The sequence below is a fragment of the Aidingimonas lacisalsi genome, from assembly GCF_008079445.1.
GTDB classification, from domain to species: domain Bacteria; phylum Pseudomonadota; class Gammaproteobacteria; order Pseudomonadales; family Halomonadaceae; genus Aidingimonas; species Aidingimonas lacisalsi.
In genome coordinates, this window is record NZ_VRYH01000001.1 from 1 (window position 1) to 115343 (window position 115343).

Below are 115343 nucleotides of genomic sequence, written 5' to 3' on the forward strand. Positions count from 1 at the left end.
TTACCTGATCGATTGTTAAAGAGCGTCTCGCCGGGCCGGGCCTCAGCGAGGAAGGCGTATTCTACCGGAAACTCACTACCTGTCAATCCCGGTAACGCCGCCAATACCCAAAATAACCCATAAAACAACAAGTTCGGTATCGGTCCACTACCCAAGGGATGGCCCCTCGTCGGCAGCGGATGCGTACTATAAGGGGTACGCTTGGCTGTTGCAAGAAAATTTTAAAAAACGATAACTTGCCTCACGACCCGATCATAATCGCTTGATTCATATCATGAATCCAAGACCCCCTTGCGACGAGAGCCGTTCTTGCCATGACTGACTTGGTCGATCAACGAAAAGATCGGTCGATAGGGTATACCTCCATGATAAGCCAGACCAACCTCGCAGGTCCGGGAATTGGAATACCCTGCCACACATCCCTGCACCTCCTTGGCAAGGCCATGGAGTGCCGATGCGTTGAGCTCGGGAGTCGTGAATCCTTTGTCACCTGCGAAGCCACAACAATCGATCTCTGCGGGCACAACGACTTCCATGGCACAGGCATGCGCCAGGGCGACGAATTTATCCGCCAACCCCATGCGTTTGCTCGAACAGGTGACATGAATGGCCACAGGAGATGACACGGGAGTGATCTCAAGCCGCGATAACAAGTAATCGTTAGCAAAACTTACCGGTTCCAGCAAGGTCAGTCGGTCGTCGAACGCTTCCTGCATACGCAGTAGGCAAGGGCTCGTATCGCAGAGTACGGGGTAACGTCCATTCTGACTCGCGGCCAGCAATTCGCGGTTGAGTTCGCGTGCCTTGTGGTCGGCCTCGTGAAACTGTCCTTTGGATTGAAACGCCATACCGCAACACAGGTGGCCAGGCATGGCTGGGATAATGACCTCATAGCCAGCCTTGTCGAGTAACGTCAGCGTTATCTCCATCACTGACCGCGACTCCTGATCGTGACGGTCGGCACCGAAAACTCGCGTAGCGCAGGAAGGCAAGTAAACGACTTTGTCACGAGACGGATCATCCCCCGTGGGCCGGTTCAATACCTTGATCGAGGCAGCTCCCGGCATGCTCGGCAACCATTGAGGCACATGCCCACCACTCAGTCTATGCAGCGCACCGCTGGTCTTGAACATCAGTCGGTCACCCAATATGGCCTGCCCCACGGCCGCACCGTTGAGGGCTCCCCGGGCAAACCGAGTGGTTCCGGAAAAATGACGTCCGAGGATTCGAGCCATCCCTGCCTTACCAACGTTACGTTCCCACCGTAGGTTACGCATGAGGTCACCGGTATTGATATCCACAGGGCATTGGGTGGCACAAAGCCCATCCGCCGCACAGGTTTCGTCACCCTGGTAGGCATAATCCCGCCACAGCCGCGCAAGACGTTCCTTGTCATCATCCTCGGCTCGATCCCCTAACGCCTCTAACCTTGCCAGCTCACGACGAACGACAATACGTTGTCGCGGTGTCAGCGTCAGATCCTTCGACGGGCAAATGGACTCACAGAAACCGCACTCAATACATTTGTCCACCAATGGGTCGGCTGCAGGGAGTGGCTTGAGATCCTCGATGTGCAGTGTCGGATTGCGGCTAAGAATCACGCCGGGATTCAGTAGATTCTCAGGATCGAACAATGCCTTGATTCTCCACATCAAGGCATACGCATCGGCCCCCCATTCCAGTTCCACGTAGGGCGCCATGTTCCTACCTGTACCATGCTCGCCCTTGAGTGAACCGCCGTATTCGACGCCAACCAAGTTTGCCACTTCATCCATCAAGGACTGGTATCGCTCGACTTCGCCGGGCTTTTCAAAGCCTTGAGGAAATACGAAGTGAAGGTTCCCTTCCAGTGCGTGGCCGAACAGGATGGCATTCTGATAGCCATGTTCATGGAAAATGTCGGTCAATGCCAAGACACCCTCATCCAGGCGCTCGACAGGGAAAACGACGTCCTCGATCACGACGGTCGTTCCGGTTTCGCGTACCGCTCCCACGGCGGGGAAAAGACCTTTGCGGATCCGCCAGAACAACTCGTAGCTCTGGCGGTCTCGCGTAAACGTCAGAGGCTCCAGGGTCTGAGTCCCCTCCAACGCGGCATGAACCTGCGCCTCACGCGCTGCCAGTGTAGCCTCGGTATCTCCCCGCACATCAATCAGCAGTGCGGCTGCTTGCTCAGGTAACGTCTTGAGCACTTCGGGCATACCTGACTGGTCCTGGACAGAACGCAGAGCGGCACGGTCCATCAACTCCACCGCCGACACCGGCGTCCGCTTCAGCGCAATGGTGGCCCGACAGGTAGTCTCCATGTCCGGGAATAATGCCAATGCCGCGACCTTGAGCGGCTCATCAGGAACGGTGTCGTAGGTGATTGAGCTGATGAACCCGAGCGTGCCTTCGGAACCGATCATGAGATGCTTGAGTATCTCGATGCCATCGCTGAAATCCACCAGACTGTTCAGCGCATAACCTGTCGTGTTCTTGAGCCGATATTTGTGTCGAATCCTGCTGGATAATGCTTTATCGGCTTGAGTGTCAGCGGCAAGGTTCTCCAATTCGGCAAGCAACTCGGCATGACTGTCACGGAAGGCGTTGACACTGGCCGCATCTGCCGTATCCAGCACACTGCCATCTGCCAGCACGACACGGATATCGCGCATCGTGTAGTAGCTATTCTGAGCAGTGCCACAACACATCCCTGAGGCGTTGTTCGCCGCAATCCCGCCCACCATGCAACTGTTGAGCGAAGCCGGATCCGGACCGATCTTGCGCTTGAAGGGAGCCAGCAATTGATTGGCCCGGGCACCGATAACTCCTGGTTGCAACCGAATCGCCTCACCATTATCGAGAACCTCATGACCACGCCATGCTCGACTTAACAGGATCAACACCGAATCGGTGACCGCCTGCCCCGACAACGATGTGCCAGCAGCGCGAAACGTTACCGGCAACGCACGAGCATGGGTCTCGGTCAGGACGATGGCTAACTCGGTTTCGCTGTCTATATACACGACCAGTTGTGGAATCAATCGGTAGAAGCTGGCATCCGAACCATAAGCCAGTGTCCGGAGCGGGTCATGGATCAGACGTTCGGCGGGCAGAATCTCCCGTAGCGCTTCGAGCAGCTCTTTATAGGGCGTGTTCATCGTGAATTCCATCGGTCAGCGGCTCTCCCCCTCGCTCATATTGCGCTATCTACTTGGATCAAGCCCCATTCATACCCTGTGACGGCGTATCGAGCCGCGCTCATTCCGATAGCTGCGCAAGCGTCCGTCCAGTCGACGCCGTTGTTTGTCCCGACACCAGAGAGTCCGACCCGAGATCGGCGATGGAACGCGCCCCGGTGAGCGTCATCGCGACCCGCATCTCCTTTTCGAACAACTCGAGCAGATGAGACACGCCCGCCTCTCCGGCAGTGGCGAGTGCGTAGATGAAAGCGCGCCCCAACAATATAGTATCGGCTCCCAAGGAGATCATGCGCACGACGTCGAGTCCATTGCGCACGCCGGAATCGGCCAGGATGGCCAACTCGCCCTTGACCGCGTCGGCGATGGCCGGCAAGGCACGCGCAGTGGACGGAACGCCGTCGAGCTGACGACCGCCATGATTGGAAACGACGATGCCATCCGCGCCGAAGCGCACCGCCTCACGGGCGTCCTCGGGGTCGAGTATGCCCTTGATGATCATCGGCCCGTCCCAGAACTCGCGAATCCACTCCAGGTCTTTCCAGGAGATGGCGGGATCGAAATTCTGCCCCAGCCACGCGATGTAATCCTCGAGCCCCGTCGGGTGACCGCGATATTCCGAGACGTTGCCCAGGTCATGCGGGCGACCATGGAGGCCGACATCCCAGGCCCAGGAAGGGTGCGTCATGGCCTGGGCCATCCGCCGAATCCCGCCATGCTTACCGCTCATGCCGGAATGGGCGTCGCGATAACGCGCCCCGGGCACGGGCATGTCGACCGTGAAGACGAGCGTCTTGACGCCGGCGGCCTTGGCGCGCTCCAGGACGTGCTGCATGAAGCCCCGGTCCTTCAGCACATAGAGTTGAAACCAGATGGGACGATCGATCGCCGAGGCCACTTCATTGATGGGACACACCGAGACCGTCGACAACGTGAACGGTATGCCCTTCCCGGCGGCCGCGCGCGCCGCCTGCACCTCGCCGCGCCGGGCATACATGCCCGCCAACCCCACGGGGGCCAAGGCGACCGGCATGGCAAGGGGGTCGCCGAACAGTTCGGTCTCCAAGGACAAGCTGGACATGTCCTTCAGCACGCGCTGGCGCAACGCGATACCGGCAAGATCCTCGACATTACGCCGCAGCGTATGCTCGGTGTAAGCGCCTCCGTCCGCGTAGTGAAATAGAAAGGGTGGAAGGCGTCGCTTGGCAGCTTGGCGGTAATCCGTGGAGGCAGAAATGATCATGACGAACCCTGTGCATGTGAATGCGTTATCGTTGAATGGTCATCGGCGCGTTGTACTGAACGCTCGGCAGCCGGCGGCAAGAAGTGGTGACAACATGGGCGGAAAAGGCCTGACATCAGTGTCCGCCGGATGCCGAACAGACAGTCCTTCACTGACATCGCGCGAGCATGACGTAACGATGGGCATGGACCCTCCGGCGACCAACGGCACGCACAGCATTGATACCGAGGGTCTCACGGCATGTCGCCATGCACACATTATTGGTTTTACCAATTGACAAAACGAGTTAATTCAAACTCTATGGGCGTGCATTGAAGAGGTCAACACACAAACGCCGCCACGCCCCCCAACCCACTCATACTTTAGTCAACTCTTTTATCATTCAAGAAAACGAGGTCGCCCTCGATACCGGGCAGGTCCTGACCGAACGCGCGGCGCTTGGGTCGCAACGCATAATTGCGTAAAATTGGTCAAACCATTTATCGATCGATCACTGTCCCGATTCATCAATGTCCAGCAACGAGCACTGACCCATGGCCTATCAACGCGTTAGACAACCCCGCCTTGCCGATGTCATCACCGAACGGCTCGAAGCCATGCTGCTCGAAGGCAGCCTGAAGCCTGGCCAACGCCTCCCCCCCGAACGAGAACTGGCAGAACGGTTCGGCGTATCCCGTCCCTCGCTGCGCGAAGCCATACAAAAACTCGCGGCTCGCGGCTTGCTCAGCAGCCGACAAGGAGGCGGCACGTTCGTCAGCGAAGAGTTGAATAACCGATACAGCGATCCGCTACTGGACATGCTTGCTCGACACAACGAGTTCCACCTGGACCTGTTGGAATTCCGTGATGCCATGGAAGGTATCTCAGCCTACTACGCGGCACTGCGTTCGACCTCCGCCGACAAAGCCCAGCTTCAGGAACGCTTTGATGCTCTGGACGCCTGTTTTGCCGGGCAGGATCCAGTGGCAGAAGCCAAGGCAGATGCCGCTTTCCATCTTGCCATTGCCGAGTCGGCCCACAACGTATTGTTGCTGCATACCATACGCGGTATTTTCCATCTTCTGGAACAAAGCATCATCGACAACTTGGCACATCTCTTCGAAAAGCCGGATGCCCGCCCACGCTTGATGGAACAGCACCGGGTCTTGCTGAACGCTATCCTCGAAGGGCGTGCAGAAGATGCTCGCAATCTGGCCCATGAACATCTGGTCTTCGTCGAAGAGGAACTGCTGGAAATGGAGCGTGCCGAGACTCGCGCCCAGCGTGCATTACGCCGTGCCCAGACCATGCCCGAACACAACCAATGAGCGTCGTTTCATCGTGCAATCCTCTGGCCTTCCATATCGCTGGCGCCTCCCACTGCTTATCCTGGTTGTCCTGGGGGTAGTGCTGATCGTATGGCAGACAGCCAAGCTAGCCGGTGATCGTGCCATGAATTCACTCAAGGAAGAGGCCGAAAACGAGCTGCGTCTATCGACTGCCGGGCTCGAGGGCCATTTGTCTCGGCACGACTATCTGCCACAACTGATCGCCTCACGGGAGGATATCGAGCGTTTCCTGGCGAACCCCAGGATCGGCGATGCGATGTCCGTCAACCTGCTACTGGACAGCTTCCGCAGTACGACCGACGTTTCAGATATTTATCTCCTCGACCGTCAAGGTATCACCATTGCCGCCAGCAACTGGCATCGAGACGACACCTTCCTGGGGCAGAATTACGCCTTTCGTCCTTATTATCAGGATGCCATTGCGGGACAACCGGGACGCTTCTATGGCCTGGGTGTTCGCTCCCTGGATCGTGGTTATTATTTCTCGGCACCGGTGAGACTGGATGATGGCGACAATCGACCCGACGGAGTCATGGTCGTCAAGGTTCCGCTCGACCAGATAGAGTCGAGTTGGGCCGAGCAGAGTGCCGAGCTTCTGGTCACCGACAAAGATGACATCATCTTCATGGCCAGCCAGCCGCAACTACGCCTGAACGCTCTCCATCCTTTATCCGATGAGATGCGCGAGACGCTGCTTGCGACCCGTCGATACGCGGATGAGCCGCTGCCCCATTCGGGATTGGAAATTCTCGAGAATCACGACACCGACAGTCTGTTGGTCAGGTTCTCTCAAGGTTCCCTCTCGGATCAGGATTTTCTCAGACTGTCCCGGTCTCTGCCCGACTTCGACTGGCAAATGCATATTCTCAAGTCTCTGGCGCCTGTACATAACGCCCAATGGCAATCCGGCCTGCTGGCAGGGGGGCTATACGGCATGGTGATACTGGGTGGTGGCTTTGGCTGGCAACGCCTGCGATTGCGTCGTGAACGGGAGCAATTTGCCGAACGCGAGCGGCAAACCCTGGCCCAGGCTCGTGATGAGCTCGAACGCCACGTCGAGAACCGTACGCGCGACCTGCTCGAGTCGAACCGCCGTCTTTCCGACGAAATCGATGAGCGTCGACGCGCCGAAGCCAACCTGAGGCAGACCCAGGACGAACTGATCCAAGCCGCCAAGCTGGCAGTGCTTGGTCAGTTGGCCGCCGGTATCAACCATGAACTCAACCAGCCGATCGCGGCGATCCGCGCCTATGCCGAGAATGCCCAGGCCTTTCTGGAACGCGGGCGTGCGGAGGCTGCCACGACCAACCTCGATCAGATCATCGAGCTGACGGCACGCATGGCCGAAATCAGCACGCAACTCAAGCAATTTTCGCGCAAGAGTGGCGAGCAGTTGACGGAAGTGTCGGTGCCTGCCTGTTTCGACTATGCGCTGCGCCTGTTTCAAGCCCGCATCAGCGAAGCCGGTGTCGATGTCGTTCATGACATGCCGACTGAAGGCACGTGGGTTCGCGCCGACCCGGTACGGCTGGAGCAAGTCTTCGTCAACCTGATCGGCAACGCCCTTCAGGCAATGGCCGACAATGAGACACCTTGCCTGAAACTCGGCGTTCGCCACGACGATGACGACGTATATATCAGCGTCGTGGATAACGGCCCCGGCATCGATGAGGACAGCCTGGCGCGCATCTTTGAACCGTTTTTCACCACGAAGTCGCCTGGCAATGGCCTGGGACTCGGGCTCTCGATCTCCTCCCGGATCATCGACGATCTCGGTGGACGACTGGATGCCGACAATGTATCCGCAGGTGGTGCCCGCTTCTTGATTGTGCTACCCAGAGCACCGCAGCCCGACCGTACCGCTAGAGACACCGAGGAGACGACCTACCATGGATGATGCGAACGCCACACCGGTACTGCTGATCGACGACGAACAGCACCTTCGCATCACTGCCAGCCAGACGCTGGAGCTGGCCGGTTATGCACCGGAAGCGCATGCTTGTGCCGAAACGGCTCTGGATGCATTACGGGACGATTTTCAAGGGGTTATCGTCAGCGATATACGCATGCCCGGCATGGATGGTATGAGCCTATTACGGGAAGTCAGACGACGTGATCCTGACTTGCCAGTCATACTGATTACCGGTCACGGTGACATTTCCACAGCCGTTGAGGCCATGCGAGAAGGCGCCTGGGATTTCCTGGAGAAGCCTTTCGCCGGTGACCGACTGATCGATATGGTTCGTCGCGGTGTCGAAAAACGGCGCCTGAGCCTCGAAAACCGCCAGCTCAAGGCCGAGCTCGATGCTCAACGTGCCGCTCCCGGCCCCCGTCTCGTCGGACGTACGCCGGCCATGCATCGACTGGCCACCATGATACAGCGCATCAGCCAGGTCGAGGCAGATGTCCTGCTGTTCGGCGAGACGGGGGTGGGCAAAGACCTGATCGCACGTTCGATTCATGAACGTAGCGCCCGAGGAGGCAATCCATTCGTCGCCATCAATTGCGGCGCTGTGCCCGAAGCCATCATCGAGTCCGAACTGTTTGGCCACGAAAAGGGCGCCTTTACTGGCGCAGTGGAACGGCGTATCGGCAAATTCGAGCATGCCAATGGCGGTACCGTCTTTCTCGATGAGATCGAATCAATGCCACTGGCATTGCAAGTCAAGTTACTACGCGTGCTCCAGGAGCGATCGATCGAACGCCTTGGTGCGAACGACCCCGTCACTTTGGACATTCGGGTCATCGCCGCCACCAAGGCTGACCTGAAAACCGAGGCAGAAGCCGGCCGCTTTCGCGAGGATCTCTATTATCGGCTCAATGTCGTGACGCTCCCGATTCCCCCCTTACGTGAGCGGCGCGAGGATATTCCTTTGCTATTCCAGCATTTCGCCGTTGTCGCGGCCAACCGAAGTGGCCTGGAAGCCCCGCCAGTCGATGCCTCGGGTGCCTCGGTTCTGCTTGCTCACGACTGGCCCGGTAATGTCCGCGAACTCCGCAACCTGGCCGAACGCTACGTGCTATTAGGCGCCGCTCATGACTACCGCCTTGATGCCTTGTTGGAAGGGGCCGATCCCGGTCCCGGAGAGATGTCGCTGCCCCAACAAGTCGAACTCTTCGAAAAGAGCCTGATCAGTCAGTCGTTGGCGAGCCATCGCGGCCATGTCCCGGCGATTTGCGAGCACCTTGGCCTGCCCCGTAAAACCTTGTACGACAAGTTAAAGAAATATGCCCTCAAAGCCGAGGACTACCGGCAAGACAGGCCGTCTTGACCAACGAGACAAGGAAGTAGGAGCTACCCGGCTATTTCATGACTGTGCAATGCTGTCAGCCAGATACTGATCCTTGAGCCTGACGTAATTCCCCGCAGTGTACGCAAAGAAGTCATGCTCCGACTCCTTGAGTGGCCGCATCGCCTTGGCTGGATTCCCGGCATAGACGTAGCCGCTTTCCAAGCGTTTGCCCGGCGTGACCACGGTACCGGCGGCGATGATCACCTCATCCTCGACCACGGCGCCATCCATGACGATGGCCCCCATCCCGACCAAGACACGATTCCCCACGGTGCAACCATGCAAAATGGCCTTATGACCGACCGTAACGTCATCACCAATGATCAAGGGGAATCCCCCTTGATTGTATTCACTACTGTGCGTGATATGCAGTACACAGCCATCCTGTATGCTCGACCGGGCCCCGACTCGAATACGATGCATGTCCCCACGTACAACGGCCATCGGCCATATGGAACAGTCATCACCGAACTCGACATCCCCCAGAACGAGGCTATCCGGATCGACATAGACACGCTCGCCCAGAGCGGGGGTGATATTTCGGTAAGTACGGATACTCATGACAACATCCTCCTAAGCCCGGCTTCAGATCAGACTGGATATCAGGACCAGACACATCAATGGTATGGAAATATAGCGTACCACCGCTCGCCAGAGCCGGAAGCCATTAGGTCCGGCGTCCAGTGCGCGCAATGCGATGTCGCGCGGCAGGACCCATACTGCGAATATGGCAATCAGCAGGCCCCCCAAGGGCAGGAAGACGTCACTCGGTACAGTGCTCACCAGTTCGAAGAAATTCCGTCCCGCCAGCCAGTGCACATCCGCCAAGGTCGAAAACGACAGTACGGAAAGCAGCCCAAGTAGCCATACCGAGACGGTCACCAGCGCGGTCGCGCGGCTTCGCCGCCATCCCAGACCTTGTAGACCGGCGACCATGGGCTCAGCGAGATTGATCGACGAGGTCCAGGTCGCCATCAAGAGCAGCAGGAAGAACATGCCAAGCCAGACGCTACCCAGCGGCATATCGGCAAACGCGATGGGTAGGGTGACGAACATCAAACCTGGACCGGCAGCCGGATCCATACCCTGGGAAAAAACGACCGAGAAGATCGCGATACCCGATAGCAACGCGACCGTGATGTCCAGTATCGCAACCATGCCAACGGCACGGGGCAAACTTTGATGATCCGGCATGTAGGCGCCATAGGCCATCAGGGCACAAGCGCCAACCGCGAGTGTAAAGAATGCATGCCCCATCGCATTGAGAACGACACCGGGATTCACCGCACTCAACTCGGGAGTGAACAACCAATCCATCGCCTGCGCGAAACCAACGGTCGTCGTCGCATGGAAAACCAGCACAGCCAGTAACACGTAGAGTAGCGGCATCATCAAGTTATTGAGCTTTTCCAGCCCGTTCGAGACTCCCGCAGCCACGACCGACATCGTCAACAACAAGAACAGCGTATGGTTGAACGTCATGCGCAAGGGGTCGGCGAGAAAGCGTTCGAAATCGGCGGCGACTTGATCCGGGGCCGCGTCCACGAAGGAGCCGTTGATGGTGGCTACCAAATACTCAATGGACCAACCGGACACGACGGAATAGAAAGACAGAATCAAGAATACCGTGACGCCGCCGAAACTACCGACCCAGCGCCAGTGCGTCGATTGCCCGGCCTGACGTGCCAGATGGGCAAGCGACTGACTCGGGCTGCGGCGGCCGGCTCGGCCGATCAGGATCTCGGCCATCATGACGGGTAGCCCCAATAGCACCACGAACCCAACGTAGAGAGCCAGGAAAGCCGCACCGCCATTCTCGCCAGCCACGTAGGGAAACCGCCAGATATTGCCTAAACCAACGGCGGCCCCCGTAACGGCAAGGATAAAAGCCCTTTGCGACCCCCAGCGTTCCAATGTCTCGTTCATGGTGCGATCCTTGTGGTGTACGGCCTCCGGCATCAAGGGACGCAAGCCTAGCAGGGTGATCGTTTCGGGCCAATGTATTGAAACGAACCGTCGCCGCCCGCATCTTACTAGCAAAGTCATTTCATTGAGGTGAGCATGTCCCGCAACCCGCTCCTCGAGCACCACGTCCTTCCGCCCTTTTCCGAAATCCAACCCGAGCACGTGGTGCCGGCGATCGATCAGCTGCTGGACGACAACCGCAAGGCCATCGAGAAACTGACGGAACGAGCCGACCGGGAAACCCCTACCTGGGAATCCCTGGCTGCCCCGTTGGAGTCGCTCAACGACCGTCTTGCACAAGCGTGGTCACCGATATCTCATCTCAATGCCACCATGAATTCAGAACCGTTACGCGATGCCTATCAAGCGTGCTTGGGCAAATTGTCCGAATACAGCACCTGGCTCGGCCAGCACGAAGGTCTGTGCCGCGCCTACCAGTCGCTCAAGGACTCCCCTGCCTATAACCGTCTGGATGAAGCGCAACAACGCAGCATCGACAATACGCTGCGCGATTTCCGGCTGGCCGGCGTCGACCTGCCGGCTGACAAGAAACAACGATACGGTGACATTCAGGCCCGCCTTTCCGAGCTTGCCAACACGTTTTCCAACCACGTGCTTGATGCAACGCAAGCCTGGCACAAGGATATCGACGATGTGACGGCCCTGGACGGTTTGCCGCAGAGTGCACTGGATACCTTGAAGGCAAACGCCGAAGCCAAGGGCGTGAATGGCTATCGCATCACGCTGGACTTTCCCAGTTTCCTGCCGGTAATCAGCTTCGCTCATGACCGTGAACTGCGCCGCGAGGTCTATACCGCTTTCATCACGCGCGCTTCGGAAGTCGGCCCCAACGCCGGTGAATTCGACAATGCGGGCGTGATCGAAGAAACTCTGTCGTTACGTCGCGAGCTAGCCGAGTTGCTCGATTTCGACACTTATGCCGACTATTCCCTAGCCACCAAGATGGCGGACTCCCCACAACAGGTGCTCGACTTCCTCAATGATCTAGCCGATCGCGCCTATTCCCAGGCACACCAGGAATTCAGCGAGCTCCAGGACTATGCCCGGGCTTCTCTGGGACTCGACGAACTCGCCCCCTGGGACGTCGGTTATGCCAGCGAGAAACTGCGCGAAGCACGCTACGCCATTTCCCAGGAACAGTTGCGCCCCTACTTTCCGGCCCCCGGCGTCATCGATGGCCTGTTTCGTGTCGTCGAACGACTGTATGGCGTTCAATTCGAGGAAGACGACAATGCTCCCCGTTATCACCCGGACGTGCGATATTTCCGCATCACGGAGCAAGGTGCCCCCATCGCCGGATTCTACCTGGACCTGTACGCCCGGGAAGGAAAGCGTGGCGGGGCCTGGATGGACGAATGCCGGGTCCGCCGAGCGTGCGAGGATGGCCGCATCCAGTTACCGGTCGCTTACTTGACCTGCAACTTCACACGTCCCGTCGGAGGCAAGCCAGCACTTCTCACGCATGACGAAGTGACGACGCTCTTCCATGAGTTTGGACACGGTCTCCACCACATGCTGACTCGCCAACAAGTTGCCGATGTGTCCGGCATCAACGGTGTCGCCTGGGATGCCGTCGAACTGCCCAGCCAGTTCATGGAAAACTTCTGCTGGGAACGAGAAGGCCTCGACCTCATTGCCGGGCATGTGGACACTGGCGCCAAGTTACCGGATGAATTGCTGGAACGTCTTCAGGCAGCCAGGAACTTCCAGTCGGCCATGGGCATGATGCGCCAACTGGAATTTTCCCTGTTTGACTTTCGCCTTCACCATGAACTCAGCGCACCATCAGCCGCAGACGTGCAGGACCTGCTCACCGAGGTTCGTACGCAAGTTTCAGTGCTGCCCGCCGTCGACTTCAACCGCTTCCAGAACGGCTTTGGCCATATCTTTGCCGGTGGTTATGCCGCTGGCTACTACAGCTACAAATGGGCCGAAGTCCTCTCGGCGGATGCCTACAGTGCATTCGAAGAAGCAGGCATCTTCGATCCCGAGACCGGGTCGCGCTTCCGCCACGAGATCCTCGAGCCAGGAGGTGCTCGAGATGCCGCTGACCTGTTCCGGGCTTTCCGAGGACGCCCCCCCAGTGTCGAACCATTGCTACGTCATAGCGGTATTCAAGCCGCGTGAATGACGGGGGAGAAACGAATGGCAGGAGTAAAACGGTTTATCGCCGGGGCAATCTGCCCCAGATGTTCCGCCATGGATCGCATCAAGGCCTGGGAACAGAATGGTATTCGCTACAGGGAGTGCGTCAGCTGCGACTTCTTCGAACAACTGCCCATCGAGGAGGAAGCCCCTCCCGAGCTCGAGACTCGGATCAGCCAGTCCCGTGAAGAGCAGACATCGCAGTCCGATGACCTGCAGACCGTGCGAATCCTCGATCCCGGTCAACGGCACTAGCGGTGTTAGCCACTCCATGAAGCGGCCAACACGGTGAAGAGACGCTGGAAAGCGAGGCTACTTAGAGCGCAGTTCCAAACGTTCAATGGCAGTGGGCGTCGGGGACAAGGCGAAGCGAGGGTCATCCGCCATGAATGGCGGATGTAGCGCCCAGGGAAGGGATCACAGCGCCCTCGCAGAGACTTGTCGCCGGAAAAGCCCACCTCCACCCAGTGGGTGTTGAAGGGAACCCTTACTGGCCTCTCCCTCCAGCCTGTCGGCTACGTCGTTTACAGTTCCCTGATCCAGATGTTGCGAAAGCTGACGGCGGCGTCGTGATCCTGCAGATAGAGCGGAGCACAGCCGTGCGCCTCGTTGTATGAGGGCGCCCCGATCCACTCGGTGGTGCCCTGAATTTCCACGTGGTTCTGGACCAGCACGCCGTTGTGCAACACCGTCACGTAGGCGGGGGACTCGAGCTCTCCCGCGTCATCGAAACGTGGCGCAGTATAGATGACGTCGTAACTCTGCCATTCACCGGGAGGGCGCGAGGCATTCACCAGGGGAATGTGCTGCTTGTAGATCGACGCCGCCTGGCCGTTCGGGTACGTCTCGTTCTCGTACGAATCGAGCACTTGTATCTCGTAGCGTTCCTGCAGGAAGACGCCGCTATTGCCTCTGTCCTGGCCGTCCATGCCGGCGATGTCCTCGGGAGTTCGCCACTCGAGATGCAACTGCACGTCGCAGAAGTCCTCCCGGGTACGAATTCCCCCTGCTCCCGGCTTCACTGTCATGGCACGGTTCTCGACCCGCCACTGCGCCGCCCCGCCATCCTCGGCTTCCCAGGCATCGAGATTCGTACCATCGAACAGCACGGTCGCATCCGAAGGCACTCCGTTGGCTGGAGCCTGCACCGGTTCGGGTACCGGCTCCCAGACTTCCGTCTTCTCGGCTTGCTGCCAGGGCTCGAGTTCCTGGTCGACATCACCGGCCGCGACACAGGTCATGGAGACCAGGCTGCCGCAGGCGATCAGCATCAAGCCGCGCAGCGCAAAGGGGCGTAGATATTCCATCATGCTATCGTTCCTCCTGAAAGTTGAAGCCATTGCCTTGAAGCATGACGATCAGGTCGTTGCCCAGGCGGGCTGCCCCGGCTCGTAAGGCGCGCAACCGTCATAACGCCCCGGAACGGCGACAAAGCGCAGCACTTCCTTGGCCCCGACTTCCGACGTGAAAAAGCCGAACAGGGTCAATTGCTTGATCATGGTGAAATAGTGAGGAGCGTCATCGGCGGCTACCTGGGCCTTGGCTTCCTCGTCGAGCCGGCTGACCAGTGTCTTGCGCTGGCTGCCATCCAGGCTCAGAAAATCTCGGTCATACTCCGCACGGCTGAGGGCATCGAGCTTCGCCAGGCCATCATGGAAGATCTCCTGTTCCTGCGGGGTATAGCAGTCGGTGACGAAAACGGTCATGAATTCGCCGACCCCGGCGTCCTTGGCGCCTGGCGTATCGGTCCGCGGCAGGATGGTTTCCGCGATCTCGTCCAGAAGCCGGGTATCCCGGGCCTCGAACCTCCCCTCCCCTTTGGCGTCGGCACTATAGGCGAACAGGGCATTGCCACCGATCATGGCCGTTCCGGTCGCGACGGTGATCATCTTCAGCAGTTCACGGCGGTTCATCACAGGTTCCTCTTCTTCAACTCGCTGACCGCGTGGTCGACCGCACGGGCGGTCAGGGCCATGTAGGTCAAGGATGGATTGACGCAGGATGCCGAAGTCATGCAGGCGCCGTCCGTCACGAAGACGTTCGGTGCATCCCATACCTGGTTGTGGCGGTTGAGGACCGATGTTGCCGGGTCGCGCCCCATGCGCGCCGTGCCCATCTCATGAATGCCCATGCCCGGTGCGTAATCGTCTTCCTCTCCCTGGACATTCTTCACGCCGGCGGCTTCCAGCAGGTCAACCGCGTCCTGGACCATGTCCTTGCGCATGTCCCGCTCGTTCTGCTTGATCTCCACATTCATGGCGAGGACCGGCAACCCCCATTTATCGGTAATGCTGCGATCGAGAGAAATGCGGTTCTCGTGGTAGGGCAGCATTTCGCCGAAACCGGTCATGCCGATCGTCCAGCCACCAGGCTGGCTGAGAGTCTGCTTCAGGTCCGCCCCGATGTTGAGTTCCGCAATCTCTCGATCCCAGCGCTGCCGACTGGCCGAGCCCTGGTAGCCGAAACCACGCAGATACTGACGACTATCCGTTCCGACATTGCGGAAACGCGGGATATAGAAGCCCGCCGGCCGGCGTCCAAAGTAGTACTTGTCCTCGTAACCTTCCACATCGCCGCTGGCACCGCAGCGGAAGTGATGATCCATCACGTTGTGTCCCAGCTCCCCGCTGCTGCTGCCCAGGCCATCTGGCCAGACATCCGTGGCGGAATTCATCAGGATCCAGGTGGAATTGAACGTGGAGGCGTTGAGGAAGATCACGTCGGCAGTGTATTCGTAGGTCTGATTGTTCTCAGCATCGATGACCTCCACGCCCCGCGCGCGCTTCTTGTCCTTGTCGTAAAGCACCTGGGTAACGATGGAGAAGGGACGCAATGTCAGATTGCCGGTATTCATGGCGACCGGCAGCGTGGATGACTGCGTGCTGAAATACGCGCCATAGGGGCACCCCAGCCAGCACTTGTTGCGGTATTGGCAATTCACCCGGTTCTGTTCGGGTTTTGGCTGCGTGATATTGGCGACCCGGCTGTGAATGAGGTGTCGAGTGCCGTCGAAGGCCTTCTCGATACGCTTGGCGACGTCTTCTTCGACGCAATTGAGCTCGATGGGAGGAAGAAACTGTCCATCGGGCAGGACATCCAGCCCCTGGCGGCTGCCCGCTATGCCGGCAAAGCGCTCGACATAGTCGTACCAGGGTGCCATATCCTCGTACCGAATGGGCCAGTCAATGGCGACACCTTCGCGCAGATTGGCCTCGAAATCCATGGAGGACCAGCGGTAGCTCTGGCGCCCCCACAACAACGACCGACCGCCAACATGATACCCACGAAACCAATCGAAGCGCTTTTCTTCGATATAGGGATTGTCCTGCTCATCGGCCCACATTCCCATGGTCGACTCGTTCAATGGGTAATCACGCTTGAGAACAGGAAATTTTTCTTTCATCTCCTGTGTCGGCTGATCTCTATGGGGATAATCCCACACTTCCTTGTCCGCGTTCTTGTAGTCTTTTATATGTTCAATGTTGCGACCACGCTCGAGAAGTAGAACCTTCAATCCTTTCTCGGTAAGTTCTTTCGCGGCCCAGCCACCACTGATGCCCGAACCCACCACGATTGCGTCATAATGCCTTTCCGCCACGGCGATACTCCTTTATTCTTGAACTGGAGACTTGCATCAAACATCGCATGTCTTGATCGCGGACTCTAGCGACCGCTTTTTATCTTCATTGTTTTCTCTGTCTGGCATGAACTCTTGTGCTACATATCCCTCAAACCCCGTTTCCTTGATGGCACGCATGATCGCTGGATAGTAAAGTTCCTGGCTTTCATCGAGTTCATGACGTCCCGGAACACCGGCAGTATGATAGTGACCGAAGTACTGATAATTCTCACGGATGGTGCGAATGACGTCACCCTCACTGATCTGCATATGATAAATATCGTACAAGAGCTTGAAATTCGGAGAATTCAGCCGCTTGCACAACTCTATTCCCCAGGCTGAGTTATCACACAGGTAATCCGGGTGATCGATCTTGCTGTTCAAGAGCTCCATATGCAGCGTGACGCCCCGCTTTTCTGCTTGCTCCAGTATTTTCTTTAGCCCCTCCTCGGCATTGGCGAGCCCATCCTCCGGACTCATGCCTCTAGCATTACCACTGAAGCAGATAAGATTCTTGTAGCCAGCGTCACTTACCAGGTCGATATGCCGGCGGTAACTATCCACCAGGGCGGAGTGAAAACTCTTGTCACTCCAGCCATCTTCCAGGTTGGGCTCCGCCCCATTGCACATTGAGGAGTCGATACCATGACGCTTGAGAATGTGCCATTGATCCGGGCCCACCAGATCAATGGCGGAAAAGCCTATCCGCCGAACAAGCTGGCAAAGCTCCTCCAGAGAGAGAAAATCGAATGTCCAACGCGCTACGGAGTGATGGATGTTGCCCTTCAACGCCGAGTTCTTCGGCATCTTGTCGGCAAGCGCCCCCGGGCCAAGGGAGCCCAGTGCCAACACGCCAAGAGTGCTGGTCGCGGTATTGCACAAGAAGCGACGCCTGCTGAGAGGATGTCTCACCATGTGAGTTCTCTATTGTTGGATCATAAGATGGATGACCGGCAATATGGATGATCGGCCGATCAGGCCAAGGGAGCCGTCCTGTACTCCTTGGCCTTCAGGCAGGTCACATCACCGGTCCATGGTAAAGCGAAACCATCAATTCCTGTTCAAAGGTTATTCTTGAGAAAACGGTTTCCTACCGTTATGACGTCTTCAGGATCGAGCGGATGGTCGTGCTCAATGATGTACCACTTGGCACCCGCTTCTTCGACGGCCGGCAATATCGTTTCCCAATCCAGAACCCCATTACCCAGTGAGGTGAAGCCACCTTCTTCCGTTGCCTCGCCCTGAGGCGCATTATCCTTGGCATGCACAGCGAACAGGCGGCCATCGAAACGAGCGACATACTCAGCAGGATCAAGACCAGCCCGCTCGACCCAGGCAAGATCGATCTCGCTCTTCAGGGCAGGGCCTGCGGCATCGAAGAGCAACTCCAGCGCTGTCTTGTCACCATACTCCTGCATTTCGAAATCATGATTGTGGTAGGCAAGCGCCATGTCTTCTTTATCGAGTTTCTCCGCCATGCTACCGAGTTCTTTCCCCAGCTCTTTCCAGCCGCTGGCGCTATCGGGGCGAGCGTCCTCTTCGAGGTAGGGAATGACGATGGTGTCGTTTCCAACGGACTTGTTGAAATCGACGACTTCACTGCTATCGCTACGCATTTCATCAAGACCGACATGTGAGGCGATGATATCGAGATCGTACGCTTCCAGAAGCTCATTCATGCGTTCCGCGGATACACCATGATCTCCGACGGTTTCTATCGCCTTGACGCCAGCCCGGTTGACGGCGGCAAACTGCTCTTCCGTGGAACCATGATCTCTCATCGTATACATCTGTACGGCGATAGGCAGATCCTGGCTCTCTTCCGTTGCGATAACTGGCGTGGTAACGACAGATCCCATCATGAACATGGACGCCATGATGAAAATCCGCTTCACCACTGATGTGGTCTTGAGACTTTCTCTTTCCATGTCTTGGAGCTCCCCTTCTTGTTTCTTGTCATGAGCGGTCATTGATCTCGACGACCAAAGGCCGACCATGATTTACCTTGTCCTTGGATGAAGCTATTTCTCATGTAACCGGTTACATACCTATAGGCAACTTCCAAGCGATTCGCAAGATGAGTATCGACTTCACTTGGCGACATGGATGATGCTGTTTAGCTTCACCCTGCCAAAGTCCCTCAACCATGCCGGTTAAAAGCGACAGCACGACAAGAAGAAACCGAGTAAAACTTTGGTCGACAAAACCTTCGTCTATCAGGCATTGCCCACTGGCCTGCATCGCCAAAGCCCCGTGTGCGGAATTCCGCACACACAGGCGCCCGGGCTGTGTGAAATTCCGGCCCGGCCGCCCCTCGAAAAATTCGACTTTAGTCGTGCTTATAAAATATAACTAACTGAATAGAAAGTCTTTTCCCGCTTCTGGAGCGTTCCTTGCCCTATGTTAGGGGCGTACACCCAAGTCGGTTTGGTATCAAATCGACGCTCCACAACCAGAATGCAAGGGAGACACGCCATGACCATCAAGACTTGCCTGATCACCGGCACCCTGACCGGCGCCATGCTGATCGCCGGCACTGCCCATGCCGACCAGGATGACTGGCCGGAAAGTTTCACGATGGGTACTGCCAGCCAAGGCGGCACCTACTACGTATATGGCTCTGGCTGGGCCAACATGATTGCCGACGAGCTGGACATCTCCGGCGGCGGAGAAGTCACCGGCGGCCCGGTGCAGAACCTGGCCTTGGTGCATGAAGGGGATGTCGCCTTCGGCATGGCGACAATGGGCCCTGCAGCCCAAGCGGAAGCTGGCGAGAGTCCCCTGGCCCCTGGCGTCCCGCTCAATAACGCTTGCGCCATGTTCCCGATGTATGAGACCCCGTTCTCCATCACGACGCTGAGTGACTCAGGCATCACTTCGATCAGCGAGATCCCCGATGGTGCCAGCATCGGGTTCGGGCCAGCCGGCTCCACCTCGGACAGCTATTTTCCGGAGATTCTCAAAACATTGGGGGTCGAGTTCGATCGTCAGAACGGCGGTTGGAATGACTTGGGTGGCCAGCTCCAGGATGGTTTGATCGACGTCATTGCCTTTGCCGCCGGCATCCCGATCCCGGCAGTCAGCCAGCTTGAAGTGCAAACCGACGTCAACATCATCGAGTTCACCGAAGAAGAACAGGCGAAAGTGCTCGAAGAATTCCCCGTGTCCGAGTTCATGATCCCGGCCGATACTTACGAAACGCTCGAGGAAGATGCCCGCGCCGTTGCCATGTGGAACTTCGCCATCGCCGGATGCGACTTGCCGGAAGATTTTGTTTACGAAGTGACTCGTATCACGATGGAAAACAATGACAAGATGCGCGATATCCACCGTAGTGCCGAATTCTCCATTCCGGAGAACATGAAATACAACACCGTACTTCCTTTTCATCCCGGTGCAGCTCGCTGGTTCGAAGAGAACGGTTATGACATCGATGATGACATGATCCGTTAATTCGTACCGCTACACATGTTAGAGCCATGCCCTACCGCACGAGGGCATGGCCTTTTCCCTTTGCTAGTTCATTCCAGGGGTAATGCACCCATGAGCAACACACCCGACAAGGGGACCTCAGTCGATACGGACATCCAAGACAGGGCCGATGATGCTGCCGACAGTGTCGACGACGAAATCGTCGAGGCCAACCGCCGTGTTTTCAGTGGCTGGCTGTGGTTCCTGTTCGGCATTCTGGCGATTGGCTATTCGTCTTTTCACCTGATTTCTCTCAATGTGCTGCCGATGGAAACCTGGTCGTTTCGCATCATCCACATATGTGGCGCATTGATTCTAGGCTACGGCTTGTATGCTGGGACGCGTTTTCAAACCGACGGAGAGAGGACCACGCGCGTCTCCTCTCGCTGGCTCGACTGGCTAGGCTATGCACTGCTGATCCCCGCCGCCTATTCTCTGGTACAGGTCGGTTTGATGCAGCAGACCATCCTGGACGGTGCCATGCGAATCGAGCCGCATGTCGAGGCCTGGCACTACGGGTACCCACTCATACTGACCACGCTCGCCGCTACCGTGCTGTCATGGTGTCACCGCCATCACCGCCAGGCGCTGCCGGCATCGGATCTGGTACTGATGCTGTGTGCCCTGTCGTGTGCAGGCTATCTATTGGTGATCTATAACACACCTCTGCGCATGTCGACTGGCACGTCGATGGCACCGATGGGCATCTCTTATGCCGCGATCGCCGGCTCGATACTGATCCTTGAACTGACACGACGCGTCGCAGGCCTTGCCCTCATCGTCATTGCCGCGTGTTTTCTGACCTACGTCTTCGTGGGGCCCTATCTTCCCGGCTTCCTCGGCTATCCCGGCCTTTCCGTTGGCCGTTTCTTCAGTCAGATATACACCGATGCCGGCATTCTGGGCCCTACCACAGCGGTCTCTTCCACCTATATCATTCTCTTCATCATCTTTGCCGCTTTCCTGCAGGCCTCCAAGGTAGGTGACTATTTCGTCAACTTTGCCTTCGCTGCCGCTGGCCGGGCGCGTGGAGGTCCCGCCAAGGTGGCGATATTCGCCTCTGGCCTGATGGGCATGATCAACGGCACATCAGCCGGCAACGTGGTGTCTACCGGCTCGCTGACCATCCCTCTGATGAAGAAGGTGGGCTATCCCAGCAAGAGTGCCGGCGCCATCGAGGCAGCCGCCTCCACAGGCGGTCAAATCATGCCACCGATCATGGGGGCCGGTGCCTTCATCATGGCAGAAATCACCGGCATCCCTTATACCGAGATTGCAGTGGCAGCACTGATTCCGGCAGCGCTGTATTTTGCCTCGGTATACTTCATGGTCGATTTCGAGGCCGCCTACAAGGGCATGCGAGGAATGCGCAAAGAGGAAATTCCTCAATTCCGCCGCCTGGTGAAACAAGTCTATCTCTTCGCTCCTATCATCATTCTGATCACCGCCCTGTTCATGGGCTATTCAGTGATTCGTGCAGGAACGCTTGCCACCATCTCGGCCGCTGTCGTCAGCTGGATTTCTCCCAACAAGATGGGGATCCATGCCATCCTACGCGCCCTAGGCTTGGCCGGCACCATGTCGATCCAGATCATTGCCGTTTGTGCCTGTGCCGGCATTATCGTCGGCGTGATCTCGCTAACCGGTGTCGGAGCGCGCTTTTCCTCCTTGTTGCTGGGGCTCGCTGGTGTCAGTCAGTTACTGGCTCTGTTCTTTGCCATGTGTATCAGCATCTTGCTCGGCATGGGAATGCCCACCACGGCTGCTTACGCCGTGGCCGCCTCCGTCGTGGCGCCAGGATTGATCAACATTGGCATCCAGCCGCTGGTGGCCCACTTTTTCGTGTTCTACTTTGCCGTTGTATCAGCCATTACCCCGCCTGTCGCTCTGGCGTCCTATGCCGCATCCGGGATTTCCGGGGCCAATGCCATGGCAACCTCAGTAACCTCCTTCAAGATCGGCCTGGCTGCCTTTATCGTGCCCTTCATGTTCTTTTACAGTCCGGCCATGCTGATGGAAGGTTCCTGGCTCCAGATCCTGCGTGTCGCCTGTACCGCGACACTCGGCATCGTGCTGCTGGCTGCCGCCGTGCAGGCCTGGTTCTTCGGCCCCGTCAAGGCTTGGATGCGCCTGGTCATGCTGGTAGGTGCGGTATCCATGATTTACGGAGGCATTTACTCGGATCTGGCCGGACTCGCCATTGGGGCAATACTGTTGGTACTGCAGCGCCGATCGTCGGCGCCAATGGGCAAGATGACAGAAAGAACCTGAGTGTTATCTGCTTTATCAAAAAAACCGCCGGCGAGATTCCGCCGGCGGTTTTTTCATGCATGCTCGGCTGTCAGGAAGACAAGTCAATGACGCCACAGGCAATACGGCTACCTCCGCCCCCCAAGGCGTCGGGGTCATCGGAATAGTTGTCGCCGCCTTCGTGAATCATCAGACTGCGACCATCCAGGTCGTCAACGGACAGACGAGGCGCCAGTACCGGCGTAGCAGCCTCGCCATTGTCATTGACCGTCAACAGTGGCAAATCACCGAGATGACCTTCCCCATAAGGCCCTTCATGGCTGCCTGCCTCATCAGGGTCATAATGCCCCCCAGCAGACAAGGCTGGCGTCATTTCCCCAGAGTCGTTTTCGCCTGGCTCGCAACTCGCATTCTCATGAACATGGAATCCATGCCCACCCGCAGGCAAATTGTTCAACTCAGGAATCAACAGCAGGCCGTGATCGCTCTCTTTGACCTGAACCATTCCCAACGACTCGCCCACGCCGTCAGCGCTGACTGCGTGCATCTCTACCTGAGGGTTCTGAGCCGCCTGGAGGGAACCTATCAGCATCATGGAGGCGACAGCGCCACCCAGTGTCATAACATGCTTTTTCATCGCGTTTCTCCTTTCCAGTTCCATGGTGGGAGCACCCTCAGGTTAGACGCTTTGCGACAGGACAACCAAACGGGAATTTCAAGACAGGTTATCCAGAACCTTCAGCGTGGGCTCTGCCTGGTTCAGAGTATAGAAATGCAGACCCGGCGCACCGCCATCGAGCAAGCGCTGGCAAAGCCTTGAAACGACCTCCTCGCCGAACGCACGAATACTCGTGCTGTCATCCCCGTAGGCCTCCAGTTGCTTACGGATCCAGCGCGGAATATCCGCCCCACACCCATCCGAAAAACGTGCCAGTTTCGTGTAGTTAGTGATCGGCATGATCCCGGGAACGATTGGTACAACCACACCCATTGCCGTGGCACGTTCAACGAAGTGGAAATAGGCCTCGGGGTTGAAGAAGTACTGGGTGATGGCGACATCGGCACCTGCCTGCACTTTGCGCACGAAGTTTTCCAGATCCCGCTCGAAACTTGGTGCCTGCGGATGGCTTTCCGGATAGCCGGCAACGGCAATCTCGAAGTGATCGCCGGTCTCTGCACGGATGAAATCCACAAGCTCGTTGGCGTACCGCAGTTCTCCTGCGGCCCCCATGCCCGACGGTAAGTCACCGCGTAACGCCACGAGCTTACGAATCCCCGCCTCACGATACTCGCAAAGCAGGTCGCGCAGCGCCTCCTTGTCACTGCCGATACAGGATAAATGCGGGGCCGTATCGATACCGCATTCCCGTACCGCCTTGACCGTCTGGGTGGTTCTCGCCTGTGTCGAGCCTCCCGCACCATACGTCACCGAAAAGAAACGGGGATCACGCTCGGCCAGGGCATCACGGGTACGCATCAGTTTCTCGTGTCCCGCCTCGGTACTGGGCGGGAAAAACTCGAAACTGATATCCAATGGATGCGCGTATGAACTCATTGACTCTGCCCTCATCAGTGCCCTGCAGTACTCGAGTCATCATGTTCGATCATGGCTGACTCGAGCGGTGGTGTCTCAGAGTGCATTTTGCCGATTCGCCGTCACGAGCACCAATGAAAGTTGCCTGACCTCTGCATCGATTCCAATCATGTTCCGCCCTTCTCTGGGCCTGACAGGTCGTATGAGAACGGGCATGATGACCTTTTACGTCAAGGGATTGCAGGTCATGGTCGAATCCGATTTCGGTACCACGCTACTGGTGCCTTTATGGACTTTACTGGCTTTCGTGGGGCTTGGCTGGCTGTGCGCCAAACGGCTCGCCATCGACCCCCAACCCATTGCCACGCTGCTGGTCTACATCATTGCGCCACTGACTTTCTTTCGTAGCCTGACCCTGGGAGGGCCAACTCTCGACTACCTGCTGCTGACCTTGGGACTCTTCGTCACTGCCAGCGTCATCGGCTTGATGACCCAGCGCCTGGCGCATCACTGGTTTGCCCCCCAGGAAGCCGCACTACTGGCGTTTTCCGCTGGCACGGGCAATACCGGCTATTTCGGCCTACCCCTCGCCATGGTATTGCTGCCACCGGAAGGGGTGACGATTTACCTCTTCTGTCTGCTTGGTATCACGCTCTATGAATTCACCATCGGCTTCTACATCAGTGCCCGGGGCCGCTTTTCGGTGCGCCAAAGTTTGACACGCATTGCCAGGTTGCCATTGATCTACGCTTTCTTGCTTGCCCTGCTGGTCAGTACGCTGAATATCGAGATACCGACCGTCGTACTCGATGGCATGGACGTGTTCCCTGCGACCTACACGCTTCTCGGCATGATGATCATCGGTATGACGCTGGGACGCGTCACGATTCGCGAACTGGATGCGCGCTTCATCTCTGCCTGCATAGCGGCACGCTTCCTGGTGTGGCCACTGGTGAGCCTGCTCGCCGTCCTGGGATTGCAGCCGTTAGGAATCAGTGATCACCTGAAGACGACACTCTTGTTACTGGGTGTTGTCCCCATGGCGGCCAATGTCGTCGTCGTGGCGATGGAGTTGGAGATCAGGCCGGAAAAAGGGGCCGTTGCGGTCCTCGTGACGACACTTGCTGCCCCCATAGTGGTCCCGCTATACCTGCAAGGCCTGACGCTACTCGTTAGCTAGCGCAATGCGAGATTCGACTATGCAGCACGGCAAGAGCGTCCTAGATTGTACAATACGGCACCATACTGGAGGCTACGTGTCATGTCATATGTCAGGCGCATTTCCCCCATACTGTTCGTCATAGTCGCGTTACTCTTTGCCGCTCCGACACAAGCCCACCATGGCTGGACAGGCGGTGAGACGATCGAGTTGACCGGCATGATTACCGATGTACGTCTCGGCAATCCTCACGGTGAGGTGGCACTGGATGTCGATGGTTCATCATGGACGGTCGAGGTCGGTCAGCCTTGGCGCAACGAACGAGCCGGCCTTGAAGACGGGGATCTAGCCAATGGGATCGAGATTCGAGTATCGGGCGAGCATACCGGTGACCACTTGTTGAAAGCCGAGCAACTGTGGATCGACGAACAACAATATGTTCTCTATCCGGATCGTATTTGAGTGACAGGATTGCTCGAACTACTGGCGCAAACAACGCTGGCAGAATGGATGCGGTTGTCTCGATGGGGCTACGCCATCGTCAACACCCTGCATGTGTTGGGTATTGCTCTGTTGGTGGGGGCCATCATACCGCTGGACGTACGATTGATGGGGTGGCGTCGCGATATCGAACTCCACAAGCTGGCTGGGTTACTACAACCGATCGCCATCACCGGCCTGGCACTGGCTATCGCGATGGGGGGACTGCTGTTTCTGGCCGACCCCGTCGATTACGCCGCCATGCCGTTGTTTCAACTCAAACTGGTCTTTATCGGCCTGGCACTGGTCAATGCCCTGGCGCTAAACCTTGGCCCCGGACTCGCCGGGGCCTCGGCTTTCTACCTGGTCACCGCCGGCGCCATCTCGATGTCACTGTGGCTGACAACGCTCGGCGCCGGACGGTTACTGGCGTTCGTTCAATAACGATACTCGTCCGTCTTGTACGGTCCGTCCAACGGTACGCCAGTATAGTCGGCCTGGTCGGTAGTCATCTTGGTAATCACGCCGCCGAAGCCTTCTACCATATAGCGTGCCACCTCTTCATCGAGGTGCTTGGGTAGCACGGACAGCGTTACGGCCCCGGCCTTGTCCGCACCTGACAGGTCAGCGAAGCGACGCTCGTACAGGTGAATCTGTGCCAGGACCTGGTTGGCAAAGGACCCATCCATGATCCGCGAGGGATGGCCTGTCGCGTTGCCGAGATTGACCAAGCGGCCCTCGGACAGCAGGAGCAGATAATCAGCGCTCTCTGGACTGAAGTTCCCGGGGGTGCTGTCGCGATAGACCTTGTGGACCTGCGGCTTGACCTCTTCCCAATGCCACTGCTCGCGCATGAAGGCCGTGTCGATCTCGTTGTCGAAGTGGCCAATGTTACAAACGACCGCCCCTTTCTTGAGCGTCTGCAGCATAGGCGCATCGCAGGCATTGACGTTACCGGTCGTCGTCACGACCAAGTCGATTTTGCCCATCAGGTCAGCATCGATGCTCGCTTCACCCTGATTGATGCCTTCATGATACGGCGAGACGACCTCGTAGCCATCCATGCATGCCTGCATGGCACAGATCGGATCGATCTCGGTGACCTTGACGATCATGCCTTCCTGGCGCAGGGATGCCGCTGACCCTTTACCGACATCGCCATAACCGACAACCAGCGCCTGCTTACCGGCCATCAAGTGGTCGAGACCTCGCTTGACGGCATCGTTGAGGCTGTGCCGGCAGCCATACTTGTTGTCGTTCTTGGATTTGGTGACTGCATCATTGACATTGATAGCCGGAACTTTGAGCTGACCGTCACGCAACATCTCATGCAGACGATGAACCCCCGTTGTCGTTTCCTCGCTGATGCCATTGATCGCATCGAGCAACTCCGGACGCTGCTCATGCAACAACAACGTCAAATCGCCGCCATCATCGAGCACCATGTTAGGTGTCCAGCCATCGGGGCCTTCCACGGTCTGCTCAATGCACCACCAGAACTCGTCCTCGGTTTCACCTTTCCAAGCGAAAACCGGGATACCGGCAGCAGCAATCGCCGCGGCAGCATGATCCTGGGTCGAGAAAATATTGCAAGAAGACCAGCGAACACTGGCCCCGAGCTCGATCAGTGTCTCGATCAGCACGGCCGTCTGGATCGTCATATGGATACAGCCAGCCACACGTGCCCCCTTGAGTGGCTGCTGCTGACGATACTTTTCACGAATCTTCATCAAAGCCGGCATCTCTGTCTCGGCAATGCGAATCTCGCGGCGCCCCAGCTCGGCCAGGGAGATATCGGCAACCTTGTAATCTTGCGTGACAGCATCGGCGGAAGCCAATTGACTCATATTTCCACTCCTAGAACAGGAATGGGCGCCGTTGTTCATTCCCGGGCCGGTTCGAGCCTCGTGCCCACGATTCATCGATCCAATCGTGAACACTGCAGCGCCCCTCGAACGGCCATATAACGCGCAGAGCGTCGTTACTTGGTGAGGCAGTTCACTACACAAAGCGACGATTTGCAATCGCTTCCGGTTATCCATGCCCGTGTGAAGAGGGCACATCGGCATCCCGTAAGCCTCTCCAGCAGAGGTGGTGAACTGATTATATGCCTGCAGCATCCCGCAAGGCGTCTGCCTTGTCGGTGCGCTCCCATGGGAAGGCAACGAAGGTCTCGGTATGCTGCTCTCCATTGACATCACTCCAGCTATAGGACGTTTCGAACGGCTCGCGACCGAAATGCCCATAGGATGACGTCAGTTGATACATCGGGTGCAACAGGTCAAGCATCCGGGTAATGGCATTAGGACGCAGGTCAAAATGCTCGCGCACCAGCTCTATGATACGCGTGTCACTGACTTTCCCGGTACCGAAGGTATTGACCGATACCGAGGTCGGTTCAGCGACCCCGATAGCATAGGACACCTGAATCTCACACTTATCGGCCAGGCCCGCCGCAACGATGTTCTTGGCCACATAACGGCCGGCATAGGTAGCGCTTCGATCGACCTTGGACGGGTCCTTGCCGGAGAAAGCGCCGCCGCCATGACGCGCCATGCCGCCGTACGTGTCGACGATGATCTTGCGTCCAGTCAGGCCACAGTCGCCCACGGGACCACCGATCACGAACTTGCCCGTCGGATTGATGTGGTAACGTGTCGTGGCAGTGAGCCATTCGGCCGGCAAGACCGCCTCGATGATCTCGCGCCTGACCATGGTGCGCAATTGGTCCTGGTCGATCGAGGGGTCATGCTGGGTAGACAGCACCACCGCATCGACGGCCACGGGTTTGCCATCATCGTCGTAGCGAAAGGTGACCTGACTCTTGGCATCCGGTCGCAACCACGGCAGCATACCGTTCTTGCGAAGTTCGGCCTGACGCTCCACCAGACGATGCGCATAGTAAATCGGTGCCGGCATATAGGATTCGGTTTCATTGGTGGCATACCCGAACATGAGGCCCTGATCGCCAGCGCCTTGATCTTCGGGCTTGCTGCGATCGACCCCTTGGGCAATATCAACGCTTTGCTTGCCGATCAAGTTGAGAACGCCACAGGTGTCGCCATCGAAACCAACCTCCGACGACGTATAACCGATGTCCCGAATCACCTGGCGAACCAATTCCTCCAGGTCGACCCAGGCGCTCGTCGTGATCTCGCCGGCAACAATGGCCACACCGGTCTTGACCAGGGTCTCACACGCCACACGAGCTTGTTTATCGCGGGCAATGATGGCATCAAGCACGGCATCGGAAATTTGATCGGCGATCTTGTCCGGATGACCTTCGGACACGGATTCGGAAGTAAACAGGGAATAATCGCTCATAGCGTTCTAGACCGTCTGCTCGTACCCGCCTAACGCGGGACAGGAAGGGAAACAGCGCCGAGATAATCACCGATCATGGCGCACGACCGCCCGATAAGGGTTGGAGTGAAAGTTTACACGCTGACGACGTTATTTCGCCAGAATGTGCTGACTCTTTATCAGTCTCCCGCCGGGCCATTTGATGGATCGCTGCAAGTCGGCGACAATAGGCGCCTCAATGCATGGGTGCCGCAGCGTCCGCGGCATCTCCCAGCCAGAAAGACCGTGCCGGCGAGGGTTGCTATAACACGACCGATCGCCGCACAGCTAACGTCATGTTTGCCGTAGGCGAGGAGCTACGTAATGCCATCCCGTTTCGAACTGGCCAACGCCATTCGGGCCCTGTCCATGGATGCCGTCCAGAAGGCCAACTCCGGCCACCCCGGCGCCCCCATGGGCATGGCCGACATCGCCCAAGTGCTGTGGCACGATTACCTGCAGCACAACCCCGCCAACCCCGATTGGGTCAATCGCGACCGCTTCGTGCTCTCCAACGGGCATGGCTCGATGCTGCTCTACTCGCTACTGCACCTGACCGGCTATGGTATCGGCCTCGAGGACCTGCAGCATTTCCGCCAGCTGCACTCCAGGACACCGGGCCATCCGGAGTTCGGTTATGCGCCCGGCGTGGAGACCACCACCGGCCCGCTCGGCCAGGGGCTGGCCAATGCCGTCGGCATGGCCATCGCCGAGAAGACCCTGGCGGCTCAGTTCAACCGCCCCGGTCATGCCATCATCGACCATCATACCTACTGCTTCGTCGGCGATGGCTGTCTGATGGAGGGCATTTCCCATGAAGTGAGCTCGCTGGCCGGGACCCTGGGGCTGGGGAAACTGATTACCTTCTACGACGACAACGGCATTTCCATCGATGGCGAGGTCGATGCCTGGTTCACCGACGATACCGCCAAGCGCTTCGAAGCCTATGGCTGGCACGTGGTGCCGCAGGTGGACGGCCACGACCCGGATGAGGTCAAGGCGGCGATCGAGCTGGCCCGTCAGCATGACGATCGGCCGTCGCTGATCGTGTGTCGCACCGTGATCGGCTTCGGCGCGCCCAACAAGCAGGGCACCGAGGCCTGCCACGGCGCCGCCCTGGGCGATGACGAAGTGGCGGCGGCCCGCGAGCGGCTCGACTGGCCGCATGCGCCTTTCCATGTGCCGGAAGCGATCTATCAGGGTTGGGATGCCACGGCCCGTGGCGAGCAATGTGAAGCCGACTGGCAGGCCCGCTTCGCACGCTATGCCGAAGCCTACCCCGAGCTGGCCAGGGAGCTGCAGCGCCGGCTGGATGGGGAGTTGCCGGTGGACCTGGGCAGCGAGGCCCTGATCGAGGCGATCCAAGCCGACGGCGGCGAGACCGCCTCGCGCAAGGCCTCACTGGCCTGCCTCAACGCCCTGGGCCCGCAGCTGCCGGAACTGTTCGGCGGCAGTGCCGACCTGGCGCCGTCCAACCTGACCGTCTGGGAGGGGGCCAAGGCGATCTCCCGCGAGGACGCCGCGGGTAACTACCTGCACTACGGGGTGCGCGAATTCGGCATGGGGGCGATCACCAATGGCATTGCCCTGCACGGTGGGTTCATCCCCTACGCCGCGACCTTCCTGATCTTCACGGAGTACATGCGCAACGCGATACGCATGGCCGCCCTGATGGGCCAACAGGCCATCTATGTGCTCACCCATGACTCCATCGGGCTGGGCGAAGACGGGCCGACCCACCAGCCGATCGAACAACTGGCAACGTTGCGCTCGACCCCCAACCTGTCGACCTGGCGGCCGGCGGATGACGTCGAGACCGCCGCCGCCTGGCATGCCGCGCTCAAGCGCCAGGCCGGTCCAACCGCCCTGGTGCTGTCGCGACAGGGCCTGCCCCATCAGTCGCGCAACAAACAGCAACTGGCCCATATTCAGCGCGGTGGCTATGTGCTCAAGGACAGCGAAGAGACGCCCGAGTTGATCCTGATCGCCACCGGCTCCGAGGTCGGCCTGGCCATGGACGCCGCCGCGGAACTGGCGACCGCCGGTCGCGCCGTGCGCGTGGTCTCGATGCCGGCCACCGATGTCTTCGACGCCCAGGACGCCGACTACCGCAACAGTGTGCTGCCGCCGTCGGTGACCCGACGCCTGGCCATCGAGGCTGCCCACCCCATGCCCTGGTACCGCTACGTCGGTCCCGACGGTGACATCATCGCCATGGACACCTTCGGCGAATCCGGCAAGGCCGGGGATCTGTTCGCCCACTTCGGCTTCCGCGTCGACAACGTCGTCGCGCGGGCAACGGCGTTACTGCATCGCTGACCGAGTTGGCGCATCGGGTGTACCAACTAACAAGGGGGCCATACAGGCCCCCTTTACATTGAACATTGTTTACTGTGCTCGAACTTACTGTTCGAGAACAAACGGATCGGTGTATTGATCCACGTTTTCCGACGTAATCAACACGCAGTCGAATAGCTGTTTCTCGCTATCGACTCCGGTCTCCCCCGTCCGGATGAATCGGTCGGCTTGCTCGACCGCGGCCTTGGAAAAGACGGCAACCGGCTGGAGTACGGTGTAATCCATTTCACCGGCCTTGACCGCGTCGACCGCATCGGGGCTCCCATCGAAACCGCCCACGACCACCTCGTCGAGCTTGCCGGCCTCCTTGAGGGCAGCGATGGCTCCCAATGCCATCTCGTCATTGCCACTGATGACGGCCTCGATATCAGGATTGGCCTGCAGCATGCTCTGCATCTTGTTATAGCCTTGAGTACGATCCCAGTTGGCAACCTCCGAAGCGACCCGTTCCAAACCGGGATACTGACTCAACACCGTTTCATAGCCGTTGGAGCGGGTCGCGGCGTTATTGTCGGAAGGCGCGCCTTCGAGTTCGACATAGCGCGCCGAATCCCCGACATTCTGCACCCACTGCTGAGCGCCCAACGCCGCCCCCTGAGCATTGTTGGAAACGAGCTGTGCTTTGGCCAGGCCTTGCTGATTGATTTCAGCATTGACCGTGAACACGGGGATGCCGGCCTCGACGGCTTTACGTACCGCACCGATGGAGCCATCCGCATTGGCCGGATCCAGAATGATCGCCTTGGCGTCGTTCGTGATCGCCGTATCGATCTGGTTGCTTTCAGTGTGAGTGGCCCCCTTGTGAGCACTCACATTCGCTTCATAACCAAGCTCCTCCGCCGTTTCCTTGGCAATCTCGCCCTCGGTGAACCAGTACGGATTCGAGGTATCGTTGACGATAATGGAGATCAGCCCCTTGTCGTCTTGTGCCATGGCACCGCCTGTAAACATTACAGACGCACTCATCGCAAGGGTTGCGATCAACTGGCGCTTTCCGTTCATGAACATAATGGACCACCTTTACTCTTATGATTGTGATGCCGGTTTGCCGGCTGCGCTTTCCACTACAGGGGCTTCCGCTTTGGTTTGAGCCCCCTGTTGCGAGGAAGACGTTGTGTCATTGGAAGTGTCGGACCGTTTTTTCCGGCCACTGTACTGGATACTGTTGAGCAGTACGGCAAGGACGATGACCGTGCCCGTGAAGACAGTCTGCCAGTAAGACGACACGCCAATGATGACCAACCCATCGGACAAGAAGCCGATAACGAAAGCCCCCAATAGGGTGCCCCGGACGTTACCCCGGCCTCCCGTCAGCGCTGCGCCACCGATGACGACACCGGCAATGGCGGTCAGCTCATACGTGGTGCCCGCCGTCGGGCCCGCCGATGTCAGTTGCGACGACAGGACAAGACCGGCAATCGCCGCGCAAATGCCCGACAGCACGTATACAGCCACCTGTACGCGCTTGACCGGTACACCGGATAATTCAGCGGCACGTGCATTACCCCCGGTGGAATAGACCCATCGTCCGAAGGGCGTGCGGGTCAATGCCAAAAGACAGACAATCGCGACAACCGCCATGATCCACACACCGATGGGGATGCCGAGAAGCCGGTTGAATCCCAGCCAGTCAAAGCCGGTATTGCCAAGCTCCGGGCTCCCCCCCAGGTTGTTGTAGGTCAGGCCATCCGTCATCAATAACGCCACGCCTCTGGCCACATACAACATACCCAGCGTTGCCACGAACGCCGGGACCTTGAAGTATGCGACCAGGACACCATTGATGGCACCGACAAAGGCCCCCAAAGCGCAGGTCAGGATCACGACCACCCAGACCGGGGGATATACGACGACACCAAAGAATTCGAGCGGTATACCTTGCAACAGAAAGCCGGCGAATACGCCAGCGAACGCCAAGGTCGATCCCACCGACAGGTCAATGCCGCCAGTAAGAATCACCAGCAGCATGCCAAGGGACAGCAGTGCAAAGATCGACACATGCGACGACATGGTCAGAAAATTGTTCACCGAAAAATAAGCGGGCGACAGTATCGAAAAGATGACGATAATGGCTATCAAGGCAAAGAACGCACGACCTTCCAGCAATAGACGTGTCACATCGAACTTGCCGTTGCCCCCCCTCGATACCTGGGCGCTGGTCGTAGCTTGGCTGGTGTCAGACATTGTTATTCACTCCGCTGATTGCAAGTGGATCAAGCGACCACGGCTTCGCCTGAGGCAGCCATAATCTCTTCTTTGGTAGCATCGGGACCAAATTCCGCCACGATCCTGCCACGCCCCATCACGATGATCCGGTGGGCAATGCTCAGGCATTCGCCAACCTCAGAGGTCGAGTACACGACTGCCAACCCCTGGGCGGCACCCTCACTCAACAGTTTGAAGACTTCCGCCTTGGCACCGACATCTATACCCCGGCTGGGCTCGTCGAGCAGAACGACTTTCGGGTGCGTGGCCAGCATCTTGCCGATAACGACTTTCTGCTGATTACCACCGGATAACGAATCGATAGCTGCCTCGCCACCATCAGTCTTGATATGCACATTATTGATCGCGTCATCGATGACGGACTGCTCACGACGCCGTGATGTCAGCAGCCCCCTGGTAAAGGCCCCTATGCTGGCCAGAGAGAGGTTCTGCCCTACCGGCATCGTTTGTACCAGTCCGTCCCGTTGCCGGTCTTCCGGCACCAGTACCAAGCCCTTGTCGATACGCCGGGCAAGACTCAGCCGTGACACATCCTCCCCTTCAAGCACAACCCGGCCATGCGCCTTCGCCAAGCGTCCTGCGACACATTCGAGCAACTCGGTTCTGCCAGCGCCCATCAGACCGTAGATACACACGATCTCTCCGGCATGAACATTCAGGGAAACGTGGTCGACGAGCATGCGGCCAGGAACCGTGGCGTCCGGTACCGCAATACCCTCAATGGATAAGGCGACATTGCCCATGGTATAGCCAGACGGCGGGGACCCAAGATCGAAGTTGTTACCCACCATATTGCGTACGATCCACTCCAGATCGATGTCCTTGCGTTCGGCATATGCGGTCATCGAACCATCACGCAACACCACGGCATGGTCAGTAATCTGCAGCGCTTCTTCCAGGTGGTGAGAGATATAGACGATCGAGACACCGCGACTTTTCAAGTCACGTATCACGCGAAAGAGCACTTCAACCTCTGTGGCACTCAATGCCGAGGTGGGTTCATCCATGATCAGAATGCGGGAGTTGACGGAGAGCGCACGGGCTATCTCGACTATCTGCTGCTGCCCCAAGCGTAAATCTTCCACTAGGGTCAACGGGTCGATTGGTTCATCCAATTCCTCCATCAATAACCGGGTCTGGCGCTCCTCTTCGGCATAATTGATGCCCGTCGAGGCTCTCAATTCTCGTCCCATGAAAATGTTATCGCGAACACTCAGATTGGGAGCGAGGCTCAACTCCTGGTGAATAATCGAGATACCGAGGTTCTGTGCCTCCATCGTCGAAGCAAAAGTCACCGCTTTCCCGTCAAGAACGATCTCTCCGGAAGACGGTTGCATCACACCGGATAGAATTTTCATCAATGTGGATTTTCCGGCACCATTTTCCCCAAAAAGGGTAGTAACCTTGCCACGATGGACATCAAAATTGACTGCCTTCAACGCATGGACATTACCAAACGATTTGGCAATGTGACTCGCCGAGAGAATAACTTCATCACTGGCATAGCCGCTGGTTAAGACATGATTCCTATCACGTTCAGTTATCATTCTGTTGCTCCGGCTCACTCCACACTCATGCTGACCGGCGTGACCAGCCAGTTATTCGGGTTGATCAGTTGGAAAACACCAGTAACTTCAACGGTTTTTCCCGACAAATCATTCGTGTCGATTTCCGCAAGCACCTCTTCTTTCATGGCTTCGTTAATCCCCGAACCGGCATCCTGATACTCGATCTGATTGGTAAACTGACCGAATTCTATCTCTCCCGTAGCATCACGAAGATCGGTACCGTTAATGGCTGGCCCTGTCTGTACTCGTATCGTCAAGCCTTCCGGCAATCCCTCGACATCGACTTCATAAGTACCGGACGCTCCCTCTCCAACGACACCGGAGAACCTAACGGGCATGATCGGACCGATTCCACCAGGAACACCATATTCTTCGCCTGCCGCCGTTTGATCGGCAGCAATGTCGGCAGCCAACGTCTCAGCGTCTATCGCACGGTTTGCGACATCCTCCCGAATATGGGGAAACTGCTCCTCGCCGTACTGTTCGCCAGAAAATTCAGCACTTTGCCCGCCACCCTCTGCATCGATCGATACGACAGTGGTGTCCCAGGCCATCGCACCCAACAGGACAAGCACCACCACCCCCATGGCGGCAGCAGGGCCAAATCGTTTAGGGGAACGCTGCGCCGAACTGACATCGGCTTGTGAACTCATATCGAGAGACCTCTTGTTCTTCGGAGTGAGGGATGAAGGCTCAATATCATGCTCGAATCGCACATATCTTCAGGGAATCAGAACGATCTTAAGCGACTCTGATCCAGTCTTCATCAGCTCGAACCCTTCTTCGTAACGGTCGAGTGGCAGCTTGTGCGTAACGACGCCCTCGGTCGGAAAATCACCGTTACGAATTCCTTCAATCACAAGCGGATAACAGTATGGACCCAGGTGGGATCCCAGCACGTCGAGCTCCTTGCGATCCGAAATAATGCTCCAGTCCACCGCCACCGGATCCTTGAACACACTGAACTCGACAAAACGACCCAACTTACGAATCATCGATAGACCCTGCTCAACCGATGAGGGGTGTCCAGTCGCTTCGATATAGACATCACAGCCGTAACCGTCAGTCATCTCTTTGATGATCGAAACCACATCGTCACGACTGGGATTCAGTGTCATGTCTGCACCGAACTTTTCAGCCAGGGCCAAACGATCATCGAAGAGATCGAGCACGATCAGTTTTTCAGCACCTGACTTCTTTGCCGCACCGATCATTCCCAATCCCAGCGTCCCAGCGCCGGACAACACCACGACATCCCCCAATTCGATCTGAGCACGCTGCACAGCATGAAGCGAGCAGGCATAGGGTTCGATCAAAATGGCTTTTTCTAGTGGTAATTCTTCAGGGACGTGGTAATTGATCGCTTCCTTGGTGAACTTCATGTACTCGGCCATGCCACCGTTGACATTATTCTGAAAGCCATAGAGATCATGCTTTTCGCACATCCAGTACTGACCACGACCGCAGAAGCGACAATTCCAGCACGGTACGATCTGCTCAGAAATTACCCGATCACCGACCTGATAACCAGAGACTTGCGCTCCGACCTTGACGATTCGGCCAATGAACTCATGCCCCGGAATCATTGGTGCCTTGATATATGGGGGCTGAAACTCATCGCCCCAGAAACTGGGTGCACCATCATAAGATTTGATATCGCCGGCGCAGATTCCACAGCCCTCGACCTCGATCAGGATTTCTTGGTCGTCGATCTCGGGAACGGGTACTTCCTCGTATCGATAGTCGCCGGGAGCATAAGCGACGACGGCTTTCATCGTTTTAGGAACGGTGACGTCCGACGAGGTGGACTGGGTGAGCGTATCGTGCATGAGAGCCTCCATTGAACTGGCCTGGTCTTATCATTTGATCTCTTTCCGCTCAAATGAATTAACGCTTTTCAGTATAGTCAGGTCAATGAATTTGGCTCCTTTTTTGACTTATACTTTAGGAGTATCTTTCAAGATTCTGATTTAAAACATATATTCCGATAATTTTCCGAAGCTTGAGAAATGGATCTATTTCATGGCTAGGAAAGCAGCTGTGATCATAAGATCACATGAATGAACATATGTTCCTTGTGGCAGCCATGCACCGGACTCGGACACAGTGCACGTATCAAGCATCCTGGGCAGGCGTTGCCTCATCCAGGCGCAATATCGTATGCGCGTTGGTGACACTGGTGGCCAGGGTATCCACCACACCGGTGCGTAATGCGCCCAGAATCCCTGCAGCCTTGGTATTTTCACTGGCAATGGCTATGACATCCGGAATCCTCGCCAAATCACCGATGGTCAAACCGATCACCCGCCCCTGCATCGGCGTCTCCGACGGCCTGCCATGCAGATCGATGAAGTCGTATCCCATCATGTCGCCGACGGTGCCGGACAAGCGAGCCTCGGCAATCTCCTGGGGAGAAAACCATCCCATTCGCACCATGTTGCTATCTTCGCTAAGGTCGCCGACCCCAATCAGTGCGGTATCAGCTCGCCGCGCTCTATCCAGCGTCTGGCGTACGGTAGGGTTCTCATACATGGAATCGCGCAGCTCAGGGTTCTGAACCAGCGCGGGGGCATATAAGGTCTCGCTATCACCACCAAATTTCATCGCCAGTCGTCGACAGATATGGTCGGGGTTCATGTACTCGCCGGCTCGCAGCGAACCGCCTATGGCACAGACGAATGAACACTTGCGCTCACCTTGCTCGAAGACGTTGTCGGCGACCGCGCCGACATTCCTTCCCATACCGACAGCGACGATCGAGCCGTCGTGCAAGGTGCGTGACAAGTGATCGGCGACCAGGCTCGCGACCCCCGAGCGCTGCACATCCGGATCCGCATGATCGAGCGATACCAGCGCGCGTCTAATGCCAAAACGACGTATCAGCTCCTGCTCTATCTCTGCACTCACCGAAGGGTGTTGGCGCACCCGTACATCAACGATGCCCTCGGCATGCGCACGCTTGAGCAACCGTCCCGCCTTGACCCGCGAAATTCCCAGTCGATTGGCAATGACTTCTTGAGTCTCGCCCTCCACGTAATACAGCGTGGCAATCTCGGTCATTAACGCGATATCAGCGTTCTCGGCACGCTCACTCATGATATTGGCCTCATGCGGTCTTGATTGACTAGGTGACCGGCACAAGATACCACAGCGTTCAGGCGAACTCGCACCGCTCAGACGTTCGGCGGATCACGGAAGAACGTTCGCTCGTAATCGGCGATACGCGCCACTTTTTCAGCCGACCCACCGCCACCGAAGTCTGCCCCGAGAAACGCAGTCACGATACTCTTGGCAAGCTCCGGCCCGACGACTCGTGCCCCCAGCGCCACGATCTGTGCATCGTTGCTCGAACGCGCCTTGGCCGCCGAATAGGTGTCATGAGCCTGGGCTGCCCGAATTCCTGGCACCTTGTTGGCAGAAATGGCGACACCGATCCCCGTGCCACAGACAAGCACACCACGCTCGGCATCACCCTCACTAATGGCCTTCGCCACGCGAACAGCAACATCGGGATAAAGCACCGGCTCCGCATTGTAGGTACCGAAATCCAAGACTTCGAAACCGAGCGAGCGCACATGCTCGATCAGCACTTCCTTGAGCTCGAATGCTGCTTCATCTCCACCCAAGGCGACACGTACCGCCTGGGTAGCCATGGTTGGATCCGACATGGATAGGTCTCCTGATAGTATACCGTCGGCCCAATGCCAACGAATAATTGTTCAAAATATCATTATTCGATCATTTGTAAACCTAAAACCCTATCAGCATGCTGACAAGCATCCATCCTGGCTGACCCACCAAGCCATCAAACAATCACCACGATCACAATAAAACAATATATAAATCAGGAAATTAAAAGAAACACCGTTTAATGGAAAGACCAAAGTCGCATACCTTCAATCCACCTTATCCTTGACATTCGAGAAAACCAGGCTTAAACATCTGATCATTACTCGATCATTTAGAGAGGGTGACATGCCCGTACCCTCGACCTGCTGTTCTACCGCGACATCTTCCGAATGATGAGTCGGTGTCATTGGCACATCGCCGGACTCACGACAACAACCCACAAACATCGAGGACTACCCCATGCAACGCATAATCAACGACCCGGATAATGTGGTGGATGATGCGGTCCGTGGTTACCTGAGAGCCTCACCCGAGTTCTATGCAGCAACCGACCATCCCCGCGTGCTCAAGTACGCCGCCACAACATCAGGAAAAGTCGGCGTGGTCACTGGTGGGGGCTCTGGCCATGAGCCTGCATTCTTGGGTTATGTCGGTGACGGTCTATGTGATGCCGTCGCGATAGGCGAGATATTCTCTTCACCCACCGCTGACGCATTTCTCGAAGCCTTCCGCGTTGCCGACCAGGGGCGTGGCGTAGCCTGCCTGTACGGCAACTATGCCGGCGATAACATGAACGTGAAGATGGCGCGCCAGATGGCTGAAATGGAAAGCATCGACGTCAAGACAGTGATCGCCCGTGATGATGTGGCCTCGGCTCCTGCAGACCAACGCGAAAAGCGCCGGGGAGTGGCTGGAGAAATCATGATGTGGAAAGTCGGCGGGGCTGCCGCCGCTCGTCATGATGACCTCGATGAGGTGATCCGCCTGGCGCAAAAGGCCGTCGATGCCTGTTCGAGCATTGGGGTCGGTTTGAGCAGTTGTACCATCCCTGCCAACGGCAAACCCAACTTCACCATTGCCCCGGGCCACATGGAACTGGGTATCGGCCACCATGGTGAACCAGGCATCGAAGTCGTCCCCCTCCCCGATGCGAAAGCCATGGCCGACGCCATGTGCGATCCGGTGCTTGCAGACCAGGACTTTACCGGCGGTGACGTAGCAGTGCTGATTTCAGGCCTCGGCGCCACCCCCGTCATGGAACTCAATCTACTGTATGCCCATGTCGCTGACCGCCTTGAAGCCGAGGGCATCACGGTGCATCGCGCCGATATCGGCAATTACTTCACCTCGCTGGAAATGATGGGCGCAACTCTCACCGTGATGAAGCTGGATGAGGAACTCAAACCCCTCGTGGACGCCCCGGCCCGGTCATTGGCGATCACGCGTTAACGACAGCCATCGTCGATCAACACTCAGGAGTCAAAACAATGCAGTTCCTGGACACATCTCACGGCAGCGACATCCTCGGGGATTTGGTGGATGTCATCCTCGACAACCGCGACTATTTGAGCGAAGTAGACGGCTCCATCGGTGACGGCGATCACGGCATCAATATGGCCAAAGGCTTTCGGCTCTATAGCGAGTCGATCCAGGGGCAGTCATTGAGCCTAGCCAAGGCCTTCACCACATTAGCCAACACGCTGATGGGCTCGATCGGCGGCTCCATGGGCCCCCTTTACGGCAGCCTGTTTCTTGGCATGGGCAATGCTTCCAAGGACCTCGACACACTCGATGCCCGCACATTCGGCGACATGCTATCCGCCGGTCTGGAGTCCATACAAAGCATCAGTGACGCCAACGTTGGTGACAAGTGCCTGCTGGATACGCTCGTTCCCGCGGTCATGGACTACCGACATGCCGTCGACGATGACGACAGTTTTACCAGCGCCCTGCAAGCCTTGCGCAATGGGGCAGAACGTGGCTGTGAGTCGACTCGAGAGCTCGAAGCCAAGATCGGTCGCGCCGCGCGTCTAGGCGAACGCTCCAAGGGCCATCTCGATGCCGGCGCCGTTTCCTGCTGTCTACTGCTGGTCCGGCTAGCCGATAGCACAGAACGCCACTTGGAGAGAGCCGCCGCCTGACGCGACCGGCCAGACCCGGCCATGGTCATTGACTCATCCTTACGTCGCCCGGGAGGTGCCGACACCTCCATGGGCTCCAACAGATTTCCCTTTCAGCGGAGTATTCTATGGCTTCACGACTCGATGCCCTCAGACAGCACTCTCTTGTCGTTGCCGACACTGGCGACCTAGACGCCATTGAGCGCTACCGGCCCCAAGACGCCACTACCAATCCGTCACTGCTTCTCAAGGCCTTCGACCTGCCCGGCTACCAGCCCCTGATCGACGAGACCCTGGCGTCCGTCGCCGCCGAAGGCGGCAACAGTGAACGCGCCGTGGATCGATTGGCCGTGGCGATGGGAACGGAAATTGCGCAGCGTGTTCCCGGGCGCGTGTCGACCGAGGTGGCCGCCCGACTCTCGTTCGACCGGCAGGCCAGCATCGCCAAGGCGCATGAATTGATCGAGCTCTACGAACATCACGGTGTCGGCCGCGACCGGATATTGATCAAACTGGCATCCACCTGGGAGGGCATTCGTGCCGCCGAAATACTGGAACGCGAGGGAATCAACTGCAACCTGACCTTACTGTTCAGCGACGCTCAGGCGCAGGCCTGCTTTGATGCCGGCGTCTTCCTCGTCTCCCCGTTCGTCGGTCGCGTGACCGATTGGTACAAGCAAGCGACCGGACACGATTTTGCCGCCGACGTCGATCCAGGCGTGCAGTTCGTTCGCGGGGTCTGCCAACGCGTCCGCCAGGGTGGCTATTCCACCGTCGTGATGGGCGCAAGCTTCCGCACGACCGATCAGGTGTTGGCGCTCGCTGGCTGTCCGCGGTTGACCATCTCCCCGGCCCTGCTCGAAGAACTCGATCGCATGGAAGGCGATATCGCCCCGCGGATCGACATGAGTCAGAGCGAAGGGTCCCGGTCATCGCCGCTTAGCGAATCGGAATTCCGGTGGGGACACAATGGCGATGCCATGGCCAATGACAAGCTGGCCGAGGGCATTCGCCGCTTCGATGAAGACCAACAGACCCTGGAGGCGCGCATTGCCGAGCGCCTCGATGCCCGACATTGACCGGAGGTTTCGAGATGCCGTCACGCTTTCAACTGGCCAACGCCATTCGGGCCCTGTCCATGGATGCCGTCCAGAAGGCCAACTCCGGCCACCCCGGCGCCCCCATGGGCATGGCCGACATCGCCCAAGTGCTGTGGCACGATTACCTGCAGCACAACCCCGCCAACCCCGATTGGGTCAATCGCGACCGCTTCGTGCTCTCCAACGGGCATGGCTCGATGCTGCTCTACTCGCTACTGCACCTGACCGGCTATGGTATCGGCCTCGAGGACCTGCAGCATTTCCGCCAGCTGCACTCCAGGACACCGGGCCATCCGGAGTTCGGTTATGCGCCCGGCGTGGAGACCACCACCGGCCCGCTCGGCCAGGGGCTGGCCAATGCCGTCGGCATGGCCATCGCCGAGAAGACCCTGGCGGCTCAGTTCAACCGCCCCGGTCATGCCATCATCGACCATCATACCTACTGCTTCGTCGGCGATGGCTGTCTGATGGAGGGCATTTCCCATGAAGTGAGCTCGCTGGCCGGGACCCTGGGGCTGGGGAAACTGATTACCTTCTACGACGACAACGGCATTTCCATCGATGGCGAGGTCGATGCCTGGTTCACCGACGATACCGCCAAGCGCTTCGAAGCCTATGGCTGGCACGTGGTGCCGCAGGTGGACGGCCACGACCCGGATGAGGTCAAGGCGGCGATCGAGCTGGCCCGTCAGCATGACGATCGGCCGTCGCTGATCGTGTGTCGCACCGTGATCGGCTTCGGCGCGCCCAACAAGCAGGGCACCGAGGCCTGCCACGGCGCCGCCCTGGGCGATGACGAAGTGGCGGCGGCCCGCGAGCGGCTCGACTGGCCGCATGCGCCTTTCCATGTGCCGGAAGCGATCTATCAGGGTTGGGATGCCACGGCCCGTGGCGAGCAATGTGAAGCCGACTGGCAGGCCCGCTTCGCACGCTATGCCGAAGCCTACCCCGAGCTGGCCAGGGAGCTGCAGCGCCGGCTGGATGGGGAGTTGCCGGTGGACCTGGGCAGCGAGGCCCTGATCGAGGCGATCCAAGCCGACGGCGGCGAGACCGCCTCGCGCAAGGCCTCACTGGCCTGCCTCAACGCCCTGGGCCCGCAGCTGCCGGAACTGTTCGGCGGCAGTGCCGACCTGGCGCCGTCCAACCTGACCGTCTGGGAGGGGGCCAAGGCGATCTCCCGCGAGGACGCCGCGGGTAACTACCTGCACTACGGGGTGCGCGAATTCGGCATGGGGGCGATCACCAATGGCATTGCCCTGCACGGTGGGTTCATCCCCTACGCCGCGACCTTCCTGATCTTCACGGAGTACATGCGCAACGCGATACGCATGGCCGCCCTGATGGGCCAACAGGCCATCTATGTGCTCACCCATGACTCCATCGGGCTGGGCGAAGACGGGCCGACCCACCAGCCGATCGAACAACTGGCAACGTTGCGCTCGACCCCCAACCTGTCGACCTGGCGGCCGGCGGATGACGTCGAGACCGCCGCCGCCTGGCATGCCGCGCTCAAGCGCCAGGCCGGTCCAACCGCCCTGGTGCTGTCGCGACAGGGCCTGCCCCATCAGTCGCGCAACAAACAGCAACTGGCCCATATTCAGCGCGGTGGCTATGTGCTCAAGGACAGCGAAGAGACGCCCGAGTTGATCCTGATCGCCACCGGCTCCGAGGTCGGCCTGGCCATGGACGCCGCCGCGGAACTGGCGACCGCCGGTCGCGCCGTGCGCGTGGTCTCGATGCCGGCCACCGATGTCTTCGACGCCCAGGACGCCGACTACCGCAACAGTGTGCTGCCGCCGTCGGTGACCCGACGCCTGGCCATCGAGGCTGCCCACCCCATGCCCTGGTACCGCTACGTCGGTCCCGACGGTGACATCATCGCCATGGACACCTTCGGCGAATCCGGCAAGGCCGGGGATCTGTTCGCCCACTTCGGCTTCCGCGTCGACAACGTCGTCGCGCGGGCAACGGCGTTACTGCATCGCTGATCACTCTGATCAGAGCATCCATACGACACGGGTCCGGCTTTAGCCGGACCCGTATCATGGGCGCTATCCAATCAGCAGCCGGTTCATGCCTGGATCGTCATGCAATCGTGACCTGCGGATCGAGATAGACGTCCTGAATGGCATGCAGCAACTCCACGCCCTCTGCCATCGGCTTCTGGAATGCCTTGCGTCCAGAGATCAGCCCCATGCCACCGGCGCGTTTGTTGATCACCGCCGTGCGCACGGCCTGCGCCAGATCGTCGGCCCCCGAGGACGCTCCCCCTGAATTGATCATACCGGCGCGCCCCATATAGCAACTCGCAACCTGGTAGCGAGTCAGATCGATCGGGTGTTCCGACGTCAGCTCACTGTAGACCTTGTCATGGGTATGGCCGAAGCCGATGGCGCGATAACCGTTGTTGGTCTCGGCCTGCTTCTGTTTGACGATATCCGCCTTGATGGTCGCCGCCAGGTGAATGGCCTGCCCCGTCAAATCGGCGGCAACATGATAGTCAGTCCCGTCATGCTTGAATTGGGGATTACGCAGATAGGCCCATAGCACAGTGACCATACCGAGCTGGTGAGCACGCTCGAATGCTTCGCTGATCTCGGTGATCTGACGCCGGCTCTCAGGCGAGCCAAAGTAAATGGTTGCCCCCACAGCCACGCATCCCATCTCATGAGCCTGCTCTACCTGGGCGAATAACGTCTGATCATACATCGCCGGCAGCGTCAGACTTTCATTGTGATTGAGTTTGAGCAGCATGGGGATCTTGTGAGCATATCGGCGTGCCACCGATCCCAACACACCCAGCGTCGATGCCACCGCGTTACAGCCACCCTCGATGGCCAATTCGACGATATTGGCGGGGTCGAAATACTGTGGATTGGGTGCAAACGAGGCGCCGGCCGAATGCTCGACCCCTTGGTCTACCGGCAGAATGCCGAGATAACCGGTACCGCCAAGTCGACCATGATCGAACAGAGTCTGCATGTTGCGTAGCACGTGCGGGCTACGGTCACTGTCGGCCATGACACGGTCCACGAAATCCGCTCCCGGCACATGAATATGCGCCTTGGGGATTCCCCGGCAGGTATGACCGAGTAAGCTGTCGGCCTCGTCGCCCAGCAGCGCGGCAATATCCGTCATCGTGAAGTCCTCTGTTGCAAACGCCTCTAGGGTGAGTCTTTCATCCTAGAGCATGATGTCGCACAGGCAATAGCCAATACGCACAAAAAGGCGGCACCCCAAGGGATCCCCCGAAGAGCGCCGCCGGGCAAGAAGGGATCACGCCGCTTGAATCTCGATACGGCGCGGACGATGGGTCTCCTTCTTGGGTAGGCGTACGTTGAGCACGCCATTGTCGAGCCGGGCCTCGATCGCCTCACTGTCAATTTCGTGACTCAGCGTGAAACGGCGAGCAAAACGCTGACCTCGAACTTCGGCATAGATAGCCGTCATGCCTTCGGGCATATCGAGGTTTATCTCTCCCTCGATACTGAGGACATTATCATTGACCTCGACCTGCAGCCCATCCCGTGGAACGCCCGGCAGGTCAGCGACCACATATAATGCGTTGTTTTCTTCGTAGATATCCACTGCCGGCCATAGTGCCGATGCCTGGCGACTCTCAGTGGATACATCACGAGTGCTGTCTTGCTTGACGACATCGTTCATGATCAATCACCTCCTCATTTCGTCAGAGGATTCCATGAGAGTCAGGCAGCCTGAATCTCGACCCGACGCGGCTTGAGCTCGGCCCGCTTGGGCAGATGAATGCGGAACACACCGTCGCTGAAACGTGCCTCGGCGCGATCCGGATCCAACCCATCCGGCAAGGCGATGGCACGCGAAAACGCACCGCGTGTCCGCTCCCGGCGGAAGTGCGAGCGCGATTTGCCTTCGGATGCCTCGTCATCCGATACGTCCCGCTTGCCCTTGAGGGTCAACACATTGTCCTGGATGCTGATATCCAGGTCATCCGCTGTCAGTCCCGCACCGAACACATAGACATGCACAGCATCATCGGTGCGGCCGACGTTGATCAGAGGGAAACTCCCGCGGGGAACGGAACGAATGTCCGCCGCACCAGTGTCGGGAAACAAACTGTCGAACAGTTGCTGGAACCAGTCGGGCTGGTATTGCTGAGAATCGAAACGCTTGAGATCTCCGAACATATCGAACACCTCCTCACGCCATGTTAGATCGGAGTCAGTGGGCCTGGCGGCCCATCCCGGATACCCTGTCAAAGCTGACAGGCTCTCCGTAATCTGCACAATGGGGACATCAAGTGGCTTTTCAAGGGCTCAGGAACATCATGCCGATACTGCAGGGGTTTCTCTGGTTACTCGGGTTTCTGTTACTTGGCGACACCCTGGTGACACTCGGCCATATCCCGGTCTCCGGAGGCGTCGTCGGCATGCTGGCCATGACCGCCTGGCTGATGTGTCGCGGCTGCCTCAACCCTGCCATCGCGGCAGCCAGCCAGCCGCTGATCCAGATGCTTGCCATGCTGATCATGCCAGGCGTGGTCGGCGTTTTCTTCATCGCCGACGAATTTGCCGGCCAGTGGCTGGCCGTGGGGGTCGCACTGGTGCTGGGAACCCTTCTGAGTGTGCTGACGACCTTCTGGTTGATGCGCCGATTCATGCCGCGCGAAGGAGATCGGGATGACTGACGTCCTGGTCGACCTTCGCTCTCATCTGATGGCTACGCCCCTGTTCTCCATCGCCCTGACGCTGGCGGCCTACCTCATGGGCACCCGTCTCTTCGAACGCCTGGGGCGTCCCGGCTGGTGCCCGGCCGTATTGATCGCCGCCCTGTTCGTAGCGGCATCCTTATCGCTATTTGGCATCGATTACGATGACTACCGGCGTGGCGCCGAATGGCTGATGCTGCTGCTCGGCCCGGCCACAGTCGCATTGGGTGTGCCTCTATATCAGCAGCGTCACCACATACGCCGGCTCTGGAAACCCATCATGCTCAGCCTGCCTCCCGCCGCCATGCTGGCGGCACTCTACTCCGTGGCATTGGCCTGGGCTTTCGGAGCAAGCCCCGAGGTCATGGCGTCGCTAGCCCCGAAATCCGTCACGGCGCCCATTGCCATCGGCATCACGGAACAGTTAGGCGGCTCCATCTCGCTCATGATGGGAGGCCTGCTCATCACCGGCGTCATGGCGACGTTGACGGTCGGCCCGCTGGCAAGATGGCTGAACGTCGACGACCCCCGTATCCTGGGTTTCGTGCTGGGCGTCAATGGCCACGCCATTGGTACGGTACATGCTTTCGAACTCGGCCCCACGGCAGGCGCGTTCGCTTCCCTCGGCATGAGTCTTACCGGCATCCTGACAGCTCTCTTGTTGCCGCTGGCCTGGCAATTGTTAGGGCTGCCGGCGCTATAGGCCTTCGGGGGGTAAATGCGCTAGAATCATTGCCTCCCGATTATCAACCAATGGGTAGCCATGGCCTACCGCATCGCCATCAATGGTTATGGCCGTATCGGCCAGAGCATATTACGCGCGCTGCATGAGCGACGTGCCGACATCACGCAACCGGCGCTCGAGGTCGTCGCCATCAACGAGCTCTCCGATCTTGATACCATCGCGTATCTGACGCGCTACGATACGACCCATGGCCGCTTTCCGGGACAGGTATCGTCGCATGACGGCCATCTGATCATCGACGATCAGGCAATCCGGGTACTCAACCATCCCGACCCGGCTTACCTTCCCTGGGATGAGCTCGACGTCGACCTGGTCCTGGAGTGCTCCGGCAGTTTCAAGGATCGCGCCACGGCAGCAAAACATCTGACAGCCGGCGCTCACCGCCTGCTCTTTTCCCAACCCGCCGAAAGCGATGTCGACGCCACCATCGTCTGCGGTATCAACGATCATGAACTTGAGGTTCATCACCGTATCGTGTCGGCGGCATCCTGTACCACCAACTGTCTGGTACCGATATTGACGGTGCTCGATGAGGCGCTGGGGATTGAACACGGGGTCACTACCACGATTCATTCGGCCATGAACGACCAGCCCGTCATCGACGCTTACCACCAGACCGATTTACGTCTGACGCGATCGGCCATGCATTCGATCGTGCCGGTGGATACCGGCCTGGCACGTGGCATCAATCGACTGATGCCGCAATTGACGGATCGCTTTCAGTGCCTGCACGTTCGGGTACCGACGATCAATGTCTCGGCCATGGACATGGCCATTTGCGTCAAACGCGACACGACCGCATCCGAGGTCAACCGTCTGCTTGCCCAGGCCTGTCAGGAGCGCCTCTCAGGGCTACTCGGTTTCACCGAAGAGCCCATGGCCTCGGTCGACTTCAACCACGACCCACGCTCCGGTATCGTAGATGCCACTCAAACCCGGGTCGCCGGCCAGCGTCTGATCAAGATGCTGTGCTGGTTCGACAATGAATGGGGCTTTGCCAACCGCATGCTCGATGTCACCCGACAGCTTGCCCGGCTAGCTCCTGACGCGACTTATTAAACCGGTTTGCCAACGCGAGGACATGCCCGATGAACGTACGCAAGATGACTGACCTGCCCCTGGCCGGCCAGCGAGTGCTGATCCGTGAGGACCTCAACGTTCCCGTCAAGAATGCAACCGTCACTAGCGACGCTCGGCTACGTGCCTGTCTGCCGACGATTCAAGCCGCCGTGGACGCTGGTGCCAAAGTGATGCTCATGAGCCACCTCGGACGCCCGACCGAAGGTGAGCCTGCGGATGAGTTCTCCCTGGCTCCGGTCGCCAGACATCTGGGGGAGCTGCTAGGCCAGCCCGTTCGTCTGGAAGGCGATTATCTGGATACCCAGGTCGACGTTGCCGATGGTGAAGTCGTACTGCTCGAAAATGTTCGCTACAACAAGGGCGAGAAGAAGGACGACGAAACGCTAGCCAGGCAGTATGCCGCGCTCTGCGATATCTATGTCATGGATGCCTTCGGTACCGCGCATCGGGCACAAGCCTCAACCCATGGTGTGGCCCGCTTCGCGCCGACAGCCTGTGCAGGTCCTTTGCTGGCAGCAGAGCTCGAAGCGTTGGAGAAGGCGCTAGCCACACCGGCTCGCCCCATGATTGCCATCGTTGGCGGCTCCAAGGTCTCCACCAAGCTCGACGTCCTGACTGCGTTATCGGAAAAGTGCGACCAGTTGATCGTCGGTGGCGGCATTGCCAACACCTTCATTGCCGCGGCCGGATACAATGTCGGGAAGTCCCTCTATGAAGCCGACCTGACCGATCAGGCACTGGCCCTGATGGAAAAGGTCGAGATCCCCCTGCCGGAGGACGTCGTGGTGGCTACCGAGTTTTCGGAAACCGCAACGGCCGTCGTCAAACCGATCGACAAGGTCGCCGACGACGAAATGATCCTGGATATCGGCCCAGTCACTGCCGAACGCTTCGGCGGCCTGCTCAAGGATGCCGGCACCATTCTCTGGAATGGTCCTGTCGGTGTCTTCGAGATCGATCAGTTCGGTCAGGGTACCGAAGCCCTGTCACAGGCGATCGCGGCCAGCAACGGCTTCTCCATCGCCGGGGGTGGCGACACGCTGGCCGCTATCGATAAATACGGCATTGCCGAGCAGGTTTCGTATATCTCGACTGGCGGTGGCGCTTTCCTCGAATACGTCGAGGGCAAGACGCTTCCCGCCGTGGCGGCACTGGAAGCAGCCGCTAAATAACCGCTTCACACACCGACCACACGCACCTCGGCGCGACCCCCAAGGGTCGCGCCGTTTCACGCAAAGGACCGATCAATGGCACTGATCAGCATGCGCCAGCTGCTGGACCACGCCGCCGAACAGGGGTATGGCGTACCAGCGTTCAACGTCAACAATCTCGAACAGATGCGGGCCATCATGGAAGCTGCCGATGCCACCGACTCTCCGGTCATCATTCAAGCATCGGCCGGGGCCCGCAAGTATGCCGGGGCTCCCTTCCTGCGGCACCTGATTCTGGCCGCCGTAGAAGAGTTCCCACATATCCCGGTCGTCATGCACCAGGATCATGGTACCAGCCCAGCGGTCTGCCAACGTTCCATTCAACTCGGTTTTTCCTCGGTCATGATGGACGGCTCATTGGGCGAAGACGGCAAGACCCCGGCCAGCTACGAATACAATGTCGGCGTCACTCGACGGGCCGTCGAAATGGCGCATGCCTGTGGCGTGTCCGTCGAAGGCGAGCTTGGCTGCCTGGGCAGCCTGGAAACGGGAGAGGCCGGCGAGGAAGACGGTATCGGTGCCGATGGCAAGTTATCTCAGGACCAATTGCTGACCGACCCCGAAGAAGCGGCCGATTTCGTCAAGGCGACGCATGTCGACGCACTGGCCATAGCCATCGGCACCAGCCATGGCGCCTACAAGTTCACACGTCCACCGACCGGGGACATCCTCTCCATCCAGCGCATCAAGGAAATTCACGAGCGCATTCCCAGCACCCACCTGGTGATGCACGGCTCCTCCTCGGTGCCTCAGGAATGGCTCGATGTCATCAACGAGCATGGAGGGTCCATCCCCGAGACCTATGGCGTCCCGGTCGAAGAGATTGTCGAAGGCATAAAGCACGGTGTACGCAAGGTGAACGTCGACACCGATTTGCGTCTCGCCTCCACCGGCGCCACCCGCCGATTCCTGGCCAACAATCCGGCGGAATTCGACCCGCGCAAATTTCTCAAGGAAACCATGACGGCCATGCGCGACTTGTGCATGGCTCGCTACGAAGCGTTCGGCACGGCCGGTAATGCCAGCAAGATCAAGCCGATCGATCTGGAAAGCATGTATCAGCGCTACGATCGTGGCGAACTGGATCCGCGCGTCAACTGACCCTGGCGCGGCCACGGGAATGCGATGTCCCGTGGCCATGCGCTTCCTACGTGTCGATCATCCTCACGTCCATGCCCTCGGCCTGTAGCGTTGCAATGACCTCGGGCTCCACCTGGCCATCCGTCAATATCACATCGAACTCACTGAGATCCGCCAGCCGATTCAATGCACTGGAACCGAATTTCTGGCTATGCACGAGCAGGATCCGCCGATCCGCCGCTTCCATGAGTGCCCGTTTCACCTTCACCACTTCCTGGTCCTGCAGATAAGCCGTCGTTCCATGAATGGCCGATACCGACATGAGCACCGTATTGGCTCGAAGATGACCGACGGACTGTTCACACAGCAATCCCAGGAAGGCATTGAATCGAGGGCGATAGTCACCACCCAGGCAGATCATCTGGATACCGTGTGCATCCTTCAACGCCTCGATGACCCCGAGTCCATTACTGATGACCGTCAACGGATTGATGGACGTCAGGTGCCGAGCGACATACGTTGCCGTGGTAGAGTCGTCCAGCATGATCGCCTCACCGGGTTGGACGAACGCTGCAGCCGCCTTGGCCAGCAGGTTCTTATCCCGTTCAGCGACACGCAAGCGAAACTGGAAATTGCTTTCCACGACATTGGTCGAGCGTGTCGTGACACCGCCGTATTGCTTATGAACCAGCCCCTGCCTCACCAGCGTGTCGAGATCCCGATGTACCGTCATGCGGCTGATTCCGAACGCGCTCGCGAGTTCATCAACCTGTGCCGTACCCGCCTGGATGATGAAATCGAGCATTGCCTTGCGCCGCTGTCTCACACCCAGCTGGGTACCGTGTGCTTCCAAGACGGTACTCTGTGAACGCTCTTCATCGCTGTGCATAACACGCCTCCCCCTGCCTAGCGCTATAGTCCCACAACATGAGCCGAGTTCCGAATACGCCGCCACATTCATGCTGTGCATGAAAGCGGGAGACCCGCCATAAAAATATCAAAAATACCACAAAACAGCTTAAAAAAAGCCAGAACTTGTCCCTCCAATATTGGCACTCCGACACCGAATAACTAATAACATACTGAATAAAAAGGAATAAATGTAAAAAAGTGATTGAAATAGCCTAAAGTCTAAAATATCAAATATCACACAAATGTTACGTTTCAAGGCATGTCGTGTGATTTACCGCGCCCTTTTCATCACAGGATCGCAACCAGGCACATAACAATGACACAGAGCTACCTACTTGGAATCGACAGTGGTTCAACCGTCACCAAAGCGGCGATCTTCGATGAGGAAGGCAACACGCTATCCCTCGGTCGATCTCAGATTGTGCCACGACATCCTCATCCTCATTGGGTCGAGCGCGACATGACGGAAACATGGTCCGCTGCTGCCCAAGCCATACATCGAGCCGTGTCGCATGCAGACATATCCAGTGCTCAGATCTCGGCTATCGGGATCACCGCACACGGCGACGGCCTCTACCCGCTGGGCAGGGACCGCCAGCCACTTGGGCCAGCTATCATGTCTCTCGATAGCCGTGCTCGAGACGTCGTCGCCGCCTGGAGGTCCCGAGGTCTGGCACAGGATGCTCTGTCTCTGACCGGCCAGTTTCCCTTCCCGTACGCACCGACAGCGCTTTTAGGCTGGATGCAGCGGGAACAGCCGGAGCGCCTTTCCCGTATCGGCGTGATCCTGGCATGCAAAGACTGGCTGAGATACTGCCTGACCGGCGAGCTTGCTGCCGATTTCACGGAATCCAGCACCGGATTCACCGATGTCTCGACCCAACGTTATAGTCGCGACTGCCTGCGGATGTTTGATCTTGAGTCGCTCAGCGAAGCATTACCCGAGATGCGACTTCCGACCGATGTTGCGGGGCGGGTGACTCCGAGCGCCGCCGAAGCGACCGGCCTCAAGGCAGGAACCCCGGTGGTGACCGGGCTCCATGATGTGACTGCCAGCGCCGTGGGGTTGGGGCATATTGCCAATGGCGATTTAACCATCACCTCGGGAACCTTCAGTATCAACGAGGTCTTTTCCGACCACCCCCGGCCGGATCACCGTTGGGCAACCCGCAATGGCCTGGAGCCCGGGCAATGGTTAAGCATGGCCATCTCTCCGGCGTCGTCAAGCAACGTCGAATGGTTCCTGCAGCAGTGCTGCACCCTGGAGTCGCAGGATTCGGTCCAACGTCTCGAGCACCTCGAAAACGATCTGAACGCCGCTTTCAAGGACAACTCACGCATCGTCTATCATCCTTTTCTGTTCGGTTCACCCTATGAGGAGCCGGCCAGCGCGGCCTTTTTCGGTATTCAGGGCTGGCATACGCGTGCCCACCTCGTCAGGGCCATCCTCGAAGGCGTGGTGTTCAACCATCGGGTCCATGTCGACGCCTTGGCCGAACGCTTTGCGATCAACGGCTGCCGTGTCACAGGGGGTGGGGCTCACACCCCACGTATGGCCCAGTTGTTTGCTGACACACTGAACCGCCGGATCCAGGTGACCGGGACGCAGGAAGCAGCGGCTCTGGGGGCGGCACTCTGCGCCGGAGTCGGCGTCGGTGTTTACGGGTCGCTGCGTGAAGCCACCACACACTGCCAGCCTGTATCCACTTATCGTCCGTTACCGCAAAACCGGGACGCCAAGGAAATCGCCTTCACCCGCTACCAGCAGTTGGTGGAACGGATGGCCCCCTTTTGGGACACGCTGGATACGCCAACGTGACGAGACCCAGCGTCATGCCCGAGCTCTCAAGCCCACTCTCGACCAGGAGACGACCCCATGACTCCTTCCCGACATCGATGGATTGAAGCACTACAACGCCAGCCGCATTGTTCGGTATTGATCGTCGGTGCCGGTATCAACGGCGCCGGTCTTTTCCGCGACCTGGCGCTTCAAGGGATCGATGTCACCTTGATCGATCGTGGCGACTTCTGTGCCGGTGCCAGTGCGGCTCCCTCCAGGTTGATCCATGGCGGGCTGAAATACCTGGAAAGCGGGGAATTTCGCTTGGTCGCCGAGTCGACCCTGGAACGCAACCTGTTGCTGCGCAACGCCCCACATTACGTCAAACCGTTGAGGACATCGGTCCCCATCCGTAGCTGGTTCGGGGGTATCGTTCCTTCGATAAAGCGGTTCCTCGGTAAGCAAGCCAAGCTGAACGACCGTGGACTCCTGATTACCGAAATCGGTATGGCTCTGTATGACGTCTTCGGTCGTCATTATCGCAGCATGCCACGCCATCACCTGGCGCTGAAGCGCAGAACCCGAGAACGACTGCCGGATATCAGGCCCGATATCATCGCCACAGCGACATATTATGATGCGACTGTCTCCCAGCCCGAGCGGCTCAATTACGAATTGATCGAGGATGCTTGCAAGGAGAATCCTCGCGCAGTTGCGGTCAATTACATGGCGCTGGAGAGCCGCCAGGGAAGCACCGTCACCCTGCATGACACCTTGTCAGGAGCGAGACACCACCTGCAGGCGAATATCATCGTCAATGCCGGCGGCGCCTGGATCGACCGGATCAATCATGCGCTCGGTCATTCCACGCACTATATTGGTGGCACCAAGGGGTCGCACCTGATTCTCGAGAACCCCCAACTGGTTCGCCAGCTTGATGAGGGAATGGTGTATTTTGGTACCGACGACGGCCGCATCTGCCTCGCTTACCCCTTCCTGGGAAATGTCTTGATCGGCTCCACCGACCTGCCCTGCGACGACCCGGACGCGGTCAAGTGCGAGGATGAAGAGATCGACTACATGCTCAAGGCCGTGCAGGACCTGTTTCCCTCATTGCCGATCAAACGCTCACAGGTCAGATATCGCTATAGCGGCGTGCGTCCCTTGCCAGCAAGCGACACAGGGAACCCCGGTGATGTCAGCCGCGACCACGCCATTCGAGAAGACGCTCTGCAAGACGGCCCGACAGTGCTCTCTCTCATCGGTGGCAAGTGGACGACCTTCCGGGGCTTTGCGGAACAAGCCGGCGACCGGGTTCTGACATTGCTAGAACGCCAACGGCAATGGTCAACCCGAGACACCCCCATTGGTGGTGGCCGCCGTTTTCCGCTAACGAAAGCCGACCAGAGCGACTGGTGCAAGCAACTGGCAAGGACCCATGGTTGTTCACCGGAGCGGGCCTGTACGCTCTTGCAACGCTATGGTTCCAACGCTGAATCGGTGGCCGCCTGGTGCGATCAGCATACCGACCGCTCTCTGCACAGCTTGCCGGACTACACCGAACAGGAACTACTGCGCCTGTGCGACCAGGAGTGTGTTGGTGATCTGTCGGATATACTCTTCCGGCGCCTCCCTATCGCCTTGTCAGGGAAACTGACAACTGACGTGATTCAGGAAGTCGCGACTCTCGTCGCACGGCATCTGGGCTGGTCGGAGTGTGAAAAAAACAGGGTCAGAGACAAGACCCTGGCATTGGCGGCACACCGACACGGCCTTCACGATCAGCTTCCAGACAGTCACCAGCAAACCGAGCACTTGGTGTCTTAACGTCGACAGTCGCTGCGAGGTAAATCATGCACGTTGCCATAGGCTCTCTCCCCCGGTTCCGCTTGGGCATCAGCCTGAAAATGTACTTTGGATACCAGCAAACACTGTCGTGGTGCCATCAGGTAGCTGATATCTCGGCGCGACACGACACGATTCGTCAGTCCATCGCCGAGCTATTCGTCATACCAAGCTACCCTGCCATTGCCCCGGTGCTCGATATCTTCTCGCAGACCGCCGTGCATGTAGGCGCTCAAGACCTCAGTCGCTATGAGCAAGGCGCCTATACCGGAGAGGTTGGTGCTCCCATGCTGGCGGAACTGGGTTGCAAGTATGTGGAGATCGGACATGCCGAACGCCGACGGTATTTTGGCGACGATGAAGAAAGTATCGCCATCAAGACTGACAATGCCTTGCGCCATGGGCTGACACCCGTGCTGTGTATCGGTGAATCGCAACCCGGGGATATTGATTCGGCTGCACAGACATGCATTGACCAATTCGAGTCTGCACTCAGCCACACATCACGGTCCTCGTCTCGGCTATCCATGATCCTGGCCTATGAACCTCACTGGGCTATCGGCACGGCCAAGCCAGCCTCGCACAGACACATTACTGGCGTGTGTGGGCTGCTGCGCGAGCATGTGTCGTCTCTGCGTGGTGTCGACGTCATTTACGGAGGTAGTGCCGGCCCTGGACTGCTGACGTCGATACACCCGTATAGCGATGGCATGTTCCTGGGGCGATTCGTCCATGATCCAGCGGCACTGGTAACCATTCTCGATGAGGTCCTCGCGATCCATTAACGCCACTTGGCAGATGGCGATACCCCGGACCGGCAATGACAAGGTCCCGGCGACCGGTTTCAGCGTCCCTCTGGCATTTCTATTGCATAGTCTGGCAACGAAGGTGGCTCACACAGCTCACCGACACTGACGCGTTGCCGGAGAAACACAATGACCAAGCATGAGATGCGAGAGGCCATTCTAGAGGCCAAAGCCAACAAGGCCATGACATGGGAAGGGATCGCCGAACGACTCGGCTGCTCACCGGTGTTCGTGTGTTCGACCTGCCTGGGCGAACACAGCATGACGCAAGATCAAGCCAACGAATTGGCGGAGTTACTGGGGCTGAGCAAGGCGGTTGCCGCAACGCTCACCGAGGCGCCGACCAAAGCATTGCAGGGCGAGGACCTGATGAACGATCCCCTGATCTATCGTTTCAAGGAGATCAACCTGGTGTACGGCGAAACGCTCAAGTACCTCATTCAGGAGAAGTTCGGTGACGGCATCATGAGCGCCATCGATTTCACTATGGATATCGAACGCATCGAGGATCCCGATGGTGACCGCGTGCAGGTCACGATGAGCGGTAAATTCCTGCCATATAAGCGCTGGTGACAAGACAAAGCAGGATAATACGACATCGGGCCACTGCCCTATATTAGTGGTTGCTGGACGAATTATTGCACTTTCCTGGTGAACTCGTACGATCCTGCCAGCGTCCATCAAACTGGACGGCCATGCAGACAAGCCGAGCCATGGCCGCTCATGGCGATTTTCCCTTGCCTGGCATGCAACGTGCTTACACATGGGGTGAGTGTGCCGATATCCCCGGCATGGCATCCCATCGCATCCTCGGCCTCCGGCGACCACTCACGGAGGCACGGATGAATCAAGCAGTGTGGTAAGGAGTGACTATGTCATACCTTCAGCCGTCCGAATTTGTCGCCAAAATGGTAGACGCGGGTGAAGCAAAAATATTCATGGGTACCCGGGACGTCATCATTCGCGGCTACATGGCAGGCGCCATTCTTGCCTTGGCAGTCGTGTTCGCCGTCACCATCACCGTACAGACCGGTAGTGCCATACTGGGTGCCGCCCTATTCCCCGTCGGCTTCTCGATACTGTATCTGATGGGATTCGACCTGCTCACCGGCGTATTCGTTCTCACCCCCTTGGCCTGGCTGGACAAGCGCCCCGGCGTGACCCTGCCTCGGATTCTGGTCAATTGGGGCAAAGTCGGTCTGGGTAACTTCCTGGGCGCGATGACAGTGGCAATCATCATGGCCATCAACTTCACCATGGGCTTCAATGTCGACATCAGTGAAGTAGGCCAAGCCGTCGCCACCACCGGCGAAGCACGGACGGTCGGCTATAAGGAGCATGGCTTCGGCGGTTGGATAACTCTCTTCATCCGTGGCGCACTATGCAACTGGATGGTCTCACTGGGAGTGGTCGGCGCCATGATCTCGACCACGGTACCGGGCAAGGTCATCGCCATGTGGATGCCGATCATGGTGTTCTTCTTCCTCGGTTTCGAACACTCCGTCGTCAACATGTTCCTGTTCCCATTGGGTCTGATGCTCGGAGGCGAATTTTCTCTCGGCGACTACATCTTCTGGAACGAGATCCCGACCGTGGTCGGCAACATCGTTGGCGGACTCGCTCTCACTGGTTTGACCCTCTACTCCACCCATGTGCGCACCCAACCGAAGCGTCAACTGACATAAGCAGTAACGACCACAGGACGGGGCCGGCATCACCGCCGGGCCTGTCCTTCCCTGCAACGCTTTCCTGTATGCATGAGACTCCCATGGCGCCGCCCCTCTCCGTCTCGGTTGGACAATACTCGAGCAAAGGACGAAAGCCCATCAATCAGGATTTCTATGGGGTGTTCATCCCCCCTGAACCGCAGTTGAGCGCAAAAGGCATCGTCCTTGCCTTGGCGGACGGCATAAGCAGCAGTGATGTCGGTCATGTCGCCAGTGAAACCGCCGTGAAAAGCTTCCTGGAAGATTACTATTGCACGTCCGATGCCTGGTCGGTGAAGAAATCCGCTCAACGCGTCCTGATGGCAACCAACTCCTGGCTACATGCCAGAAGTCGCCAGAGTCGGTATCGGGATAACCTGGATAGAGGCTATGTGTGTACGTTCAGCGCAGCGGTGATCAAGTCCGCCACGCTGCATCTTTTCCATGCAGGAGATGCTCGCATCTATCGCATCGCAGGCAATGCGCTCGAGCAATTGACCAACGACCACCGGATGTGGGTATCACGAGATACCAGCTACCTCAGCAACGCTCTGGGTGTGAACGATCAGATCGAAATCGATTATCACGCACTCCAGCTCGAGCGTGGCGACATCTTCCTGTTCGTGACCGATGGCGTCTATGAATACGCCAGCGAGCGCTTCATGGCCAACGCCATCCATCAGCATGCCAACGACCTGGATACGGCCGCCAGCACCATCGTCCAAGCAGCCCATGACCACGGCAGCGATGACAACCTCACGGCCCAGATCCTCCGTATCGACGCGTTGCCTGACCGCGATATCGACGAAACTCATCAGTGGCTGGAGGGGTTGCCATTTCCTCCCGACCTCGAGCCTCGCATGGTCTTCGATGGGTACGAGATCGTGCGCAACCTACATATCAGTAGTCGTAGCCATGTCTATCTTGCCAGAGACCTCGATACACAATTGACAGTGGCTCTCAAGACACCGGCCAGTGACCTGCGGCAGGATCCGGTGTTGCTGGAACGCTTCCTGACAGAAGAGTGGATCGCACGACGCATCAACAGCCCCCATGTCGTCAAGCCCAGCCCCGCCACTCGGCAGCGCCGTTATCTGTATGTCGTGACGGAGTTCATAGAAGGCCAGACACTGACACAATGGATGACCGACCACCCGCACCCGAATCTGGAGGAGGTACGTACCCTCATTGAACAAATCGGCCAAGGGTTATTGGCTTTTCACCGCCAGGAGATGGTTCACCAGGACCTGCGACCGGACAACGTCCTCATCGACAGCACAGGCACGGCGAAACTGATCGACTTCGGGGCCGCCCGGGTCGCAGGGATTGCCGAAAGCCGACCCGCTCATGATGACAGTGGACGCCTCGGGACAGCCCAGTACTCAGCACCAGAATGTTTCATTGGCGGCAGCGGATCGGCACAGTCAGACATTTTCTCCTTGGGCGTCATCGCCTATCAGATGCTATCAGGTAAGCTCCCCTACGGAACCCGGGTGGCCAAGACCCGGACTCGCCACGACCAGCACAAGTTACAATACGAGAAGGTCACCAAGTACCACAGCGACTGTCCGACCTGGATCGATGGCGCCCTCAGGAAAGCCTTGCATCCCTCTCCCTACCGACGTTACGAGGAAGTTTCGGAGTTTCTCCACGACCTGCGTCACCCCAGCAAGGAGTTTCTGCACGAAGCCCGGCTGCCTCTGATCGAACGCAACCCACAAGCGTTCTGGAAAGGCCTCTCCCTGCTGCTGGCCATCCTGGTGGCGAGCTTATCCCTCATGCTGCTGAATCGCACATGATGGACGTCTGACACGACTCAACGCTGCCACCAAGATGCCAGTCCAAGCGTAAAAAAGCCGCCCCAGGAGAGGAAAGGGGCGGCCAGGCTCGATGGACGAGCCATGAATGAGGAAGTGCATCAGAGATCGGTCAACTTACCACTCGGAATCGTCGCTCTCTCCATCATCTTCCCACTCTTCTTCCTCCTCTTCGTCTTCCTCGTCCCACTTCGTGGTACCGGACTCCTGCTCCTCGTTCTCGAACTCAGTGGTGGCATCTGCCGAAGCATCGTTCTCCATGGAAGACTCATCCTGCTGAGTCGCCTCGGGGTCATACTCGTCATCACCACCAGCCATCGCTAGAGGGCTTGCCAGCATGCCGAAGGAGACACCGAGGACGCCTACCTTTTTGAGGAATTCCTTGGACATCATAGTACGAACCTCCACTTGCTGTGGTTGAGCTTCGAGAATACGAAGTCTCATTGCGATTGTTACCATCACGAATTCATGGACATCATTGCTTGCTCCGTGAATTCATTACATATGAAGCAGTCTGCATGCCAAGTTCGACAATTGACTTAAAAACTCTTAAAAATCAACATATTAAAATCCTATTTGTCGTAAGAATCACCCCTCAATCTCGCTATTATCGGTGGTGACATTTGACACATGAGTCACAGCTCCCCGCTTCAACAACAGCTTGCCCCCCTTCGCGACCTTGCTCACGCGTCCAGGTCACAGCCGCAACCTCCTCAATGATGACAACCGTCGATAAGACTCTCGTCGAATAGTCGAGTCAGTCCCCCACAGCTAGAATGGGAACGGTTTCATTCAATGTCGGTAATTGCATGTGTGCTGATACGACGTCAACGACACAGGCCACCATCCTACAAGTCGCTCAGGACGCCGGTGTTTCCAAAACCAGCGTCTCGCGTTACTTCAGCGGTGAACGGTATCGGCTCTCTCCCGGCATGCAACAACGCATCAAGGCGTCCGCTACCAGGCTGGGATACCGCCCCAATCAAATGGCCCGCAGTCTGAAAGGCGGGCGTTCACGCCTGATCGGGATGGTCGTCGCCGATATCCGCAATCCCTTCTCGATCGATGTCATGCATGGTGCGGAGCAGGCATGCCGGGAACAGGGGTTGTCTCTGGTCGTTTGCAATACCGACAATGACCCCAACCAGGAACGTGACCACCTGGCGCTGCTGGCCTCCTACCGAGTGGAAGGCGTGATCATCAACGCCGCCGGCCAACCCAGCCAGGAACTATCCGCGCTAGCCAACCAAGGCACGCCACTGATCTTACTGGATCGCACCCTTAGCGATTACGACGCGGATATCGTCGCGCTCGATAATCGCCAGGCAATCGATGCCGCACTCGATCACCTGCAAGATCAAGGCTATCGCGACCTGCTCTATGTCAGTGAGCCAACGAGTCAGGCCAGTTCCCGTCAGGCACGCCTCGAGCGTTTCCAGCAGCAACTGAAAGCACGTAATCTGTTGGGTAAATGGCTCTGCCTGCCCCTTGGTCAGGAGGCGCATCACCTCGACGAAGCGATTGCCGCGTTTCTGGCCCCCGAGGCTGACACCCACGCCACCAAGGCACTGCTATGTGGCAATGGCAACGTCACCCTTGCCGTGACTCGTTCGCTAGTCCGCCAGCAGGTTCGCCTTGGTGACGTCGGACTGATGGGGATCGATGAACTCCCCTGGGCCGACCTCATCGACCCAGGCATCACCACCCTGGCCCAACCAACCGATATCATCGGACGGACCGCCATTCATAGCCTGCTGCAGCGACTGCAAGCCCGGGATAGGGATTCCCCTCCGCGTCAGATACTGTATCAGGCTAGGCTTCACGCCCGCGGCTCGACCCGGCCTGGGTAGCGTTGCACACCCCGACATCACGTAGTCCCGGAGACATGAGGTTAAACCATGGTCACGTTCCCATATGACTCAAGACAGCCCCCTGAACTCATCTCCTTCGGCGAGGCCATGACGCTGTTCATCGCTGACCAAGCAGGAGACATGGCTGATATCGAACACTTTCAGCGCCGTATTGCCGGCGCTGACACCAATGTGGCAATCGGCCTGGCCCGGCTGGGCTTCCATGTTGGCTGGGTGAGCCGTGTCGGCGACGACAGCTTCGGCCAATACCTCCGCCGCACCCTGGAAAGGGAAGGATTGGACTGTCGCCACCTCGTATCCGATCCGCAACATCCCACCGGCCTGGTCTTCAAGGAACGCGCGACAGGGGGCCGTGACCCCAGAGTCGAATACTTCCGACGCGGTAGCGCCGCCAGCCACCTGTCGCCGAACGACGCCGCTCCCATCGACTTTGCGGCCGTCAGGCACTTGCATGCCACCGGCATTCCCCCTGCCGTCTCGCACAGTTGCCGACAACTATCCTGGCACATGCTGGAAACAGCCCGGCAATCCGGCGCCAGCATCTCCTTCGACCCCAACCTCCGGCCGAACCTGTGGCAGAGTGAACACGACATGTGCGAAACCCTGAATGCGATGGCGGCGCAGGCTGACTGGGTCCTCCCGGGACTGGCCGAAGGACAGCGCCTGACCGGACTTGCCACGCCTCGCGAGATCGCCGATTTTTATCTGACGCGTGGTGCCAAGGCCGTCATCATCAAACTTGGCCCGGAAGGTAGCTACTACCGTGGTATCCTGGGCGGCCAGGAAAGCGAACTGACGGTGCCCGGTTTTCCGGTCAATGAGGTCGTGGATACCGTCGGTGCCGGTGACGGCTTCGCGGTGGGAGTGATCAGCGCTCTCCTCGAAGGTCAGTCTCCTCATTTCGCCGTACGCCGCGGCAACCTGATCGGTTCCCAAGCAATACAGGTGATCGGGGACATGGAAGGCCTTCCCGATCACGACCGCCTCACCCGGTTGGAAGCGGAACTGCCCAACCTCGACTGAAGGAGATTCTGTCATGACCAAGCGTATCGTTGCCTTTCGCCGGCTCAAGGAGTCGCAACTCGACCAACTACGACACGAATTCCACGTCGACTATTTCGAACGCCTCGACAGTGCCGATGATCCAGCATTTCGCCACGCGCTCAGGCAGGCCCATGGACTAGTCGGCGCCGGCCTCAGGATCACTCCGGAGATGCTCGACGACGCGCCCCGACTGGAAGCCATCGCCAGCATCTCGGTAGGCTATGACAACTATCCGATTGACGAGTTGAACCGTCGCGGCATCCTGCTCTGCAATACACCGGATGTGCTCACTGAAACGACGGCCGATACCGGATTTCTGCTCATCATGGCCACCGCGCGCCGTGCCATTGAGTTGGCCGAGTTCATCAAACGCGGTGATTGGCAGGAGAGCATCGGTGACGCGCAGTTCGGCAGCGATGTCCATGGCAAGACACTCGGCATGATCGGAATGGGACGCATTGGCGCCGCCATCGCTCGCCGTGGTGCACTGGGTTTCGGCATGAAGGTCCTGTACTCCAATGCCTCCCCCAAGCCGGCCCTCGATGCCGAGCTCGGTGCGGAACATCGTGACATGGACGCCCTGTTGCAGGAATCCGATTTCGTTTGCGTCACCGTACCGTTAACGGCCGAGACGGAGAGGTTGATAGGCCAACGCGAGTTCGCACGCATGAAGTCGTCTGCCATCTTCGTCAACATCGCCCGAGGCAAGGTCGTCGATGAAAGCGCCCTGATCGACGCATTGAATCAAGGGCACATCCACGCCGCCGGCCTCGATGTCTTCGAGCAGGAACCACTTCCCGACGACTCCCCGCTACCGCACATGGCCAATGTCGTTGCGTTGCCGCACATCGGTTCGGCGACTCATGAAACGCGTACCGCCATGGCCCAGCGTGCCGTTGACAACATCCTGCTGGCCTTGAAGGGCGAACGCCCCATCAGCCTGGTCAACGAAAGCGCCTGGAACGGCTGAGTTCTTCATGCCTCGGGGGGCACTACAGCCCCCTCTTAGACTAAAGACGAGTTGGCTCACTTAGCCAGCTCTTCTAGATTTGGATCAATCCAAAAGAACAACGCAAACTCTGTTCCCAACGTTCCAACAGGCGATCCATGGCGACCGACAACCCCACGACCAACCGCGACAACGGCAGCGTTACCCTGCAGGACATAGCGGCTCATGCCGGTGTGTCGCGGTCGACGGTCTCGCTAGTGCTACGAGAGAGCCCGCTGGTGGCTGATGCCACTCGCGACAAGGTGCGTCAAGCGATCAAGACGTTGGGTTATGTCTATAACCGGGGGGCGGCGGCTCTGCGCAGCAGCCGTACTTCGACGCTCGGCGTGGTCGTCTACGACATCGCCAACCCGTTCTTTGGTGCCATGGTGGCAGGTATCGATGCGGCTCTGCATCGCGAAGGCTATGTCTCCTTTCTCGCCAACAGCGAAGATTCCACTGAGCGTCAGCAACGCTTCCTGGAGCGGATGCGCGAACACCGTGTCGATGGCATCCTGCTATGCCCTGCCGAAGCGACCGACCCTGGCTTGGTCGACACGCTGGCTGAATGGGGCATGCCGTGCATCCAGGTACTACGTCATGTCGGGCAGGCTCCTTTCGATTATGCCGGAACCGATTTTCGCCTCGGAGTCCGTCAGGCGATCGATCATCTGGTCGCGCTCGGTCACCAGCGCATCGCCTTTCTGGGAGGTCACGCCGAGCACTCGGCCACTCGAGAGCGCTGGCAGGGCTACCGCGAGTCTCTCGAACGCCATGGCCTCTCTTACCAGCGATTGTTACGGGCCACCGTGACGCGTCGCGATGGCTTTGCACTGATCCAGCAACTGATGGCCGAAACACCGCCTCCCAGTGCCGTCGTCTGCCACAACGATCTCGTCGCCTTCGGGGCCATCCTGGGGTTGAAGCGCATGGGGTTGGAACCCGGCACCGATTGTTCGGTGATCGGTACCGACGATGTCGAAGAAGCCGAGTTAGGCGACCCGGCATTGACCAGTGTCGCCACCCACCCCTACGCCATCGGCGAAGAAGCTGCGCGTTTAGCACTGCGACGTATCGACGATCCCGATGGGGCGCGGGAACAAGTCGTACTATCGCCCCGCCTGCAGGTTCGACAGTCCTGTGGCACCAAGTCGCCTCGGACATCGCGCCTGACATCCACGACGCAAGGCTCGCCAGCCTAGCGTCTGCCGCTGCTCACGCAGGCACGCAACTGACTCATGCAGCGTGACGCGGCAGAGACAACAACAAGGGGGTCATCATGACTCAACATTGGACCGATCCAAAGACAGTCAGCCGCCTCACCCGGGGCGTCGTGACCGGCGTCCTGCTGGCCGGGGCCATGGGGGCTACCGTCAGCGCCCAAGCCCTTGAACTTCGCTTCGGGCACGGCGGTACCGAAGATACGGCTTACCACCTGGGCGCCACGAAATTCAAAGAGTTGATCAACGAAAAGAGCGACGGAGACATCGGCGTCGAGATTCTCGGCAACTCGGTGCTGGGCCATGAAACCGAGATGTTCGAGCAGCAAATGGCGGGGGCCCTGGACCTCTCGATCATCAACCCCGGACTGATCACCGACTTCTCGCCGTCGGCCAATGTCTTCTCGATTCCCTTTCTGTATCGCGATGAAGCGCATTGGAAGACGGTGCTCGATGGTGAGGTGGGGCGCGAGATCGCCGACCAGATCACCAGTGAAACCGACGTGCGTATCCTCGCGTTCTACGGAGGTGGCAAACGTCAGATCGTCAGCACGGAGCCGCTGGAAAGCCTCGACGATCTGGAAGGCATGAAACTGCGCACCAATCCCACTAAACCGCTGATCACCGCCTGGGAGGCCTTGGGTGCCGATCCGACGGTCATGGAGTGGGAAGAAATCTATACCGGCCTGCAAGTGGGAGCCATCGATGGCCTGCTCAACGAGGCCGAGTGGATCCACCGCATGCGATTCCATGAGGTCGCGCCCCATATCGGTCTGTCCGAGCACGACATCACCGTCCGCCTCCTGACACTATCGCAGGCCACCTGGGACCGCATGACCGAAGAGCAGCGGCAGATGGTCACCGAAGCGGCCGAAGAATCCGCCAGCTATGCCCGCAACGTGCAGCTGGAACAGGATGCGGAAGCCCTGGACCTGTTGGTGGAAGAAGGCGCAACGCTGCATGAACTGGACCGCGAGCGCATGCAGGAAATCGTCAAGGAACCGCTGCAAGACGTTATCGAAGAGATGGGGCTCAGTGAATTGCACGAGATGATCGTTAACGCGGAGTAAGTCCGCACGATGCCCTGGCCGGTATGACCGCCGGGGCATCGAACTCGCCACCTTCGTGTCTCTTCTCACCGTTATCGATAGGTAACAGCCATGCATCGACTGCTTCATGGCCTGGCCACACTCAATCGAATGCTGGAAAAGGCGCTCCACGTTGTCCTGCTGGCTCTGGTATTCGGATTCACGCTGATGATCATCTATCAGGTCATCAGCCGTAACCTGCCTTTCATGCCGCCACTGTACTGGACCGAAGAGTTCAGCCGCTTTGCCTTCCAGTGGATGGTCATGCTCGGTGCAGCGGTAGGGGTGCTGCATGCCGACCATTTCGTGCTTGAAGCGTTTCCCCACGGATCTCGTGCCGATCTGGCCACGCGACTCATTCGTGACTTGGCCTGCTTGGCGATTGGCCTGATTTTCGTGGTGTATGGTCAAGAGTTCGCCATGTCAGGCCTGCGCCGTAATGCCACCGCGTCCGGCCTATCAATGATTTACGTCTACTCCGCCTTTACGGTCAGTGGCATGTTCATGCTCTCGTTCAGCCTCCAACGCTTATTGCATACCTGCCTGCACGGTATCGATCACATGGAGCGTGCGCTCAACACACCGAATGAAATCGACTCCCTCGACGTCGATGGTAGCGATAAGTCACCGCTTGATCACAACCCGGTATCAGAGCGAGGAGGTCGTCACTGATGATGCCATCGGACTGGATGTTTCTACTTCCCTGGCTATTGTTCGGCCTGCTAGGCGTGCTGATCATCGTCGGCGTACCGATCGCCATGTCACTGATTCTGACGGCATTCAGCATCATTCTACTCGATCCAAGGCTCACCATCTGGGTACTGTTCCAGCGCATGTACAACGGTATGGACTCGTTCGTCCTGCTCGCGGTGCCACTGTTTCTGCTAGCTGGCAACCTGATGAACGCGGCGCGCATTACCGACCGTCTGATCACGCTGTGCATGCTGCTGGTCGGGCACTTCAAGGGCGCCCTGGCACACGTCAATGTCATGGTCAGCATGCTGTTCGCCGGTGTCTCGGGATCATCCACGGCCGACAGCGCCGGCGTCGGTACCGTACTGATTCCCGCCATGAAACGCGAAGGGTACCCCACCAACTTCGCCGTCGCGGTCACCGCAGCCTCATCGGTAATGGGGATCATCATTCCCCCGTCTATCAACATGATCGTCTGGGGAGCACTGACCAATACCTCCATCGCGGGGCTGTTCCTGGGCGGCATCCTTCCCGGGATCATGATCGGTGTAGCGCAGTTGATCCTGAATCTGGGGTATGTGCGCCGTTACCAGGTTCCCGTCCGCAAGCGAGCATCGTTCAGGGAGTTGATGCATTCCGGCAAGGACGGCCTGATGGCAGCGGGTATCCCGGTCGTGATCATCGGCGGTATTACGCTGGGTATCGTCACCCCGACCGAAGCGGCCATGATTGCCGTACTCTATGCACTAGCCTTGGGCTTCATCGTCTACCGTGAACTCAAATTCGGCGATGTCCTGGAGGCGTCGACGGCCACCGTTAGGCTCTGCTCGCTATCGCTGTTCAGCCTGATAGGCGCCGCCATATTCGGCTATCTGATCAGCTTCTATCAGATTCCCCCCAAGCTAATGGCCGGCGTCAATATCAGCGATCCGATCGTACTCCTACTCATCATGACCGTCGTGATGCTGATCATCGGCACATTCATGGATTCGCTGCCCGCCATGGCCATCATGGCACCGATCTTCCAGCCATTGGCGATGCAAGCCGGTATCCATCCGGTCCAGTTCGGCGTCATCGGCGTCATGGCTCTCGGGCTCGGCTTGATCACGCCACCTTACGGCCTTTGCTTGATGATCTCGGCCAAGATCGGCGGCATTCCGCTACTGAAAGCCATGGGCACCACGCTGCTGTACTTGGCAGTCATGCTGGGTGTCATACTGCTGCTGATCGTTTACCCGCAACTGGTCCTGGCCATACCACGCTTGCTGGTTCCGGACTTCGTCTGAATTCAACCAATACGCCGGTTCCTGTTATGCTGAACCGGCGTTATCACTCGCTCCTCCTATTTCAGCCAAGAGGTCCCCATGACATCATCACTGTGCCTGCTCTTCGATTCCGACGGCACCCTGGTCGATAGCGAAATCCTTCTCGCACAAGTCATGGCGGACATCCTGCCCCGCTACGGCCTACCCTTCACTGCGTCACGGTATATGAGCGAATTTCGTGGCGTGCGTTTCCTGGATATCGTGGTGACACTGGAACAAATCCACGGAAGACTGGAGGAGGAACAGCAGCAACGCCTGGAAGCAGACATGCGGGCTCACATGGACGCACGCATGCGGGCAGAGCTGAAAGCCATCGATGGCATGCCCATGGCATTGGAAGCGCTAGGTGCCTATCCCCGAGCTATCGTCTCCAACGGCCCCGAACACAAGATCCGTTGTGCGATGGAAAGTACCGGCCTGGACGTCCACTTCCGGGATAAGCTGTTCAGCGCCTATAGTCTAGGCGTCTGGAAGCCCGATCCTGAGCTGTTTCGCATCGCTGCCGACGCAATGGGGTATCCCTACGAACGCTGTGTCGTCATCGATGATGCCGCCGTGGGCGTCGCGGCTGGACTCGAAGCCGGCATGAATGTCATCCATCTCAACCACTTTCCCGACGAGGAAACGACACCGGAAGGTGCCATCGCCATCACGCATGCCCGCGAATTGCCAGGCGTCATCGAGCGACTCGCCCGGCAAATGCCGACATCCGCCTAACCCGGATCAAGCGACGACAGGCTCTGGGAGACCTGGTGTAGTGACCGGCATGGAGAACAAGCTACCAGCCAATGGGTAACGCTCGAGTCCGGTATCGTCGAGATGTTGCGTGGCCGTCGTCACATACAGCGTGCGCAAGTCCGCTCCGCCGAACGCTACCATGGTCGGATCAGGGCAAGGCAAGGCATGGCTCTCCAACCAGCGACCATCCGCGGCAAACTTGACGATCTGGGAGCCGCCATACAAGGCACACCAATAGTTCCCGTCGCTATCGACGGCGGCCCCATCGGGTACCCCCGGTAAATCGTGCCGATCCAGGTCTACCCAAACCTCCGCGTCCCCCATCGTCCCTGTTGATACGTCGAAGGGGTAGCGCATGATCCGCCGTGTCGGCGAATCGGCATGATAGAGCCACTGTCGATCAGGACTGAACGCCAGACCATTGGCAATCGTGATTGCTGACCGACGTTGGGTCAGCTCACCGTCCGTCAGGCAGTACAACGCGGCAGACGGCGTCGCTTCATCGGCAGCCAGAGTACCGACCCAGAACCGACCGGACGGATCGCAGCGACCATCATTGAAACGATTTCCACCACCGGCACGCCACTCCGGATTGTCAGCCAGCCGCACTCGTCGGGAGCCCAGAGGAAACGTCAGCCGCTCGACCCCCGACGCCTGGGCCGCCAGCAAACCGTCTTCGCAAAGTGCAACGCAACCGACCTTCTCTTCGAGGTCGAACCGATCAGGTGGCTCACCGCTGGCCGGCTGCCAGGCGTAGATATGACCGCGGTTGATATCCACCCAATAGAGTGTCTGAGACTGCGCTGACCAAACCGGACTCTCGCCCAGACTCATTGGCAACCTGATCGCTACCTCGAAGCCACCTTCCACCATCATCGATCTCCCAGGTCGATTATCATTACCCCCAAGCGGGATGCGGTGATTATCGCGCATGCGATCCCGACCGGACCAGTCCCTGGGGATCGCCCATGCCCGGAACCGGCCTACCCATAGGCCATTTCTTCAAGTTCCTTGCCGTTGGTTTCCTTGACGCACTTGATGACGAAACCGATCGACAACACCGCAAACACGGCATAGATACCGTAGGCACCAGCCAAACCAATGGAGGTCAACATGATCGGGAATGTCATGGTGATACCGAAATTCGCCAGCCACTGGAATAGCCCCGAGATCGCCAAGCCCGAGCCACGCATCTGGTTCGGGAACATCTCGCCCAGCATGACCCACATGACCGGCCCCCAGGACACATTGAAGAACAGGACATAAGCATTCGCCGCGAGTAACGCCGTGACCCCCATACCACTCGACAGTTGTGGTGCCCCATCGACCATGCTGGCCGTGGAGAAAGACAATGCCATGGTGAGCAGCGTCAACGCCATGCCTACCGACCCCGCCCATAGCAACGGCTTGCGACCGATCTTATCGATCAGCGAAATGGCGATCAGGCAGGCCGCGATACTGACGGCACCACTGATCACATTGATCAGAAGCGCATCTCCTTCGGAGAAACCGACGGCTTGCCACAACACGGCACCGTAGTAGAACACCACATTGATACCGACCAGTTGCTGGAACACGGCCAAGCCGATCCCCACCCAGACGATGCCGTGAACCTTGCCGGTCGCTTTGTCGATGACATCGCGCAGACTCGGCTGATGATCGCGGGCCAGCGAGGTCTTGATCTCCGCCAGTTTGGTGCCGACCTCCTCCTCGGGGAGCAGCAGGCTCAGGACATGTCGCGCCTTGTCTTCCTTACCTTGACTGATCAGAAAGCGTGGGCTTTCCGGAATGAACAGCAAGGCCAACAGAAAGAGCCCGGCCGGCAAGATTTCGACCCAGAACATCCAGCGCCAGGCGGCGAAATCGAGCCACAGCTGCGTCATCGATGACCCGGCGATGTTGGCCAGCACATAGTTGCTCAGAAACGCAATGAACAATCCGGAAATGATCGCCACCTGCTGAATCGTCGCCAGGCGTCCACGATAGGCCGCCGGTGCCGCTTCACTGATGTAGGCAGGCGCCATGACACTGGCAGCACCCACCGCCATGCCACCCAGAATACGGTAGACGACGAACTCCAACGACCCTCCGGCGACGCCTGACCCCCAGGCACTGACCAGAAAGAAAACGGCGGCCACGATCAACAGCGTACGGCGGCCGAACCGATCCGCCAGTCTCCCGGCGAAAAAGGCGCCTACCGCACATCCCAACAGCATCGACGCCACATTGAAGCCGGTCCCCGCACTGTCGGAGTTGAACGATTCCTGCAGGCCATCCACCGTACCGTTGATCACGCCACTGTCGAAGCCGAAAAGAAAGCCGCCGATAGCGGCAATGCAGCAAATGATAAAGACATACGTCGACTGTTTGAGCTTGGCACCCTCAGGCATACTTCACTCTCCATGGTTGGCGTTATTCTTCGTTGTCGTGATTGAACGTTCGATCGAGACGGGCCGGAGTCACCCCCAGCCTGCATCCACCCAATAGTTGTGTCCGGTACAGACAGCACCGTCATCGGACGCCAGGAACAGCACCATCCCCGCCACATGATGAGGGTGAATACGCGTCTTCAGTGCTTGAGAGGCAACGATGTCCGCCTCACCTTCCGGGCTGTACCACTTGGATTGGCGGGGAGTTTTCACATTGCCGGGCACGACACAATTCACGCGAATGTTGTCTTCACCCAGTTCACGTGCCAGTGCCCGCGTCATCCCTTCGATGCCGGCCTTGGACGTTTCATAGAGGACCAGGTTTTCCAAGCCGAGATGCCAACTGATGGACCCGAAGTTGATCACTGCCCCGCCTCCCAACGCCTTCATCCCGGGAGCGACTGCCTGGGTCGCGAAAAGGACATGCCGAAGATTGACGGCTAACCGATCCTCCCAGTAGTCGGGCGTGATATCGCCCAGGGCATGACGGTCGTCGTTGGCCGCGTTGTTGACCAGGACGTTGACATCACCGAGCTGCCGAAAGACCTCAGCCAGGGCATTCAGATCCGTCAGATCGCACTCATGGAAGATCGGTTTTCCATCCAGCCGATCGACCAATGCTTGGGCGTCATCCTGGAGCACATCGATGAAGTGCACCTCGGCTCCCTGCTTGACGAACGCCTCCACCAGGCCGGCACCGATACCCGAGCCTCCACCGGTAATCACGACCCGCTTGTCTGCCAGACTCGGATAGATCGCCGAACTCATGATGCCCCTCCACTTAGTACAATAAATTTACTAAGTGGCAGTGTTGAACATTATCCCGGCACATGACCATACAACTTAGGTATCACACTCATGCCACGTGTTGACGACAACCCCAAACAGCAGGGGAACTCCCAAGGAGAGAGCGGCTTGGTTAATTAACAGAACTAACCCACCCCGTCTATCTCGATTCACTGGCTGCATTGCCATGCCCGCTTCCGGTCGATTCCATCGACCGGGGGTGTCATAATTTTCACGCAACGATTTCCTGGCAGACACATTCACAGCCGTCTCGACCTCCGCCAACAAGCAGGACCAAGCACACCTCGATGCCAACTTCCACCAACCAGCACAACGCCGGCAATCTCGGCTTCCTCAAACGCCTCAACCGCAGCGCCATCCTGGAGATGGTGCGTCGCTCCCCCGGGATGACGCGTGCCGACATCGCAACGCACGCCCGTTTGACCAAAGCCACGGTCGGAACCGGCGTCCAGTCGTTACTCGCGAGGAAATGGTTGACGGAAGGCGATCTCAAGAAAAGTAGCGGTGGCCGCCCGGGCCGCGCGCTCTACCTCAATGATGAGCACTATGCGCTGATTGGCGCCGAAGTTGGCGTTCACGGTCTGCGGATGGTGGCCTGCTCACTGAACGGCGACATTCTGGATCAACATCATGAGCATTTGCCGCCCACCACGCCGGAAATCACGGCACGACACTTGGCAGAATGCCTGCAGACATTGCTGGCGGGGCCCGCTGTCGCCGAACGCCACTGTCTGGGCTTGGGTATCGCGGTCCCGGGACCGATCGCCCCCGGGCAAACCGTCCTGCGTCTGGCTCCCAACCTCGGCTGGCGGGATGTCCCTTTCCTTGACCTGCTACAGCAGTACTTGCCGGCACCAGAAGGCATCTGGCTGATGGATAACGAGGCCAAGGCCGCCGCCTTCGGTGAACTCTATTTCCGAACCGGTGACATTCCCGACTCGCTACTGTACGTCAGCGCAGGAACGGGGATTGGCAGCGGTCTGGTCGAAGGCAACCCCTGGCCCGTCGTCACACGAGGAGTGCAGGGACTGGCCGGAGAGATCGGCCACACCATCCTGCAACCCGGTGGCCTCTACTGCCATTGCGGCAACCGTGGCTGTGCCGAAACGCTCGTCAGCGGCTGGACGATTCGGGCGGCCCTGGGCATTGCCGAAGAAGACGACTTGTATGAGGCGTTGGCGTCACGACTTCACGACGATGAAGTGCAACGCACGCTCAAACGGGCGGGACAGGCGCTCGGCACCCTGCTGCTCAATCTGCACCATACCCAGAACCCCTCCGAGATCGTGCTCGGCGGCTCACTGACCCGACTCGGCCCGGCACTCCTGGAGCCGGCACTGTCCTACTTCGAAGCCAGCCAGAATCGTTTGCTGGGCATATCGCAGCATATTCCATTGCGCATCATCGAAGACAGCACCTTCATCGCCGCTCGCGGCGCGGCGGCCCAGGTACTGGCTCACGCGATTCATGATCCGGATGCCGTCAATCGAGCATCACTCTGATTCGGCTCCAGACATGCATACGGCCTACGATATTGCCGTGTCAGCCCCCAGCTGTCGCACGGCCGCTTCGACACCGTGCAGTTCGGCCAACCCCTTCAGGCGGCCATAGAGCGGGTAGCCGGGCGCCGTGTCACGATGCTGGTCATCGAGGATATGGTGGCCATGATCGGGACGCAGCGGCAGGCGCGATCCACCTTGCCGCTCGCGCCGCCGCTCCTCGGCGACCAGCGCTTGAATCACGCCGACCATATCGACATCACCTGCCAGGTGAGCGGCTTCATGGAAGGAGCGCGGATCCGGTGTCTCACGTTGTGTCGAACGCAGGTGAGCAAAATGAATATGCGGGCCGAACCGTCTGGCCATGTCGACCAGCTCGTTCGCTGCGCTGACCCCGTAGGAACCGGTACAGAATGTCAGCCCGTTAGCCGGGCTGGGGACGGCATCCAGCAGCCATTGAGCATCAGCCGCTGACGACACCACGCGAGGGAGGCCGAACAGCGGACGAGGCGGGTCATCGGGATGGATGGCCAGACGAATGCCAACGTCCTCGGCTACCGGCACGATCGCTTCCAGAAACATGCGTAAGTGGTCACGCAAGCGTTCGGTGTCGATCCCCTCATACCCCGCCAACACGTCACGGAACCGTGCCAAGGTGTAGTGCTCCTCGGCACCGGGCAGACCGGCAATGATATTGTTGATCAATCGCTGGCGTGCGAGCTCGTCGAGACCATCCAGGTAACGCCGCGCCTCCGCTTGCTCGGAATCATCGTACTCGTGCACGGCACCGGGACGCTTGAGCAGGTAGAGATCGACAGCGGCAAAGGCCGTTTGATCGAAACGCAAGGCCAGTTCCCCCGCAGGCAGCGCATAGGCAAGGTCCGTGCGCGTCCAGTCGAGTACCGGCATGAAGTTGTAGCAGACAGTGTCGATACCGCAGGCTGCCAGGTGGCGAAGCGTCTGCTGATAGTTGGCAATATAGGTTGCGCAGTCACCACTGCGTTTCTTGATGTCTTCGTGCACCGGCACGCTTTCGACGACTGACCAGGTGAGGCCACTCGCCTCGATGAGCCCCTTGCGTTCCTCGATCGCCTCGATGGGCCAGACATCCCCATTGGGAATGTCATGCAGCGCGGTCACGATACCGGTCGCTCCGGTCTGCCGGATTTCGGCGAGGCGAATCGGATCATTGGGGCCGAACCAGCGCCATGTGTGTTCCATGCAAGCTCTCCTAGGACGACGGAATGCGTGCCAGGGCCGTCGCCAGCCCCGCTGCCGTCAAGGTGTGATAGGCCGTCGTTACCGCCTGGGAAAAACCTGGCCACCGTGCCAAGGCCGACGGAAACACCGCATCCACTGCCAGAAAGGCCTCGACCAGACGTTCGACGGAGTCACCATGTCGCTCATGCAGCGTGGCAAACGTCGCTGCAAGCGGATCGTCCACATGATAGGCAGTGCCATGCAGGTCCTGACCAGCGGTATAACGAATCCAGGCCGCTACGCCCAAGGCAGTACAGGGTACGTCGGCTCCCGCTTCGAGGCGCGCCAAAGCGCCATGACACCAACGTTGCGGCAATTTCTGCGAGCCGTCCATGGCAATCTGCTGCAGGCGGTGACGCAGGCTGTCGTTGGCAAATCGGGCAAGCAAGGACTCAGCGTACACCGTCAGGTCGGTATTCGACGGCATGGCGAGTGTCGGCGCAGCCTCCTCAAGCATGTATTGCCGCAGCAATGCGACCAGTGCCTCACGACTGACGGCATCGAAGACCGTCTCGATACCATCGAGGGCTCCCAGATAGGCCAGCAAGGAATGACTGCCATTGAGCATGCGTAGTTTCATGGTCTCGAATGGCGCCACGTCATCGACCATTTCCACGCCGTCCCCCTCCCAGGCCGGGCGCCCTTGCGGGAAGTCGTCCTCGATGACCCATTGGGCAAACGCTTCGCCCACTACGGCATTGGCATCCGCGGTGCCTAACGCAGCCAACCGCTCAAAATCGGCCGCAGTCATCGCCGGCACGATCCGATCGACCATGCTGCAGGGAAACGCGACCTCGCGATCGATCCAATCCGCCAGCTCCGCATCGCGGAAAGCTGCCAACTGGATAACGGCAGCCCGTGTGCGCTGACCGTTATCAGGCATGTTATCGCAGCTCAGGACAGTGAAAGGTGGCAAGCCGGCTGCACGTCGACGCACCAGCGCTTCGACCAGAATCCCCGGCGCGGTACGTGGTGTCGTCGGCGCCTCGATATCGGCGGTGATCCGTGGATCGTCGCACAGCAAACTGCCCTCGGCCGGGCTCAGGAAGTAGCCTTTCTCGGTGACCGTCAACGTAACGATACGCACGGATTCCAAGGTCATCCGGGTCAGCAACGTTTCCAGGTCACGCCCCCAGAGTCCCTGGGAGTCGCAGCCCGTGAACAGTGCCTCTTCGATGACACCGATCTCCCGCACCGTCACATTCACGCTGTCGGCATATTCGGCGACATGATAGCGATGGCCGGCATCGCGCAGCCGGTCGACCAGCGCCACATTACCGCGCAAGTTGGCACTGCACACGCCCCAGTCACTCTCTTGGGTACGCTGACGATGACGCTCCAGATACACCGCTTGATGGGCACGATGAAAGGCACCCAGCCCCAAATGCACGATCCCGATACGCCCCGAGGGAGTCGCCGCCGGCAGGTACCTGGCATCAGCCGGCGCCGGCTCATTCTCATTCACCATGCATTCACTCTCCCAGGATCAGATTCGGCAACCACAATGAAAGGGTCGGTACATAAGAGACCAGTAGCAATACGGCCAGATTGCAAATCAAGAAAGGAACAATGGCTCGAGCCACCTTGAGCATCGGCAGATTACCGATCCCGGCCACCACGAACAGACACACCCCGACGGGCGGCGTCGTCAGACCGATCATCAGGTTGAGAACCGCCATCACCGCGAAATGTACAGGATCCATTCCGACGCCTGTCGCCACGCCCATCAAGGCCGGAAACAGGATGATCAGGGCAGCGATGGTCTCCATGAAGGTCCCGACGAACAACAGGATCAGATTGAGTATCAGGATCACCACGATGGGATTGTCACTGATCGTCAAGATGACATCGGCCAGCATTTGGGGGACTTGCTGCGTGGTCATGATCCAGCCGAACAGGTTGGCCAAACCGACCAGCAGCAATAGCGCCGACGACGTCAGCACGGTATCGAACAATATCGACGGCAGTTTGCGCCAGCTAAGGCCCTTGTAGACATACATGCCCACCACCAAGGCGTAAAGACTGGCGACAATGGATGCCTCTGTAGGCGTGAATAAGCCGCCGATGATGCCGTAGAGAATAATGGCCGTCATCATCAACGCCCAGAACGCCGTGCGTCCCTCGCGCAGCAGATGGCGAAGGGTCGGACGCTCCTCCTTGGGGTAGCCACGACGTACCGCCAATAGGTAGACGGTAATCATCATCGCCAAGCCCAGTAACAACCCTGGGACGGCACCGGCCAGGAACATTCGGCCCACCGATACCCCGGTCAGAGAACCGGCAATGATCATGGGAACGCTCGGGGGAATGATGGGACCGATCGTCGACGATGCTGCCGTCACAGCGGCTGAAAAGGGTTTGTCATAGCCAGCCTTCGACATCCCGGGGATCATGACCGAGCCGATACTGGCCGCATCCGCCACCGCCGTGCCGGAAATGCCGCCGAAGATCATGGACCCACCGACATTGGCCAAGCCCAGCCCACCACGGATGTGGCCGACGACAGCATTGGAAAAGCGCACGATATGTTCGGTGATATTGCCGACGTTCATCAGATTGCCGGCCAGTATGAAGCCGGGAATGCACAGCAGCACGAAGGTATCGATACCGGCATACATCCGTTGGGGCACCACCGTTAGCGACGTCCCGTCGAACAGCAGGAAGCTCATCGAAGCGATGCCCAGCGAGAAGGCAATGGGAATGCCTGCCAGCAACAGAACCAGGAAGACGCCGAACAGCAGCAACATTTCCATCAAGACGTCTCCTCATCGACGCGAGAGGGAACTCGTAGCATCGCAACCACGCCCTCGATAAAGCCAATGACGCTGTAAAATACCACCAAACCGAACAGCACCACGGTAGAGAAAAAGATATAGATCATGGGTACGTGTAACGTCGGGGACGTTTGCCAGACGCCGTTCTCCGCATAGAGCCAGGCATAAGGCAGAGTGATCGCCGCGAAACCTCCCATCAGCAGACACATGAGCGCCTGATATCCCGCTCTGGAGCGTGGCCCCAGTTGTCGATGGAATAACTCGACATTGACATTGCGCTGGTGACGAATCACCAGACCGGCCGATAGCGCGACCATGTAGATGAAAAGGTACCGCGACAGTTCTTCGGTCCAGGAGATGGAAAACGGCAATGCCAGACGCCCCGCAATCTGCAACAGCACTGTGCCGGCAATCCCGACCAGTGCCAGTGTCGCCAGACAGGCGAACAGACTGTCGAACCAACCGACGACACGGCCGGGCAGGCCGCCCAACCTGGGCACCGATGCCAGCACGTCCAGTTCCTCAATGACCTGCTTGTCAGGCGTATCGACGGCTGTCTCCAGGCGGTCCGAGCCGTTATGTCGGAGGGAAACCATACACACTCCTCATGAAGCGCTGCCCCGTTCAAGGGCGATCAAGGGGCGGATAGATCGACTATCCGCCCGGTCGGGACATCAAAGGTCCTGAATGGCTTCGAACAGTTCCATCTGCTCGTCATTCAACGACGCTTCGACAGCGGAACGGGCCTGTTCGGCAAAGGCTTCCCGATCCACCTCCACGAATTCCATACCACTTTCCTCCAACGCTGCCTCGAGGCGCTGCTGGTCTTCCTCAAACAGCTCTGCTTCGTACTCCTGCATGTCTTCCGCCGCATTGAAGATGACTTCCTGCAGCTCCTCCGGCATCTGATCAAGCTGATTCTTGCCGATCACGACATAGATCCAGCTGCGTACGTGGCCGGTCCGGTTCACATAGTCCTGGACCTCATCGAAACTGGCACTCTCGATCAGACTAAGAGGATTCTCCTGCGCATCGATGGTGCCTTGCTGCAACGCGGTAAAGACCTCGCTGAACGCCATCGGCGTCGGTCGGGCCCCCAGACTTTCCCAGGTATCCACGAACAGCGGTACGTTGGGCACACGCAGTTTGAGGCCATCGAGATCACCGGGATGCTCGATCTTGCGGTTGGAGGTCAGATGGCGCGGTCCCCGTTCGAACCAGGCCAACGGTACCAGGTTGGCTCGCTCGGTGATCTGTGCTTCGATCTCCTCACCGATCTCGCCTTCCACCGCCTCATGCAGATGCTCGGAATCCCGGAAAGCGTAAGGCACGGCCATCATGGCGGCTTTCGGTGCCCAGTTCTGCAGGCTTTCCCCCGTGATCGTCATATCGGCATTACCGAGCTGGATGCTGTCGATGACATCCATTTCGTCGCCAAGCTGCTCATTGGGGTACAACTCGACTTCGATCCGGCCGTCCGAGTTCTCCTCGACCTTCGATTTGAAATGTTCCGCCGCCTGGTGCCAGATGTTTTCTTCGTTGGCCAGATGGCCGAACTTCAGGGTGTAGTCTGCCGCCGTCGCAGCTTGAGCGCCGAATAGAGCGACCCCAAGCACGGCACTGGTTATCATCGGTTTGATCATGGCGTTTCTCCTAGCACTGAGTGATTATGGGTTGTTGGCATTCGTGCAGTTGTGGATGAATTCAGCCCATCAGGCACCGATGTCAATCAGCACCTTGCGGGCCCGTTCGGGATGATGATCGAGCATCTCGATCGCCGCAGGCATATCCGCCAGAGCCATGCGATGGCTGACCAGCCCTTGCGTATCGAGACGGCCCGCGGCCATACGTTCGATCACCTCCGGAAACTTACGGTTGTTCAACCGTGAGCCGACCAGGGTCAGCTCCTTCTTGATCACTTCCAACTGGACCAGATCGCTGGGTGTCGGGTTGAACCCGAGCAAACCGACCCGACCCGCCGCTGAAGCGATGCGCAGCATTTGCGGCAACAGCGCAGGAACACAGGCAGCATCGGCAATCAACGGCATGCCTTCGCCCTCGGTGAGCGATGCGACCTCCGCCTCGATATCCTGACGCTGCCCATCCAGAGTCCGCGTGGCGCCCAGCGCCTGTGCCGTGGCCAAGCGCGGTTCGAGCACATCCGTTACCGTAATGTCCTCGATCCCCAGAGCCCGGGCCATCTGCAGGACGGTCAGCCCGATCACTCCGGCACCGAAGATCAGCAGGCGATCACCGGGTAGCGGTTGCATACGATCCAGCACGTTGGCCGCAATCGTGTAGGGCTCCACCAGTGCCGCCGCATCCAGCCCCAGGCTGTCCGGCAAACGATGGGCATTGGCAGCCGGTACATTGACGAGCTCCTCGAACCCCCCATTGCGATGAACGCCCACCACCTCCATGTTGGTGCAAACATTGGGGCGGCCGATCCGACAGGGATAGCACGCCCCACAACTCACCACCGGATCGACGCACACTCGGTCCCCGATAGCGTGGCCGTCGACACCCTCGCCGACCGCCTCGATGACGCCGGCAAATTCATGGCCAGTGATACGCGGGAAGCGCACGAAGGCATTGTCACCATGGATGATATGCATGTCCGAGCCACAGATTCCGGCATAGGCGACCCGTACCAACACCTCGCCGGGCGCCGCGCTGGGAAAATCGATATCGGTGATGGCGTAATCGTGCGGAGCACTTACCTGAAACGCTTTCATCAATCATTCACCTCGTTACCAGTGCCACAATGTGCCGTCTTCCAGGCGATTGACCGGCAGACTGGCGCGTTGATAGGGATAACGGGCAGCAAGCGACTCATCGATGTCGACGCCGTGCCCCGGCGTCTCACCGACCAGAAAGTGCCCCGCTTCGAAGCGATAATCGTGAGGAAAGACCGCATCGGTGGCATCGTCATGCGGCATGTACTCTTGAACACCGAAATTTGGCACCCACGTATCGAAATGGATGGCTGCGCCCAGGCACACTGGCGACAGATCCGTCGGGCCATGAAACCCGGTTCGAACATGGTAAAGACCGGCCAGGTCGGCCAGGCGGCGCATATGGGTAATCCCGCCGGCATGCGTCAGAGACGCCCGGATATAGTCGATCCACTGGTTCTCGATCAACTCCTTGGCGTCATACAGGCTGTTGAACACCTCACCGACAGCCAGTGGCGTGGTCGTGTGCTGCCGAATCAACCGAAAACCTTCCTGGTTCTCGGCGGGCACGCAGTCCTCCAGCCAGAACAGATGATAGGGCTCCACTTCTTTCCCCAGCCGCGCTGCCTCGATTGGCGTCAGACGATGATGCACGTCATGCAATATATGCAGATCGTCACCGAACCGCTCTCGCACGGCAGCAAACAACTTGGGCACATGATTCAGATACTTGGCAGTGCTCCAGACATGCTCGGCCGGCACGTCGGAATCGGCAGGTTCGTAACGCTCACCGGCACGCTTGGCGACACCGTAGATACTAGCGATACCCGGCACTCCCGCCTGCACGCGGACGGCGCGATACCCTTCATCGACGTGGCGAGCGACTTCCTCCAGACATGCGTCGATATCCCGCCCCGTGGCATGGCCGTAGACCATTACCCGTTCGCGGCTCTTGCCGCCCAGGAGTTGGTATAGTGGCATACCGGCCACCTTGGCCTTGATATCCCACAAGGCCATGTCCACCGCTGCGATGGCGCTCATGGTCACCGGCCCACGACGCCAGTAGGCACCGCGATAGAGGTAATGCCAGATATCTTCGATCCGCTGGGGATCACGGCCGATCAAGGCGGGAACGACGTGTTCCTCGAGATAGGCGACTACGGCCTGCTCTCGCCCATTGAGCGTTGCATCGCCGATACCGTACACCCCCTGATCAGTCACGATCTTGAGCGTAACGAAATTGCGCCCGGGTGCCGTCACGATGACGTAGGCTGTCTCTATTTGCATGAAACCGCTCTCTGGTCGGATTGAGCCGATGCCTCGAACATGTCGGGAAAGCGCCGTACCAGTTCCGGCAACGACTGCAGAATTTCTCGCTGATGCAATCGCATGGCCGCCTCGGCAGCGTCGCCATCACGCTGATCAATGGCATTGACGATCGCGGCATGCTGCTCGATCAGCTTGCGAATCGGTGTGCTATCGGGAACGCTCAAGTAACGCACTCGATCGAGTTGCGCCTTGACCTCTTCGGTGACTTTCCACGCGGCCTGCTGGGCAACGCCCAGCGCCAATGCGCGATGAAACGCTTCGTCCAACAGGAAAAAACGGTCGAAATCTTCCGGATCGATGCAACGACGCTGACGCTCGATCAACTCATGGAGCTCATCGTGAGCCCTTGGCTCCATCCCCTCGACCGCGGCCGTTCTGGCGACAGCAACCTCGATCGCTTCGCGCACGAACCTTGCCTCCAGCACGGCACGTTGAGATATCCGCACCACGTAAGTGCCGCGCTGGGGACGCACCTCGACCAGACCGGCTTCCGAGAGCCGGATAAATGCTTCACGCACCGGTTGGCGACTGATGGACAACGCATCGGCCAGCTCTTTCTCCGACAACGCTCGCCCAGGCGCCAGCACCATGCGAATGATCGACTGGCGCAATACCTGGTAGAGCCGTTGCCGCACCGGCCCTTCATCGGCCGTGTCCTGCCACAAGGCCTGCAAGACAGCGTTCATGGCTTCCCTCTTATTCACCGTGGTGAGGTCCTGGTGGCCTCATCGCTTTCTGATATGACTAGTATGGTAGTATGGCAATAAAAGACAATCGCCTGATGGTACAACTTTGGTCGTGCCTTCGGGAAAAGCTCAGCCGACAGGTTGCGTGAGCGAAAAGTTAAGGAACACTGTTCAAAAAAAATGAAAATTGGTCTTTAATTGTGGTCGAGAGGTGCCGATATCTATCAAGATAGGGAAGAGAGAACGTAGGAAGGGATGAATGCGCCCCAGACAGCACTGCGAGGCTTGTTGATGACTACTCCACGATGCCTGCTGTTCGATTGCGACGGTACATTGGTCGATAGCGAACCCTTACTGGCCTCTGAAATGGCTGCCAGCCTCAACACACTCGGCTTGCCTTTCACGCCGGACGACTACATCACGGAGTTTCGGGGCGCGCGTTTCAAGAATATCGTCACCGAACTGCAACAACGCCACGGCATGGTCGATCCCGACCGACTGAAGCATACCGAGAGCGAGATGCGCAGTAACCTGTCCAAGCGCATGTCCTCCGAACTCGTCCCCTTGCCCGGGGTCATCGAAGCTCTCGACGGTCTCGCCAACTACCCGCGCGCCGTCGTGTCCAACGGTCCGGAAGCCAAAATTCGCATCGGTCTGGAAACCACCGGACTCAGCCACTATTTCGGCGAACGGCTATATAGCGGCTATACCGCCAACTGCTGGAAACCGGATCCTTGCCTGTTTCTGTATGCAGCCCAGATGATGGGTGTCGACGCCGAGGACTGCATTGCCATCGACGACTCCATCGTAGGTGTGAAAGCCGCTCTGGCGGCCGGCATGACCGTCATTCACCTCAACCGCTATCCCGACGCCGAAGAAACGCCGGATGGCGCCATTCCCATCAGCAACATGCACCAGCTACCTACCGTCGTGGCACATCTGACGCGCCAGGAAGCGATCACGACCTGAGCGTATCCGCTGGGATGAGTCATGACGCATGACACGCTATCATGCAGCGTGTCATGCCATGAGTCAGGAGCCTCCATGCCATCACTTCAGGACCAGTTACGTGGGCTGGTCTACTCCACCGACGAAGGGCAGCTCTGTCCCAACTGTCGTCAACCGACCGACGCCTGCGAATGTGCCGAGCGTGCCGAGCAGGACCGTCTCGCGTCGCTGGACGGCGTTGTTCGTATCCGCCGACAAACCAGTGGTCGCAAAGGCAAGGGTGTGACGACCATCGAAGGTGTCCCCTTGCCCCACGACGAATTGAAAGCCCTCGCCAAGACACTCAAGAAACGTTGTGGCGTCGGTGGTGCGATCAAGGATGGCGTCATCGAGATGCAGGGAGACCAACGCGACACCCTCAAGCAGGAGTTGGCAAATCGTGGTTTTACCGTCAAGCTGGCTGGCGGCTGACACCGACTCGCGACAGGAGAGCGCTATGCGACGCCTTTTCCGCCATGCCACTCTACTACTGTCATTGTGGCTAGTGACTGGTCTCATCGGTTGCGCTGGCGGCCCGCAATTCGAGACATTGAGCGTCCAGGTGACGCCCGACACACCGATCGAGGCGAGTGACGATGCGGTATTACGCGTCAGCCTCGATGACACCAGCGAAAACGAGCCCAGCACCGTGGCCGAAAGCCGCATGGAACGCCCCGGTAACAGTCCTTATACCGCCACATTGCGCTATGACGCCAACGCCATCGACAGTGACCGCAACTATGTCGTGCGCGCCGAACTGCGTCAGGGCGGCCGACTGACCCACGCCGAAGACGAGCCGGTCCCGGTGTTTGCGGGGGAAAGCGAGACAGCTGACCCCATCATCGAGCTGGTCCCGTTACCACGTCAGTCGGCGGCGGGAGAGTGAGCGAGGATCGCCATCGATCCTCGCCTCCTGGCGCCGACTCGGTCGTGCTCATTTTCACGCTGACAGGAAGGGAACGGTATGGAGACTCTCAAGATTGCCGATAGCGGCATCCAGACCTCGCGCATCGGTCTAGGCACCTGGGCGCTGGGTGGCTGGAAGTGGGGCGGCACCGATGATGCCGCAGGCATACGTACCATCCATGCGGCCCTGGACCGAGGCATCAACCTGATCGATACCGCGCCCGCCTATGGTTTCGGTCACTCCGAGAGCATCGTCGGTCAGGCCATCGCCGAACAAGGCCGGCGCGAGGATGTGGTACTCGCCACCAAGGTCGCCCTGGAGTGGAGCGACGATGAGTCGATCATGCGCAATGCAACGCCACAGCGAATCGAACAAGAGGTTCACGACTCGCTGAAACGCTTGCAGACCGACTACATCGATATCTATCAGATCCACTGGCCGGACCCTCTGGTGCCGGTCGAGGAAACCGCCACTGCCATGAACCGGCTTTACCGTGACGGCAAGATCCGTGCGATCGGCGTCAGCAACTTTTCGCCCGCACAGTGCGAGGCTTTCCGGCAAGCGGCCCCTCTGCATTGCATTCAGCCTCCCTACAACCTGTTCGAGCGCGAGATAGAGAAGGACATTGCGCCCTATGCGCAGCGCGAAGGGCTGGCAATGCTGACCTATGGCGCCCTGTGCCGAGGCTTGTTGACTGGCAAGATGCGGGCCGACACCACCTTCACAGGCGACGACCTTCGCAACGTCGACCCCAAGTTTCAGCAGCCGCGATTCAGCCAATACCTGAAAGCGGTCCAGGCACTGGAGACGTTCGCCCGCGAGCGCCACGACAAATCCATGCTGGCATTAGCCGTACGTTGGTTGCTCGACCGTCACCCCCAACAAGGCATCGCCTTATGGGGCGCCCGGCGTCCGGACCAGGTAGCACCGGTCGACGCCATCGACGGCTGGCATCTGTCCCCGACCGATCTGGACGACATCGATGCCATCGTCACGCGCCATGTCAGCGACCCTGTCGGCCCGGAATTCATGGCACCGCCGAGTCGGGAAGGCTGATATTCGCGGCACGGGCATTGCGTTCGAGTGCCGTAACCACCGCCGTCAAACCCGCTCCGGCCGTGGTTTCGACCTTGAGCCGATAGAGATCATCAGCCCGCGTGCGCCCCAGGTTGAGACAAGCGATTGGCTTGTCGGCCTGGGCGCAGGCACGCGCAAAACGATACCCGGAAAACACCATCAATGACGACCCCACCACCAGCAGCGCCTCGGCCGAAACCAGCGACTGGTAGGCGGTAGCGACCAGGGTACGTGGCACGTTATCGCCAAAGAACACGACGTCGGGCTTCCAGATGCCGCCACGACAGCGCGTACAATCGGGAACCTGAAAGCTCGAAAAATCCGCTTCCAGATCGGCATCGCCATCGGGGCCGGCTTGAGCTTGCGCCTCCATCCAGCGAGGGTTGCTGTCGGCCAGTTCCGCATGCAGATCATGACGCATCCGCCGCGCACCGCAACTCATGCAGCGTACGACATCGGCACGGCCGTGCAGGTCGATCACCCGTCGGGAACCGGCGCGCTGATGCAGGCCATCGACATTCTGGGTGATCAGTGTCTCGACATATCCCAACCTCTCCAGACGCGCCAAGGCGTGGTGAGCCTGCCCGGGACGTGCCTCCTGCAATGCACGGAAGCCGATCAAGGCCCGCGCCCAATACCTCTGGCGTGCCGCATGACTGGCCATGAACGCCTGATGCGACATGGGAGGCGAGCGTTTCCAGTCGCCGTGATCGTCACGGTAGTCGGGGATGCCACTCTCGGTGCTCACGCCCGCTCCGGTAACGACCGCCAGGCGAGGATAGCGTTCAACGAATGCGACCAAGCCATCGCGTTCTGAGGTAGGGGGCGGTAATTCAGGTTGCGACATGGTCAATGTCCCGGCGGATACCTGTTGGCTTGAATAATGGCCCTGCAAGGGCTTGCTTGGCTAGAATGTAGGCTCACCATCACTCGACGGGCAAGGAACACCACGATGGCTTGGCTGGAATACCTGTTACCGCTGATTTTCCTGCTCCCCTTGGGAGCCATGGCCGTCATCGTGATCGCACTACGTAATCTACACGATGCACGGGTACGTTCGCCATTCGACGCCCATCAACTCCGCGAGCCAGGACAAGCATTGAGAGACCGTCTGGATCGAGCCTTCGCCGGGCTGTTTCTCAACGGGGCCCTGGGTCCCATCCTCATCCTGGCACCACTAGTCTACGGCATGGGCCGCATGTTGTTTGCCAGCGAACAGGATTGGATCGAATGGGGGTTCTACGGTGTACTGACCACTGTCTTGGCGCTGCTTTTCTGTTTTCTGCTGATCCGCGATTTCCAACGAATTCGACGCCTCAAACTGGGGCTCGCCTGCGAACTTGCCGTTGGACAGGAACTCGAACGGCTGATTCGGCCCGACACGCATCCCTACGTCATCTTCCACGACATCCCGGCCGACACTTACACGATCGATCATGTCGCTGTCACACCGCACGGCGTCTTCGTCGTCGAGACTCGGGCCCGGACTCGTCCGCTCGATGCCACCGGTCAGGAGCGCAGCCACGTGACAGTGGAGCACGAACACTTGCGCTTTCCAGGGTGGAAAGAACGCCGGCCTTTACGCAAGACCCGCCAGGCCGTCCAATGGCTTCGCCAGTGGCTAGCGCGCGAGGGCAACAGTCGCGTTCCCGTCCATGGCGTACTCGCCCTACCCGGCTGGGTCATCGATACCCGCAACGGTCCCGAGGACCTGTTGGTGGTTAGTGGAGATCACCTCGCGGAAGAATTGCGCAAAATGACGCTTGGAGAGATGACCGACCAGGATCACGATGATGTCATTCATGCCCTGATGAAGCGTGCCGCCATCGTCGATGAGCTTCGCCATCTGCAGAACCCGTCGGTCTGATGCATGACCTTACAGGGATTCGATCCGGATGCGCGGCGAACACTCGCCGGGGGGTTGTGGTGCCAGGCTATCAGGGGCCGGAAAGGCCTCGATCCGCTCGGCCTCGATGCCGATGCGCACTTCGCTCAGTATACGGTTGCCCCGGCCACGACAGGCCAGGTGTAGCGCTTGGCGAGTCCCTTCACCGAAGGCCGCCTCGAACGCCGTCATCAACTCATCGATCGCGACCTCGCCACCCCGGTTGATCACCACGAAATCGACGAAAGCGCTCGCATTGACACGTTCAAGCAGATCGACCGACAGCGCGAAGTAGTCGGTTTCAGGCAGCGCCAGGCAGGCAGCATGCTTGGCATACTGATAGTGGTCCAGACAGCTCGCCTGTCCCGGCATGACATCCGCCACGTCATCGGCAAGAGGGGCTGGCAGGGACGGTTCGGGATGGGCGCAGAAACCACCGCCAAGACGGTCATCGTCGATGAAACAGCCGTCACGCCACCAGCGTTCACGGTCGATGCCACGTTCCGCAAAGCGCTTTGGCAGCGACGGCCATAACCCATGCAGCACGAATCCTTGTTGCTTCGAAGCTTCGACATCCCGACATTCATCCGGTGGTCGTGACTGCGTGGCGCAAAATCCCGGGTGCCAGGTCAACGCCAGGGTGTAGTGATCGAATGCCGCCGGGTCATGCGCGACGGAGTCATCCCCCAAGGCAGCAAACGCCAGACATCCCCCTGTCAGGATCCATGCCCCCACCGCGACAAGACGCATCGCTCAATCCCCCTTGAGACGCCCCCCCATCTCCTGAGCCAGATCCACGGCGAAGTGGTCGGTCATGCCACCGATGAAATCGAGCATACGCCGATAACTGTCATAGAGGCTCCAGGAAGGGCGTGGTGTATTCTCGCCAATCAGGGCCAGTACGCGCTGATGCTTGAATGTGGACTGACCAGTGAAATGCAGTTCATGAGCGGCACCGATGAATGCCTCGAGCAGGATACCAAGCGTCGTGTAGGCGCCAATTTCAAGCTTGGCCTTGCGCTCGTTCTGAAAGATGCGCTCGCGGGCCAAACGCTTGGCCGCACCGACCCCCCAGCCAAGATCGGGATGGCACAGTTCCAGCAGATCGGTCTCCAACGCACCGTTGAGCAACTCCTGCTCATGCTGTACGAACACGTCCGCGACATCCGTAACCGCCCGCTCCATGGCGGCGCCACGCAGTGCCGCAATCTGCCGCCGTTGCGAAACGCCATCGCGTTTCATCGCCTCGTATTCCAACGGCACGCCGCCCGCGATATGGATCAAAACTTCAGCGACTTCCTCGAAACGCAGGATATCCATTTCCAGGCCATCTTCCAGGTCAAGCAAGGCATAACAGATATCATCAGCCGCCTCGACCAGCCAGGCCAATGGATGGCGGCACCATACCCAGTCGCCACGCGGCCTGAGGCCGAGCCGTTTGGCCACCTCGGCCAGCAAGTGCTTTTCCGACTGATAACTGCCGAACTTCCCGGCCGTCCCCCCATGCTCTACCGTCCAAGGGTATTTGAGCAGCGTGCCCAGGGTAGCCCCGGTCAATCGCATGCCACCCTTGAACTGGTTGTACTCGATCTGCGTGACGATCCGGAATCCCTGAGCATTCCCTTCATACGTCAGCAAGTCGGCACACTCGGTATCGGTCAGGTCATCGAGCAGTCCCCCGGTCTCTTGTTCAGCCCGCTTGAACCAGTCACGAATCGCATACTCACCGGCATGACCAAATGGAGGGTTGCCAATATCGTGGGCCAGGCAGGCCGCTTGAACGATCACGCCCAAGTCGGCCGGGGTAATCCAGGAAGGCAAACGGTGACTGAGTTCTTCGCCAACGATCATGCCCAGCGAACGACCGACACACCCGACTTCGAGTGAGTGCGTAAGGCGGGTATGAATATGATCGTTGTCAGTCAGGGGATGTACCTGAGTCTTGCGCCCCAGGCGACGGAACGAGCCGGCGAACACGATCCGGTCATGATCCTTGTGAAACGGGCTGCGACCAACTTCTTCACGCGAACCGCGGGGCTTGTCGTTAAGCCGGGTCGGCGCCAGTAGCCGCTCCCAGTGCATATGGGTCATTGGCTTTCTCTCCTTGAGCCCCCATTCTGGCACCCCGAGGACGGCCATGGCTATCAGTCGCTGTCCCGGATCAGCGCGACTGCTTGACCAGCCAGTTGAACAGCAGACCAGCCACGATCAAGGTCGCAGCGAACGCATAGATCCCCACGGAAATCCCACTGCTCCAGAGAATGTCCCAATCACCACTGGATATCGACATCGCCCGACGCAAGTTGTATTCCATCTGGCCACCCAGCAACAGGCCGAGCACTACGGGTACCGTAGGAATTTCGAGCTTCCTGAGTATGTAGCCGAGCACACCGAACGCCAGCATCATGTACAGGTCGAATGCACTGTTGCTCAACGAGTAGATACCGACAAAGGCCACCATCACGACCATCGGCATCAGAAACCAGCCTGGTGCCCGCAGCACGCGGGCAAAGAGTCCCACCAACGGAATATTGAGCAACAACAGCATCACGTTGCCGATGAACAAGGCCGCCACCAACCCCCAGACCATCTCCGGCTGATCCTCGAACAGCAAGGGGCCGGGCGTGATATTCATGGACAACAGCATGGCCAACAGAATCGCCGTGGTTCCACTGCCCGGTATGCCCAATGACAGCATAGGGATCAACGCGCCTCCGGCAGCGGCATTGTTGCCTGCCTCAGGCGCAGCCACACCGCGTGGGTCACCTTGGCCGAATTTGCCATGACGGCCCAACCAGCGCTTTTCCAGGGTATAGGAGAGGAAACTGCCCAACGCCGCTCCCGCGCCTGGCAGGACACCCGCGATGAAACCGATGAACGAGCTGCGCGTGATGGTCGACCGGCACTGCCAGGCACTGCGCATGCCTGGCAGTGCCGAGCCGAGCTTCAGCGTCGGCTTGTCGCTGTGGCGAGTATCCTCGAGGAAAAGCAGGCACTCGGAAATGGCAAACAGACCGACCAGTGCCACGATGAAGTCGATGCCATCGTAGATCTCGAACCAGCCGAAGGTGTAGCGAGGCACGCTGCTCACGGAATCCAGCCCGACGGTGCCGAGCAGCAGCCCCAAACACGCCGCGATGAAGCTTTTCGACAGGCTGCCGCTGGTCACGCCGCCGATAGTGGCGAAAGCCAGCATGAACAGTGCGAAATACTCTGCGGGACCGAATTGAATCGCGACACCCACCAGCAACGGCGCAAATAGCGTCAAGCCGATGGTCGCCACGGTAGCGCCAACGAATGACGCCACACCGGAGAGTCCCAACGCTTTACCGCCGAGCCCCTGGCGCGCCATGGGATGGCCGTCCAGGGTCGTCATCATGGCCGGCTCGTCACCAGGAATATTGAGTAGAATGGAACTGATTCGGCCCCCGTACATACAGCCATAATAGATACTGACCAGCAGAATCAGTGCCGCTGTCGGGGCGAGACCAAAATTGAACGTCAATGGGATCATCAGCGCCACACCATTGACCGGCCCTAACCCCGGAAGAGAACCGATCAGTGTGCCAAGCGCACATCCGACCAACGCCAGGAAGAGGTGCTGGGGCTCGACAGCCACAGCGAACCCTTGTGCAAGAAAGGCGAGCGTATCCATAGCGACCCTTTTACCAGTCGAGGCCGGGCATGTTGGGGAGCGGCATTCCCAGAGCGAACTCGAACAACCCATAGAGACCGACTGTCAGCACCGCCCCGCACACCAGCGCGGGTTTCCATCGCGCACCGAACAAGCGTATCAGCAGTATCACGGTGACCAGGCTGGCTGGCAGGAAGCCCCATGGCTCGAGAAACGCGCCGTAACTCGTCAACAGGGCCAACGCACAGCCCTGGCGAATCAGCGCCGCCCGATGCGGCCAGCGCTGATTGAACCCGGGGCGCAGGATCAGGTAAAGCGAGATGACGCCAAGCGGTACACAGACCAGACGTGGAAACACGCCTGGCCCCACCGGTTGCATGAAACCGGCCGTGAAGTTGAAGGAATAACTCCATGCCGCCACGGCCAGGACCAACAGCACGGCCCCGGCGATCCGGTCGCCGACGACACCGGAAATCCGCTCAGGCTGGACGTCGGTTTCGCTCACTCAATGACCCCGATCTCGCGAGATACCTCCTGGACATTCTCGATCGACTGACGCACGAAGTCATCGAAATCTTCGCCGCCCCGCCACAGCGGTACCAGACCGTTCTGTTGCGCGACATCCTTCCACTCGTCGCTGTCATAGAGCGTCTGGAGCGTTTCCACCATGGCATTGTAATCGTCATCCGAGACATCACCGCCGGTATAGAAGCCCCGCCAGTTGTAGCCGGTCACGTCATAGCCCTGCGAGGTCGCCGTTGGCAGATCCTCGAACGGCTCAGGCAAAGGCTCCTCGGAGAGCACGGCCAGTACACGAACATCGCCTGACTCGATGAAGCCGGCGATCTCCCCCAAGTCCGTGGACACGACATCCACATGGCCGCCCATCATCTGTGTCACGGCGGGGCCGCCGCCATCGAACTGGACCCATTTGACGCTACTGATCTGGTCGGCAGGCATGCCAGCCGCCTTGGCCAGCATCAGGGCACGGATATGATCCCAGCCGCCCGCGCCGCTGGAGCCTGCCATGGCCAACGAGTCGGGCTCATTGATCATATCGTCCAACAACTCATCGAGTGTTTGATACTCGCTCTCGTCATCGACCAGAATCACCCCGACATCCGTCCCCAGCATTGCCAGCCAGCGCATGGTATCGGCTCCGCCGGGGTACTGACCCTGAGCGATCTGGGTCATCCCCACCGTACTGGTGGCCACGATGAGATCACTATCGTCGGAACGCTCGCTGGCCACGTTGGCAAAAGCCACGGCACCGACGCCTCCCGGCATATTGGTCACCTGAACCGAGCCATCCACCAGCTCCAGGTCGCGCAGCAGCTTGCCAACGGAACGGCAGGTGAAGTCCCAGCCGCCGCCCGGATCGGCCGGCGCAATACATTCATCGATCGGCAGGGCCTGGCTCGGCGAGCTAAGGGCCAGGCCGGCTCCCAGGAAGGCAGCAGCAGCAAAGCCATGCCGGGCGCGCTTCAATATACTCATCTGATCGTTCCTCCGCTTGTTGTTATCAGTGACTCGGAATCGAGCCTAGCGTCCTGCAGGGTAGTTCAAACAACCCCTTTTTCGCGCAACGCATCGATCTCCGTATCGTCGAAGCCCAGCTCGTTCAGGACGTCGCGACTATGTTCGCCGAGAGCCGGCACGGGGTGGTGCACTGCAGCAGGCGACTCCGTCATTTTTACCGGAAAGCCGGTGACCGGAATCCGCCCCAACGCACCTTGATCGATTTCGAGCTTCATCTCCTGAGCCAGGACCTGAGGATCCTCGAACGTCTCGCGCAGATCATGGATACGGCCACACGGCACACCTGCACGATTGAGATGCTCGATCCACGCATCAACGCCATGCTGCTCGATTTCCCGATTGAGAATGTCACGCAATGCTTCGCGGTTGGCCATGCGCCGATCGTTGTCTGCGAAACGCTCATCGTCCAACAGATACAGCATGTCCAGCGCCCCCAGGAAACGTTCGACCATGGCATCGTTGCTTGGCGCGATCGCCACTTGTCCATCGCTCGCTCGAAACAATCCGTAGGGATAGAGCATGGGATGATCGTTCCCCGTGCGGGCCGGCACCCGATCGGTGGCAAAGAATTCCGCAGCCAGATAGCCCATCATGCTGATCAAGCCGTTGGTCAGAGCCGTTTCCACGATATCGCCGGCCCCGGTGCGTGCGCGCCGCACCAAGGCCGCGCAGATACCGAACGCCAGGTTCTGGCTGGCCACCATATCGCTGATCGGCGGGGCGGCACGCATGGGTTCACCATCGCTGGGACCGTTGACATTCATGAAACCGCTCATTGCCTGAGCAATGAAGTCATAAGCGGGCCGGTCACGATAGGGACCTGTGGAACCGAAGCCATTGATGCGCCCCACGACCAGATGTGGATAACGCTGACGCAACGTCTCGTCATCCAAGCCCATCTTGCCCAGCACGCCGGGGCGAAAATTCTCGACGAGCACGTCCGCGTCATCCAGAAGCTGACCCAGGATGACCTTGCCCTCATCACTGCGCAGATCCAGCGTCAGGGAGCGCTTGTTGCGATTGAACTGGGCGAAATACCAGCTGAACCCGTTGACCTTATTGCCCTGGGAACGCACCACGTCACCACGCCCCGGCGGCTCGACCTTGATCACTTCAGCACCATGATCGCCCAGAATCTGCGTACAGAAGGGCCCCGATATCACGCGCGTCAGGTCGATGACGCGAATGCCCTCAAGGGTTCCAGTGTCGCCCTTTTCAGCGTGTGACATGCTCACCCCTCGGCAGTCGGAACGGCGGAACGGTCGCTGGTCGCCAGTCGCGGCCCCGCCTTGGACACCTGACCCGGCAAGGGGCGGCCCATCAAGCGAGAAGCGAATCGGGCAGCATCGATCATGCATTGAAGGTCGATACCGGTATCGATTCCCATCTCACTCAGCAGATAGACGAGATCTTCGCTGGCGATATTCCCCGTAGCGCCGGGCGCGAAAGGACATCCACCCAGGCCACCTATCGAACTCTCGTAGCGTTCCACGCCAAGCGCCAATCCTTGCATGACGTTAGCCAAACCAATACCGCGGGTATTATGGAAATGTAACGCAGGGGACAGGGAAGGCGTTGCACGCCGTAACTGCTGAACGCGATCGACGACCAGCGGTGGGGTTGCCATACCCGTGGTGTCACCCAGCGACACGCGAGTGACCCCGAGGTCAACGAACCGGCGGGCGATCTCGACCACCGACTGGACGGGCACGTCGCCCTCGAACGGACAACCGAAGCTGGTGGCGATAGCACCGCGCAACTCGATACCACTGCCCTCCAGCCGTACCGCGATACGCTCGAAGCTCGCCAACGACTCGCTTACACCCGCGTTGACGTTCTTGGCGTTATGACTCTCCGAGGCAGAGACGAACATGACCACGGAATCGACACCTGCCGCCAGCGCCCGCTCGGCACCACGCTGGTTGGGCACCAGCGCCGAAAAATGGACGTCCTCCAGGTCCTGGAGCTCGGCCACCAATTCCGCTGCATCGGCGAGCGCCGGCACGGCACGTGGACTGACAAAAGACGTCAACTCGAATTCGCCCACCCCGGCATTGACCAACATGCGCACCAGCTCGGCCTTCTGCGACGTGGCCAGTCTCACCGCCTCATTCTGCAAACCATCGCGCAGCCCGACTTCGGTGACCTGAACCCGGTTGGGACGACTGTCTGATGCCGACGGAAACGCATCCATGACCTATCCTACAATATGAAAGGTGGCAAGCACTTCCTGGCACGCTACGAGAGAGCGTCCACCCTCACAATGCCTCTTTCGTCCAATGCACCGATGGCGTCAGGTCACAGAAGGTCATCTCCCTCGCTGGCGTAGGCATCAGTCCCCATCCGCCAGTGCCGGCAACAACACCTTCACCTTGCGCGTCAGCGTATTACGCCCCCAACCGAGCAGTTCGGCGGCTTCTCCCTTGCGACCACCGGTATGCTTGAGCGCTGTCTCGATCAAGATGCGTTCGAAGTCGGGAACGGCCTCCTCCAGCAGGTGCGTGTGGCCGGCGGCCAGGGCGCGGTCGGCCCAATCGCGAAACGCGGCACGCCAGTCACCAGCCGCGACTTCTTCGTCATCGGCTTGGCGAAGCTCCGGGGGCAGGTCGTCGATCAGCACTTCCCGACCCGACGCCATCACCGTCAACCAACGACACGTGTTCTCGAGCTGTCGTACGTTACCCGGCCAGGGCAAGCGAGTCAGATGCTGTTCGGCTTCCTTGGTCAATACCTTGGATTCGGTCGCCAGTTCCTTGGCAGCTTCGGCCAGAAAATGCTCGGCCAGACGAGGAATATCCTCGCGCCGTTCGGACAAGCGTGGCAAATGGACACGAATGACATTCAACCGATGGAACAGGTCTTCGCGGAAGCGCCCCTCTTGGACCAGCGTCTCAAGATTCTGATGCGTCGCGGCGATGATCCTTACATCGGCCTTGACCGATAGATGGCCACCGACCCGATAGAATTCGCCATCCGCCAGTACACGCAGCAGGCGCGTCTGTGTATCCGGCGGCATATCGCCGATTTCATCGAGAAACAGCGTTCCGCCATCGGCCTGCTCGAAACGTCCTCGCCGTTGCGCCGTGGCACCTGTGAAAGCCCCCTTCTCATGACCAAACAGCTCGGACTCCATCAAATCCTTGGGGATCGCCGCCATGTTCAAGGCAATGAACGGCTTTTCGGCACGCGGGCTGTGCTGGTGCAACGCTTGAGCGACTCGCTCCTTGCCGGTTCCCGACTCCCCATTGATCAGCACCGTGATATGCGATTGCGAGAGCCGTCCGATAGCACGAAACACCTCCTGCATGGCCGGTGCTTCCCCGATGATCTCCGCCGACAAACCTTCAGGAGCACGCGCGGGACTCTGCCGCTCACGCGCATGCGCCACGGCACGCCTGACCAGCGACAGCGCTTCATCGACATCGAACGGCTTGGGCAGATACTCGAAGGCGCCCCCCTGATAGGAGGCGACGGCACTGTCGAGGTCGGAGTGTGCCGTCATGACGATCACCGGCAGATCCGGGTAGGATTCACGCACCTGAGCCATGAGATCGAGCCCATCCAGCCCAGGCATGCGAATGTCCGTGAGCAACACTTCGGGCGGTTGTTTGAGCAGGCGTTCCAATGCAGCATCGCCTCGTTCGAAGCTCTCTACTTCCAGATCCGGCTGGGCCAGGGCACGCTCCAGCACCCAGCGAATGGCACGATCGTCGTCAACGATCACGATACGTGCAGTTTCTTCAGTCATCAGAGCCTCCAGCAGCGGCAGTCGTGGACGTCTCCAGGGGAATCAATAGACGAAACTCGGTTCGCCCGGGATGGGAATCGCATTCGATCAATCCGTGATGTTGATGCAGTATCGACTGAGCGATGGAGAGACCCAGGCCACTACCTTCGGCACGACCCGAGACCATAGGGTAGAACAGGGTTTCACGCAGCGACTGAGGAATGCCGGGCCCGTTGTCGATGATGGCGACCTCGCACACCAGCCGATGACGCTCCGCCCCCAGCGTGAACTGGCGCCGGGCACGTGTGCGCAATACCAGTTTCGGCTCATGGGTACCGTGCTCTTCCAGCGCCTCGACGGCATTGCGCGATACGTTGAGAACGGCTTGGATCAACTGCCCTTCCCCCCCCGCAAGTTCCGGCAGGCTGGGGTCATAATCGCGTACCACATCGACCTTGGCATGCTCGGCAATCAGCAAGGTACGCACACGCTCCAGTACCTTGTGGACGTTCAGCGGCTGATGCTGCTCCAAGCGGTTCGGGCCCAGCATGCGATCGACCAGATCACGAAGCCGATCCGCCTCTTCCACGATGATACGAGTGAATTCGGCCAGTTGCGGATCGGGCAAGTCGCGCTCCAGTAATTGGGCCGCGCCACGAATTCCCCCGAGCGGGTTCTTGATCTCATGCGCGAGGCCGCGTGACAGCACCTTGATCGTCTCCTGACGGGCAATCAGCGCCTCCTCACGCGAAATTCTCAACAACCGGTCCCGAGGCTCGATCTCCAGCAACAATTCATCATCGGAGAGTGGCGTCACGGTGAAATCGACCGTCACTGCCTCACCCCCGGGTATCAGGAGCTGGGCTTCACGCTGGGTGAATGGATGGAAGTCGCGTCGCGCCTTGGCCAACACCGACGCCACCTCGCCTTCCAACCCGGCCAGGCTCTCCAGCCAGGCACCTTGGACACGCCCCAGGCTGACCGCCAGCATGGCTTCTGCCGCAGGATTCATCCAGCGCACCCGTAATGCGCCATCCAGCAGCACTACAGCCGTGGTCAGGTGTTCCATCAAGCGTTGATACATGGTGCATCCCAAACAAATGGCTTTCACTATTGATGTGCAAGAAGCGCGCCAGCATAGCTCTTGCCGCAAATGCGGGTTGCATGGCGGTGCAACGTCATTGTACGCACCATATTAGTGCACTAGCTGGGCGGGATCGATCATAGAAGGCGCATGCCTGCGACATCGGCCAGCGCGGTGTGAGCCCAAGCGCTAACGATCAGGATTATTGGGGTTGTTGGGCATATGGAGACTGGCACGCTGGACATACAACGTAACCGGGGCGCTACGCTGAATGACCCTCCCAACAGCCGTGAGCAATTCCGCCTGGAGGACATGCTTGCCGCGCACCAGATCGGACAAGACAAACGAGCGGGTATGTGCCGGAGCCAAGGCCAACTCACCATCGAGTCGCAATTGCACTCGATATGTCGGATGCAGCTCCGGCTCGACCGCCAGTTCGACCGACACCGTCCCCGCCTTGCCAATCGGCAGAGTCGTGCCATCGCCAGGCGCGACGATCCGGAATCCGTCATACCCCGTCGGTGCTGCCTGCCCGGTGTCTTTCTCCAACACACCCAGAGAGGCGGTGGCAGCAGGCAGTACGATCAGCGGCGGAATATCGACACGCTGACCACCCGGCGCCGGTCGGTCAGTATACAGGACCCGACCCTGGGCATCGGTCACACGATAGACATCGGTGTCAGCATGAGCCGATAGCAGACAACTTCCCAAACCGGCAATCACCCATCGCCAATGCAGCGTCATGCTGATCATTCCCCCTCCCTGGGCAACGCTCTTGTCATGAGTCTAACGTAAGAAGGGCCCCGTCAAAGCGGAGCCCTTCATTATGTCACGATGGCAGACTGAACGATGTCAGTCTGCGATCGATGACCGACCTGCCGACTTTCCACCGGCGTATCAGCAACTATAGTACATGTCGAACTCGACCGGATGCGTGGTCATGCGCAGACGCTCCACGTCTTCTTCCTTGAGTTCGATGTAGGCATCGATCATTTCATCGGTGAACACATTGCCTTCAGTCAGGAAGCTGCGGTCATCGTCCAGCGCCTGCAGCGCCTGTTCCAGGCTTTCCGCCACGGTCGGAACGGACTTGCCTTCCTCCGGCGGCAGATCGTACAGGTTCTTGTCCATGGCATCCCCCGGATGGATCTTGTTCTTGATGCCATCGATACCGGCCATCAGCATCGCTGCAAAGCACAGGTACGGGTTAGCCGTCGGATCGGGGAAGCGGCACTCGACACGCTTGCCCTTCGGGCTCGAGGTATACGGAATCCGGATGGACGCGCTGCGGTTACGTGCGCTGTAGGCCAGCATGACCGGCGCTTCGAAGCCCGGCACCAAACGCTTGTAGGAGTTGGTGGAAGCGTTGGAGAACGCATTGATGGCACGTGCGTGCTTGATGATGCCACCGATGTAATACAGGGCCGTTTCGGACAGTCCCGCATACTCATCGCCCGCAAACTGGTTATTGCCATCCTTCCAGAACGACTGGTGGACGTGCATGCCACTACCATTGTCGCCAACCAGGGGCTTGGGCATGAAGGTCGCCGTCTTGCCGTACGCGTGGGCCACATTGTGGATGACGTACTTCATTTCCTGGACTTCGTCAGCCTTCTTGACCAGCGTGTTGAACTTCACGCCAATCTCGTTCTGACCGCCGTTGGATACCTCGTGGTGATGCACCTCGACGCCCTGACCAATGGCTTCCAGCGTATTGCACATGGCGCTACGGATATCATGGAAGCTATCCACCGGCGGTACCGGGAAGTACCCTCCCTTGACCCGCGGACGGTGCCCCAGGTTGCCGCCTTCGACGCTACGATCGGTCGCCCATGCACCTTCCTCGGAAGTTACCTTGTACATGGCGCCTTCGATATCGGCTTTCCAATGAACTTCATCGAAGATGAAGAATTCGGGTTCCGGACCGAAGAAGGCCGTATCCCCCAACCCGCTCGATTGCAGGAAGGCTTCGGCACGCTTGGCGATCGAGCGAGGATCGCGCTCGTAGCCCTGCATGGTCGCCGGCTCGATGATGTCGCAGCGCAATACCAGCGTCGCGTCTTCGGTGAACGGATCGAGATACGCCGTACCATCTTCAGGGCGCAGGATCATGTCGGACTCGTTGATGCCTTTCCACCCGGAAATGGAGGAACCATCGAACATTTGCCCTTCTTCGAAGAATTCCTCGTCGACATCCCGTGCCGGAATCGTAACGTGCTGCTCTTTCCCCTTGGTATCGGTAAACCGAAGGTCGACCCACTTGACGTCGTGTTCTTCGATTAGGGCGAGGGTCTTCTCAGACATGTTGTCCTCCACATTAAGGCTCGAATCGTTAGCTTGCGTGTCCAGCGTCGTTTGTAGCATGCCCCGGACACCTTGCCCACGGCATTATGACAAACGCTATCGGATATTGACGCTACCCGACAGTAATGCAGGCAACGTGCCAAAATGGCGCACCACACCTCAGAAACCCAGTACTTCTATTTATTTTCAAATAGTTATGAATCACAGCCCACTTCAGCCATCACGCAAGGCTGTCGTTTTTACCGCCCCAATGCACCAAAGTGGATCGAATCCATATCGAAAAGCACAATAATGGTGCGAAATGGTCGCTACTTGATGGTTCAGGTGCTGCATCCAAGGTCATCGGTTGCGCGGCAGAAGGGCAGAGAGACTAAAAAAATCACCTCGAAAAAGAATTGATACCTAGCGAAACCAAAGACTACTATTCATTACATATTGTTTCGTTATCTCTATTCGATGACAGCATGACCTACGACCCCATAGGCTGCAAACCCTCACCGTATCAGGCCATGACCGGGGCAATGTCGCACTTTTTCGGCGGAAGACGCACCCAACAATCCGTAACATTGAATCATCTCAACAAGGCAGCAACATCGATGAATGGCTACTGCATCATCGTGGATATCGGACTCATGGCATCACGCCTGCCCCGATATCTCGCCACGCTCAGAAATGCCGTGCAGCATTTTCCCGGGCGCACCGATGTGCGGGTCGTCAGCGATGCCCATAATGCACGTCTTGCTACCATGAGCAGGCGGTTCGGTGCCCGCTTCGAGGCCGTTTCTCAGGCATCGATCGGCGCCCGCGGCAACGCCGTGGCAAGTCAATGCCTCGGTGATGCTCTCGTATTTCTGGCGCCACGCGGCAAACTTGGCGAGGATTGGCTTAACGATGCCGACCACCTGCTCAGCGACCAGGCCTGGGACGCCGTCGTTTTCAAAGCCCCCGATCATGGCAAGGCCCGTGGCCTCAGCCGGCTATGGCGAACGCCACCATTGATGCCCGGCACGCTATGTGTCCGACGCCAGTGGTTCGAGCGTATCGGAGGATTCGACCCAACCTTGAACGACCGAGCCTACCAGGACCTCATTGACCGGCTACGCGCCTGTCAGGCGCGCGTCGTCGAAATCACGCTATAAGTCGATCGTCCTCTACCGTTCACCTCAGGACGCGATACACTATTAACAAGACTCCGTAGAGGAGCAACGCCATGCAAGGACTGGATCTGACACTCGACATCGCGCAGCGGCTACGCGGCCATTGGCGGCGCAGCCTGGCGGAGCCTCTACGGGGCCGCAGTGCCATCCTGATACTGCATCGGGTCCTGCCGGACGAACAGGAAGCCAGGTTGCCGCACCGTGCCCCTTACTGTCTCGGTCCGGAGAGTTTCCGCCACCTGTTGATGAGCCTGGTGGAAGTCGCTCGCATCGTCAGCCTCGACACGGCCCTCAAACCACACCGGGATCCACGTGCCTGCATTGCCTTGACCTTCGACGACGGTTGGCGGGATACCGCCGAAACCGCAGCGCCTGTACTCGACCATTACGCCTTGCCGGCAAGCGTATTCGTGACGACCGGACTGTTGGGCAAGCCGCGAGGTTTCTGGTGGGAAGTGCTGGCCGAAGGCTTATGGTCCCGCCAGCGGCTCGGGCTGATTCGGGATACGCTGGGCGATGCCGGCCTGCCGCTGCCGCCCATGCCACCCAAGCACCCGGACGATGCCTACAGTCGTGCGTTGTTGCGTTACCTTACGATGCTGCAGCAAGCACCGGCCTCGCGCTTGGATGACGCTACCGACTGCTTGCACCAAGCACTCGGGCAGGCTCCCCACGGGCTGGACCCTTTCAGCCTGCGACGCTTGGAAGCCAGTGGCCTGTTCCGCTTCGGCGCCCATGGGGTGCGCCCCCATCCGCTCGACATGCTCGACGATCAAGCCGCCAGCTTCCAGATTCGCCGTTCGCGACACGATCTGGCAAAGCTATGCCGGGAGCCACTCGATGCCTTCGCCTTCAGCGATCCACAACCGTCGTCCCGTCTCAAGCAGTTAGCCAGCCAATGTGGCGTACAAGTCGGACTGGCCGGCAGTGGGGGCTGGCTGAGCCACCATGACGACCCGCTGGCACTGCCCCGCATGCCAATCAGCCAACCGGTAGCGCAAAGCCCCGGCCGCCTCTATGACTGGTTGCTGGGACACCCCTGACCCCCTGAGTCGGCCTCGGTGATCATTTTTTAATCGATAGCGCTAGCCGTAGCCCGGGGGCAGCCCCTATAATGCGCGCACTTTTCGCAGCAGGATCCCGACGTGATCGAGAAACTTCGAAACATAGCCATTATCGCCCACGTCGACCATGGCAAGACGACGCTGGTCGACAAACTGCTCCAGCAATCCGGCACACTCGACCGCAAGGCCGAGAGCCAGGAACGCATCATGGACTCCACGGACCAGGAGAAGGAGCGTGGCATCACCATCCTGGCCAAGAACACGGCGATTCGATGGCAGGCACCCGGTAACGACCAGGCGTATCACATCAATATCGTCGATACCCCGGGTCACGCCGACTTCGGCGGCGAAGTCGAACGCGTGATGTCGATGGTCGACTCGGTGTTGTTGCTGGTCGACGCCGTCGACGGTCCCATGCCGCAGACCCGCTTCGTCACACAGAAAGCCTTCGACCAGGGCCTCAAGCCGATCGTGGTGGTCAACAAGATCGATCGTCCCGGGGCACGCCCCGACTGGGTCATCGACCAGATCTTCGATCTGTTCGACAACCTTGGCGCCAGCGAGGACCAGCTCGACTTCCCGATCATCTACTGTTCGGCGCTGGATGGTGTCGCGGGTCCGGAGCCGGACCAGCTTGCCGAGGACATGACGCCGATGTTCGAGGCGATCACCGATATCGTCGAACCACCCAAGGTGGAACTCGATGGCCCCTTTCAGATGCAGATATCGGCTCTGGACTACAACAGCTACGTTGGCGTCATCGGACTTGGCCGTATCAAGCGCGGTGCCGTGCGTCCCAACCAGCAGATCAGCGTCATCAACACCGATGGCCAGACCCGCCGTGGCAAGATCGGACAGGTCATGACTCACCTGGGGCTCGAGCGCGTCCAGACCGATCAGGCGACCGCAGGTGATATCATCTGCATCACCGGTATCGACGACCTGGCGATATCCGACACGCTTTGCGATCCGGCCGCCGTCGAGGCACTACCGGCGCTGACAGTGGACGAGCCCACGGTATCGATGACCTTTCAGGTCAACGATTCTCCCTTTGCCGGGCGTGACGGCAAGTACATCACCAGCCGCAACATCAAGGAACGCCTCGAACAGGAACTGATCCACAACGTGGCACTGCGTGTCGAGCAAGGCGATTCGCCGGAAAAATTCAAGGTATCCGGGCGTGGTGAACTCCACCTGTCGGTACTGCTCGAGTCGATGCGCCGTGAAGGCTACGAACTGGCTGTCGGTCGCCCTGAAGTGATCATCCGCGAGGTCGATGGCGAACAACGCGAGCCTTACGAAGAGGTAATCATCGACTGCGAGGAGCAGCACCAAGGGGCCATCATGGAGGAGATCGGCTATCGCAAGGGCGAGCTGGCCAACATGCACCCTGATGGCAAAGGCCGGATACGGCTGGATTTCATCATTCCGGCACGCGGCCTGATCGGCTTCCGCGGCCAGTTCCTGACACTCACTTCAGGCACCGGTATCCTGACCAGCCGCTTCGATCACTATGGCCCGCTCAAACCCGATGCCTCGATCGAGCGTCGCAATGGTGTATTGATTTCGATGGTCTCCGGCAAGGCTCTCACCTACGCACTATTCGCCTTGCAGGATCGCGGTAAACTGATCGTCGACCATGGCACCGAGGTCTACGAAGGCATGCTGATCGGCATCAACAACCGTGCCGACGACATGGTGGTGAACCCGACCAAGGCCAAGAAGCTCGACAACATGCGTGCTTCCGGCAACGACGAGAACCTCGTGCTGACACCGCCGGTCCAGTTCACGCTGGAACAGGCTATCGAGTTCATCGATGACGACGAGTTGGTCGAAATCACCCCCAACCACGTGCGCCTGCGCAAGAAGCACCTGAAAGAGCACGAACGCAAGCGCGCCAGCAAGAAGTAAGTCCTTCCCATCCACCACCGACGCCTCTCTCCAGGGGCGTCGGTGGTGTGTTCCGCGATATCGCCAATGCGCTGTCAGGGCCTGCCGATCGGCCAGCCCCAGCGGGCAGCGATGACGTTGACTTGCAATTTAATCATTTGATTAATACGCTGCTCGCAGCCATGGACGTTCATTCCGAGAATCGCACCAATGCCCATCGACAAACCTGCCTCAATCGCTTGCACGCTACTGATCGGTCTCGCTCCCCTGCTCATCGGCTGCTCCCCCGAAGCCACGTCCCCCCCTGACATACCGACCGTGGTTGACAGCCACACGATCCAGACGGATGGCACTCAGCGAATCAGCCGATTCTCGGGGCAGGTACAGGCCGCTGAGCGAACGACCCTGAGCTTCGAGATTGCCGGTGAACTCGAGAGTGTCACGGTAGATGTGGGCGATGACTTTGCGGCCGGTGAGACTCTCGCCACCATTGACGACGAACGTTACCGCTTGGTGGCCCAGCAACGCCGTGCAGAAGCACGCGAAGCCGAAGCATCGCTGCAAGAAAAGCGTCAGGATTACCAGCGCCAGTCGGAGCTCGTGCAGAAAGATTATGTGAGCGCGTCACAATTCGATACCGCACAGGCGGCCCTGGACACCGCCGAGTCCCGCCATGCTTCGGCACTCACCGCCCTGGACCTCGCCGAACGCGACCTCGCCCTGACGACACTACAGGCCCCCTTCGATGGCTCGGTAAGTCAACGGCAGGCCGAGCCTCTCGAGCGCGTCAGTGCCAGCCAGCCGATTCTCGAGGTCATCTCGGACCGGGAGGGGTTCGACGTCAACGCCAGCGTGCCCGAGACGTTGGTCGACTCGCTATCGGTCGGCTCGACCCATCGCGTCACCCTGCCTGCACTGGGTGGTGCCTCGAGCCCGGCCACTCTCAGTCACCTGGGCTCCCAGCCACGCTCATCCAACGACTACCCGATCATCCTCACGCTGGACGAGCCGCCAGCCGGCCTGCGTTCAGGCATGACCGCGCAGGTGGAACTATCCCCGACCGTACCACCCGACGGTGACACCACCACACTGCCCATCCCACTCACATCTCTGGTCTACGACACCGACGAGCGCGCGCATGTGCTACGCATCGGTGAAGATGGACGACTGGAGCGGATCGATGTGGAGGTCATCGAGATTGGCGATGGACACGCCGATGTGCGCGGCGAGCTGTCCCCAGGCGAGCGCATCGTTGCTCGAGGCGCCGAGTTCGTGAGCCCCGGCCAGCACGTCGATCTGCTCGGCCAGGGCCCGGAACGCTATAACTGAGGCCATCATGAACCTGAGCCAGCTCGCCCACCAGCGCCGTTCCGTTCTCTACCTGGCCACCATAGTGGCCATGCTCTACGGCATATTCAGCTATGTCACCATGCCCGCCCGAGAGGACCCGAAGATCACTATCCGCGAGGCGCTGGTGACCACCGCTTTTCCCGGACTACCAGCGGAACAAGTGGAAGAGAACATTACCAAACCTCTGGAAGAGAGCATCCGCTCCATCGGCGAGGTGGAACGCATCGAGTCAACCTCCATGCGCGGCCGCTCGATCCTGCATGTGGAAATCCAGGATCGTTACTTCAACCTGGACCAGATCTGGGATGAACTGCGCGAGAAGGTCGAGGCAGCGAAGCCGGAACTGCCCGATGGTACCCAAGATCCAATCGTCAACGACGACTTCGGAGACGTGGCGGTGGTCACTGCGGCATTGACCGCCGACGACTTCCCTCAGGCCCAGCAGCAGGAAATCGCCGAGCACATACGTACCTCGCTTTACGGTGTCGAGGGCACCAGGAAGGTCGAGTTGCTGGGCATCCAGGAGCAACGTGTCTTCATCGATATCGCCGAGGCTCGCTTGGCCGAAGTGGGGTTATCGCCCGCCGAGCTGTCCAGCCAGATCCAGAGCCGCAACATCTATCCGCCGGGTGGCGTGCTCGACGCCGGTGAGCAGCGACTGGCTCTGGAGGTCTCCGGCGAGTTCGCAAGCCTCGAGGCGCTCGGCGACACCGAGATCCGTCTTCCCGAGGGCAGCACTCTGCGACTTCGCGATCTGGGCGAGATTCATCGCGGCTACCAGGACCCGGTCGATCGACCCGCCTATTTCAACGGCAAACCGGCCATCGTCTTCGCCATCTCCATGCTCGAGGGAGAAAGCGTGCTCGATTACGGCCATGCGGTCGAAGCACGCCTGGACGAGTTGCGTGACACCCTGCCGGCGGGCTACCGGCTCGACATCATGACCTTCCAGCCCGATCAGGTCGCCAACGCCGTCTACGGTGTGACGTCCAGCGTCATGCAGACGCTGGTCATCGTCCTTGCCGTGGTAGTGCTGTTCCTCGGCCTGCGCACAGGTTTGATCGTGGGCTCGATCATTCCTGCCGTGATGCTGGTGACCCTGGCCATCATGGGGCTGACGGAAATGACCCTACAGCGAGCAAGCCTGGCCACCCTGGTGATCGCACTGGGTCTGCTGGTGGACAATGCCATCGTCATCGCCGAGGATTTCAAGACCCGCCTGGAGGCGGGCCACCATCGCGACCAGGCCCTCAAGGAGACGGGCAGCGAACTGGCCCTGCCGCTATTTTCGTCGACCCTGACCACCATCCTGGTCTTCCTGCCGCTGATGCTCGCCGAACACGTGGCCGGTGAATATACCCGCTCCATTTCGATCGTCATCGCCATCACGCTGCTGAGTTCCTGGTTCCTGTCACTGACGGTGACACCGGTACTCTGCCACCGTTTTCTCAAGGCACCGAGCACACCACGAACGGACAGCGCCCCCTCCCTTTCCGACCGGCTGTTTCGCTGGATGTCGGAACGTTATGCCCGACTGCTGGCCCGCGTACTCCATCACCGCGTGCCGTTCCTCGTCGCCATGGGGCTGGCTCTGGTGGCCGGCGTAGCCATGATGCAATTCGTCCCCCAGAAATTCTTCCCCGATTCGGACCGCAGCCAGGTGCTGGTGACGCTCGACTTTCCCTCGGACATCGCCGAGAACGCCACCGACCGGCGCATGCAGGAATTGAGCGATTCGCTGCAACAGGCACCGGCACTGCACGACGACGTCACCAGTATCGCCGCCTACTCCGGCTTCGGCGGGCCACGCTTCGTGCTCTCGCTGACGCCCATCGATCCAGCACCCAACAAGGGCTTCATGGTACTCAACGTGGCCGACCGGGAGCGTGTCGATGCCGTCATCCATGCCACCCGCGAGTATCTCGCCACTCACCAGCCAGATATCTCTCCCCAGGTGACGCGAATGTTTCTGGGTCCGTCCGACAGCACCCTGCTCCAGGTCCAGGTCAAGGGACCGGATCGGGAGGTACTATTCACAGCGGCCAAGGACGTGGAAACCATTCTGGGTGGGCTTGATGGTGCCCAGGGCATTCGCCAGAGCTGGGAGGCACGGATACCCGCACTGACCATCGCTGTCGATCAGGCGCGGGCCCGCAATGCCGGCATCACCTCCGAGGACATCGCCCGCTCGTTGCAGGGCGCCATCGACGGTTACCACCTCAGTCACTACCGCGAAGGGGACGACATCATTCCGATCATGATGCGCTATGCAGAGGAACAGCGTGCCAGCGTCGAGCGACTCAAGTCGCTGACCGTCTATCCGCTGGATTCTCCCGGTGATGGCGTGCCCCTGAGCCAGGTCGCCGACGTCCGCCTGGACAATGGCTACTACCGGATCGACCGGGAAAATCTGGTACGCACCATCACGATCGAGGGACGCAATCGTCATCTCACTGCGGAGGACATGGTTCCGCGGGTGGAGCCGGCACTGCGCGAGCTCGAGGCCAACCTGCCTCCAGGTCACTGGATCGAATTCGACGGCGTGGTGAAGGAATCGGCGGAGGGACAAGCCGCCCTGCAAGCCAACCTGCCACTGTGCATCGGCCTGATCTTCATCCTGCTGGTCGCCCAGTTCAACTCCTTCAAGCGGCCACTGTTGATCGTTGCGACCATTCCCTTGGTGATCGTTGGTGTCGCTCTGGGGCTGCTGGCCTCGCGGGCCGATTTCGGCTTCATGGTGATGCTCGGTCTCTACAGTCTGGCTGGTATCATCATCAACAATGCTATCGTGCTGATCGACCGCATCGATATCGAACGCCGCGCCGCCGGCGCGGACACTGCCGGACGCGACGCCGTGATCAAGGCATCGGCACGCCGCCTGCGCCCCATTCTGATGTCGACGATCACCACCGTGTTGGGCTTTTTGCCACTGATCATCGGCCACGACCCGTTATTCTACGGCATGGCTGCGGCCATGGCCTTCGGCCTGGGCGTCGGCACGGTCATGAGCCTCGGCATGGTGCCGGTGCTCTACACGATGTTCTTCGCCATCGACACCCAAGCACCCGAGCGCGGAGTCTGACCCCATGACGACCGAGGACACTACCCGCGACCGTCTGATACATGCCGGTATCCGCCTGTTCGGCGAGCATGGTTACAAAGCCACCACCACTCGCATGCTGGCCGACGAAGCGCAAGCCAACATCGGCTCCATCGCCTATTACTTCGACAACAAGCACGGACTCTACCTGGCGGCGGCGCACTATATCGCCGGCGCCATCCGCCAGCGCCTGGGCTTGACCAAGCCACTCGAGGCACCAGAGGATCAGACGGCGGCTCGAGAGTTGCTGGACGCCATCGTTAGACGCATGGTCCGCACCTTTGCCGAAGACATCGAACTCCGCCAGTGGTTATTGCTGGTGATCCGTGAACAGGTTCGACCCAGCGAAGCCTTCGATATCCTGCAGAGCCAGGCCTTCGGCGTCGTTCAGGCCACCCTGAGCGCGCTGATCGGCCAACTCACCGGCCGCGATGCCGACGACCCCAGGACCATCATCGAAGTGCATACCCTGGTCGGCCAGGTGGTTTTCTTCCTGATCGGACGCGAGCCTCTGTTGCGACGCCTGGAACTCCAGACCTTCGACACCGACACACTCGCAGCCATCGAAGACGTCGTCGCCTCGCATCTACGTCTCTACACCACATCGGACTGAAAGCCCTGGCTGCTTCCAGGGCCATTTTCGTTAGCAGCAAAACCGTCTAGGCTATAGGAACAAGAGGTAACGGAGGACGCCAAGATGCACAAGCATGTCGAATGGGACGCTCCCGGCCACGACAGTGTCAGTGACTATTATGCCAAGGATCCCAATGACTACGCTCGCCCCTACGCCGGCAGCGTCCTTTCGGCCCGTTTTCAGGGCAAGATCGTGCGTATCAAGGTCGCCGCCTATATCGACGGCACCAGTATCGGCGATGTCGTCGCCCTGATCGATCCGGAAAATGGCGGCCGTCTCAACGCCTACGGCAAGCTCGCCCTGGGCGATACCGTACGACTGCCGGATGACTATCGCGCCTTCGAGCCACCCAAACCGGAGGACGAAGACGACTGACCGTCACGCAGCCCTAATCAACGACTCTCAAGAAAGCCAGGGAACACGCCAGACGACGATCGACGAGCTACACCGTGCCGCCGTGCTTGCCAAAGCAGCCACGGTCATGACCAGATGGACCCGCCAACGTAAGCTAAACGTTCGTCCTCTGGTCAAGAGGCGCCAGGTAGCGCAAAGTATTTGCTGGCCAGTATCGATGAATACGCTGGACCATGACCCCGATTCACAAAAGCTACAACTGCCCAGGGGCTTGAATGTCGTCCATTATCGAAGTCAGCCACGTCAACAAGACGTTCGGCGGGCCGACCATCATCAATGACTGCTCGCTGAGCGTCGCCGAAGGCTCGATTACGGGCTTGATCGGACCCAATGGCGCCGGCAAGTCGACCCTTTTCAACATCATCGCCGGCAACCTGGCCCCGGATTCCGGCCAGGTCTTCCTCGACGGGGAAGAGATCTCCCCACTGACTGCGGATCAACGCTTTCATCGTGGCCTGCTTCGCACCTTCCAGATAGCCCATGAATTCACGCACCTGACCGCACTGGAGAACCTGATGATGGTGCCGCCGGCTCAGCCCGGCGAAAACCTGTTTCATACCTGGCTGAAACCCGGCAAGGTTCGCGACCGGGAACGAGACGTTCGCGAACGAGCGCTGGAAGTCATCGATTTCATCGGGCTTGATCATGTACGCAACGAACTGGCCGGCAACCTCTCCGGAGGTCAGAAAAAGCTACTCGAGCTGGGCCGTACCATGATGACCGAAGCCCGTGTCGTGCTGCTCGACGAAATCGCCGCCGGGGTCAACCGGACGTTGCTGGGCGATCTGGTGAACAATATCGAACGTCTCAACCGTGAGCGTGGCTACACCTTTCTGGTCATCGAACATGACATGGACATGATCGCCCGACTCTGCGATCCCGTCATTGTGCTGACCCAAGGCAGCGTCATGGTCGAAGGCAGCATCGACGAAATACAGAACAACCCCGACGTCATCGAAGCCTATTTCGGCGCGGGTGCGACCACTGACTGACACGAGCCGAGATATAACCAATGCCACTACTCGACGCACAAGACGTGCATGGCGGCTACGGCAGCATGAATATTCTCAATGGCGTCGACCTGGCCATTGAAGCACATGAAATCGGCGTTATCGTCGGGCCCAACGGTGCCGGCAAATCGACCATGCTCAAGGCCATATTCGGCCTGCTCCAGGTGAGCCAGGGCTCGATACGACTGCGTGGCGAAGACATCACCAATGTCGCGCCCAACAAGCTGGTCCAGATGGGAATGGGCTTTGTGCCGCAGGAGTACAATATCTTCCCCAGCCTGACCGTTCAGGAAAATCTCGAGATGGGGGCCTACATCAAGCCACGTCCTCATACGCGTCTGCTTGACCATGTCTTCGAACTGTTCCCCCCGCTGGTGGAAAAACGCCGGCAACCGGCCGGCGAACTTTCCGGTGGCCAGCGCCAGATGGTCGCAATGGGGAGAGCCCTGATGACCGAACCCGGCCTGCTGTTGATGGATGAGCCCACGGCGGGCCTATCGCCACTGTTCATGAACGAAATTTTCACCCGGATCAAGGAGATCAACGCCGCCGGTGTCGGCATCCTCATGGTCGAACAGAACGCCAAGCAGGCGCTGGGTATTGCCGACAAGGGATTCGTGCTGGCCGCCGGACAGAACCGCTTCACCGACACTGGCCAGAACCTGCTCAACGATCCGGAAGTCGCCCGCAGTTTCCTGGGCGGCTGATTGAGTCATGCAAGGAGCGATATCTTGAACGAACTGGTGTTCTTCATTAACAACGTGGTGGTGTCGGGGACCGTAAGCAGCTCGATCTATGCCATGGGTGCCATCGGCGTGACGCTGGTATTCAGCATCATGCGTTTCGCCCACTTCGCCCATGCCGACATGATGACGCTGGGCGCCTTCTTCGTGCTGGGGTTGACGATGCTGTTTCCCGAAGTCGGCGTTGCCGTCGGTCTGCCATCGGCCCTGATTCTGATGCCCATCGCCATGGTACTGACCGCCATCGTCGCCGTGGGGATCGATCGAGCGTTCTATAAACCGCTGCGTGACCATAACGTCAAACCCATCGTTCTGGTGATCGGCTCGTTGGGTGTGACACTGATGCTGCAGGGCCTGATCCGGTTGTTTGCAGGAACCGGCTCCCGCAGCCTGTACATCGCCGAGCGCAAGGACATCTTTCGCCTCGAGCTTCCCGGGGAATTGGCCACGCGCCCGATCGTCATTACCGAACCGCAGATCATCCTGTTCTTCTGCACAGTCGGTGCCGTCGTCGCCCTGCACTGGTTTCTCACCCGATCGCGGCTGGGCAAGGCCATGCGCGCCATGTCGGATAATCCTGACCTGGCGCGAGTTTCGGGCATCAATACGAATACCGTCATCGCCGTGACCTGGATGATCGCCGGTGCCCTGGCAACCGCCGCCGGAACTCTGCTGTCGCTGGATGTCGTCCTGAAACCCGACTTGAGCTTCTTCCTGCTGCTACCGATATTCGCAGCCGCCATCGTCGGCGGAGTCGGCCATCCCTACGGGGCCATCGCCGGCGGTTTCGTGGTCGGTTTTGCCGAAACCCTCGCCGTTTTCAACTGGGCGGTGCTCTTACGGCCTTTCCAGGATATGTTGCCTGCCGGATGGGAGTTGCCGACCTATCTGGCCTTCGTCGGCACCGAGTACAAGATCACCGTGCCGTTCTTCATCCTGGTGGCCATTCTCGTCTGGCGCCCCACCGGCCTGTTCAAAGGGAAGGTGCTGTAATGAAACTGTCAGCCATGCCCCAGTCACGTCGCGACCTGCTGTTGTTCCTCACCTTGTTGATCCCCGTCTTCGGCGTTTTCCTGGCCATGGGGCCGGCCTATGGCGCACGCATGTCGGTCGAAGCCGCCTGCTATGCCATCATCGCCTTGGGCTTGACCATCCAGTGGGGCTATGCCGGCCAGTTCAACGCCGGTGTCATGGGGTTCGTGGCACTCGGTGGCGTCAGCGCGATGCTGCTCAGCGTGCCCCCCAATCCGGATTTCTGGAACAGTGACTTACCGGGTGAACTGGCGCGTGTCCTGTTGACCCTGGTGGCGGGCATCGCCTTGGTGGTGGCAACCTCCCGGCTTCACCGATTGGGTGTTTCCCGCCGCATACGCACGGTGCTCACCGTGGGCGTCGCACTGATCGCCTATCTCACCTTCATCAACCAATTGACCCCGGTTGCCAGTGCCATAGAGTCGCAAGCCGGTTTCATCGGTGGTATGGGCTTGCCCGCTTGGGTGGGTTGGCTGGTTGGTGGCGCCCTGGCCGGCGGTATCGGCTATTTCATCGGCCATATCTGCCTGGGCTTGCGCAGCGACTATCTGGCCATCGCCACCCTCGGTATCGCCGAAATCATCAAAGCCTTTCTCAAGAACGCCGACTGGCTGACCCGTGGCACGGCCACCGTGTCGCCACTGCCGTGGCCAACCCCCGGTGCCGGCGAGCTCGGCTTCGTGCTATCCCGTTCGATCTATCTATCCATCACGGCCGTCATGATCGCGGTCATCTTCTTCCTGCTGCACCGCGCTTACCATGCTCCCTGGGGTCGCACCATCCGCGCCATTCGCGACAATGAAGTCTCGGCCGCCGCGATGGGCAAGAACATCAACAAGCGACGGTTGGAAATCTTCGTTTTCGGTTGTGTCCTGATGGGAATCGGCGGCGCCGCACTGACCAGTTTCAACAGCATCTTCGACCCATCCGGTTACCTCCCGCTCAACCACACCTTCCTGGTACTGGCGATGGTGATACTGGGCGGCCCCGGCAACAATCTGGGTACGCTCTTCGGTGCCGTGCTGGTCTACATCATCTGGATCATGTCAGCGCCCGTCGCCCTATTCCTGATGGACCTCGTCGTCATGGCAGGACAAGCCTGGTTCGGCTGGGAATCGGCCGGCAACCTCGATAGCCGCGCCCTGCAGGCTCGCGTATTCGTGATCGGCTTGCTGATCTCGCTGGTATTGCGTTATGCGCCAAAAGGGCTGATGCCCGAGCGGGTTCCCCACCATCGCTGATACGATCGTCAAGCATGAACGGGCCCCGGAGAGCGCATCTCCGGGGCCCGCTGTTCCGGAAAACGACGACGTCAGAAGTCCAGAATCCCCTGGGACTCGAAGTTGCCGTCCTCGACCAGCATCTCGACGATGATTCCCGGCACATCGCCGTTCTCATCGAACTCGTGACTACCGGAAGCGCCTTCGTAGTTGATCTCCTCACCGTCGGCGATCAACTGCTTGGCCTTCTCCCACTCCCCGGGCAGGATCGTCTCACCCGGTTCGGAAGCCACCGCACGCAAAGCGTCGGAAAGCCCTTCACGACCGTCTGAACCGTTCTGTTCCACCGCCAGTGCCAGCAGGAAGGCAGCATCATAGGATTGTGAAGCGAATACCGCCTCGGGATCGAAGCCCGCCTCTTCTGCCATTTCGTCGAACATGCCGGCCCCCGGAATATCCGGCGTGCCCGGACGCGTGGCGATCATGCCATCGAGGGCATCACCACCAACCGCCTCGGTCAGACCAGAGCCGACCATACCATCCGCACCGGCGAACTGGGTGAACATGCCCCCTTCATAGGCCTGGCGCAGAATCGTCTGTCCCGATCCATCGGCATATGCCAGCACCACCAGATTCTGCGACCCGCCGGAAGAGAGCGCCCCCAATTCGCTGCGATAATCGGCACGCCCGTCTTCATGAGCTTCGTTCGCCGTTACCGTGCCGCCCTCGGCCTCGAACGTGGCCTCGAAGGCATCCGACAGGCCTCGCCCGTAATCGTTATTGACATACGTGACGGCGACATCCTGGATGTCTTTCGACAACAGCAACTTGGCCAGCATCTCACCTTGATAGGCATCCGAGGATACCGTGCGGAACACCAGGTCGTCGTCTTCCAGTTCGGTTACCGCAGGCGCTGTCGACGCCGGCGATACCATGACCACGCCGCCGGGAATCGCCGCATTGTTGGCGGCCGCAATGGTGGCACCGGTACATAGCGCCCCCACGATGGCCGTCACCTCATCCGAATTCACCAATCGGTCTGCCGCGTTGCTGGCTGCCGATGAGTCGGAACACGTCGTATCGCCGGTGGGCATTTCCAGCGTTTCCCCATCGAGCATACCGCCCTGATCATTGATCTGGGAAACCGCCAGTTGCGCCCCTTCGTGAATTGGTGGCGTCAGACTCTCGATCGCGCCGGTAAAGCCCCCCAGGAAGCCGATCCGGACTTCCGCCTGCGCCGCGGGTGCCAGTGAGGCGGCAGCGATCGCTGCCGTTAACAGAACTTTCTTCATGATTGTTCTCGCTGTTGCTTAACAAAGGAGTAACGATTTAACTCTGGAACTCTAACCGTCAAAACTCAAGTCTTCTTCACCAACGTTAGGCGTCTATACTATTCGCCATCGACAGCAAGAATATCATCACGTGGCGATCGACCGTTTGCCCTTCACCACTACTGCCCCGATCAGGAGTCGCTATGAACAACAACACAGCCAAGCCGTTCGCTTTCCCCTATCGTGCAGCCCTGCTTGGTACCAGTTGCCTGCTGTTCGCTGCTTCCAGTGTTCAGGCCGCCGGCCCGAACGGCGAGTCCATCGCCTATGACGTCGACGGCGAGAGTTTCCAGGGCTATCTAGCCAGCCCCCAGGAAGAGTCCAAGGGCACCGTTCTGATCATCCACGACTGGGATGGACTGAACGAGTACGAACAGTTACGCGCCGAGATGCTGGCCGAGCAGGGCTATGCTGCCTTCGCCGTCGACCTCTATGGCGAAGGCAACCGCCCCGAATCGGTCGATGCTCGCAAGGCGGAAACGAAAAAACTGTATGAAGATCGCGAGCGGATGCGCCAGTTGACGCTCGCTGGGCTGGAGCAGGCACGAGAGAAGGGAGCGCCGGACAAGACCGTCGTCATGGGCTACTGCTTCGGTGGTGCCGTGGTGCTGGAAATGGCCCGTTCCGCCGATGTCGAAGGGGTGACGGGGTACGCCAGCTTCCACGGCAGTCTCGGCACACCGGAGGGCCAGCAATGGCCGGAAGAAGGGGTCGCACCGATCCTGGTCGCTCACGGCGGCGCCGATGAATCCGTCACCATGGACGATGTCGCCACCCTCTCGGAAGAACTCGAAGCCGTTGGTGCCACCTACGAGATCCAGGTCTACTCCGGCGCTCCCCACGCCTTCACCGTCTTCGATGGCGACCGTTACCAGGAACGTGCCGATGAACAGTCGTGGAACGCTTTCCTCGGCTTCCTGGATCAGCAGTTGTAACCATGCAGGTAACCGAACTCAGAGGAGATCGCCATACCATCGGCGCATTGCATGGCAGCCGGCATGCTGACGAAATTCACCGTGGTATGGCGGTCTATGATCACCTCTTTCACGACTTCGTGGGGCTCGATTGGCCAACGGCCAGGCGGCAAGCGCAACGTTTTTTGCCTGCCATCGAACGCCACTTCCC

General features: G+C 59.0%; 103 protein-coding genes and 1 riboswitch (1 of these 104 running past the window's edge). Of the genes, 54 read left to right on the forward strand and 49 right to left on the reverse strand.

The window, feature by feature from the left end:
• Positions 1–272 precede the first annotated feature (272 nt).
• The gene (locus FVV99_RS00005; RefSeq protein ID WP_148251957.1) at positions 273–3143 is read right to left on the reverse strand and encodes an FAD-binding and (Fe-S)-binding domain-containing protein; all 2871 of its coding nucleotides are present in this window, start codon (positions 3141–3143) and stop codon (positions 273–275) included.
• A 100-nt stretch (positions 3144–3243) separates the two neighbouring features.
• Positions 3244–4425 carry an FMN-dependent L-lactate dehydrogenase LldD gene (gene lldD, locus FVV99_RS00010; protein ID WP_148251958.1) on the reverse strand — a complete coding sequence of 394 codons (1182 nt, stop codon included), beginning with the start codon at positions 4423–4425 and terminating at the stop codon, positions 3244–3246.
• Here lldD and FVV99_RS00015 point away from each other — a divergent pair.
• The 4 genes from FVV99_RS00015 to FVV99_RS00030 all read left to right on the forward strand — a co-directional run bounded on the left by FVV99_RS00015 (position 4418) and on the right by FVV99_RS00030 (position 9025).
• Positions 4418–4702 carry a hypothetical protein gene (locus FVV99_RS00015; protein ID WP_148251959.1) on the forward strand — a complete coding sequence of 95 codons (285 nt, stop codon included), beginning with the start codon at positions 4418–4420 and terminating at the stop codon, positions 4700–4702. The two genes, lldD and FVV99_RS00015, sit on opposite strands and share 8 nt — an antisense overlap.
• Positions 4703–4958: 256 nt before the next feature.
• On the forward strand, positions 4959–5732 hold the full coding sequence (locus FVV99_RS00020; RefSeq protein ID WP_148251960.1) for a GntR family transcriptional regulator: 774 nt from the start codon (positions 4959–4961) through the stop codon (positions 5730–5732).
• Positions 5733–5856: 124 nt separating this feature from the next.
• On the forward strand, positions 5857–7650 hold the full coding sequence (locus FVV99_RS00025; RefSeq protein ID WP_330859055.1) for a sensor histidine kinase: 1794 nt from the start codon (positions 5857–5859) through the stop codon (positions 7648–7650).
• Positions 7643–9025, forward strand: coding sequence for a sigma-54-dependent transcriptional regulator (locus tag FVV99_RS00030; protein WP_148251962.1), 1383 nt, complete (start codon positions 7643–7645; stop codon positions 9023–9025). The genes FVV99_RS00025 and FVV99_RS00030 overlap by 8 nt, the downstream gene beginning before the upstream one ends.
• A gap of 36 nt (positions 9026–9061) precedes the next feature.
• Here the strand turns inward: FVV99_RS00030 and FVV99_RS00035 are convergent, their stop codons facing one another.
• Together FVV99_RS00035 and FVV99_RS00040 are read right to left on the reverse strand one after the other, a co-directional pair.
• Positions 9062–9607 carry a gamma carbonic anhydrase family protein gene (locus FVV99_RS00035; RefSeq protein ID WP_148251963.1) on the reverse strand — a complete coding sequence of 182 codons (546 nt, stop codon included), beginning with the start codon at positions 9605–9607 and terminating at the stop codon, positions 9062–9064.
• Positions 9608–9631: 24 nt separating this feature from the next.
• A complete protein-coding gene (locus FVV99_RS00040; protein WP_148251964.1) occupies positions 9632–10972 on the reverse strand; it encodes a sodium-dependent transporter in 1341 nt (446 codons plus the stop codon).
• Between the two features lie 135 nt (positions 10973–11107).
• On the opposite strand from FVV99_RS00040, the gene prlC reads away from it, so the two are divergent.
• Positions 11108–13159 (forward strand): oligopeptidase A, encoded by a 2052-nt coding sequence (gene prlC / locus FVV99_RS00045; RefSeq protein ID WP_148251965.1) that lies wholly within the window; start codon positions 11108–11110, stop codon positions 13157–13159.
• A gap of 18 nt (positions 13160–13177) precedes the next feature.
• Entirely contained in the window at positions 13178–13432 is a 255-nt protein-coding gene (locus tag FVV99_RS00050) for a YheV family putative zinc ribbon protein (RefSeq protein ID WP_148251966.1), read from the forward strand.
• A gap of 269 nt (positions 13433–13701) precedes the next feature.
• On the opposite strand, the gene FVV99_RS00055 is transcribed toward FVV99_RS00050, so the two are convergent.
• The 5 genes from FVV99_RS00055 to FVV99_RS00075 all read right to left on the reverse strand — a co-directional run bounded on the left by FVV99_RS00055 (position 13702) and on the right by FVV99_RS00075 (position 18724).
• Positions 13702–14487, reverse strand: a complete 786-nt coding sequence (locus tag FVV99_RS00055) for a 3-keto-disaccharide hydrolase (RefSeq protein ID WP_148251967.1) — start codon at positions 14485–14487, stop codon at positions 13702–13704.
• A 48-nt stretch (positions 14488–14535) separates the two neighbouring features.
• Positions 14536–15090, reverse strand: a complete 555-nt coding sequence (locus FVV99_RS00060; protein ID WP_148251968.1) for a gluconate 2-dehydrogenase subunit 3 family protein — start codon at positions 15088–15090, stop codon at positions 14536–14538.
• Positions 15090–16775, reverse strand: coding sequence for a GMC oxidoreductase (locus tag FVV99_RS00065; RefSeq protein WP_148251969.1), 1686 nt, complete (start codon positions 16773–16775; stop codon positions 15090–15092). Before FVV99_RS00065 ends, FVV99_RS00060 begins: the two co-directional genes overlap by 1 nt.
• A 36-nt stretch (positions 16776–16811) precedes the next feature.
• Positions 16812–17711, reverse strand: coding sequence for a hydroxypyruvate isomerase family protein (locus tag FVV99_RS00070; RefSeq protein WP_148251970.1), 900 nt, complete (start codon positions 17709–17711; stop codon positions 16812–16814).
• A 146-nt stretch (positions 17712–17857) separates the two neighbouring features.
• Positions 17858–18724 (reverse strand): sugar phosphate isomerase/epimerase family protein, encoded by an 867-nt coding sequence (locus FVV99_RS00075; protein ID WP_148251971.1) that lies wholly within the window; start codon positions 18722–18724, stop codon positions 17858–17860.
• Positions 18725–19271: 547 nt separating this feature from the next.
• Between FVV99_RS00075 and FVV99_RS00080 the strand changes: the two genes are divergently transcribed.
• Together FVV99_RS00080 and FVV99_RS00085 are read left to right on the forward strand one after the other, a co-directional pair.
• Positions 19272–20249, forward strand: a complete 978-nt coding sequence (locus FVV99_RS00080; RefSeq protein ID WP_148251972.1) for a TAXI family TRAP transporter solute-binding subunit — start codon at positions 19272–19274, stop codon at positions 20247–20249.
• Between the two features lie 90 nt (positions 20250–20339).
• On the forward strand, positions 20340–22538 hold the full coding sequence (locus FVV99_RS00085) for a TRAP transporter permease (protein WP_148251973.1): 2199 nt from the start codon (positions 20340–20342) through the stop codon (positions 22536–22538).
• 70 nt (positions 22539–22608) lie between these two features.
• Here the strand turns inward: FVV99_RS00085 and sodC are convergent, their stop codons facing one another.
• Both sodC and metF read right to left on the reverse strand, forming a co-directional pair.
• On the reverse strand, positions 22609–23154 hold the full coding sequence (gene sodC, locus FVV99_RS00090; protein WP_148251974.1) for a superoxide dismutase family protein: 546 nt from the start codon (positions 23152–23154) through the stop codon (positions 22609–22611).
• A gap of 78 nt (positions 23155–23232) precedes the next feature.
• Entirely contained in the window at positions 23233–24072 is an 840-nt protein-coding gene (gene metF, locus FVV99_RS00095) for a methylenetetrahydrofolate reductase [NAD(P)H] (RefSeq protein ID WP_148251975.1), read from the reverse strand.
• Positions 24073–24265: 193 nt separating this feature from the next.
• On the opposite strand from metF, the gene FVV99_RS00100 reads away from it, so the two are divergent.
• The 3 genes from FVV99_RS00100 (at position 24266) to FVV99_RS00110 (ending at position 26134) form a co-directional block, all read left to right on the forward strand.
• Positions 24266–25231 (forward strand): AEC family transporter, encoded by a 966-nt coding sequence (locus tag FVV99_RS00100; RefSeq protein WP_407921325.1) that lies wholly within the window; start codon positions 24266–24268, stop codon positions 25229–25231.
• An 81-nt stretch (positions 25232–25312) separates the two neighbouring features.
• A complete protein-coding gene (locus FVV99_RS00105) occupies positions 25313–25672 on the forward strand; it encodes a DUF6152 family protein (RefSeq protein ID WP_148251976.1) in 360 nt (119 codons plus the stop codon).
• Positions 25673–26134, forward strand: a complete 462-nt coding sequence (locus tag FVV99_RS00110) for a hypothetical protein (protein ID WP_148251977.1) — start codon at positions 25673–25675, stop codon at positions 26132–26134.
• On the opposite strand, the gene ahcY is transcribed toward FVV99_RS00110, so the two are convergent.
• Both ahcY and metK read right to left on the reverse strand, forming a co-directional pair.
• On the reverse strand, positions 26128–27537 hold the full coding sequence (gene ahcY, locus FVV99_RS00115; RefSeq protein ID WP_148251978.1) for an adenosylhomocysteinase: 1410 nt from the start codon (positions 27535–27537) through the stop codon (positions 26128–26130). The genes FVV99_RS00110 and ahcY overlap by 7 nt on opposite strands.
• A 16-nt stretch (positions 27538–27553) precedes the next feature.
• Positions 27554–27649, reverse strand: a riboswitch (S-adenosyl-L-homocysteine riboswitch).
• Positions 27650–27793: 144 nt separating this feature from the next.
• Positions 27794–29014: a methionine adenosyltransferase gene (gene metK / locus FVV99_RS00120; protein WP_148251979.1), complete on the reverse strand. Its 1221-nt coding sequence runs from the start codon at positions 29012–29014 to the stop codon at positions 27794–27796.
• Between the two features lie 342 nt (positions 29015–29356).
• On the opposite strand from metK, the gene tkt (FVV99_RS00125) reads away from it, so the two are divergent.
• Positions 29357–31351 (forward strand): transketolase, encoded by a 1995-nt coding sequence (gene tkt, locus FVV99_RS00125; protein WP_148251980.1) that lies wholly within the window; start codon positions 29357–29359, stop codon positions 31349–31351.
• A gap of 84 nt (positions 31352–31435) precedes the next feature.
• Here tkt (FVV99_RS00125) and FVV99_RS00130 read toward each other — a convergent pair whose 3' ends face one another.
• From FVV99_RS00130 to rpiB, 7 genes are all read right to left on the reverse strand, one after another.
• Positions 31436–32323, reverse strand: a complete 888-nt coding sequence (locus FVV99_RS00130; RefSeq protein ID WP_236645245.1) for a D-ribose ABC transporter substrate-binding protein — start codon at positions 32321–32323, stop codon at positions 31436–31438.
• A gap of 93 nt (positions 32324–32416) precedes the next feature.
• The gene (locus FVV99_RS00135) at positions 32417–33574 is read right to left on the reverse strand and encodes an ABC transporter permease (RefSeq protein WP_148251981.1); all 1158 of its coding nucleotides are present in this window, start codon (positions 33572–33574) and stop codon (positions 32417–32419) included.
• Between the two features lie 29 nt (positions 33575–33603).
• Positions 33604–35163 (reverse strand): sugar ABC transporter ATP-binding protein, encoded by a 1560-nt coding sequence (locus FVV99_RS00140; RefSeq protein WP_148251982.1) that lies wholly within the window; start codon positions 35161–35163, stop codon positions 33604–33606.
• A gap of 14 nt (positions 35164–35177) precedes the next feature.
• Positions 35178–35837 carry a DUF2291 family protein gene (locus FVV99_RS00145; protein WP_148251983.1) on the reverse strand — a complete coding sequence of 220 codons (660 nt, stop codon included), beginning with the start codon at positions 35835–35837 and terminating at the stop codon, positions 35178–35180.
• Between the two features lie 69 nt (positions 35838–35906).
• On the reverse strand, positions 35907–37013 hold the full coding sequence (locus tag FVV99_RS00150) for an MDR/zinc-dependent alcohol dehydrogenase-like family protein (protein ID WP_148251984.1): 1107 nt from the start codon (positions 37011–37013) through the stop codon (positions 35907–35909).
• 286 nt (positions 37014–37299) lie between these two features.
• Complete coding sequence (locus FVV99_RS00155) at positions 37300–38280, reverse strand: sugar-binding transcriptional regulator (RefSeq protein WP_148251985.1); 981 nt, start codon at positions 38278–38280, stop codon at positions 37300–37302.
• A 77-nt stretch (positions 38281–38357) separates the two neighbouring features.
• Positions 38358–38852: a ribose 5-phosphate isomerase B gene (rpiB, locus tag FVV99_RS00160; protein WP_148251986.1), complete on the reverse strand. Its 495-nt coding sequence runs from the start codon at positions 38850–38852 to the stop codon at positions 38358–38360.
• A 421-nt stretch (positions 38853–39273) separates the two neighbouring features.
• Here rpiB and FVV99_RS00165 point away from each other — a divergent pair, with 421 nt between their 5' ends.
• The 4 genes from FVV99_RS00165 (at position 39274) to tkt (FVV99_RS00180) (ending at position 44022) form a co-directional block, all read left to right on the forward strand.
• Entirely contained in the window at positions 39274–40263 is a 990-nt protein-coding gene (locus tag FVV99_RS00165) for a dihydroxyacetone kinase subunit DhaK (protein WP_148251987.1), read from the forward strand.
• Between the two features lie 38 nt (positions 40264–40301).
• The gene (dhaL, locus tag FVV99_RS00170) at positions 40302–40955 is read left to right on the forward strand and encodes a dihydroxyacetone kinase subunit DhaL (protein WP_148251988.1); all 654 of its coding nucleotides are present in this window, start codon (positions 40302–40304) and stop codon (positions 40953–40955) included.
• A gap of 107 nt (positions 40956–41062) precedes the next feature.
• Positions 41063–42013 (forward strand): transaldolase, encoded by a 951-nt coding sequence (tal, locus tag FVV99_RS00175; protein ID WP_148251989.1) that lies wholly within the window; start codon positions 41063–41065, stop codon positions 42011–42013.
• Positions 42014–42027: 14 nt separating this feature from the next.
• Positions 42028–44022: a transketolase gene (gene tkt, locus FVV99_RS00180; protein WP_148251990.1), complete on the forward strand. Its 1995-nt coding sequence runs from the start codon at positions 42028–42030 to the stop codon at positions 44020–44022.
• Between the two features lie 97 nt (positions 44023–44119).
• On the opposite strand, the gene FVV99_RS00185 is transcribed toward tkt (FVV99_RS00180), so the two are convergent.
• The 3 genes from FVV99_RS00185 to FVV99_RS00195 all read right to left on the reverse strand — a co-directional run bounded on the left by FVV99_RS00185 (position 44120) and on the right by FVV99_RS00195 (position 46200).
• The gene (locus tag FVV99_RS00185) at positions 44120–45172 is read right to left on the reverse strand and encodes a class I fructose-bisphosphate aldolase (RefSeq protein WP_148251991.1); all 1053 of its coding nucleotides are present in this window, start codon (positions 45170–45172) and stop codon (positions 44120–44122) included.
• A 138-nt stretch (positions 45173–45310) separates the two neighbouring features.
• Entirely contained in the window at positions 45311–45700 is a 390-nt protein-coding gene (locus FVV99_RS00190) for an Hsp20/alpha crystallin family protein (protein WP_148251992.1), read from the reverse strand.
• A 41-nt stretch (positions 45701–45741) separates the two neighbouring features.
• Positions 45742–46200 (reverse strand): Hsp20/alpha crystallin family protein, encoded by a 459-nt coding sequence (locus FVV99_RS00195; RefSeq protein WP_148251993.1) that lies wholly within the window; start codon positions 46198–46200, stop codon positions 45742–45744.
• 140 nt (positions 46201–46340) lie between these two features.
• On the opposite strand from FVV99_RS00195, the gene FVV99_RS00200 reads away from it, so the two are divergent.
• From FVV99_RS00200 to fba, 5 genes are all read left to right on the forward strand, one after another.
• On the forward strand, positions 46341–46700 hold the full coding sequence (locus FVV99_RS00200) for a CidA/LrgA family protein (protein ID WP_148251994.1): 360 nt from the start codon (positions 46341–46343) through the stop codon (positions 46698–46700).
• On the forward strand, positions 46693–47424 hold the full coding sequence (locus FVV99_RS00205; protein WP_148251995.1) for an LrgB family protein: 732 nt from the start codon (positions 46693–46695) through the stop codon (positions 47422–47424). Before FVV99_RS00200 ends, FVV99_RS00205 begins: the two co-directional genes overlap by 8 nt.
• A gap of 60 nt (positions 47425–47484) precedes the next feature.
• A complete protein-coding gene (locus tag FVV99_RS00210; protein ID WP_148251996.1) occupies positions 47485–48525 on the forward strand; it encodes a type I glyceraldehyde-3-phosphate dehydrogenase in 1041 nt (346 codons plus the stop codon).
• Positions 48526–48554: 29 nt separating this feature from the next.
• Positions 48555–49718 (forward strand): phosphoglycerate kinase, encoded by a 1164-nt coding sequence (locus tag FVV99_RS00215; protein WP_148251997.1) that lies wholly within the window; start codon positions 48555–48557, stop codon positions 49716–49718.
• Between the two features lie 75 nt (positions 49719–49793).
• Entirely contained in the window at positions 49794–50858 is a 1065-nt protein-coding gene (fba, locus tag FVV99_RS00220; protein ID WP_148251998.1) for a class II fructose-bisphosphate aldolase, read from the forward strand.
• Positions 50859–50904: 46 nt separating this feature from the next.
• On the opposite strand, the gene FVV99_RS00225 is transcribed toward fba, so the two are convergent.
• Positions 50905–51726 carry a DeoR/GlpR family DNA-binding transcription regulator gene (locus FVV99_RS00225; RefSeq protein WP_161598935.1) on the reverse strand — a complete coding sequence of 274 codons (822 nt, stop codon included), beginning with the start codon at positions 51724–51726 and terminating at the stop codon, positions 50905–50907.
• A 339-nt stretch (positions 51727–52065) separates the two neighbouring features.
• Between FVV99_RS00225 and FVV99_RS00230 the strand changes: the two genes are divergently transcribed.
• The 6 genes from FVV99_RS00230 (at position 52066) to FVV99_RS00255 (ending at position 59685) form a co-directional block, all read left to right on the forward strand.
• Complete coding sequence (locus FVV99_RS00230; protein ID WP_161598936.1) at positions 52066–53568, forward strand: FGGY-family carbohydrate kinase; 1503 nt, start codon at positions 52066–52068, stop codon at positions 53566–53568.
• A gap of 57 nt (positions 53569–53625) precedes the next feature.
• Positions 53626–55356: a glycerol-3-phosphate dehydrogenase/oxidase gene (locus tag FVV99_RS00235; protein ID WP_148252001.1), complete on the forward strand. Its 1731-nt coding sequence runs from the start codon at positions 53626–53628 to the stop codon at positions 55354–55356.
• A 26-nt stretch (positions 55357–55382) separates the two neighbouring features.
• A complete protein-coding gene (locus FVV99_RS00240) occupies positions 55383–56159 on the forward strand; it encodes a triose-phosphate isomerase family protein (protein WP_148252002.1) in 777 nt (258 codons plus the stop codon).
• Positions 56160–56309: 150 nt separating this feature from the next.
• The gene (cynS, locus tag FVV99_RS00245) at positions 56310–56753 is read left to right on the forward strand and encodes a cyanase (protein ID WP_148252003.1); all 444 of its coding nucleotides are present in this window, start codon (positions 56310–56312) and stop codon (positions 56751–56753) included.
• A 299-nt stretch (positions 56754–57052) separates the two neighbouring features.
• Complete coding sequence (locus tag FVV99_RS00250; protein WP_148252004.1) at positions 57053–57865, forward strand: formate/nitrite transporter family protein; 813 nt, start codon at positions 57053–57055, stop codon at positions 57863–57865.
• A gap of 83 nt (positions 57866–57948) precedes the next feature.
• Positions 57949–59685 carry a bifunctional protein-serine/threonine kinase/phosphatase gene (locus tag FVV99_RS00255; RefSeq protein ID WP_148252005.1) on the forward strand — a complete coding sequence of 579 codons (1737 nt, stop codon included), beginning with the start codon at positions 57949–57951 and terminating at the stop codon, positions 59683–59685.
• A 135-nt stretch (positions 59686–59820) separates the two neighbouring features.
• Here the strand turns inward: FVV99_RS00255 and FVV99_RS00260 are convergent, their stop codons facing one another.
• Positions 59821–60096 (reverse strand): hypothetical protein, encoded by a 276-nt coding sequence (locus tag FVV99_RS00260; protein ID WP_148252006.1) that lies wholly within the window; start codon positions 60094–60096, stop codon positions 59821–59823.
• A 416-nt stretch (positions 60097–60512) separates the two neighbouring features.
• Between FVV99_RS00260 and FVV99_RS00265 the strand changes: the two genes are divergently transcribed.
• From FVV99_RS00265 to FVV99_RS00300, 8 genes are all read left to right on the forward strand, one after another.
• Positions 60513–61553, forward strand: a complete 1041-nt coding sequence (locus tag FVV99_RS00265) for a LacI family DNA-binding transcriptional regulator (RefSeq protein ID WP_148252007.1) — start codon at positions 60513–60515, stop codon at positions 61551–61553.
• Between the two features lie 48 nt (positions 61554–61601).
• On the forward strand, positions 61602–62597 hold the full coding sequence (locus tag FVV99_RS00270) for a sugar kinase (protein WP_148252008.1): 996 nt from the start codon (positions 61602–61604) through the stop codon (positions 62595–62597).
• A 13-nt stretch (positions 62598–62610) separates the two neighbouring features.
• Positions 62611–63588: a 2-hydroxyacid dehydrogenase gene (locus FVV99_RS00275; protein WP_148252009.1), complete on the forward strand. Its 978-nt coding sequence runs from the start codon at positions 62611–62613 to the stop codon at positions 63586–63588.
• Positions 63589–63725: 137 nt separating this feature from the next.
• The gene (locus FVV99_RS00280; protein ID WP_148252010.1) at positions 63726–64808 is read left to right on the forward strand and encodes a LacI family DNA-binding transcriptional regulator; all 1083 of its coding nucleotides are present in this window, start codon (positions 63726–63728) and stop codon (positions 64806–64808) included.
• Positions 64809–64885: 77 nt separating this feature from the next.
• Positions 64886–65896, forward strand: coding sequence for a TRAP transporter substrate-binding protein (locus FVV99_RS00285; protein WP_148252011.1), 1011 nt, complete (start codon positions 64886–64888; stop codon positions 65894–65896).
• Between the two features lie 90 nt (positions 65897–65986).
• Positions 65987–66586, forward strand: coding sequence for a TRAP transporter small permease (locus FVV99_RS00290; RefSeq protein WP_148252012.1), 600 nt, complete (start codon positions 65987–65989; stop codon positions 66584–66586).
• The gene (locus FVV99_RS00295; RefSeq protein ID WP_148252013.1) at positions 66586–67893 is read left to right on the forward strand and encodes a TRAP transporter large permease; all 1308 of its coding nucleotides are present in this window, start codon (positions 66586–66588) and stop codon (positions 67891–67893) included. The genes FVV99_RS00290 and FVV99_RS00295 overlap by 1 nt, the downstream gene beginning before the upstream one ends.
• A gap of 78 nt (positions 67894–67971) precedes the next feature.
• Positions 67972–68649 (forward strand): HAD family hydrolase, encoded by a 678-nt coding sequence (locus tag FVV99_RS00300; protein WP_148252014.1) that lies wholly within the window; start codon positions 67972–67974, stop codon positions 68647–68649.
• 6 nt (positions 68650–68655) lie between these two features.
• On the opposite strand, the gene FVV99_RS00305 is transcribed toward FVV99_RS00300, so the two are convergent.
• From FVV99_RS00305 to FVV99_RS00315, 3 genes are all read right to left on the reverse strand, one after another.
• Positions 68656–69546 carry an SMP-30/gluconolactonase/LRE family protein gene (locus tag FVV99_RS00305; RefSeq protein WP_236645246.1) on the reverse strand — a complete coding sequence of 297 codons (891 nt, stop codon included), beginning with the start codon at positions 69544–69546 and terminating at the stop codon, positions 68656–68658.
• A gap of 107 nt (positions 69547–69653) precedes the next feature.
• Positions 69654–71060, reverse strand: coding sequence for a sugar porter family MFS transporter (locus FVV99_RS00310; RefSeq protein ID WP_148252015.1), 1407 nt, complete (start codon positions 71058–71060; stop codon positions 69654–69656).
• Positions 71061–71129: 69 nt separating this feature from the next.
• Positions 71130–71867, reverse strand: coding sequence for an SDR family NAD(P)-dependent oxidoreductase (locus FVV99_RS00315; RefSeq protein ID WP_148252016.1), 738 nt, complete (start codon positions 71865–71867; stop codon positions 71130–71132).
• A 326-nt stretch (positions 71868–72193) separates the two neighbouring features.
• Between FVV99_RS00315 and FVV99_RS00320 the strand changes: the two genes are divergently transcribed.
• The gene (locus FVV99_RS00320; protein ID WP_148252017.1) at positions 72194–73408 is read left to right on the forward strand and encodes an ROK family protein; all 1215 of its coding nucleotides are present in this window, start codon (positions 72194–72196) and stop codon (positions 73406–73408) included.
• 24 nt (positions 73409–73432) lie between these two features.
• Here the strand turns inward: FVV99_RS00320 and uxuA are convergent, their stop codons facing one another.
• The 8 genes from uxuA to FVV99_RS00360 form a co-directional block, all read right to left on the reverse strand.
• A complete protein-coding gene (gene uxuA, locus FVV99_RS00325; protein WP_148252018.1) occupies positions 73433–74626 on the reverse strand; it encodes a mannonate dehydratase in 1194 nt (397 codons plus the stop codon).
• A 10-nt stretch (positions 74627–74636) separates the two neighbouring features.
• Positions 74637–76133 (reverse strand): mannitol dehydrogenase family protein, encoded by a 1497-nt coding sequence (locus FVV99_RS00330; protein WP_148252019.1) that lies wholly within the window; start codon positions 76131–76133, stop codon positions 74637–74639.
• A gap of 4 nt (positions 76134–76137) precedes the next feature.
• On the reverse strand, positions 76138–77418 hold the full coding sequence (locus FVV99_RS00335; protein WP_148252020.1) for a TRAP transporter large permease: 1281 nt from the start codon (positions 77416–77418) through the stop codon (positions 76138–76140).
• The gene (locus tag FVV99_RS00340) at positions 77418–78035 is read right to left on the reverse strand and encodes a TRAP transporter small permease (RefSeq protein ID WP_148252021.1); all 618 of its coding nucleotides are present in this window, start codon (positions 78033–78035) and stop codon (positions 77418–77420) included. The genes FVV99_RS00335 and FVV99_RS00340 overlap by 1 nt, the downstream gene beginning before the upstream one ends.
• Positions 78036–78113: 78 nt before the next feature.
• Positions 78114–79082 carry a TRAP transporter substrate-binding protein gene (locus FVV99_RS00345; RefSeq protein ID WP_148252022.1) on the reverse strand — a complete coding sequence of 323 codons (969 nt, stop codon included), beginning with the start codon at positions 79080–79082 and terminating at the stop codon, positions 78114–78116.
• A 69-nt stretch (positions 79083–79151) separates the two neighbouring features.
• Complete coding sequence (locus FVV99_RS00350) at positions 79152–80174, reverse strand: Zn-dependent oxidoreductase (RefSeq protein WP_148252023.1); 1023 nt, start codon at positions 80172–80174, stop codon at positions 79152–79154.
• A gap of 15 nt (positions 80175–80189) precedes the next feature.
• Positions 80190–81401: a D-mannonate dehydratase ManD gene (gene manD, locus FVV99_RS00355; RefSeq protein WP_148252024.1), complete on the reverse strand. Its 1212-nt coding sequence runs from the start codon at positions 81399–81401 to the stop codon at positions 80190–80192.
• The gene (locus tag FVV99_RS00360) at positions 81392–82129 is read right to left on the reverse strand and encodes a GntR family transcriptional regulator (protein WP_148252025.1); all 738 of its coding nucleotides are present in this window, start codon (positions 82127–82129) and stop codon (positions 81392–81394) included. The genes manD and FVV99_RS00360 overlap by 10 nt, the downstream gene beginning before the upstream one ends.
• A 291-nt stretch (positions 82130–82420) precedes the next feature.
• Here FVV99_RS00360 and FVV99_RS00365 point away from each other — a divergent pair, with 291 nt between their 5' ends.
• The 4 genes from FVV99_RS00365 (at position 82421) to FVV99_RS00380 (ending at position 85079) form a co-directional block, all read left to right on the forward strand.
• Complete coding sequence (locus tag FVV99_RS00365) at positions 82421–83098, forward strand: HAD family hydrolase (RefSeq protein ID WP_148252026.1); 678 nt, start codon at positions 82421–82423, stop codon at positions 83096–83098.
• 75 nt (positions 83099–83173) lie between these two features.
• The gene (locus tag FVV99_RS00370; RefSeq protein WP_148252027.1) at positions 83174–83548 is read left to right on the forward strand and encodes a translation initiation factor Sui1; all 375 of its coding nucleotides are present in this window, start codon (positions 83174–83176) and stop codon (positions 83546–83548) included.
• Between the two features lie 25 nt (positions 83549–83573).
• Positions 83574–84002, forward strand: coding sequence for a YbaY family lipoprotein (locus tag FVV99_RS00375; RefSeq protein ID WP_161598937.1), 429 nt, complete (start codon positions 83574–83576; stop codon positions 84000–84002).
• Between the two features lie 78 nt (positions 84003–84080).
• Entirely contained in the window at positions 84081–85079 is a 999-nt protein-coding gene (locus FVV99_RS00380; protein WP_148252029.1) for an aldo/keto reductase, read from the forward strand.
• On the opposite strand, the gene FVV99_RS00385 is transcribed toward FVV99_RS00380, so the two are convergent.
• Positions 85051–85947: an NAD-dependent protein deacetylase gene (locus FVV99_RS00385; RefSeq protein WP_148252030.1), complete on the reverse strand. Its 897-nt coding sequence runs from the start codon at positions 85945–85947 to the stop codon at positions 85051–85053. The genes FVV99_RS00380 and FVV99_RS00385 overlap by 29 nt on opposite strands.
• Positions 85948–86052: 105 nt before the next feature.
• Between FVV99_RS00385 and FVV99_RS00390 the strand changes: the two genes are divergently transcribed.
• Positions 86053–86967: a nuclease-related domain-containing protein gene (locus tag FVV99_RS00390; protein ID WP_148252031.1), complete on the forward strand. Its 915-nt coding sequence runs from the start codon at positions 86053–86055 to the stop codon at positions 86965–86967.
• A 9-nt stretch (positions 86968–86976) separates the two neighbouring features.
• On the opposite strand, the gene FVV99_RS00395 is transcribed toward FVV99_RS00390, so the two are convergent.
• The 11 genes from FVV99_RS00395 to glnA all read right to left on the reverse strand — a co-directional run bounded on the left by FVV99_RS00395 (position 86977) and on the right by glnA (position 99273).
• A complete protein-coding gene (locus FVV99_RS00395) occupies positions 86977–87735 on the reverse strand; it encodes a ribonuclease T2 family protein (protein WP_148252032.1) in 759 nt (252 codons plus the stop codon).
• Between the two features lie 3 nt (positions 87736–87738).
• The gene (locus FVV99_RS00400) at positions 87739–89076 is read right to left on the reverse strand and encodes a deoxyguanosinetriphosphate triphosphohydrolase (protein WP_148252033.1); all 1338 of its coding nucleotides are present in this window, start codon (positions 89074–89076) and stop codon (positions 87739–87741) included.
• A 70-nt stretch (positions 89077–89146) separates the two neighbouring features.
• The gene (locus FVV99_RS00405) at positions 89147–90640 is read right to left on the reverse strand and encodes a tripartite tricarboxylate transporter permease (protein ID WP_148252034.1); all 1494 of its coding nucleotides are present in this window, start codon (positions 90638–90640) and stop codon (positions 89147–89149) included.
• 10 nt (positions 90641–90650) lie between these two features.
• Positions 90651–91124 (reverse strand): tripartite tricarboxylate transporter TctB family protein, encoded by a 474-nt coding sequence (locus tag FVV99_RS00410; RefSeq protein ID WP_148252035.1) that lies wholly within the window; start codon positions 91122–91124, stop codon positions 90651–90653.
• Entirely contained in the window at positions 91121–92116 is a 996-nt protein-coding gene (locus FVV99_RS00415; protein WP_148252036.1) for a Bug family tripartite tricarboxylate transporter substrate binding protein, read from the reverse strand. The genes FVV99_RS00410 and FVV99_RS00415 overlap by 4 nt, the downstream gene beginning before the upstream one ends.
• Positions 92117–92181: 65 nt before the next feature.
• On the reverse strand, positions 92182–93387 hold the full coding sequence (locus tag FVV99_RS00420) for a CaiB/BaiF CoA transferase family protein (protein WP_148252037.1): 1206 nt from the start codon (positions 93385–93387) through the stop codon (positions 92182–92184).
• Positions 93388–93389: 2 nt separating this feature from the next.
• Positions 93390–94352 carry a hydroxymethylglutaryl-CoA lyase gene (locus FVV99_RS00425; protein ID WP_148252038.1) on the reverse strand — a complete coding sequence of 321 codons (963 nt, stop codon included), beginning with the start codon at positions 94350–94352 and terminating at the stop codon, positions 93390–93392.
• Positions 94353–94490: 138 nt separating this feature from the next.
• Positions 94491–95906: a nitrogen regulation protein NR(I) gene (gene glnG / locus FVV99_RS00430; RefSeq protein ID WP_148252039.1), complete on the reverse strand. Its 1416-nt coding sequence runs from the start codon at positions 95904–95906 to the stop codon at positions 94491–94493.
• Complete coding sequence (gene glnL / locus FVV99_RS00435; RefSeq protein ID WP_148252040.1) at positions 95899–96969, reverse strand: nitrogen regulation protein NR(II); 1071 nt, start codon at positions 96967–96969, stop codon at positions 95899–95901. The genes glnG and glnL overlap by 8 nt, the downstream gene beginning before the upstream one ends.
• Positions 96970–97158: 189 nt before the next feature.
• A complete protein-coding gene (locus FVV99_RS00440) occupies positions 97159–97722 on the reverse strand; it encodes a DUF4124 domain-containing protein (protein ID WP_148252041.1) in 564 nt (187 codons plus the stop codon).
• A gap of 144 nt (positions 97723–97866) precedes the next feature.
• Positions 97867–99273: a glutamate--ammonia ligase gene (gene glnA / locus FVV99_RS00445; RefSeq protein WP_148252042.1), complete on the reverse strand. Its 1407-nt coding sequence runs from the start codon at positions 99271–99273 to the stop codon at positions 97867–97869.
• Between the two features lie 464 nt (positions 99274–99737).
• On the opposite strand from glnA, the gene FVV99_RS00450 reads away from it, so the two are divergent.
• The 11 genes from FVV99_RS00450 (at position 99738) to FVV99_RS00500 (ending at position 112908) form a co-directional block, all read left to right on the forward strand.
• Complete coding sequence (locus FVV99_RS00450; RefSeq protein ID WP_148252043.1) at positions 99738–100412, forward strand: glycosyltransferase family protein; 675 nt, start codon at positions 99738–99740, stop codon at positions 100410–100412.
• Positions 100413–100483: 71 nt separating this feature from the next.
• The gene (locus tag FVV99_RS00455; protein ID WP_148252044.1) at positions 100484–101473 is read left to right on the forward strand and encodes a polysaccharide deacetylase family protein; all 990 of its coding nucleotides are present in this window, start codon (positions 100484–100486) and stop codon (positions 101471–101473) included.
• Positions 101474–101575: 102 nt separating this feature from the next.
• On the forward strand, positions 101576–103405 hold the full coding sequence (gene typA, locus FVV99_RS00460) for a translational GTPase TypA (protein WP_148252045.1): 1830 nt from the start codon (positions 101576–101578) through the stop codon (positions 103403–103405).
• A gap of 189 nt (positions 103406–103594) precedes the next feature.
• On the forward strand, positions 103595–104713 hold the full coding sequence (locus FVV99_RS00465; RefSeq protein ID WP_148252046.1) for an efflux RND transporter periplasmic adaptor subunit: 1119 nt from the start codon (positions 103595–103597) through the stop codon (positions 104711–104713).
• Between the two features lie 7 nt (positions 104714–104720).
• Positions 104721–107816 carry an efflux RND transporter permease subunit gene (locus FVV99_RS00470; protein ID WP_148252047.1) on the forward strand — a complete coding sequence of 1032 codons (3096 nt, stop codon included), beginning with the start codon at positions 104721–104723 and terminating at the stop codon, positions 107814–107816.
• Between the two features lie 4 nt (positions 107817–107820).
• The gene (locus FVV99_RS00475) at positions 107821–108447 is read left to right on the forward strand and encodes a CerR family C-terminal domain-containing protein (protein ID WP_148252048.1); all 627 of its coding nucleotides are present in this window, start codon (positions 107821–107823) and stop codon (positions 108445–108447) included.
• A gap of 84 nt (positions 108448–108531) precedes the next feature.
• Positions 108532–108843, forward strand: a complete 312-nt coding sequence (locus FVV99_RS00480; protein ID WP_148252049.1) for a hypothetical protein — start codon at positions 108532–108534, stop codon at positions 108841–108843.
• A gap of 254 nt (positions 108844–109097) precedes the next feature.
• Positions 109098–109874 (forward strand): ABC transporter ATP-binding protein, encoded by a 777-nt coding sequence (locus FVV99_RS00485; RefSeq protein WP_148252050.1) that lies wholly within the window; start codon positions 109098–109100, stop codon positions 109872–109874.
• Between the two features lie 20 nt (positions 109875–109894).
• On the forward strand, positions 109895–110599 hold the full coding sequence (locus FVV99_RS00490) for an ABC transporter ATP-binding protein (protein ID WP_148252051.1): 705 nt from the start codon (positions 109895–109897) through the stop codon (positions 110597–110599).
• A 24-nt stretch (positions 110600–110623) separates the two neighbouring features.
• On the forward strand, positions 110624–111628 hold the full coding sequence (locus FVV99_RS00495; protein ID WP_148252052.1) for a branched-chain amino acid ABC transporter permease: 1005 nt from the start codon (positions 110624–110626) through the stop codon (positions 111626–111628).
• A complete protein-coding gene (locus tag FVV99_RS00500) occupies positions 111628–112908 on the forward strand; it encodes a branched-chain amino acid ABC transporter permease (protein WP_148252053.1) in 1281 nt (426 codons plus the stop codon). Before FVV99_RS00495 ends, FVV99_RS00500 begins: the two co-directional genes overlap by 1 nt.
• A gap of 71 nt (positions 112909–112979) precedes the next feature.
• Here FVV99_RS00500 and FVV99_RS00505 read toward each other — a convergent pair whose 3' ends face one another.
• Complete coding sequence (locus tag FVV99_RS00505) at positions 112980–114179, reverse strand: ABC transporter substrate-binding protein (RefSeq protein WP_148252054.1); 1200 nt, start codon at positions 114177–114179, stop codon at positions 112980–112982.
• Positions 114180–114361: 182 nt separating this feature from the next.
• Between FVV99_RS00505 and FVV99_RS00510 the strand changes: the two genes are divergently transcribed.
• Together FVV99_RS00510 and FVV99_RS00515 are read left to right on the forward strand one after the other, a co-directional pair.
• Positions 114362–115153, forward strand: a complete 792-nt coding sequence (locus FVV99_RS00510; protein ID WP_148252055.1) for a dienelactone hydrolase family protein — start codon at positions 114362–114364, stop codon at positions 115151–115153.
• A gap of 2 nt (positions 115154–115155) precedes the next feature.
• Positions 115156–115343, forward strand: the 5' portion of a protein-coding gene (locus FVV99_RS00515; RefSeq protein ID WP_148252056.1) for a C45 family autoproteolytic acyltransferase/hydolase. Its footprint extends 862 nt past the window's final position; 188 of the gene's 1050 nt are visible here — the first part of the coding sequence; it begins with the start codon at positions 115156–115158; the stop codon falls past the right edge of the window.

What these genes read in the sequence shown, in the direction of transcription:
- FVV99_RS00005 (WP_148251957.1), bottom strand. Translation starts at nt 3,143, where the DNA reads ATGAACACGCCCTATAAAGAGCTGCTCGAAGCGCTACGGGAGATTCTG.
- FVV99_RS00015 (WP_148251959.1), top strand. Translation starts at nt 4,418, where the DNA reads ATGATCATGACGAACCCTGTGCATGTGAATGCGTTATCGTTGAATGGT.
- lldD (WP_148251958.1), bottom strand. Translation starts at nt 4,425, where the DNA reads ATGATCATTTCTGCCTCCACGGATTACCGCCAAGCTGCCAAGCGACGC.
- FVV99_RS00020 (WP_148251960.1), top strand. Translation starts at nt 4,959, where the DNA reads ATGGCCTATCAACGCGTTAGACAACCCCGCCTTGCCGATGTCATCACC.
- FVV99_RS00025 (WP_330859055.1), top strand. Translation starts at nt 5,857, where the DNA reads ATGAATTCACTCAAGGAAGAGGCCGAAAACGAGCTGCGTCTATCGACT.
- FVV99_RS00030 (WP_148251962.1), top strand. Translation starts at nt 7,643, where the DNA reads ATGGATGATGCGAACGCCACACCGGTACTGCTGATCGACGACGAACAG.
- FVV99_RS00035 (WP_148251963.1), bottom strand. Translation starts at nt 9,607, where the DNA reads ATGAGTATCCGTACTTACCGAAATATCACCCCCGCTCTGGGCGAGCGT.
- FVV99_RS00040 (WP_148251964.1), bottom strand. Translation starts at nt 10,972, where the DNA reads ATGAACGAGACATTGGAACGCTGGGGGTCGCAAAGGGCTTTTATCCTT.
- prlC (WP_148251965.1), top strand. Translation starts at nt 11,108, where the DNA reads ATGTCCCGCAACCCGCTCCTCGAGCACCACGTCCTTCCGCCCTTTTCC.
- FVV99_RS00050 (WP_148251966.1), top strand. Translation starts at nt 13,178, where the DNA reads ATGGCAGGAGTAAAACGGTTTATCGCCGGGGCAATCTGCCCCAGATGT.
- FVV99_RS00055 (WP_148251967.1), bottom strand. Translation starts at nt 14,487, where the DNA reads ATGATGGAATATCTACGCCCCTTTGCGCTGCGCGGCTTGATGCTGATC.
- FVV99_RS00060 (WP_148251968.1), bottom strand. Translation starts at nt 15,090, where the DNA reads ATGAACCGCCGTGAACTGCTGAAGATGATCACCGTCGCGACCGGAACG.
- FVV99_RS00070 (WP_148251970.1), bottom strand. Translation starts at nt 17,711, where the DNA reads ATGGTGAGACATCCTCTCAGCAGGCGTCGCTTCTTGTGCAATACCGCG.
- FVV99_RS00075 (WP_148251971.1), bottom strand. Translation starts at nt 18,724, where the DNA reads ATGGAAAGAGAAAGTCTCAAGACCACATCAGTGGTGAAGCGGATTTTC.
- FVV99_RS00080 (WP_148251972.1), top strand. Translation starts at nt 19,272, where the DNA reads ATGACCATCAAGACTTGCCTGATCACCGGCACCCTGACCGGCGCCATG.
- FVV99_RS00085 (WP_148251973.1), top strand. Translation starts at nt 20,340, where the DNA reads ATGAGCAACACACCCGACAAGGGGACCTCAGTCGATACGGACATCCAA.
- sodC (WP_148251974.1), bottom strand. Translation starts at nt 23,154, where the DNA reads ATGAAAAAGCATGTTATGACACTGGGTGGCGCTGTCGCCTCCATGATG.
- metF (WP_148251975.1), bottom strand. Translation starts at nt 24,072, where the DNA reads ATGAGTTCATACGCGCATCCATTGGATATCAGTTTCGAGTTTTTCCCG.
- FVV99_RS00100 (WP_407921325.1), top strand. Translation starts at nt 24,266, where the DNA reads ATGATGACCTTTTACGTCAAGGGATTGCAGGTCATGGTCGAATCCGAT.
- FVV99_RS00105 (WP_148251976.1), top strand. Translation starts at nt 25,313, where the DNA reads ATGTCATATGTCAGGCGCATTTCCCCCATACTGTTCGTCATAGTCGCG.
- ahcY (WP_148251978.1), bottom strand. Translation starts at nt 27,537, where the DNA reads ATGAGTCAATTGGCTTCCGCCGATGCTGTCACGCAAGATTACAAGGTT.
- metK (WP_148251979.1), bottom strand. Translation starts at nt 29,014, where the DNA reads ATGAGCGATTATTCCCTGTTTACTTCCGAATCCGTGTCCGAAGGTCAT.
- tkt (WP_148251980.1), top strand. Translation starts at nt 29,357, where the DNA reads ATGCCATCCCGTTTCGAACTGGCCAACGCCATTCGGGCCCTGTCCATG.
- FVV99_RS00130 (WP_236645245.1), bottom strand. Translation starts at nt 32,323, where the DNA reads ATGGCACAAGACGACAAGGGGCTGATCTCCATTATCGTCAACGATACC.
- FVV99_RS00135 (WP_148251981.1), bottom strand. Translation starts at nt 33,574, where the DNA reads ATGTCTGACACCAGCCAAGCTACGACCAGCGCCCAGGTATCGAGGGGG.
- FVV99_RS00140 (WP_148251982.1), bottom strand. Translation starts at nt 35,163, where the DNA reads ATGATAACTGAACGTGATAGGAATCATGTCTTAACCAGCGGCTATGCC.
- FVV99_RS00145 (WP_148251983.1), bottom strand. Translation starts at nt 35,837, where the DNA reads ATGAGTTCACAAGCCGATGTCAGTTCGGCGCAGCGTTCCCCTAAACGA.
- FVV99_RS00150 (WP_148251984.1), bottom strand. Translation starts at nt 37,013, where the DNA reads ATGCACGATACGCTCACCCAGTCCACCTCGTCGGACGTCACCGTTCCT.
- FVV99_RS00155 (WP_148251985.1), bottom strand. Translation starts at nt 38,280, where the DNA reads ATGAGTGAGCGTGCCGAGAACGCTGATATCGCGTTAATGACCGAGATT.
- rpiB (WP_148251986.1), bottom strand. Translation starts at nt 38,852, where the DNA reads ATGTCGGATCCAACCATGGCTACCCAGGCGGTACGTGTCGCCTTGGGT.
- FVV99_RS00165 (WP_148251987.1), top strand. Translation starts at nt 39,274, where the DNA reads ATGCAACGCATAATCAACGACCCGGATAATGTGGTGGATGATGCGGTC.
- dhaL (WP_148251988.1), top strand. Translation starts at nt 40,302, where the DNA reads ATGCAGTTCCTGGACACATCTCACGGCAGCGACATCCTCGGGGATTTG.
- tal (WP_148251989.1), top strand. Translation starts at nt 41,063, where the DNA reads ATGGCTTCACGACTCGATGCCCTCAGACAGCACTCTCTTGTCGTTGCC.
- tkt (WP_148251990.1), top strand. Translation starts at nt 42,028, where the DNA reads ATGCCGTCACGCTTTCAACTGGCCAACGCCATTCGGGCCCTGTCCATG.
- FVV99_RS00185 (WP_148251991.1), bottom strand. Translation starts at nt 45,172, where the DNA reads ATGACGGATATTGCCGCGCTGCTGGGCGACGAGGCCGACAGCTTACTC.
- FVV99_RS00190 (WP_148251992.1), bottom strand. Translation starts at nt 45,700, where the DNA reads ATGAACGATGTCGTCAAGCAAGACAGCACTCGTGATGTATCCACTGAG.
- FVV99_RS00195 (WP_148251993.1), bottom strand. Translation starts at nt 46,200, where the DNA reads ATGTTCGGAGATCTCAAGCGTTTCGATTCTCAGCAATACCAGCCCGAC.
- FVV99_RS00200 (WP_148251994.1), top strand. Translation starts at nt 46,341, where the DNA reads ATGCCGATACTGCAGGGGTTTCTCTGGTTACTCGGGTTTCTGTTACTT.
- FVV99_RS00205 (WP_148251995.1), top strand. Translation starts at nt 46,693, where the DNA reads ATGACTGACGTCCTGGTCGACCTTCGCTCTCATCTGATGGCTACGCCC.
- FVV99_RS00210 (WP_148251996.1), top strand. Translation starts at nt 47,485, where the DNA reads ATGGCCTACCGCATCGCCATCAATGGTTATGGCCGTATCGGCCAGAGC.
- FVV99_RS00215 (WP_148251997.1), top strand. Translation starts at nt 48,555, where the DNA reads ATGAACGTACGCAAGATGACTGACCTGCCCCTGGCCGGCCAGCGAGTG.
- fba (WP_148251998.1), top strand. Translation starts at nt 49,794, where the DNA reads ATGGCACTGATCAGCATGCGCCAGCTGCTGGACCACGCCGCCGAACAG.
- FVV99_RS00225 (WP_161598935.1), bottom strand. Translation starts at nt 51,726, where the DNA reads ATGCACAGCGATGAAGAGCGTTCACAGAGTACCGTCTTGGAAGCACAC.
- FVV99_RS00230 (WP_161598936.1), top strand. Translation starts at nt 52,066, where the DNA reads ATGACACAGAGCTACCTACTTGGAATCGACAGTGGTTCAACCGTCACC.
- FVV99_RS00235 (WP_148252001.1), top strand. Translation starts at nt 53,626, where the DNA reads ATGACTCCTTCCCGACATCGATGGATTGAAGCACTACAACGCCAGCCG.
- FVV99_RS00240 (WP_148252002.1), top strand. Translation starts at nt 55,383, where the DNA reads ATGCACGTTGCCATAGGCTCTCTCCCCCGGTTCCGCTTGGGCATCAGC.
- cynS (WP_148252003.1), top strand. Translation starts at nt 56,310, where the DNA reads ATGACCAAGCATGAGATGCGAGAGGCCATTCTAGAGGCCAAAGCCAAC.
- FVV99_RS00250 (WP_148252004.1), top strand. Translation starts at nt 57,053, where the DNA reads ATGTCATACCTTCAGCCGTCCGAATTTGTCGCCAAAATGGTAGACGCG.
- FVV99_RS00255 (WP_148252005.1), top strand. Translation starts at nt 57,949, where the DNA reads ATGGCGCCGCCCCTCTCCGTCTCGGTTGGACAATACTCGAGCAAAGGA.
- FVV99_RS00260 (WP_148252006.1), bottom strand. Translation starts at nt 60,096, where the DNA reads ATGATGTCCAAGGAATTCCTCAAAAAGGTAGGCGTCCTCGGTGTCTCC.
- FVV99_RS00265 (WP_148252007.1), top strand. Translation starts at nt 60,513, where the DNA reads ATGTGTGCTGATACGACGTCAACGACACAGGCCACCATCCTACAAGTC.
- FVV99_RS00270 (WP_148252008.1), top strand. Translation starts at nt 61,602, where the DNA reads ATGGTCACGTTCCCATATGACTCAAGACAGCCCCCTGAACTCATCTCC.
- FVV99_RS00275 (WP_148252009.1), top strand. Translation starts at nt 62,611, where the DNA reads ATGACCAAGCGTATCGTTGCCTTTCGCCGGCTCAAGGAGTCGCAACTC.
- FVV99_RS00280 (WP_148252010.1), top strand. Translation starts at nt 63,726, where the DNA reads ATGGCGACCGACAACCCCACGACCAACCGCGACAACGGCAGCGTTACC.
- FVV99_RS00285 (WP_148252011.1), top strand. Translation starts at nt 64,886, where the DNA reads ATGACTCAACATTGGACCGATCCAAAGACAGTCAGCCGCCTCACCCGG.
- FVV99_RS00290 (WP_148252012.1), top strand. Translation starts at nt 65,987, where the DNA reads ATGCATCGACTGCTTCATGGCCTGGCCACACTCAATCGAATGCTGGAA.
- FVV99_RS00295 (WP_148252013.1), top strand. Translation starts at nt 66,586, where the DNA reads ATGATGCCATCGGACTGGATGTTTCTACTTCCCTGGCTATTGTTCGGC.
- FVV99_RS00300 (WP_148252014.1), top strand. Translation starts at nt 67,972, where the DNA reads ATGACATCATCACTGTGCCTGCTCTTCGATTCCGACGGCACCCTGGTC.
- FVV99_RS00305 (WP_236645246.1), bottom strand. Translation starts at nt 69,546, where the DNA reads ATGATGGTGGAAGGTGGCTTCGAGGTAGCGATCAGGTTGCCAATGAGT.
- FVV99_RS00310 (WP_148252015.1), bottom strand. Translation starts at nt 71,060, where the DNA reads ATGCCTGAGGGTGCCAAGCTCAAACAGTCGACGTATGTCTTTATCATT.
- FVV99_RS00315 (WP_148252016.1), bottom strand. Translation starts at nt 71,867, where the DNA reads ATGAGTTCGGCGATCTATCCGAGTCTGGCAGACAAGCGGGTCGTGATT.
- FVV99_RS00320 (WP_148252017.1), top strand. Translation starts at nt 72,194, where the DNA reads ATGCCAACTTCCACCAACCAGCACAACGCCGGCAATCTCGGCTTCCTC.
- uxuA (WP_148252018.1), bottom strand. Translation starts at nt 74,626, where the DNA reads ATGGAACACACATGGCGCTGGTTCGGCCCCAATGATCCGATTCGCCTC.
- FVV99_RS00330 (WP_148252019.1), bottom strand. Translation starts at nt 76,133, where the DNA reads ATGGTGAATGAGAATGAGCCGGCGCCGGCTGATGCCAGGTACCTGCCG.
- FVV99_RS00335 (WP_148252020.1), bottom strand. Translation starts at nt 77,418, where the DNA reads ATGGAAATGTTGCTGCTGTTCGGCGTCTTCCTGGTTCTGTTGCTGGCA.
- FVV99_RS00340 (WP_148252021.1), bottom strand. Translation starts at nt 78,035, where the DNA reads ATGGTTTCCCTCCGACATAACGGCTCGGACCGCCTGGAGACAGCCGTC.
- FVV99_RS00345 (WP_148252022.1), bottom strand. Translation starts at nt 79,082, where the DNA reads ATGATCAAACCGATGATAACCAGTGCCGTGCTTGGGGTCGCTCTATTC.
- FVV99_RS00350 (WP_148252023.1), bottom strand. Translation starts at nt 80,174, where the DNA reads ATGAAAGCGTTTCAGGTAAGTGCTCCGCACGATTACGCCATCACCGAT.
- manD (WP_148252024.1), bottom strand. Translation starts at nt 81,401, where the DNA reads ATGCAAATAGAGACAGCCTACGTCATCGTGACGGCACCCGGGCGCAAT.
- FVV99_RS00360 (WP_148252025.1), bottom strand. Translation starts at nt 82,129, where the DNA reads ATGAACGCTGTCTTGCAGGCCTTGTGGCAGGACACGGCCGATGAAGGG.
- FVV99_RS00365 (WP_148252026.1), top strand. Translation starts at nt 82,421, where the DNA reads ATGACTACTCCACGATGCCTGCTGTTCGATTGCGACGGTACATTGGTC.
- FVV99_RS00370 (WP_148252027.1), top strand. Translation starts at nt 83,174, where the DNA reads ATGCCATCACTTCAGGACCAGTTACGTGGGCTGGTCTACTCCACCGAC.
- FVV99_RS00375 (WP_161598937.1), top strand. Translation starts at nt 83,574, where the DNA reads ATGCGACGCCTTTTCCGCCATGCCACTCTACTACTGTCATTGTGGCTA.
- FVV99_RS00380 (WP_148252029.1), top strand. Translation starts at nt 84,081, where the DNA reads ATGGAGACTCTCAAGATTGCCGATAGCGGCATCCAGACCTCGCGCATC.
- FVV99_RS00385 (WP_148252030.1), bottom strand. Translation starts at nt 85,947, where the DNA reads ATGTCGCAACCTGAATTACCGCCCCCTACCTCAGAACGCGATGGCTTG.
- FVV99_RS00390 (WP_148252031.1), top strand. Translation starts at nt 86,053, where the DNA reads ATGGCTTGGCTGGAATACCTGTTACCGCTGATTTTCCTGCTCCCCTTG.
- FVV99_RS00395 (WP_148252032.1), bottom strand. Translation starts at nt 87,735, where the DNA reads ATGCGTCTTGTCGCGGTGGGGGCATGGATCCTGACAGGGGGATGTCTG.
- FVV99_RS00400 (WP_148252033.1), bottom strand. Translation starts at nt 89,076, where the DNA reads ATGACCCATATGCACTGGGAGCGGCTACTGGCGCCGACCCGGCTTAAC.
- FVV99_RS00405 (WP_148252034.1), bottom strand. Translation starts at nt 90,640, where the DNA reads ATGGATACGCTCGCCTTTCTTGCACAAGGGTTCGCTGTGGCTGTCGAG.
- FVV99_RS00415 (WP_148252036.1), bottom strand. Translation starts at nt 92,116, where the DNA reads ATGAGTATATTGAAGCGCGCCCGGCATGGCTTTGCTGCTGCTGCCTTC.
- FVV99_RS00420 (WP_148252037.1), bottom strand. Translation starts at nt 93,387, where the DNA reads ATGTCACACGCTGAAAAGGGCGACACTGGAACCCTTGAGGGCATTCGC.
- FVV99_RS00425 (WP_148252038.1), bottom strand. Translation starts at nt 94,352, where the DNA reads ATGGATGCGTTTCCGTCGGCATCAGACAGTCGTCCCAACCGGGTTCAG.
- glnG (WP_148252039.1), bottom strand. Translation starts at nt 95,906, where the DNA reads ATGACTGAAGAAACTGCACGTATCGTGATCGTTGACGACGATCGTGCC.
- glnL (WP_148252040.1), bottom strand. Translation starts at nt 96,969, where the DNA reads ATGTATCAACGCTTGATGGAACACCTGACCACGGCTGTAGTGCTGCTG.
- FVV99_RS00440 (WP_148252041.1), bottom strand. Translation starts at nt 97,722, where the DNA reads ATGATCAGCATGACGCTGCATTGGCGATGGGTGATTGCCGGTTTGGGA.
- glnA (WP_148252042.1), bottom strand. Translation starts at nt 99,273, where the DNA reads ATGTCTGAGAAGACCCTCGCCCTAATCGAAGAACACGACGTCAAGTGG.
- FVV99_RS00450 (WP_148252043.1), top strand. Translation starts at nt 99,738, where the DNA reads ATGACCTACGACCCCATAGGCTGCAAACCCTCACCGTATCAGGCCATG.
- FVV99_RS00455 (WP_148252044.1), top strand. Translation starts at nt 100,484, where the DNA reads ATGCAAGGACTGGATCTGACACTCGACATCGCGCAGCGGCTACGCGGC.
- FVV99_RS00465 (WP_148252046.1), top strand. Translation starts at nt 103,595, where the DNA reads ATGCCCATCGACAAACCTGCCTCAATCGCTTGCACGCTACTGATCGGT.
- FVV99_RS00470 (WP_148252047.1), top strand. Translation starts at nt 104,721, where the DNA reads ATGAACCTGAGCCAGCTCGCCCACCAGCGCCGTTCCGTTCTCTACCTG.
- FVV99_RS00475 (WP_148252048.1), top strand. Translation starts at nt 107,821, where the DNA reads ATGACGACCGAGGACACTACCCGCGACCGTCTGATACATGCCGGTATC.
- FVV99_RS00480 (WP_148252049.1), top strand. Translation starts at nt 108,532, where the DNA reads ATGCACAAGCATGTCGAATGGGACGCTCCCGGCCACGACAGTGTCAGT.
- FVV99_RS00485 (WP_148252050.1), top strand. Translation starts at nt 109,098, where the DNA reads ATGTCGTCCATTATCGAAGTCAGCCACGTCAACAAGACGTTCGGCGGG.
- FVV99_RS00490 (WP_148252051.1), top strand. Translation starts at nt 109,895, where the DNA reads ATGCCACTACTCGACGCACAAGACGTGCATGGCGGCTACGGCAGCATG.
- FVV99_RS00500 (WP_148252053.1), top strand. Translation starts at nt 111,628, where the DNA reads ATGAAACTGTCAGCCATGCCCCAGTCACGTCGCGACCTGCTGTTGTTC.
- FVV99_RS00505 (WP_148252054.1), bottom strand. Translation starts at nt 114,179, where the DNA reads ATGAAGAAAGTTCTGTTAACGGCAGCGATCGCTGCCGCCTCACTGGCA.
- FVV99_RS00510 (WP_148252055.1), top strand. Translation starts at nt 114,362, where the DNA reads ATGAACAACAACACAGCCAAGCCGTTCGCTTTCCCCTATCGTGCAGCC.